Raw genomic sequence first — 94,994 nt, 5'->3', positions numbered from 1 at the left:
GGGGGCTTTGTCTGTTGTTGTGGCTGGTTGGGTCCGGGGGTTGGTGCTTTTTGTGGGGGGGGGGGGGGGGGGGGGGGGGGGGGGGGGGCGCCCCCCCCCCCCCCCCGCGCCACTCATTCCGCTGCTGCGATCTGTCCGAGCTCCACCACCTGGCGCTCGAACAGGCCGCGATAGATGCCGCCGGGCTTGGCCGCGAGCTTGGCATGTGTGCCTTGCTCGACGATCTCGCCGTGGTCGAACACCAGGATGCGATCGAGGCTCCGTACCGTCGACAGCCGGTGCGCGATCACGATCGAGGTGCGGCCTCTCATCAGCCGCTCCATCGCCTGCTGGATCAGCGCCTCGGATTCCGAATCGAGGCTCGAGGTCGCTTCGTCCAGGATCAGCACCGGCGCATCGGCCAGGAAGGCGCGCGCCAGCGCCACGCGCTGCCGCTCGCCGCCGGAGAGCTTGACGCCACGCTCGCCGACCAGCGTGCCGTAGCCCTTAGGCAGGCGCACGATGAAGTCGTGCGCGTTGGCCAGCCGTGCCGCCTGCTCGATCGCCTCCAGGCTGGCGCCGGGCCGGCCATAGGCGATGTTCTCGGCGAGCGAGCGGTGGAACAGGATCGGATCCTGCTGCACGATCGCGATCTGGCTGCGCAGCGAATGCTGCGTGGCCTTGGCAATGTCCTGCCCATCGATCAGAACGCGGCCGCCGGTGACGTCGTAGAGCCGCTGCACCAGCTTGACGAAAGTGGTCTTGCCGGAGCCGGAGCGGCCGACGAGACCGACGCGTTCGCCGGCGCGGATCGTGACTGAGAGTCCGTCATAGAGCGGCGCGTGATGGCCGCCGTAAAGGAACGTGACATCATCGAACACGAGCTCGCCACGCTCGATCGCGATCGGCCGCGCGTTCGTCGCATCCGCAATCCCGATCGGCTCGTCATGAATCGCCACCAGTTCCTCCATGTCGTTGACCGAACGCTGCAGGTTGTTGATGTGCATTCCGACGTCGCGCAAATAGGCATGGATGACGTAATAGCTCGTCAGCACATAGGTGACGTCGCCGGGCGAGGCCCGCCCCGACACCCACAGCAGCACGGCACCGCCGATCACGGAGGCGCGCAGGGCCAGTAGCACCGAGAGCTGCGCCAGATTGGTGTAGTTGTAGCGGAGCCAGGTCCGCCGCACGCGCACGCGCCAGCGGTTGACGACACGGGCAAGCCGCGCGTCTTCGCGCACTTCCGCGCCGAAGGATTTCACTACCGCGTTGCAGGTCAGCGCGTCTGCCAGCGTGCCGCCGACCTTGGTGTCCCAGGCATTGGAGACGCGCGCGGCCGGCGCGATGTAGCGCGTCGAGAACAGCACCGTCATCGTGACATAGACCAGCGCGCCAAGCGCGATCACCGCGCCGAGCGAGGCCCAGTGCACGCCGAGCAGGATCATCGACCCGATCAGCACCAGCAGCGACGGCGCCACCGCCATCAAGATGGTGTCGTTCAACAGGTCGAGCGCCCACATGCCGCGGGTGACCTTGCGCACCGTGGATCCCGCGAAGGAGTTGGCGTGCCAGTCGGTCGAGAAGCGTTGCACGCGCATGAAGGCTTCCTGCGCGACCTCGGACATGATCTTCAGCGAGAACGGCACGATGGCCTGGAGGCCGGTCAGCCGCAGCACCATGGACGCCGCGCCCAGCGCCACGATACCGGCCAATGCCATCAGCGCCTCGTGGCGCGCGGCGGGATCGGAAGGGCCGCGCGTCAGGGCGTCGACCAGATGTCCGGAGAATACCGGCATGAACAGGTCGGCGATGGTCGCACCCAACAAGCCGCCGGCCACGACGAGGCTACGCCCCGGCTGCTTCAGCCAGTGCCGGAACACGAAGGGCAGCACCACGCGTATCGCCGCGGGCCGTTTTGACAGAGCGGTCATGGCATCATCCGGCCGCTTATGACGCGGGCCGGCTCCATTGATGGACACAGACCGGCCGCGAGGGCCGAGACGGCGTCACTTAAAATTGGCTTTGACTTGGGAAGCGGAGCGATCGGGACTGAAAGCCCAATCGAAGCTGGCGGAAGATGCCTCTAGGAGGCCGAGCACATACCGAGCCAGAGCATCATCGAGCGCGGGCGTGCGATCTGCGAATGCGACGAAATCATGCAAATCCTCCCGGTTCGATGGAATGAGGTGCGCTTTATAGATGTGTCATCGGTGATTTGCAACGGGGCTCGCGCGAGATCACGCACGAGTGTTGCAAATTAGTGCGCGTCGCTGCGCGCTCCTCCGTCATGCCCCGGCTTGACCGGGGCATCCAGTACGCCGCGGCTTCTATGGCAGGAGCGCGCTTTCCAACCAAGGCCTCTGGAATACTGGATCGCCCGCCTTCGCGGGCGATGACACCGGATGAGTGGCTGGCTTAGTGCGCGTCGCCGCTGGCGCCGAACGGCGAGGCTGGTCTCTTCAACAGTGTGACGAGCAGGGTGAGGCCGAGATAGAACAGCGTCAGGATGAAGAAAGCATCGCCGAAGCTCATCACCACGGCCTGGCGATGCACGAGCTGCGAGAGCTGCTTCATCGCCATCAGTGTGGAATCGCCGAGCCCCTGGAATTTCTGCATGAACATGGTCAGGGTTTCGGTCGCCGTCGCGTTGCCCCAGGTCACGCGCTCCTGCAGGCGCGTGATGTGCAGGTCGGTGCGGTCGTTGAGCACGGTGTTGATGACGGCGAGACCCACGGCGCCGCCGAGATTGCGCATCAGGTTGAAGAGACCCGAGGCGTTCTTCACCCGGTCGGGCGCCAGCGTGCCGAGCGCGATGTTGTTGGTCGGCACCATCGCGAACATCATGCCGATGCCGCGCAGGATCTGCGGAATCAACAGCTCGTAGAAATCGTAGTCGCGCGTGATCCAGGTCATCTGGTAGGAGCCTAGCGCGAACACGACAAGCCCGAACGCGATCATGTAGCGCATGTCGTACTTGGCCATCAGACGGCCGACCACCGGCGCGACCAGGAACATGGTGATGCCCGAGACGAACATGGTCTCGCCGATCATCAGCGCGCTGTAGCCGCGCACTTCGGCGAGATAGCGCGGATAAATGTAGGTCAGGCCGTAGAGGCCGATGCCGATGCAGAACTGAAGGACGCAGCCGATCGCGAAATTGCGGTTGGAAAAGGTGCGTAGATTGACGATCGGCTCGGCCGCGGTGAAGACGCGCCAGAAGAAGGCGATCGCCGAGATGCCGCAGATCCAGGCGCAGATCGCGACCGAGGGGTCCTGCATCCATTCATATTGCGGGCCTTCCTCCAGCACGTATTCCAGCGTGCCGAGAAAGCCGGCCATGAACAGCAGTCCCCACCAGTCGAAACGATCGAGCAATTCGAAATGCGGCTCGTCGAAATCGACCAGCGCCAGCACGCCGATGGTGATACCGATGCCGGGCACGATGTTGATGAAGAACAGCCAGTTCCAGGACATCAGGTCGGTGATGTAGCCGCCGACGGTCGGCCCGATGGTCGGGGCCAGCGTCGCGACGAGCCCGATGATGGGACCGACGATGTGGAATTTGGTGCGTGGGAAAACAGTGTAGGCCGAAGCGAACACGGTCGGGATCATGCCGGCGCCGAGAAAGCCTTGCAGCGCGCGCCAGAGGATCATCTCCTCGATGGTGGTGGCGAAGCCGCAGAGCAGGCTCGATGCGGTAAAGCCGGCCGCGGAGATAGCGAACAGCAGCCGCGTGCCGAAGGCGCGCGACAGAAATCCCGAGAGCGGAATCGCGATCACTTCGGCGATCAGATAGGCGGTCTGGACCCAGGAGACCTCGCTGGAGCTTGCCGACAGGCCGGCCTGGATTTCACTCAGGGACGCCGAGACGATCTGGATGTCCAGGATCGACATGAACATCCCGAACACCATGATGATGAAAGCGAACAACCGCTTCGGCGCGATGCGCTCCGAAGCGGGGTCCGCCATCATGGCAGGTGAAGCGGTCGTGGCGTTCGCCATGATCTGTCCTCGCGGGCGCAGGCGCGCTACTGCGGATGGATCATGGTGGCGTCGTCGAGATCGACCTCGCTGTCGGCGTCGGCCGCGCCCTTGTTGGTATCGACGCTCGCGTAGACCGACATGCCGGCGCGGAGCAGGTTTTGCTTCGCGACCGACTTCGGCACGCGGATGCGGACCGGCACGCGCTGCACGATCTTGGTGAAGTTGCCGGTGGCGTTGTCGGGCGGCAGCAGCGTGAATACCGAGCCCGAGCCCGCCGCGATGCTGTCGACGACGCCGGAGAATTTGCGCATGCCATAGGCGTCGACCTTGATCGTCACCGGCTGGCCGGGGCGGATGCGCTTGAGCTGGGTCTCCTTGAAATTGGCGTCGATATAGACGTTGTCGAGCGGCACGACGTTGCCGAGCCGCTGGCCCACCGCGACGAAGTCGCCGGCACTGACAAGGCGGTTCGAGAACGTGCCGTCGACCGGCGCGCGCACCGCGGTGAAGGCGAGATCGCGCTCGGCCTTGGCCAGCGTGGTCTTGAGCTCGGCGAGCTGCGCCTGCGCTTCGGCCTGCTGCGCCTTGGCGACGTCGACATTGCTGAGCGCGACATCGTAGGCGGCCTGCGCAGCCTTGACCGCGGCGGCGCCCTGGTCGCGTCCGGCTTCGGAGCTCTCGAAGGTGGCGCGGGAGGCAAAACCCTTGTTGCTCAGCGCTTGCTGGCGCTCATAGTCGAGATCGGCGCGCTTGAGGCCGGCTTCGGCGGAGACGAGCTGCGCCTTGGCCTGTGCGACCTGGCTGTCGAGCGCCGCGACCTGGCGGCCGATGCGATCGATGGTAGCCTGCTGGGTCGCGATCCTGGTCGCGGCGGCGTCGACCGCGATCTTGTAGTCGCCGTCGTCGATGCGGAAGACGATGTCGCCGGCGCGCACCGTCGTGTTGTCGCCGGCGAGGATCGAGGAGACGTGGCCGGCAACGCGCGCGCCCAGCATGGTGTTGTTGGCGCGGACATAGGCATCGTCGGTCGCGACGTAGAAGCGGCCGACCAGCGTGTAATAGCCGGCATAGCTCGCGGCCGCGAGCGCCAGAAGCAGCCCTATACCCATCATCACGAATTTGCGCTTGCCGGACTTCGGCGCGCCGGCGGCGGCGGGCGCGTCTGGGGCTGCGGCCGGCTTGTCGGTCACGGGCTTCTCCGGCGCCTCGCTGGGAAGGCGCTTGGCTTCCTCGGCCACATGAGAGCGCAACTGCTCGGCGAGAGCTACAGACGTCTCGGTGGCAGCGTCACCACCCGCGGGCGTCGGCGTCTCCACGGCGTCCTTGCGAAGGACCCGCGCAGCCTGGTCTCTCAATACGGCCATGAAGGCCTCCCCAAAAAAAGCGCGATGAGGGACGTTCGCCGTGCGGCCGGGTCCCTCTCGCCTATCCCAAATATCATTGACCGAACCGTTCGGTCAATATAGATAATATTCCCGGGCAGAGCCTACTGGCCCGAATCCTTTATTTCGGTTTCATGGCCCTGGACCGATGCAAAAACTTTCCGAGACCCTGAACCAATGGTTGTAGCCGCTCGCGAACATCTGCACGTCATCCAGGAGGAGGACAGTTCCAAACGCCGCCAGATCTTGGACGGAGCCCGCAAGGTGTTCATGGATCTCGGGTTTGACGGTGCCAGCATGGGCGAGATCGCCCGCGCGGCGCAGGTCTCCAAGGGCACACTTTACGTCTACTTCGCCGACAAATGCGCGCTGTTCGAAGCCATCCTCGAGCAGGAGGCGCTCCAGCACGGGCAGGTCGCGTTCAATTTCGATCCCGCGCGCGATGCCGAGACCACGCTGAAGGATTTCGGCCAGGCTTACATCCATCTGCTGTGCCGGCCCGGCGGCGGGTCCGCAATCCGCACTGTGATGGCGATCGCCGAGCGCATGCCCGACGTCGGCCGCCGCTATTATGCGCGGGTGCTGGACAAGACCATCAACCGCCTCTCCGACTATCTCAAAGCCCATGTCGCCTCCGGCGATCTCGCGATCGACGATTGCGACCTCGCGGCGTCGCAGTTCATGGAACTGTGCAAGGCCTCGCTGTTCCTGCCCTTCGTCTTCCAGGCCGCGCCCGCACCATCGGAAGAACGCATGAGCGAAGTCGTCGACAGCGCGACGCGGATGTTCCTGGCGGCGTACTGGGCGAAGTAGCCGCACGCGTTGCAGGCCGTTCCGTCGGTCCTATATTGGGGCTCATGTCCCGTGATCTCCGCCCGCCCGTCGATATCCTCCATTACGAGATTGTCCAGGAACAGGCCTCCGCGCTCGGACGGATGGGCCGCACGCTCGAACAGGCGCTGGCGCGCTTGCGCGAGTTCGACGCCGCCCATGCCCTCCCCGAGGTGCCGGCCTCGCTGCAACCGGCCAGGCGCAAGCTGGTGATGGAAGCCGGCCACGCGCTCTGGATGTTCGTGGTGCAGCGTGAGGCGACCGGCCTGCGCGACAGCCGCCACATCATGCGGACCTACAACGTCCCGTCCGAGGTGCAACTGTGCATGGGGCTGGTCCCGGCACCGTCGAAGTCGACCCGAAAATGATTTTCGACGGCGCCCGGCGCTAGAGCTCCTCGCGAGCGGGCACCCACGACCGAAAAACGCCATCCACGCCGAATGACCGCTTGGGCACCGCTCCTGATGACGGCAATACGTCTCGATCGCTGAGGTAGAAACAGCTACGCCAAACCTTCATCGGGAATATTGAGAACAGCGCCGCATGCTTTGCAATGCACGGCATCGCTCTCATGCCGCTGTAGTCCGCAAGCTGGGCAAGGAAATCTGACCTTGTTCGGACTCAACAATGCGCGCGCAAGATTGAAGAACAGGGTTACTCCGAAAATCATGATCACGACGGTTATCAAACGACCTATTGTGCCTGGCAGGGTAATATCGCCAAAGCCGGTCGTCGTCAGCGCGGTAACAGTGAAATACAGCGCGTCAGCATAATTCCGAATCTGATCGTTGCGAAACTTCTGAGTCTCGTAAACTATCCCCGTCATGACAAATATGAAAACCGCAAGGTTAGTGACGGCAAAGATGACCTCCTCGTTGCGACGGAAGAATGACGAATCCATGCGCAACCTAGCGAGCATCTGGTAGTCACGAAGCAGTCCCAACGTCCGCAAAATCCGCAGAAAGCCGCCCGCCTCGCCAGCGAGGGGCGCCAGGAATGAAACGATGGCGACTATGTCAGCCCATGTCGAGAGGCGGGCAAACTTTCGAAGCGGGTGCCGGTCGGCGAGTAGCCGTGCTGAAAAATCGGCCAATATCATTGCGCCGAATAGCAGGTCGAACGTTTCGATGATCTCACTGGGGTGCAGGAACGACGTTCCGATGATGAACAGTATGGTCACAACATCAAACGCGAGCAACGCATAGCGGAAACCAACGGCGCTAGGCGTTGTACCTTCGTAGAGGCGACGGACGCGGCTTCTCAGGGAGGTGTGGTTCACAGCTGCCATATGCTCGCACTTTGCACAGATGATTGCAGCTGGGACGCCCCTTGCGCGCGCTACGAGATCTAAGTCAGTGCGACAAGTTCGAGCTAGTTGACGCTTCCGTGACAGTCCGAAGCACCAGCGTCAGGTGGCTGTTACCGGGACGGACTGTCATCGGCACAACCTCGATGCTATCGGGTCCCGGCTCGCCTGCTTTCCTCCACTGAAATGCCGCGCCGGGTCTGCCGTATACATTCACCCTTTTTGTTTCTCTTCTGCGCTTCTTCCATCGGAGCTTTTAGAGCGTTCTTCGAAGCGATCAGCGCCCTTCGCTAAATCGTGTCCCGTCTTGCTCTCGTTTTTCGCTTCTTCCTTAGCAGTCGCTTCGCGCAAGCCTTCAGCGGCCCGTTCCCCAGCTTTTGATGATTTTCGTTCGTCATCCATGTGAAACACCTTCCCTGATAAACGACAGGCTTCTCCAGGAATTCAACCGGATCGCTTGGAGATTGTTCCAGTTCGCTGGAAGCAAGTGCGTTTACTGGCCCGAAGCTGATTCAGACAAACAGCACGTGCGCTCCGGTCACAAGCCGCCCATCATGCTCAAGGCGGGAGACTTCGGTTTCGCGTCGGTAAGCTGACCTTGATGGGCACGACCTAGTCGGTCACCTGCTTCCGTAACGCAGCGAGATCGTTGACGACCATCTTGGTCGGGCCGGTCCAGATGATGCCATCCTCTTGGAGGCGGCTGAGGATCAGGCTGATCGACTCGCGCGTCGCGCCGATCATGCCCTCCCCGAGGTGCCTGCCTCGATGCAGCCGGCCAGGCGAAAGCTGGTGATGGAAGCCGGCCACGCACTCTGGATGTTCGTGGCGCAACGTGAGGCGACCGGCCTGCGCGACAGCCGCCACATCATGCGGACCTACAATGTCCCGGCCGAGGTGCAGCTGTGCATGGGGCTGGTCCCAGCGTCCTCGAAGTCGGCCTCGGAATGATTTCTACGGCGCCGTGCGCTAGAGCGTGTACTCATCGAGCGGCCGGCCGCCTGATGTCCGGCTTAACGCCAACACTGGCCGACGAGCGGATGGCTTCCGAGGTCGCAGATGGGCAAACAAGAGACGTGTGCGCTCGGCTGACGATCTGTCCGCTTCACCGGAAGCCGACGTTTACGTGGCACTCGGTTTGCGGGCACGCCTGATCTGCGTTGGCGGTCGCCGATAAACCTCAACGAACACCGTATTGAATCGCCGCAAGCTACCGAAGCCTGCGCGCACCGCGATCTCCGACATCGTGAGATCGGTCTCGTCCAGAAACCGCTTCGCCCGCTGCACGCGTGTCGTCTGGGCGACCTGAACCGGGCTTGCACCGAGATGCCTTTGGAAGAGCCGGGACAAATGTCTCGAACCGATCCCGAGACGATCGGCCAAAGTCTCGACGCTGCCGTCATCAAGTGCACCGTCCGCGATGAGCCGGAGCGCACGTTCGACAGTGGTGCGTGTTCCCTTCCATGCAGGCGAGAAAGGAGCAGCCTCGGGCCTGCACCTCAGACACGGTCGGAAACCCGCAAGTTCGGCCGCTGCTGCCGACGGATAGAACATTACGTTGGCCGCCTTGGCTGGGCGCACCGGACAGACAGGGCGGCAGTAGATACGTGTCGTGCGAACGCCAGAAAAGAATAGGCCGTCGAAGCGACGATCCCGCCTAACGCGTGCCCGTTCGCATTCTTCGATATCGAGCATTGAGTTCCTCGAGGATAGCCGGCGACGGAGTCCGATTCCGGCGAGCGGGCAGAGTGCCCCTTCTGGTATGTAGATGTCCAGGAACAGCGGAGCCGCGGATAAGCAACGTTCTGGACAATCCGGTATCCAACAACAAGAGGAATTGAGAGATGCGCGTTCTCATCGTTGGCGCAGGGGCCATTGGCGGATACTTCGGCGGCAGGATGCTGCAAGCCGGCCGCGACATCACCTTTCTGGTGCGGCCGCGCCGTGCCTCGGAGCTTGCCGCCGCAGGCCTCGTGATCAAAAGCCCGAATGGCGACGTAACGCTGAAGCATCCGCCTGTCGTCCAGGCTGACACCATCAAGGACAAGTTTGACGTCGTGCTGTTGAGTTGCAAGGCCTACGACCTCGACGATGCGATCAAGTCGTTCGCGCCGGCGGTAAGCGAGAGGACCGTGATCATCCCGCTGCTCAACGGTATGCGTCATCTGGACGTTCTCGACGAAAAAATTGGCGCGAGCCAGGTGCTGGGCGGGCTCTGCCTGATTGCGGTGACACTGAACGACAAGCGCGAAGTAGTTCAGCTGGCCCCGGTGCAGTCGCTTGGTTTCGGCGAGCGCGACGGCAAACTGTCAGACCGGGTTTGCGCCATTGAGGACATCGTCAGAAGCTGTAATTTCGACGGCGCGGCGAGCGAGACCGTCCTGCAAGACATGTGGGAGAAATGGGTGTTCCTCGCGTCGATCGCGGCCTCGACCAGCGTGATGCGCGCCCCAATCGGCATGATTCTGGCGGCGCCCGGCGGTAAGGACTTCCTGCTTGGCATTCTCGACGAATGCAGGGCGGTCGCGACCGTGGAGGGCTATCCGCCCCGTGCGCCTGCGCTGGAACGCGCGACAGGGATGTTGACCGCGGAAGGCTCACCGCTCACCGCATCGATGTTCCGCGACATTAAGGCGGGCCAACTGATCGAAGCCGATCATGTGATTGGCGACCTGATTGCGCGCGCTGATACCGCAAAAGTTCCGGTGCCCCGGCTGCGCACGACCTACACGCATCTGAAGGCATACGAGCAAACGCGCGGTTGATCGCGCATACGGTGCGTACTTGGCAAGTCGTCGCCCTGCCCTCAGATCAGGACACCTAACTCTGCAGATCCCCGAGCTTCGACAATCGCGATTTCAGGGCTGGTCCGTCGTTTGGGTCGCGTTTGTAATCGCGCTGTTCGGATGGGGTGTCGGATTTTATAGTCCGGGAGTGCTCTTGCTGACGTTGCACGCTTCCAAGGGCTGGCCGGTCGCAATGATCTCTAGCGCGATCACTGCGCACTTCCTGATCGGGGCAGCACTGATTGTGTACTTACCCGAAGCTCACAGATCACTTGGGTTGGCGCAGACAACGATCATCGGCGCGGTTCTCGCAGGCGCAGGGATCGTGGCCTGGTCAGTCGCGTCAGCTCCGTGGCAATTGTTCGTGGCGGCAGCAATCTCGGGGAGTGGTTGGGCAGCGACGAGCGGTGCGGCGATCAACGCGATGGTCGCTCCATGGTTCGATCGAGATCGACCAAAGGCCATCGGCTTGGCATTCAACGGCGCAAGCATCGGCGGCGTCATGTTTCCACCCTTGCTTATTTTGCTGATCGCCAAGATTGGAGTTGAGGCGGCGGCGGTCGCGGTAGGTATCGCCATGCCGCTGGTCATAATACCTCTTTCGATTTTTTACCTGCGCCGTGATCCGAAGGGATTCGGTCTGGCGCCCGACGGACTGCTTATCGACAGCAAGCCCCACGTCGCTACCCCGTTAACGCGTAGTCCTCGCAAAGACCTCGTCAAGACCAAGGGTTTCATGACACTTTCAGTGGCCTTCGCGTTGGCCCTATTCGCTCAAGTCGGACTGCTAACGCACTTGCTGACCCGAATATCCCCATTGCTCGGCGAGAACGGGGCTGCCGCCGCAGTCAGTATGGTGACGGCATCTGCTGTTTTGGGCCGCACTCTGCTAGGTTGGACGATCGGAGGCCGTGATCGCCGCCTGGCTGCATCCGCGAACTTTCTCCTCCAAAGCGTCGGCGTTGCATTGATGATCATCTCAGATGCGCCCGCGGTTGTACTGGTTGGTTGCGTGCTGTTTGGTCTCGGCGTCGGTAACGTTGTTTCCCTTCCTCCGCTTATCGCGCAACATGAGTTTCGTGCGGCCGACGTCGGTACGGTCGTCGCGCTCGTGGTGGCGTTCAATCAAGCTGTCTTTGCATTAGCTCCTGCTATCCTCGGCGCGCTTCGGGACATTTCGACGAGCTACGTGGTGCCGTTCGCCTTGGCCGCGGCAATGCAAATCGTAGCCGCGTTGATTGTGCTCATAAGGCCTCCAAGAAGGTCGGCTGGTGAGTAGATCTTCGGACGAACCCAGCGGTGGAGCCAGTGCCTGCAATGGGTCAAAAGCCGCCCATCATCCTCAAGGCGGGAGACTTCGGTTTTGCGTCGGTAAGCTGACCTTGATGTGCACGACCTAGTCGGTCACCTGCTTCCGTAACGCAGCGAGATCGTTGACGACCATCTTGGTCGGGCCGGTCCAGATGATGCCGTCGTCCTGGAGGCGGCTGAGGATCAGGCTGATCGACTGGCGCGTCGCGCCGATCATGCGCGCGAGATTGGCCTGCGTAATGCGGCCGAGCGAGATCGGGCCGCTCTCGTCCTGGGCCGCGTTCTCGCACAGCTTGACCAGCAGCAGCACCAGCCGTTCCGCCGCCTTCTGTCCCGCCAGCGTTTGCGCCAGCATCGAATAGGTCTCGCCCTTGAAGCCGAGACACTCGATCAGCGCGACTGCGAACGACGGCGACTGCGCGATCAACCGGCGGACCGCATCCTGGTCGAGATGCAGTGCTTCGACCCGCCCGAGCGCGCGGGCCGACCAGCTGTGGCGGTGATCGCCGAGGATATAGGGCGCGCCGACGAAGTCACCGGCCTCCCAGGTCGACAGCATCAGTTCGCGCCCTTGCGTGCCGGCATGGGTGCTTTCGACGATCCCATTCAGGATGATGTGGACGCCGTTTGCGGGCTCGCCCTCCCGCAGCAGATATTCGCGATTCTGGTAGGTCGCGAGCCTGCCGGTTCGCATCACCAGATCCAGATCGGGCTTGTCCAACGCCTTCAGCACATAACGTCCGGTCCCGGGCCGTGGCAGTTCGGCGCGCGGCTCAGCTGGATCGGCCACCTCATGCGCATCGCTGCGCCCCACGATCGGTCTCCCTTCGAGTAACGGCTCGAAGGCTAGGAGGTCTCCGCTCGGATTGCAACGCGGCGCAGATGTTCGGGCTCGGCCGAAGCCTCCATGAAAGCGCAAGCCAGATCAGTGAGCAGGCGCTCCCGGCCGGCCGGCGCCAGGAACGTGACGCCATAGGGCACGCCCGCCGCGGTGATTGCGTTCGGAACGGCAATGGCGGCCAGGCCCAGCGGGTTGGCATAATTGGTGTAATAGCCGTTGTTGAAGTTGGCCGTCAGCGGATCGCGCGCGACGTCGTCGATGCTCAGCACGGTGCCGACCGTCGGCACGACCAGCGCATCGTGAACTTGCCAGAAGTCGCGCAGCGATCGCTGGACCTCCTTGACCTTGTAGAGCGCACGATAGGCGTCGGCCGCGGTGAACTTCCGGCTGCCGACGACGAGGTCGCGCACGATCTTCACGCCCGCGTCCGGATTGGCGTCGAGGAACGCGCCGACCGAGACGTCCCGCTCGGCGAGGAAAGGTCCGAAAAACATCAAATCGTTGACCGAAATGAAGGGCGCGAAATCGACCGATGCCACCGACAGATCGAGCCGCCGCAGCTTGCGAAGCCCGTCGCCGAACAGCGCCTCCGTCTCCGAATTGCCGAAGAACCTGAGCTGATCCGAACGCGGCGTTGCGATGTTGAGCGGCCGCGCTGGAGATGCCTGCTCCGTCCATCCGGCGAAAGCTTCCGGCGAAAAACAGTCCTCGGCATCGCGCCGCGCCAACACGCGATAGACCTCGTGGCCGTCGCGGGGATCGCGCGTGTAGAGCGAGATGGTATCAAAACTTCGGCAGGCGTAGACCATGCCACGCTGACTGAAGGCGCCGGGCGCCGGCTTGAAGCCGGTCACGCCACAATAGGACGCCGGCACCCTGCCCGATCCGCCGGTATCGGTGCCAAAAGCAAAGGACGAGGTGCCTGTCGCGACCGATACCGCGGCGCCGGAGCTGGAGCCGCCGGGAATGTAGTCGGGATTGTGCGGGTTGCGGGCGATGCCATAGGGCGAGCGCACGCCGACGAGGCCGGTCGCGAACTGATCCATATTGGTCTTGCCGAGATAGATCGCCCCCGCAGCAATGGCGTCGGCGACAACCGGGCTAGTGTCCTTGGCGGTGTAGGCGAATTCCGGGCAGGCCGAGGTGGTCTGCTCGCCGGCCACATCGATGCAATCCTTGACCGAGAACACGAGGCCGTAGAGCGGCAGCTTGCCGATCTCGCCAATGCGGGCATCGAGCGCACGGGCCCTTGCCATGACGCCTTCGGGATTTGCCGTCGAGATCCAGACGCCGCTCTGGTCGGCGTCGTCAAGGCGCGACAACACATGCGCGGCGACATCGGACGGCTTGAGCTCACCGCTGCGATAGGCGGCGCGGAGGTGGCGAGGTGCGAGATTCATGTCGGTCACGTGCTTGCAGGAATTGGCAATGTACCGGCGAGGCAAGCCCGCCGGCACCGACCCTAGCGGCCGATCACCTTCTCCAGATAGGCGGGCTGGATGAAGGCTTCGAAATCGGCGCGCGGCAGCAACTTCGGCAGGCGCTCCTGCTTCACCAGGAAATCGGCGGTCGAGATCAGCGTGTCGACGAACTTGCCCTTCTTCGCGGACGTGCCGAGATACTCCTCCGTGAGCTGCTTGTTGCAGGGGACCATCCCGGTGCCCTTCATCATTCGCTGCGCGTCCTCGATGGGCAGCGAAAGCTCTTCCGCGATGATCTCCGCGGTCTTCTCCGGGTTCTTCAGCCAGAAATCGATGCCTTCGCATTCGGCCTTGATGAACTTGTCGACATAGGACGGATACTTCTCCGCGAACGCGTTCATGACGACGCCGATGTCCCAGGTCGGGTACCCGCGCTTGGCCATCTCGCCCGAGGTGACGAGAATCCTGCCGCCGTTCTTGACGGTCTTGCCGAGATTCGGCTCCCAGAACCAGGCCGCGTCGATGTCGCCGCGAAGCCAGGCCGCCGCGATGTCCGACGGCGCGAGGTCCAGAATCTTCATCGAGGCGGGATCGACACCCTCGTCCTTAAGCGCCTGGAGCAGGAGGTAGTGTGTCGTGGAGCCGAACGGCGCGGCCACCGTCTTGCCCTTGAGGTCCTTGAGCGAGGTGATGTTCTTGTCGGTGCGAACCACCATCGACTCGACGTAGTCGAGCATGTTGATCACCAGGATGCCCTTGATCGGCAGGGCGCGCGTCGCGCCGATCGCGGTCGGCGGATTGCCGAGGCCGCCAAAGTCGACGTCGTTGCCGGCGATCGCGCGCAGCATGTCGCCGCCCCCGCCGATCTTGACGTATTTGATGTCGACGCCGGGCATCTCCTTGGCGAGCAGGCCAAGATGCTTGGTGACCAGCTGCGCATTCACGAGGTTCAGATAGCCGACGGTCACCTTCGCCGGCTTGTCCTCGGCGCGTCCTGCGCCCGTGAGCGCCAACGTGGCAACTGCGAGCGTCGCAATCAGTCTCTTCATCATGGAGGTCTCCCCTACGATCAGGATTGGATTCAGGCCCACGGCATCAACAGTTTCGCGATTCCACGCATCATGAGGTCGAGCACGACGCCGGTGAGACCGAGCACGATCAGCCCCATGATCACGACGTCGGAGAGCAGGAATTTTGCGGCGTCCCAGATCATCCAGCCGATGCCGGCGGATGCCGCGACGATTTCGGCGGCGACGAGAACGGTGTAGGTGAATCCGAGCGAGATGCGCATGCCAGCGAGAATCAGCGGTCCCGCCGCCGGCAGGTAGACGTGAAAGAGCAGATGGCGCCGGGTCGCGCCGAGCGACTGTGCGGCGCGCACGTAAACGGGATCCACGCTGGTGACGGCCTGGATCGTCGAGATGACGATGCCCGGCAAACCGGCAAGAAACAGCAGCGACAGCTTCGAGCTCTCACCGATGCCGAGCCACATCACCAGCAGCGTATAAAGGCCGAGCGGCGGCAATGGCCGGTAGAATTCGATCAGCGGATTGAGCAGCGCGCGGGCATTCCGCGACACGCCCATGAGGACTCCGAGCGGGATGCCGATCAGGCAGGCCAGCGTGAAGGCCGTGAGAATACGATAGAGACTTGCGCCGAGATGCTGAAGCAGGGTCGCGCCCTGATATCCCTTCGTCATCGTCTTGACGAACGCAGCCCAGACCGCCTGCGGCTTCGGCAGGAACAGCTCGTTGGCCCAGCCCATCTCCGTGACGATGGCCCAGCCGGCCAGCAGCACGGCGACGGTCAACGTCGAGAGCAGCACTGATCGCGAGACCTTCGGAAGCCGCAGCCGCAAGCTGCCGCGTCGGGTGCGATCCGGCGAGATTGGAATCGTCATGTGGGTCGCCTCGACGCTCATGTCCGCACTCCCAGGATCTGCATGATGGTCAGCGCGTAGATCCGCGTCGCCATCACCGACTTGGTGATCGAGATGTTCTCGTTGTCGACGGCCCAGCCGTCTTCTCCGGGACCGAACGTCACCGCATTGATTCCGGCTTCGCGGAAGCGGATCGTGTCGTTGAAGGCATTCTTGCGGTTGACCCCGGGCTCGCGGCCCATCAGACGCCGGTAGACCGCGCGCAAGGAGCGGCAGGGCTCCTCCTCCACCGGCACCGGTTCGGTCGCGTTGACGAACAGCGAGCCCGGCACCTGGCGCACCTCCACCTTGACGTCGTTCACGCCGGCAAAAGTGTCCCGTCCGAGACGTTCGATGTCCGCAATCACGCTCGACAGCGTCATGCCGGGCACGATGCCGACCACGGCGAGCGTGATGGTGCAGGCATCCGGCGAGAACTGCATCTCGCCAGGCAGGCCGGACCGAATGCGCACCACGGCGCAGCAGGGCGGCGTATGTCCCATGAACTTGCTGGGGACATGCGTGAACGCCATGTCCTTCAGTTTCGGCAACAGCTTTGCCGCTTCCATGATGGCGTTGACGCTGATGTCCGGCCGCCAGATGTGCGACTTGATCCCGTGAACGGTGAGCTCGATCAGGCAGTGGCCGGAATTGGCCACCGACAGGTTCATGCCCCAGTCCTTGTTGACGTCACCCCAGGCGGTCGGCTCGGCGGTGATCTCGTAGTCGGCGGTCAGGCCGACCTTGTTCAGCATGTAGATGGAGCCTTCGGTGCCGTTCCGCTCCTCATCGACGGTGTAGCAGCACATCAAGGTGCCATCGAACTTCACACCCGCCTCGGTCAGGGCCTGCACTGCGAGCAACGATGCAGCGAGGTTGCCGCGCGTGTCGGACGTGCCGCGCGCATAAAGCAGATCGCCGTGGCGCGTCGCATTGAACGGATCGAAATCCGTCATGTGCCATTTCTCGGGCTCGACGGCCGGATAAGTGTCGAGGTGATCGTTGAGAATGAGCGAGGGGGCGCCGTCCCGTCCCCTGAGCACGCCGAGCACGTTCGGCCGGTGCGGTTGCGCGCTGTGCTTGGTGACCTCCATGCCCAGCGCTTCGAGCTTGCCCGCGACCAGCATCGAGATCGCCTCTTCCTCGGCAGGCGGCAAGTCGGGATCCAGCGGATTGCCGGAACGCGGCTGCCCGGTGCGGATCAGCTCGGACGCGAGTTCAAGCCAGCGCTCCTCCGTGATGCGCGACAGCACGCGCTGTTCGAGATCCGAATAAGGAGGGGTGACAGGCATCTGCATGACGGGATCCGCTGGCTCACGGCGCCGGCAGCGCCGCTTCGTGGCAGCCTCCTCATTGCAGCGACCGTGCCAACCGCCGAAAAGGCCCGCCGCGGCACAATTGTCTTTCTGACTTCAATGGCTTAGGCGGGATTTGCGCGCGCGCAAATTTTTGCGCTCGAGATGCGCTCTGCCGAAGACGCGACGTCGGCTGAACAGGCAAGGCTCAGCGCGAGGCCGCCCGGCGTGGGGTCGTAGCCCGCATGGAGCGAAGCGGAGTGCGGGAACGCCGTCCCCGGATTGCGCTTCGCTCCATCCAGGCTACGGGTCACGCGCAAGCCTCAATCGTCGGCGTACTCGTCCTCTTCGTGCTTGCGAAGCGTGCTCTTGCGCGTACCCAGCGAGCCGGTGATGGTGGGATCGCGCCGGCTGGCGTAAGGGCTGCGCGATTGCGCCCGCCCGGCGACCTCTTCGCCGGAGACGGCGGCGGGCTGGCAGATCAGGCGGCGGCTGGCGCGGCGCATCAGATCGACGTGGATGTGATCGTTGTGGTAGACGTTCGAGCCCGGCGCCAGCACCGTGGTGAAATGCACGCACGCGCCCGACTGCACGTCGCGCAAGAATCCCTGCTCCTCCGGCATGCCGCGCCAGCCATCCTTCACGGTGACGCGGCGGCCGTCGGCGAGCACGAAGGCGGCGATGTCGAGCGCGTTACCGAAGGCGTGCTCAGAAATATGGGCGTGCGAATTGCCATTCATGCCGCGGCAGGAATAGGCGGAGATCTGCTTGATCTCCGCGACGCGGGTGCCGAACCAGCGCATGGCCGATGGCTGCACGGTGTCGGCGAGCCAACGGTCGAGCTCGGACACGATGGGACAGGCCAGCGTCGCAACCGGCTTGATCGCAACAGGGCCGACGGCAGTGACGGGATTGCCCTGTGCCGGACCAAGACGCGGCGGCGGTTGCTGGGCGGGCGCCTGCGAGTACGGCGCCGGCCGCGCCGGATAGCTCGGCGCATTCATGTAGCGCGACGCGCCCGCGGCATCGGTGCCCTCGGGCGGCAGATCGATCTCGTCTTCCTGCTGCGCCACGCCGGGTGCGTTCAACGACACCGGGCCGGACGGCGCGCCATAGCCGGACGGCTGGCGCACCGCGCTCTCGGGATAGTTTGAGCGTTGCGGATAGTTCTGGCTTTGCGGGTAATTCGATCGCGGCTGCGTCACCGGCCAGCGCGGCTGGCTGCCCACGCTCCCGGGCGGACGCAATTCCTCATCGGCAAAGCCGTAACTGCTCGAGCCTTCGCCGAGGGCGGCGACCTTGAGCGGAAACTCGGCGCCGCACATGCCCGGCCCGGAGATCGGGTCGATGCGAACGAGATCCGGCCCCTCTTTCACCGCGCCTGATTTCAGGCATGCGGCTTCGGCCTCGGCCCGCCACGGTTCACGTTCGGCCTGGAAGAAGCCGCGTCCGCAACCCGCTAACGAAACAAGGACGATGGAGCCGACGAGATACAAACGAACTCCGCGCGTCATGCACGCACGTTCGGTGAATTTACTTAAAGACTCTTCAACGTGTTGATTTCAGTGTTCTTTAACCATGTCAGCCCGCGCGCGCCTAATGCCCTGCCGGGGGCGAGCGACAGCAAGGCTGACTTTTTCCAAAAGAGACTTTCTGTTAACCATGACGCTCTTGCGCAAGGCGGCGCGACAGCGGGAGCGACCTCATGACGTTCGCCGGGAAACTGAGCGTTATCACCGCGTACCTCGCCATGGCCTTTGTCGGCGCCATCGTGCTCGGCATGGTCTAGCGGCTTCAGTCGAAGCTATCGAACGCATCCCTTACGACCGCGCGCTCCACTGCCGCGATGTCGTGATCAGCTTCTCCGGCCGCTCTTCGGCTCGCGTCCAGTCGTTTCCGGAACACCAGAAATGGCCCAGTGCGCAGGCTTCGACGTGAAGCTCGCCGGAGCTCTTCAGCGTCATCGTCGCATAATAGGTGCTGCCGCTGGAGCGACTGTAGATATTGCCGGTCCAGACGTCGTGGGTTTTCGGCTTCATGTTGACGAGCACGCTCTCGCCCCTGGTCGACGCTTCAGTCAGCGCGAAGCCGCACAGTGCAGGACCGCAGCGTTCGATGCGGACCGTGCCCTTGGCGCCTGCGCTCTCCCATTCGCCGAGCGGCAAATAGGCGAGTTCGTCGTCGCCGCGCTCAGGGCTGGTCACGGCCTGCTTGAGCTCCGGCCTTGGCGCCACGACAGGTGCCTCCATGCGCGGCGGATCGAGCGCGACGGTCTTCGGCGGTTCCGTCCGCGGTAGCTCGACCCGTGGCGAATTGGCGCTTGGCGCCGGCGGCAGAACAATTGGCTGCGACGTCGTTGAGGCAAGGACAGGAGCCCCCGGCGCTGGCGCGGGCGCGACCACGATGGCTTGCGGCGGCCTGACCGGAGCCACGGGATAGAGCGGCTGCGGCGGCGGAAGCACCGGCGTCGGCGCCGGTGTCGTATCGACGTCCGGCCGAAAGCTGCGATGGGAGGAAACCGAAACACAGGAAGCCGATCGGCAACGACTGGACGACTCGACCTGGAATCGATGAACGCCGATCGAGAACGCGTAGGACCCAGCCTCGGCTGCGGGCGCAATCGCCATCAGCGCGATCAATGTGCCAAGCGAAGTCACAAGCCGCGTCATCGGCGCCTCCCTCTGTGTCGCGACGAGGTTACGCAGATGGAATCGCAGATGAATGTGCGCTGCGTCACCCAGCGGCCGCGAGCCGTTGTGACGTCTATCACAGAACGTCCGATCAGCCCGGCATAGGGTCGAACCACGCTTCATCCACCAGCGACTTCAGTCCCATCGGGACCCACACATTCTTCGGAGGTTGTCATGAACAAGCTCACCATCGCCGCCACCGCTCTCTTCCTCGCGTCCACCGCCGCCGCGCATGCCGGCAATTCGCTCTCGTTCCAGATCGAAGGCCAGAAAATCCGCATCGAGACGCCGCGCAACTGCGCCTCGCTCAATTGCGTGACCATCGTGGCGCCGGGCTTGTCGGACAAGCCGATCAAGCTGAACAACATCAACCTCAAGGGCTTGGGCTCGAAGGACGATGACGTCGACACCACGCCGGCCACGACCACGCAGCCCGCGCCGGCTCCCGTGCAGCAGGCGCCGGTGCAGGCGACCGCGCCGGCAGCGCCCGCTATCGCGGCTCCGGCCACGACGGTTGCCGCTGCTCCGGCCGCCAGCTACGACACCACAACGCAGGCTGCGCCCGTCGCGGCGCCCGCTCCCGTTGCCGCGCCCGCACCCGTCGCAGTTGCGCCGCCCCCCGCTCCGGCTCCCGTCGCCGCGCCTGTCGCGGTTGCCAACACGCCGATCGGCATTTGGGCCACCGAAGAGAACAAGGGCAATGTCCGTGTCGAACAGTGCGGCGTCAATCTCTGCGGCTACGCCGCAAAGACCAACGAGCGCATCCTGATCAACATGAAGCCCGACGGCGCGAAGTGGAGCGGCCGCATCCACGATCCCGACTCCGGCCGCAATTACGACTCGACGATTGCGATGAAGGGCCCGAATGCAATGCGCGTGCAGGGCTGCGCCTTCGGCGGCATGTTCTGCGGCGGCCAGACCTGGAAGCGCGTGAGCTGACGCCAAAGGTGACGTCTCCAACACATGCACATTCTTCGTCATGCCCGGGCCTGTCCCGGGCATCCACGTTCTTAGTCCTGCGCTTCAAGGCGTGGATGGCCGGGACAAGCCCGGCCATGACGGTGGAGAGGCTTGGCCACAAGCTAGTATCGCGTACCGTTTGAACGTTCGCTGCCCCCGTGCGATAGACATTCATCCGCCGTTCACCTGCATCAGGATGATATCGGTCGATCTCGCCTCGCGTTTCTCACCGGGACCTCCTCTTGAATTTTATCGTGGCCTGGCGCCGCTTTTTGTTCGCGCTCGCCTTGCTGGCCTTGCCGCCGGCCGGCTCAAACGCAGCATCTGCATCCGATGCAATCCACCTTGCGCAGGCGCAGCCACAAGCGCAGCCGTCGCCCGCCCCCTCGCCGACTCCATCGGCTTCACCCGCTCCCGCGACGGAGGTGCAGCCCGCCGCCGTCGAGCCGATCGGCAATGTCGCAACGGTGACGGGCATCGCGACCGTGATCCGCGACAAAAATTCCTATCCGCTGCGGGTGCGCGACGACATCTATCTCAACGACGTCGTGCAGACTTCGTCGAACTCCTCGCTCGGCATCACCTTCGACGACGCGACCACGTTCAACCTTTCCGCAAGCACGAAGATCACCATCGACACTTACGTCTATGAGGACGGCGGCAAGCACAACGCAGGAATCTTCGACATCGGCAAGGGCACGGTCGCCTTCGTCGCGGCGGCGGTGGCAAAGACCGGCGACATGAAGATCACGACGCCGACGGCGACGCTCGGCATCCGCGGCACCACGGGCGTCGTCGACGTGCCGGAAGGCGGGGCCGCGAACAAAGCCAACAACGTCAACATCAAGCTCTATCCCGACGCCGACGGCCGGGTCGGACACATCGACGTCGACGATCGCACGAGCGGGACGCGGCTCGGTGCGCTGACGCAAGGCGCGAGCGGTTTTGCAATCCGGCCGGGCGCAGCCGCTGCCGGCGTCATGCGCTTTGCCGCGGTGCCGATCACGATTGCGCCACAGCAGATCGCACGCGACCGCGGCTTCGTCGGCCAGGTGCATCTGGCGCAGACCACGGGCCGGCAGATCGTCACCGAGCAGCGCGACTTCCGCCGCGCCAATCCGACCGCGAGCCCGCGCATTCCGCGGCCGTTCCAACCGCCGCAACAGCAACAATTGCGGCCGAACACGGCGCCTGGCCAACAGCCGCAGCGGCCGAACGGCCAGCCCGGTCAGAACAACCGTCCAGGCCAACAGCAGCCGGGCGCGCCAGGTCGCCAAGGCAACCAGCAAGGCGCCCAGCCGCCGCAGCGGCCGGGCCAAGGCGGCGCGGTGCAACCGGGTACGCCGCGCGCGGGTCGAGGTCAGCAGCAACAAGGCCAGAAGCAACGCGCGGGGCGTCCGGCAGGCCTACCGCGTGCCGGTCAAGGCACGCAGCCTGACGGCACGCCGCAAACCCGGCCGCAACGCGGTGGACAGATTCCGAGGCAGCCCGGCGGAGTCGCGCCGCAGCAGCCGGGCGGAGCGCAACAGCAGCCCGGCCTGCAGCCGCGACTGCCGCGCACCGGATTGCAGCCGGGCCAGCCGCCCGCGGTTCAACAGCCGGGCATGCAGCGACCGGGCAGCTTCCAGCAGCGCCCGCCCGCCGCACAACTCCCCGCAGCGCCGCGAAGGCCAGTGCCGGCCCCAAAGGAGAAGGAGCGGCGGTGACGTGCGTCAGCTTGCTGCTCTCTCTCCCCGTCATTGCGAGGGCAGCGAAGCAATCCAGAGTCCCTCCGCGGAAAGATTCTGGATTGCTTCGCTGCCCTCGCAATGACGATCTGGAGGGAGCGACGCTATCTTGGCCGTATCAACCCGCGGATGCTTCCGCACCCGTAAGCTGGGCGCGACAACAATTTACGCCTCGCCACGCAGCCAAGCCTTCATCTTCTGCAACAGACCATGCCGCAACTCGCCGACCGAGGCCGCTTCAGCCGGTGTCAGTGTCTGCAAAGCTGCATCGACATCGTCGGTTGCCAGCGTCGGCTCGGACGCAGGCGAGGATGCAAGCCCCGCCGCCGCAAGCGCGATCGGGCCGATCTGCGTCAGGAATACGCGCTCGTACTCGCGCGAGAGGCGCGCGAGCGCGTCTTCCAGCGTCAGCCAGTCGACCGCCTTGATGTCGTTCATCAGCTTGCGGACCGGACCGTCCCCGGCCTCCATCCGCCAGAAATGCACCACCTTGGAACGTCCGCCCGACTGGTAGACGAGCGTGCCCAGAAATTCGTGGATGGCGACGTCGTGGCCGGTCTCTTCCAGCACTTCGCGATGCGCGGCTTGCTTCGGCGTTTCGCCGTCATCGAGCTTGCCCTTGGGCAAGACCCATTCGTTGCGCTTGCGCTGGCGCACGACGGCAATCAGCGGCGGCGCACCTCGCCGCAGCACAATACCACCCGCCGCCATGACCGGCGCCCGCGCCATCACCCAATCCGTCGTCGTAGAAACGTCCCCAGGAACGATATAGGCGCCCGACCCGGCGGATTGAAGGCTAGTTTTTTCTCAGCAGCGCTTGACCCGCCCGGATGCGCACGCCCTCGGCGATTCCTTCGCAGAAGGTGAAATCGCCGGGCGCGAGGATGATGATGGTCGAGCCGTGCTCGAACCAGCCGAGCTCCTCGCCCTTGGCCACGTTGACGTCGCAGGGGAAATTGACCGGCCCCCTGGTCTGCGCGTTCAGCACCATGTCGAGGAAGTGCAACCGGATGCTCGCGACCAGGATCGCGGCGACCGGCACCAGCGTCACGGCTTCGCCCGTCGGCAGATGCGTGCGGATCACCGCGCGCTCGTTCTTGCAAAACAGACGCTCGACCCGCTTCAGCGCGATCGGGTTGACGTTCCAGACATCGCCATGGATCAGCGTGACGCGCTCGATATGCGCGTCAAAAGGCGCGTGGAAGCGGTGATACATGCTCGAGGTCAGCCGCAGCGTGACGAAGGAGCCGTTGCGGTGCTGGTCGACCAGCACGGAGTCTCCGAGCAAATCGAGTAGCGAGTACGGCGCGCCCTTGACCTGGAACAGCTCGGTGTCGGCGATCCGGCCATGGGCGCCGACGATGCCGTCGGACGGACTGGCGACAATGGAGGGGTCCGGATCAAAGGGCCGCAAGCCGGGCTTGAGCTCCCGTGTGAAGCAGTCGTGCAGACTCCTGAAATGGGTCTTGCGCGCCTCCGACAGATCGAGGTCGGAGAACAGCTTCCACAGCGCGATGGAGCCGTCCCGCACCAGCGGGTTCTCGATCTTGGAGAACCAGCCCATGAAACGGGTCAGCGCCGCGCGGGGGATGCGGTTGGTCAACAGGAAGTTGAGGTCTTCCTGCTGGGTGAAAGAGGCGATGAGGGCTTTGACTGTCATGAATCTGTCAGCTCGCAGTATTAGCGCTTGTTGTCATGGAAACGACACTCCCGATTCTTTCTTTGTCCGTGGCCGCCGCAGCGTCCGCTGCCGCCGCCTTCCCGAAAATCAAGGCGCGGATCGAATTGTCCCGCGCCAAGCACCGCTCGCTGGCCGGTCACTCCAAAATGTCGCGCCGGGTGGCAAAGCTGCTCCCGTTCTACGAATTCGAGGGCGATGCGTACTTCGCCTGCGATGGCGCGCCCGCGAACATCGCGGCCCGGCGCAAGGACGGCTTCTTCCGCCTCGCAAGCCTCTACGCCGAGCGCTACCCCAAGGGCCGCGCGATGACGAAGGAAGCGGCGGAAAAGATCTCCGACCTGCACTTCACCGAGACCTACCGCGTGCCGTTCCAGTTCTCGCGTCTGGTTCGCGAGCATTTGGGCACCTCGACTTTCGTGGAGTCGTCGCGCGGCGTCACCGTCACGGATGTCGACGGCAACACCTCCTACGACCTCACCGGGTCCTACGGCGTCAACATCTTCGGCAACGACTTCTACAAGGAATGCATCGAGGGCTCCGAGAAGCGGGCGCACGCACTCGGGCCGGTGCTCGGCCCCTACCATCCCGTCATCCTCGAGAACGTGGCGCGGCTCTGCCAGATCTCGGGCCTCGACGAAGTGTCCTTCCACATGTCCGGCACCGAAGCCGTGATGCAGGCGGTGCGGCTCGCGCGCTATCACACCAAGCGCAGCCATCTCGTCCGCTTCGCCGGCGCCTATCACGGCTGGTGGGGCGACGTGCAGCCCGGCGTCGGCAATCCGATTCCCGCGCACGAGACCTACACCCTCGCCGAGATGTCCGAGAAGACGCTGCACGTGCTGCGCACGCGCAAGGACATCGCCTGCGTGCTGGTCAATCCGCTCCAGGGCCTGCATCCGAACGGCAACGCGCCCGGCGATTCCTCGCTGGTCGATTCCTCCCGCGGCGGCAATTTCGACCGCGCCGCCTACACCGCGTGGCTGAAGCAGCTGCGCGAGGTCTGCACCGAGCGCGGCATCGCGCTGATCTTCGACGAAGTGTTCGTCGGCTTCCGCCTCGCCGCAGGCGGCGCCCAGGAATATTTTGGCATCAAGGCCGACATGGTGACCTACGGCAAGAGCCTCGCCGGCGGCCTGCCGGTCGGCGTGGTCTGCGGCAAACGCGAGCTGATGCGCCGCTTCCGCGACGATCGCCCCGCCGACGTCTGCTTCGCCCGCGGCACCTTCAACTCGCACCCCTACGTCATGACGGCGATGGACGAGTTTCTGAGCCGGCTCGCCAGCCCGAACTTCCGCGCCGTCTATGACGGGCTGGAAGAGACCTGGAACGGCCGCGGGCAAAAGCTCAACCAGATGATGGAGGGCGCCGACCTGCCGGTGCGGTTCGCCAACTTCTCGTCGATCTGGACGGTGAAATACACCACCCCGTCCCGCTACAACTGGATGCTGCAGTATTACCTTCGCGCCGAAGGCCTGTCCTTGAGCTGGGTCGGCACCGGCCGGCTGATCTTCAGCCTGAACTACACCGATGCCGATTTCACCGAGGTCGCCGAGCGTTTCGTCCGCGCGGCCGAGAAGATGAAGGCCGACGGCTTCTGGTGGCACGATGGCGTCCTCACCAACAAGACCATCAAGCGGCAGATCCTGAAAGAGATGCTCGCCAAGCGCTTCGGGCGCTGAGGCTAGTTCCTCCAACGGCGTCATGGCCGGGCTTGTCCCGGCCATCCACGCGTCTCCGCGCGAGAACTCCAAGACGTGGATGCCCGGGACGAGCCCGGGCATGACGCAACCATCAGACATCGGAGGCCTTGGTGAGAACGGCGCGCTCAGGCGTGCTGCTCTTCGAGCGTGGGCTCGCCGATGAGGCCCAGCGTGTGCTCGGGGTTGAGGTGCAGGCCGGGATCCATCAGCTCGCCGCGCATCAGCGCCAGCGGCGCGTTACGGTAGAGCATCAAATCATGGAAGGGGTCGGTCAGGATCTTCGTCATCCAGACGAGGCCGGTCTCGACGTCGCGGATGAAGAACAGGTGCACCGTGCGGAACAGGAGACCGCCACCGCCGACCACGAGCCAGATCTTGGCGACCTGCCGCATGAAGTCGGTTGCGCCTGCCCAGGGCGTGAACAGTCCGAACAGCGTGGGATCGACCAACAGCACCAGTGGCGACAGCGCCCAGATCGACATCAGCACCACCTTGCGCTGAAGGTTGTAGCCGACCTTGATCTCTTCCTTGTGCTCGTGCGTCGCCTGATTGACGTGGTCGTAGCCGTGCGGCTCGAAGAAAAAGTGACCCGCCTGACGCGAGGTCATCGACACCAGCCAGCCGACCAGCGCGGAGACCATGGGATCGACGAACAACCAGACATAGGCGAACAGAAAGCTCAGCGCGCTGACGAAGTGCAGGCTCTGATTGATGCGGCTGTGGTGATAGTAGCGATGGTCGTCCCAGCGCTGGATCCGCAGCTGTTCGAGATAGTTCTTGATCATGCTCTTCCCCAAATGCTTTCGGGTTCAGGATTTACAGAGATTCGATGTAGGTCGTGTGACATCATCATTTTGTCATGTGACAATGTGCAGCGACGCGGTGACGCACGCGACCCGTGAGCTTGGGTTACGCCGCCTTGGCGACGTCGAGCTTGCGGAAGCGCACCAGCGAGAAATGACCGAGCGGCGGGATCAGGCGGCGCTCGGCCAGCTCGATGCCGTCGGCACCGGCCAGCCATTTGGCGTAACGCGACCAGGCGAACTCGGCGGTGCGGAAGCCGAGCGGGCGCACCACCGGCTGCAGCTTCTGCTCGATGAAGCGGCGCATGCCGTTATCGGCGCTGACGCGGGTGAGGATGATCAGCTCGCCGCCCGGGCGCAGCACGCGGGCGAATTCGTCCAGCGCGACTTCCGGATTCGGCACGGCCGTGACGACGTATTGCGCCATCACGACGTCGAAGGAGTTGTCGGGAAATTCGAGCTTCTCGGCATCCATCACCGCGAGGCCTTCGACGTTGTTCAGCTTGCCCTCGGCGACGCGCTGGCGCGCCTTGTCGAGCATCGCCTCCGAGATGTCGGTGCCGAAGATGCGCAGATGCGGCGCGTAGAGCGGCAGCGAGATGCCGGTGCCGACGCCGACCTCGAGCACCCGGCCGCCGATCTTGTTGGTGGCGGCGATCGCGGCCTGCCGGCCCTTGGCGAACACGCCCCCGAACACGAGGTCGTAGACCGGCGCCCAGCGATCATAGGCCTGCTCGACCGTGCCACGGGTGAGGTCGAGCTGCTGGGTGCCGTCAAGGTTCATGATCTTAGCCATCGGTGAGGTTCTCGCTGTGGTTCAAAACGTTGAGGTCAACCGCGCACCGGCCGCCGCGCCATGCGAGGCGAGGCGCGCAAGGCACGGCTGGGCTGAAGTGAGGTGAGGTTGCCGACGAACTGGCGCGCGCTGTTTTCCCAGGAGCGCTCCAGCGCGAAGTTGCGGCAGGTCTGGCGCGACATGGTGAGCGCGCGCAGGCACGCGGCGCGCAGATCGTGGTCGATCGCGCCGATCGGATGATCGGCGATGACATCCTTCGGACCCGTCACCGGAAACGCCGCAACCGGCGTGCCGCAGGCGAGCGCCTCGAGCTGCACCACGCCGAACGTGTCGGTCAGGCTCGGAAACACGAACACATCGGCGGCGGCGAGATGGGCGGTGAGATCGGCGCCCTTCTTCTCGCCGAGGAAGACCACATCAGGATATTTCTTTTCGAGCGCAGCCTTCTGCGGGCCGTCGCCGACGACGACCTTGGTGCCGGGGAGGTCGAGCGAGAGGAACGCCTCGAGGTTCTTCTCCACCGCCACGCGGCCCATCGTCATGAAGATCGGCCGAGGCAGATCAAGCTTGGCCGGAGAGTCGGGATGGAACAGCTCGGTGTTGACGCCGCGGGTCCAGAAGCCGAGCCGCTTGAAGCCGCGCTCGGACAGCTCCTGCCGCAGCGAGGCCGTCGCCACCATCGTCATCGCGGCGGCATCGTGGAAGTGGCGCAGCACGGCGTAGCCGACACTCGCGGGGATGCCGGTTCGCACCGAGACATATTCCGGAAAGCGCGTGGTGTAGGAGGTGGTGAAGGCGAGCCCGTTGCGACGGCAATAAGCCCGCGCCGCCCAGCCGATCGGCCCCTCGGTCGCGATGTGCAGCGCTTCCGGCGCCGCCTTCTCGATCCGCCGCGCAATCTCCTTGCCGCTCGGCAGCGCAATGCGCAGCCCCGGATAGGTCGGCAACGGCCACGACCGAAAGCCGTCCGGCGTGAGGAAGTCGATCTCGACATCCAATGCCTTGGCCGCGCCAGCCAGCGAGGTCAGCGTCCGCACCACACCGTTGACCTGCGGATGCCAGGCGTCAGTCGCGATTAATACCCGCATGGGGAAATCCCGAGATTTTTATGATTCTCGGCTTTGGACCATCAACCACGGATATTTCAGGCGTGTGACGTCATGTAAGTGTCGGCCCGCTGTTTTGTTCGTTAACGGGTCCGCGCAGCCACGAAACCGTCATGAAACAATCGTTGCCGCCATGAAGCCGTTTTCGGTTTTCCGCGCAAACGTCCCGAAACTTCTTGCCGTTAGTGATTTACGCAACAGAGCACCGAAGCGGTGCCGGGGCGGCCAAGCAACACCGCGCAAACAGGGGCGACCAATGATCAATCTGGAGACGTTGAAGACTTATTCGCGCGCCGTTGTGTTTGGCGCAGTGGCTGTCACCGCGATCGCGTTCGCCGGCCCGGCCAACGCCGCGCCCGTGCAGCTCTTCCCGTTCTTCCAACCGCTGCCGCCGATCGCAGCGCCGCAGCCGTACCAACCCTATCAAGCGACGCCCTATCAGGCCGCGCCGTCCGAAGATCAGGACGTCATTGAAACACCCGCCCGCTTTCGTCGTCAGACGGTCTCCTACGCGACGCGTGAGGCGCCCGGCACCATCATCATCGATACGCCCAACACCTACCTCTATCTCGTGCTCGGCAACGGCCAGGCGATACGCTACGGCATCGGTGTCGGCCGCGACGGTTTCACCTGGTCCGGCGTGCAGTCGGTGACCAGGAAGGCGGAGTGGCCGGCGTGGACCCCGCCGCCGGAGATGATCGCCCGCCAGCCCTATCTGCCGCGCCACATGGCCGGCGGCCCCGGCAATCCGCTCGGCGCCCGCGCCATGTATCTCGGCGGCACCATTTACCGCATCCACGGCACCAACGCGCCCGAGACCATCGGCAAGCAGGTCTCCTCCGGCTGCATCCGCCTGACCAATGACGATGTCTCGGATCTCTACTCCCGCGTCAATGTCGGCACCAAGGTCATCGTGCTGCCGATGACGGAGCGCCGCGCCGACCTCGGCGCCGCGACGCGGTAAGCAACAGGACATTGTGACGCAAACGGCCCCGGAACCCACCGGGGCCGTTTTCGTTGGCCCTCGGCATCCCGATGCGCGCGCGTGCTGCGGCGCGATCCCCGATGGAGGCGCCAATGCAATCACGTCCGCAAACGCCGCAAGGCACATGGCTGCGCGTGTTCGCGGGCGCAGTGGCGCTGCTGCTGTCTGCGCCCGCCTCGCTCGCACAGCAGCCGGCGAGCAGCGACGCAGCCCAGCAGGCGTTCAACAATTCCTGCCGAACCTGCCACTCGGTGAAAGAGGGCGACAATCGTCTGGGCCCCAACCTCAATAAAATCGTCGGACGCAAAGCCGGCTCGCTGCCGAACTACAACTATTCCTCATCGATGAAAGAAGCCGATTTCGTCTGGGACCAGGACAAGCTCACCCGCTTCATGGTCAAGCCGGACGAGGTCGTATCCGGCAACAAGATGCAGCCCTATGGCGGCGTCTCGGCGGAGGAAGCGGCGAAGGTGGTTGCATATTTGCAGGCGGCTTCGCCGTAACCAGCCCCCGACGCAGGACGCCGACCGGTTATCCGTCCTAGTTCCCCTTCACCAGCGGGCAGCCGCCTTTGTCGAGCGGACGGAAGGCCTCGTCGCCGGGCACGGTGGCGATCAGCTTGTAGAGGTCCCACTCGCCCTTGGAATCCTCGGGCTTCTTGACCTCGAACAGATACATGTCGTGGACCATGCGGCCATCGATGCGGATCTTGCCGTTCTTTGCGAAGAAGTCGTTGACCGGCGTCTTGCGCATCTGCTCCATCACCTTCGGTGCCTCGTCGGACTTGATGGCGTCGATCGCCTTCAGGTAATGCATGGTCGCCGAATAGAGCCCCGCCTGGATCATGGTCGGCATGTGGCCGACCTTCTCGTTGAAGCGCTTGGAGAAGGCGCGCGTCTCCTCGTTGGTGTCCCAGTAGAACGCGTCGGTGATGATCAGACCCTGCGTCGACTTGATGCCGAGCGAATGAACGTCGGTGATCTCCATGAGCAAGGCGATCATCTTCTGGCCGCCCTGCGTCAGGCCGAACTCGGCCGCCTGTTTGAGCGCGTTGGTGGTGTCGCCGCCGGCATTGGCCAGCGCGACGACCTTGGCTTTGGACGCCTGAGCCTGGAGCAGGAAGGAGGAGAAGTCCGACGAGTTGAGCGGATGGCGGACCTCGCCGAGCACCTTGCCGCCGCTCTCCTTGACCACGTTGGCGGCGTCGCGCTGCAGCGCCATGCCGAAGGCGTAGTCCGCGGTGACGAAGAACCAGGAGTCCTCCCCGCGCTTGACCATCGCCTTGCCGGCGACGTTCGACAGCGCATAGGTGTCGTAGGTCCAGTGCACCGTGTTGGGCGAGCAGGCGACGCCCGTGATATCGGATGAGCCGCCGCCGGAATTGATGTGGATCTTGTTCTTCTCGCGCGTCAGCGCCGAGATTGGCAGCGCCACCGACGAGGTCGGCACGTCGAAGATCGCGTCGACCTTGTCGTTGTCGTACCAGTTGCGGGCGATGTTGACGCCGACGTCGGGCTTGTTCTGGTGATCGGCGGAGACCACGGCGACCTGCTTGCCCGCGACCTTGCCGCCGTGATCGGCGACCGCCATCTCCACGGCTGCGAGCGAGCCCTTGCCGGTCGCGTCCGCATAGAGGCTCGACATGTCCGTGAGCACGCCGATCTTGACGACGTCGTCGGAAATCTGCGCCTGCGCGGCGCCCGAAGTGGCGGCGAGAGCGAGACCGGCCGCGACCGCGGCGATGAGTTTTTGCATTTTGTTTCTCCCTTTGTGTTGTTGTTTGGGCTTTGTTGCGGGAGCCGTTCTAGCGACAATCGCTGGCGGGAGCAAAGCCCGGGATGTGCGAGGAGGGTTGAGAAATAAGCAGGGCGCGGCGGTGTTCCTTCGTCTCTCCCCGCTTGCGGGAAAGCAATCGAATTTGATCCGAGAGTTTGGGCGCGAAGCCTCCGCGTCATGGCCGGGCCTGTCCCGGCCATCCACGTCTAACCATGCGGCGCGAAGAACGTGGATGCCCGGGACAAGCCCGGGCATGACGACTTCTCGCGCATGCTCACAGGCGATAGCCCTGCCGCAAGCCGGGTGAGAGAGAAGCGCCGATCCCGCTCACGCGCTGCCCTTGAGCCGTTCATTGCGTCGGCGCAGGCCTTCCAGCGTGGCGAGCAGGATCACCGAGACCGTGGTCAGAATCACCGCCGCTGCCGTGATGGTCGGGCTGATGTTCTCGCGGATGCCGCTGAACATCTCGCGCGGCAGGGTGCGCTGTTCCGGACCTGCCATGAACAGCACGATCACCACCTCATCGAAGCTGGTCGCGAAGGCGAACAGCGCCCCCGACGCCACGCCGGGCAGGATCAGCGGCAGGATCACGCGGCGGAACGCATCAAGCGGCGAGGCCCCGAGCGAGGCGGCGGCGCGTGCCAGATTGGTGTCGAAGCTTTGCAGCGTCGCGCCGACCGTGATCACCACGAAGGGTGTCGCCAGCGCGGTGTGGGCCAGGATCAAGCCGAGATAACTGCCGGTCAGTCCGATCGGCGCGAAGAAGAAATACAGGCCGACCGCGGTGATGACCCCGGGCACGACGACCGGCGACAGCACGAAGGCCAGCACGAGCGGCTTGAACCGGCTCTTCCACTGCGCCAGCCCCAGCGCCGCCAACGTGCCGAGCACCATCGACAGCAGGGTCGAGGACACCCCGATGATCATGCTGTTCTTCAGCGAATTCATCCAGCGCGGCGAATTGATGAAGTCGTCATACCAGCGCAGGGAGAGGCCCGGCAGCGGATAAGTGAGATACGAGCCCGAGCTGAAGGACAGCGGCATGATCGCGAGGATCGGCGCGATCAGGAAGATGAACACCAGCGTGGAGATCACGATGGTCGCGGCCCACGCGATGCGCTGGCTGGGCGTGCGGAGGGAGGGACTGTCGCTCAATTCTTCATCCCTCCCGTCACCTGCTGTCCCTGCACCAGCTTTCCGTAGACGAGCGCGAGCAGAATAGTGGCGAGCAGCAGCACCGCACCCAGTGCCGAAGCAAGGCCCCAATTGGCCGTCTCGGTCGTGTAGAGCGCGATGAAGTAGCTGATCATCTGGTCGGCGGCGCCCCCGACGAGTGCCGGCGTGATGTAATAGCCGAGCGCCAGGATGAAAACGAGCAGGCTTCCCGCGCCGATGCCGGGCAGCGTTTGAGGCAGGTAGATGCGCAGGAAGGCGGCGACCGGCGGCGCACCGAGCGAGGCGGCGGCACGCATGTAAGCAGGCGAGATCGCCTTCATACTGCTGTACAGCGGCAGGATCATGAACGGCAAGAGAACGTGGGTCATGGCCACGCAGACACCGAAGCGGTTGTAGATCAGGCGCAACGGCGCATCGATGATGTCAAGCCAGAGCAGGCTTTCGTTCACGACGCCTTTGCCCTGCAACAGAACGATCCAGGCGCAGGTGCGGACCAGCAGAGACGTCCAGAACGGCAGCAGGACAAAGATCATCAGCAGGTTCGACCGGCCGGGCGGCAGCGCGGCCAGCAAGTAAGCGACCGGGAAGCCGAGGATCAGGCAAAGTGCCGTGACACTGAGGCTGATGAGGAAGGTGCGGACGAAAACGTCGCGGTAGATGGCCTGATCCGGCGGGGCCGCGACGATCGCGCCGTCCACGTTCCGCGTCAGGTCGAGCGCCGACAAAAGATAGAAGCCGGTCATGGGACCACTGGCGTCCTTGATCGTGGTCCAGGTGGCGCGTTCGCGCCAGGCGGGGTTGATCTTGCCCAGCGTCTCCCTGGCCGTGCCGGGCTCGGGCACGGTCTTCAGATTGCGTGCGGTGCTGGTCAGGATCGTGCGGAAGCCGTTCAGTGCGTAATTTAGCCGCTTGGCCGCAATCGCAATGGTGCCGGAAGCGCGCGCCGCCATGATGTCGCCGGCCAGCGCCGCGTAGGCCTTTTCGTCCGGCAGATCCCTGCCGTCCCAACTGGCGAGAGCCGCGATGGTCTGAGGCAGAATCTGGCGCACCTCCCGGTCATCGACCGAGCGCCACAGCATGCCGGCGATGGGCCCAGCGAAGGTGAAGAGCAGGAAGACGAGAAGCGGCAGCACCAGCGCCAATGCCTTGACCTGGCGTGCTCGCTCCGCACGCCGCAATCGGCGCTTGAGCGGCACCTCGGTCGATGCGTTGGCGCCGGTCAAGAGCGCATCCGTCATTGGTCGAGCCCTGCGGGGCGCGCTACTTCGCTGCCCATTTGTTGAAGCGCTCGGTCAGGCGGTCGATGTTCTCGAGCCAGAAGGCGACGTTGATCTCGACCGCATTCTTGATGTTGTCGGGTGCCGTCGGCAGGTCCTTCAGAACAGCAGGCGCGAGCAGAGCGGCTGCGGCCTTGTTCGAGGTGCCATAAGCAATGTTCTCCGACAGTTTCGACTGGTTCTCCGCCTTGCCGACAAAGTCCAGGAACTTGTAGGCCGCATCCTTGTTCGGGCTGCCTTTCAGGATGACCCAGGTGTCGAGGGTAAACAGCGCTCCGTCCCACACCATGCCGAAATTCTTCTTCTCGTTCTTGTTCGCGGTGTCGATGCGGCCATTGTAGACCGAGGTCATTGCCACCTCGCCGGAGGCGAGCAATTGCGGCGGCTGAGCGCCGGCCTTCCACCACACGATGTCGCCCTTGATGGTGTCCAGCTTCTTGAACGCGCGCTCGACGCCTTCGTCGGTCGCCAGCACCTTGTAGACGTCCTTTGGCGCGACGCCGTCGGCCATGAGGGCGATCTCCAGCGTGGTCTTCGGGCCCTGACGCAAGGCCCTCTTGCCCGGAATCTTCTTGGTGTCGAAGAAGTCGGCCCAGCCCTTGGGAGCCTCTTTCAGCTTGTCCTTGTCGTAGCCGAGAACGAAATCGTAGAGGATGGCGCCGACGCCGCAAGCGTTGACTGACGGTGGGATATAGGCGGCCTCGCCGCCGATCTTCGAATAGTCGAGCTTCTCGAACAGGCCTTCCTCGCAGCCAACCGCCAGTTCGTCGCTCTCGACCTGGACGACGTCCCAGGTGGCGGCACCACCCTGCACCTTGGCGCGCAACACGCCGACGCCCCCGTCCCATGACTCGTCGTTCATCGCAACGCCGGTCGCTTTCTTGAACGGCTCGAAATAGACCTTCTTCTGGGCATCCTGATAGGCGCCGCCCCACGACACGACGGTGAGGTCACGCGCCTGCGCGACCGTGGCCAGCGCCGCGCTGGCGGTGAATGCCGCGGCGAACCCCAGTGCAATCTTGCGCTTCAGCATGGTCTTTGTTCCTTCTTCTTCACGTGAATTGCGTTGAGCTTGGTCGGTGCAGGTCCGCCCGCGTGGGAGCGATGTTGCATCGTTGGATCAGACGGGATCGAGAGCCAGGCAGTCCTCCGGGCGGAAGGTGATGAACACGTCATCGCCGGGTGTAAGGCCGCCAGCTCTCAGGCTGTCGGCTCTCAGGCCGTCATGCGTCCCCGGCTGAAGCTTGACCATGAACTCCCTGTTGTCGGCGACGTCGAGCACGGCCAGCGCGTGGTCGCCGAGATAGATGGTGTTCTGCACCTTGGCAGGCAGTCGGTTCGGTTGGTCGCTGGAGGTGCCATCCGGGATAATGGCGATCCGCTCCGGCCGCACCGACAGCGAGGTCGATGCGCCCGCGCCCGATACGTTGACCGCTCGTGCGGTCACGGCGCCGCCGCCCGCCAGCGCAACGCGGCAATATTCTTTCTCGACCGTCTCGACGGTGCCGGACAGCACATTGTTCTCGCCGATGAAATGGGCGACGAAGCTGTTCACCGGATGCTCATACAGCGCGTCGGGCCTGTCGATCTGCTGCACGATGCCGTCGTTGAACACGGCGATGCGGTCCGACATCGTAAGCGCTTCGCTTTGATCGTGGGTGACGTAGACGACGGTGATGCCCATCGTCTCGTGCAGTTGCTTGATCTCCAGTTGCATCTGCTCCCGCAGGCGCTTGTCCAGCGCGCCCAGGGGCTCGTCCATCAGCACGAGTTGCGGATTGAAAACCAGGGCGCGGGCCAGCGCCACGCGCTGCTGCTGACCGCCGGACAACTGCCCGGGCCGGCGCTGAGCCAGGTTTTCCATCTTGATCATGCGCAACGCTGCCCTCACGCGCTCCTGCGCTTCGGCCTTGTTCGTGTTGCGGACGGATAGCGGGAAGGCGATATTCTCCGCAATTGTCAGGTGCGGAAACAAGGCATAGTTCTGGAAAACCATGCCGATGTCGCGCTTGTGTGGCGGCACGTTCTTGATCGGCCGGTCCGCGAGGTAGATCTCGCCATGGGTCGGAACTTCGAAACCCGCCAGCATCATCAGGGTGGTCGTCTTGCCCGAGCCCGACGGACCGAGCAGGGTGACGAACTCGCCCTTCCTGATGTCGAGATCGAGGTTCTTCACCACGAGGTGCTCGCCATCGTAGGTCTTCTGAATGCCGGAAAAGCGCACCAGCGCCGGCGCAGGCGTGACCATGCCGGCTTCCATGTCGTCCTCGCGTTATCAGCCACACTGCTGTCAGCACCTCGTCCGAAGGTGCGAGGAACAGCTTAGCATCCTCCGACCAGATTGCCAGCGGCGCAAGCGACGACGCGCACGAACCCGTCGAGGAAAGGCGCGCGTTACATTCCCGACAGTTTCGTCACGGATACATTCAGCGAGCCGCCGGCTTCCGCGATCACGCGCAGCGTCTTGGAGTCGAAGGCGATGTCGGCCAGCGTCAGGCTGTCGATCTTCGCCTCGACCTTGAGGCCGTCCTCGTTTTTCTGGAAGTCGGCGATCGCGGCGGCGATCTTCTCGCGTGCGTTCGCGGCAATCGGCTTCAGATCGATCGTCGCTTTCTGTACCAGCGCCTGCTGCATCTGCGGCACCACCGCCCGCGCCGCGGCACCCAGGAGGCCGAAGGCCGCCTCCGACTCCACCGCGAGCTGGATGTCGGCGAGCCTCAGCGTCTGCTGCGCCTGGTCGAGCATCGGCCGGCCCCAGATGTGCACGGTCGCTTCGGCGCCGAGACCAAGCCAGCTCTTCTTCTCCTTGGCGCGCACCAGCAGCGAAATCAGGAGGCGCTCCCCCGACGGGATCACGTTGACGCTCTTGACGGTGACGTCCACCGGACCGGAGCCGTCCTCGGGATAGGTGCGGCCGACCATCTGCGCCGCGATCAGCTTGTTGATCTCGGTGAAGGGCACGTCGATGGGTACGCCGATATTCACACCGGTGCCGGTCGGCGGCACGATCGATATCTTGTCGGGGAACGGGCAGTCGGGCTTGGTCGGCGTGGACGTAACGCGCGTCTCCGCTTCCAGGCCCAGCAGCAGGGTCACGGCCTGCGCATCGACGCGCGGCTGCGCCGCGATGGCGCGGATCGGCTTCATCTCCAGCCAGAGCGGCGGCAGCGCGGCCGAGGAGCCCGAGCCTTGCAGCGGGATCGAGCGGCAGGCCTTGGCCCATTGCAGCTTCGCGTTCTCCCGCAAGGTCGGATCGTTGCGCATGCGTTCGGAGACGGCGTTGATCTGTTCGCCGACGGTCTTGTCGATCAGCGGCTTCACCTGCGCCGGCACGTTGACCTTGGCGCCCGAGACGTTGAGGTTGGTGTCGCCAAGATTGACCTGGGCGCCGAGATTGGGCTCGAGATGCCAGTTGGCCGCGAGCTTCGGCCGCGAGGTGACGACGACGTTGCCCTTGATCTCGGCGCTGGCGTTCAGATTCTTGATGTTGACCGCGCCGATCTGTTTTGCGGCATTGCCGCCGAGCACGCTGCCGAGCGCCTCGCCGAGGGCGCCGGTGGCTTTCGACGACAGCGATCCCGTCACGTTCAGCTTGCCCGTGAGCGGTGTCGAGATCGTCAGCACGTCCTTGTCGCCGACCGCCGACATCGGCCCGCGCACGGCGGACCAGCCGATGTCGGCGTTCTCCAGGATTTGCGAAATCGGGTTCTCGGCCTTGCCGGCGAAATTGCGCGGGGCGGCCTTCTCGGCCTGCTCGCGGATCGCCGACAGCGCGATGGCGACCGGCGCCACCACGATCGAGCTCTTCGCGACCTGCAGCAGCGGCGGCAGTTGCGCGACCGGCGGCGCGGAATTCGTCGCCCGCGGCGACAGCAAGTCCATCGCCTTCAGGCTGATGAAAAACGACGCCGCGAGCACCGCGACGGCGATCAGGATGGTCTTCAAGTTCAGAGTTAGTCGCATCAATCCCCCAGGCCGCCCGGGAAGGGATTTTACAGGGCGGGAGAGAGGGGCGCTAGAGCGTACCGATGGGGTGGAATTGCGGCGAATGGGTTAACGGCTGCGAGTGCGCAATTGCCGCGGATTCAGGCAGCCCTCACGAGGCTAGCCGCGTTTGGGACGGCGGACCGCTCTCACATTGCCGCGATCTCCGCCACCGCAGAAGAAACGGTCGCCGCCGTCGGACTCCAATCCTGACACCATCGTCCCGGCGGGCAGGTCGAGCTGCTCCAGCACCTTGCCCGTATCTAGGTCGATCCGCCTGATGTCGCTGTCCTCGCCTTCCCAGGTGCCGTGCCAGAGCTCGCCGTCGACCCAGGTCACGCCGGTGACGAAGCGCTTGCTTTCGATGGTGCGGAGAATTTTTCCCGTCTGGGGATCGACCTGATGGATCTTGCGCTCCCGATACTGCCCGACCCAGAGCGAGCCCTCGGCCCAGGCCAATCCGGAATCGCCACCGCCGCCAGGTGCAGGGATGGTGGCGAGCACCTTGCCGGTCGCAGCGTCAATCTTCTGGATGCGGTCCTCGGCGATCTGGAACAAGTGCCGGCCGTCGAACGCCGTTCCCGCGTGCGCGGCGACATCGATGGAGCGGGCGATTTTGCCGTCGGCCGGATCGACCGCATTCAATCTGTCGCCGGATGCGAACCACATATGGCTGCCGTCATAGGTGACGCCGTGCACGGCTTCGACGCCCGCAAAGGGCCCGTATTCCCTGACGATCTCGGCGGCTGAACGTTTCATCTGCTCGGTCCCTGTGGTGTGAATCCCACCTTACGTCTTCATGAGCGATCCGGGGAGTAACAAGCCTGTCGGGAAACCCGGGACGGGCGGCGTCATCCAGCGCCGCGCCCGTCCGTGTCCGAAGGACTGCACCTTGTTCGATCGTGCTAGCTCTTCGAGGGCCCGCTGCACGGTGCGCGCGCTCGTTGCCAGCGCCAGCGCGAGCGCCGAGCTCGACCAGGGCTCGCCGTCGGAGAGGAAAGCCAGCACGCTGGCGTGCTTCTCCTCGACGGGCCGTGCCAGCACGAGAACCTGCCGCGTCTTGCGCGGTGTCAGCACAAAACCCTCCTTCGTCGCGCTGATGTCGGCGAGAGGCTCGAGCTTGGTGCGGAGCCGCCCGATTTCGACGCGGAGCCGGGCGCGATGCGATTCATCGACGTGCCTTGCCTGAAACGCTCCCGTGATCAACGCTTCCCGCGAGACATCGGCGGGCCAGGCCTGCGCCAGGATGCGGGCGAGCGCGAACAGCACCGGCCGTCTTCCGAGCGGCACGAGGATGCCTCGCCTGCGAACCGCGTGATGGAACGTGTCCACCACGAGCGCCTCCGATGTCGCGAGGTCCTCGACCTCGTCGAGCAGCAACGGCCGTTCGTGCCCACGCGTGATCAGGCGCGCTGCGGGCGTATCGAGCACGCGGCTCGTGCCTTCGACCTCGGCCGCAAGTGCTGGAATGCCGGCCTGCCGCGCTGCGCTCGCCGCGCGCCCGAGCGCCACGCGCGCGTCTTTCGTTCGGAGCCGCCTGATGGCGATGCCGGCGATCACGAGCTCGCGGGCGACCTGCGAAGCCGGGGGCATCGGCGTGGTCTTGATCTCGGCCAGCGTGCGTTCGGCCTCGTCGAGACGCCCGAGAAGGAGCAGTCGGCGCGCCTCGATGTGACCCGCATGGGCGGCGTTGGCGAGGTCACCGTGACCTTCGAGCGTCGCCCGCGCCGCCGCGAGCGTGTTTGCCGGCCAATTCAGGTCGCGCGAGACGAGTGCGATCTCGGCCTCCGCCACCACGCATCTTGCACGCGCGACCGCCTCTCTCGGACCGAAGGCGCGTGCGGCGCTGCGCAGCAGCGTCTTCGCCTTCGCGAGATCGCCGAGCTGCGCCATCGCGATGCCGCGCAGCGCCAGCGAAGGTGCATCGTTGCGCAGCGCGACGCGGTTCAGCGCGCCGAGCGGATCGCCGGCTTCGAGCGCGCGGGCCGCGGCCGTGATCAACGACTCCATTCAAATCCCGCCACACTTGTTACTCCCACCGCGCAACTGTCTGGTGCGAGAGATCGTTGACGGCCGACAATGTGCGGCGAGGGGCGAGCGGTTCCGCATCTTGCATAGCGAGATACGGAACGACCGCCCGGGAAAAGTTGGAGAGCCATGATGACATCAGCTGACAACGCAGGAAATAACGGACAGGCCGCCATGCAAACACCGCCGGTGGTGTCGCCGCAGGACTGGGAGGCCGCCCGTCAGCAACTGCTCGTGAAGGAAAAGGCGCATACCCGTGCCCGCGACGCCCTGGCCGCCGAGCGGCGGCGCATGCCGTGGATGGAAGTCACCAAAACCTATGCGTTCGAGGGGCCCGGCGGCAAGGTCAGTCTGCACGACTTATTCCAGGGCCGGCGGCAACTGATCGTCTACCGCGCCTTCTTCGAGCCGGGCGTGTTCGGCTGGCCGGATCACGCCTGCCGCGGCTGCTCGATGGTGGCCGATCAGGTCGCCCATGTCTCACACCTGAATGCCCGCGACACCACGCTGGTGTTCGCCTCGCGCGCGCCGCAGGCCGATATCATCAGGCTGAAGCAGCGGATGGGTTGGACCATGCCATGGGTCACCGTCACCGACAGCTTCGATGCGGATTTCGGCGTCGACGAATGGCACGGGACCAACGTGTTCTACCGCGACGGGACGCGCATCTTCCGCACCTACTTCGTCAAGAGCCGCGGCGACGAGCAGATGGGCGGCACCTGGAATTATCTCGACATCACGCCGCTGGGACGGCAGGAGGTCTGGGAGGATTCGCCGAAAGGTTATCCGCAAACGCCGACCTATAAATGGTGGAACTGGCACGACAGCTACACCGAAGGTGCGGCGCCCGACAAGAAATGGGTCGAGATCTCGACCGCCGGCGAAAAGGCTTTTCGCGAGGAGGCAGCTGAAGGACGTGACTAGTCCCGTCAGCGCAAGTGTCGGTGCGACCCGCAACGGTGTGGTGGCGGCGCGCCACCTCGCCAGATGGCTCGGGCTGGCGGCCACGCCGACCTTTGCGATCATGGCCGTGCTCGATGGCCCGGCGGACGTGCTGTGCGGCTCCGGACACGGGGCGATGCTCGGAGGGATGGTGCCGATGTATCTGCTGATGAGCGCGTTTCATTCGGCGGCATGGCTGAGGCTGATTGCGGAGTGGCGGGGCGGAGTTGGCCGTTAGCGGCTATCCCGCGCCCGCCCCGTCCTTCGAGAGCCCGCCTGCAGCGGGCTCCTCGGACTGAGGGTCGCAATGACGGCAGACGAAAAAAGACACGACAGCGCGCCCGGCAAAAACCGGGCGCGCTTCGTTTAGCCGTTCAGAGCCGAATTACTCCGAGTACTTGAACTCGGGCATGTTCTTCAGCTCGTCCTTGCTCGCATTGAACACGGCGTGGTCCGGATACCATTTCGACGAGGACGACGCGGTCGTTGTCGTCGCGGGCTTGTTGTCGGTGCCGGTCGCGGCACCCGTCGTGGTGCTCGCCGCGGGCCGGTTGGCTGCGCTGTTCGGGTTGTTGCCAGCAGCGCCGGTGTAGGCAACCGCCTCGTTGACGAACTTCAGCTTCTCATATGGCACCGCGACCAGATGCTCGCCCAGGCCGAGGAAGCCACCGACGCCGATCACGGCGATCTTGATGTTGCCGCTCTTGTCCATCAGCAGATCATTGATCGAGCCGATGTTCTCGTTGGCGTCGTTGTAGACCTTGATGCCGTCCATCTTGGACGTACGCCACTGTCCCGACGCGGTCGTGGTGGTGGTCGAGGCGGCGGCAGCCGGCGCCTTGTCGGTGGTGGCGGTCGGATTTTGCGCGAACGCAACGGTTGCGAGCAGTGCGGTACCGGCGAGACCGGCCGCGATCGATTTCATCAACATATTGTCCTCTCCTTCAGCAGAAAACTTGTGCGGAGAAAACAGTCCGGATCAGTCCCAGTTCCGCGCGCGCTGCAATTTCGTCGCGCGCTGCGCGAGTATCAGAGCTGCGCGTGATTGTTCCTAAGTCACTCAGGAACATTTTGCAGCGCACCGTTTCTCGCCGACCATCGCGCGGGGCGCGGGATCGAGCGGATGCAGTTGCTGGTGCGGCAGCAGCCGCGGCTTGCGGCTTGAGGCATGATCCGGAAAAATGTGCAGCGGTTTTTCCGAAATCATGCCTAAAGAACGAAACTCAGGCCGCGAGCGGCGGGTGCTCGAGCGCCGCCTCGTCGAAGATCGCCACCGCCTCGAAGCGGTAATTGCAGGCGTGGCATGTCCAGAGATAGGAGACGCGCCCTTCGCCCGGCTCGATCCAATCGGGCTGCGCGATCGGCGTGCCGCATTGGGCACAGGGGTTATGTCTGGGGATCTCGCCGGTGTGGGCACTGACCATGGTTGATTTTGTCATGGCACCTCTCCCGATTCGCTGGCCGTGACATACTCGCTTTCGTCCGACCATGCGAATAGACAGGCCTGCTGTCGCGAGTTGTCCGCCTGAGGGAACTCCTGCGCCAGCATTGAGTCGTCACAGCGGCTCGGCGCCGCGAAAACGTTAACGGCGGCGTTTGGTCACATCATCGCCGCGTTCGGGAGGCCTAAACGGCAGCCGGGCGCAGGCGTTCAATCAGTCTCAGGGACCTCCGGGATATCTGATGAAAATTTTACATGTTGCCGCGCTGCTCGCGGCCGGACTGACGTTGCCGCAGGCGGCATTCGCGGGCCAAGCGGAGTACGCCGAGATGGTCGCGGCCCATGCGCGCGCCAACGGCGTGCCGGAGGCGCTCGTGCATCGCGTCATCATGCGCGAGAGCCGCTATCAGCCTGGCCTGGTCGGCCATGGCGGCACCATCGGGCTGATGCAGATCAAGCTCGCGACCGCCCGCGGGGTCGGCTACACCGGCGACGCCGCCGGCCTGCGCGATCCCAACACCAACCTCACCTATGCCGTGAAATATCTCGCCGGCGCCTATCACGCCGCCAATGGCGATCATGCGAGAGCCGTTCGTTATTTCGCCGGCGGCTATTACTACGCCGCAAAGCGGCAGCGGCAGGAGGCCGTCCAAGTCGCCAATATGGGCGAGGCCAATATGAGCGCCCCTTGGCTCGAGCCGAACGGCAATCCGCAGCCGATGTTCGGCACCGTCCCGCACCGTAAGCTCGCCCAGCGCGTTCGCAACGCCCGGGCGCAGGCGCCCGCTCGCTGATCGCCGTCATGGCCGGGCTTGTCCCGGCCATCCACGAACTTTCGCGCCGCATCAAGAACGTGGATGCCCGGGACAAGCCCGGGCATGACGACCGACAGCACATTGACATCCCACTCCACTGGCATACATTCCGTCCGTTCCGAGGGGTGCTCCGAGGAGGAGCTGAGATACCGCTAAATGGGCAAATCCGCCCAGGACCGCGGTGACCCTTTGAACCTGATCCGGGTCATGCCGGCGAAGGGACAGGGATGTTGCAGACGACCAAGCGACCGGATTCCCCGGTATCCATCATCGGCGCAGGCATTGCGGGCGCCTGGCAGGCCTTGCTGTTCGCGCAGGCCGGCCACGCCGTCACCCTGCACGAGCGCGGTGACGCCGAAATGACCGATGCCACCAGCCATTGGGCCGGCGGCATGCTCGCGCCTTATTGCGAGGCGGAAGTTTCCGAACCCATCATCTCCAGGCTCGGCCTGCGCTCGCTCGACATCTGGCGGCGCGAGCTGCCCGACACGCCCTTCAACGGCTCGCTGGTCGTCGCCCATCCGCGCGAGCGCAACGACTTCGAGCGTTTTGCCCGGATGACCGCAGGCCATCGCCGGCTCGATGCCGCCGGCCTGGCCGAGCTCGAGCCGTCGCTCGAAGGCCGCTTCCGCGACGCGCTGTTCTTCCCGACCGAAGGCCATGTCGAGCCGCGCCGCGTGCTGCCGAAACTGCACGAGCGCATCAAAGCTGCTGGCGGCACCATCAAGTTCGACAGCGACGTCACCGCCGGGGATCTCGACGGCATCGTCATCGACTGCCGCGGCCTTTCCGCGCGCGACGAGCAGCCGGAGCTTCGCGGCGTCAAGGGCGAGATGATCCTGATCGAAACCGCCGAGGTGCAGCTCGCGCGCCCGGTGCGGCTGATCCATCCGCGCTGGCCGCTCTATGTGATCCCGCGCGAGGACAATCTGTTCATGCTGGGCGCGACCTCGATCGAGGCAGAGGACACCGGCGTCAGCGTGCGCTCGGCGCTGGAGCTGTTGGGTGCGGCCTATGCCGTGCATCCCGCCTTCGGCGAGGCCCGCATCGTCGAATTCGGCTCCGGCCTGCGCCCCGCTTTCCCTGACAATCTGCCGCGCATCGGCATTCGCGGCAACACGATCAACGTGAACGGCCTCTACCGCCACGGCTTCCTGATCGCGCCGGCGCTGGCCGAGCTGACGCTCGCTTATGTCGAGCGCGGCCAGATCGACAATGAGGTGATGCAATGCGCGTGATCGTCAACGGCGAGCAACGCGAGGTGAATTCCGCCAGCGTGGACGCGCTGCTCGCCGAGCTCGACTACGAAGGCACTCATTTCGCGATCGCGCTGAACTACGACGTCGTGCCGAAGAGCCGCTGGGCCGAGACCGCGCTGAAGGCCGGCGACGAGATCGAAATCATCACGCCGCGGCAGGGAGGGTGAAGATGATCGCACGTTCTCTCTCCTTGTCGTCCCGGCGAAGGCCGGGACCCATAGCCACCGTCCTTCATTGGGACGGAAGGTCTCTGCCAAGCTGCCCTAAGGGAAATCACGCGGTATGGGTCCCGGCCTTCGCCGGGACGACAGTTGAATTTGAGGAGACACCTCCCACATGGTGACCTTCTACGGCAAGACCTTCCCCTCCCGCCTCCTCATCGGCAGCGCACTCTATCCCTCGCCTGCGATCATGCAGTCGGCGATCCGCGCCTCGGGCTCGAACATCGTCACGGTGTCGCTGCGGCGCGAATCCGCCGGCGGCAAGACCGGGGACGCGTTCTGGAATCTGATCCGCGAGCTCGACGTCACGGTGCTGCCGAACACGGCCGGCTGCCGCAGCGTGCGCGAGGCGGTGACGACGGCCAAGCTCGCGCGCGAATTGTTTGCGACATCCTGGATCAAGCTCGAAGTCATCGCCGACAATGACACGCTGCAGCCCGATGTGGTCGGACTTGTGGAAGCAGCAAGCATCCTGATCAAGGACGGCTTTGAAGTGTTCCCCTATTGCACCGAGGATCTCTCGGTCGCGAACCGGCTGGTCGATGCCGGCTGCAAGGTGGTGATGCCGTGGGCCGCGCCGATCGGCAGCGCAAAAGGCATCACCAACCGCGATGCGCTCAAGCTGATGCGCGAGCGGCTGCCCGATATCACGCTGGTGGTCGATGCCGGCATCGGCGCGCCCTCGCATGCGGCGCAGGCGCTCGAACTCGGCTACGACGCCGTGCTGCTCAACACCGCCATCGCAAAAGCCGCCGATCCCGTCGCGATGGCCAACGCCTTCCGCCTCGGCATCGAGGCCGGCCGCACCGCTTACGAAGCCGGGCTGATGAACGCACGCGATTTCGCCTCTCCTTCCACCCCTGTCGTTGGGACACCGTTCTGGCATGCCGTATCCTGATCGCTTTTATCCGGTCGTCGACAGCCTCGCCTGGGTCGAGCGCCTGACCAAACTCGGCGTGGGCACCATCCAGCTGCGCGCAAAGGACCTCGACGACTCCCAATCGCTCCAGATGGTCACCGATGCGCTCGCGATCACCGCGGGCACGCAAGCCAAGCTGGTCGTCAACGACTATTGGCGCGCTGCGATTGTCGCCGGTGCAAAGTATCTGCATCTCGGCCAGGAGGACCTTGCCGACGCAGACCTCGGCGCCATCCGCGAGGCCGGCCTGTCGCTCGGCGTTTCCACCCACGACGATGCGGAGCTGGACACCGCGCTCGCCGCCAAACTCGATTATGTCGCGCTGGGCCCGATCTTCTTCACCACCTTGAAGTCGATGCGATTCGAGCCGCAGGGCATTCCAAAGATCACGGAATGGAAGAAGCGCATCGGCGACATTCCGCTGGTCGCGATCGGCGGCATCAAGTTCGAGCACGCCGCGGAGATCTTTGCCGCCGGCGCGGATTCCATCGCCGTCGTCAGCGACGTCACCCAGAACGCCGACCCCGATGCGCGGGTGCGGCAGTGGCTCGGCCTGTCCGCGGAGGCGGCGTGATGCGTGCGCCTCACTCTCTCACCCCGTCATTGCGAGCGCAGCGAAGCAATCCAGAGTCTCTCCGCAGAGACAGTCTGGATTGCTTCGTCGCAAGAGCTCCTCGCAATGACGGAGCAAATGATCACCAGCGTCGTTTCGGCGCACACACAACCGAATTAAACCGGAGGATCCCATGAACATCCGCTCCAATCCCGACAAGACCGTCCCCGCCGTCACCACCGGCCCGCTGCCCTCGTCGCGAAAAATCTTCGCCTCGCCCGATGCCGCCCCTGATCTCCGCGTGCCCTTGCGCGAGATCATCCTGTCCGAAGGCGCGGGCGAGCCGAACCTGCCGGTGTACGACACCTCCGGCCCCTACACCGACCCGAGCGTGACCATCGACGTCAACGCCGGCCTCGCGCGCGGCCGCAAGGCCTGGGTGCTGGAGCGCGGCGGCGTCGAGGAATATCAGGGCCGGCAGATCAAGCCGGAGGACAACGGCAGCGTCTCCACCGACAAGGCCGCGCGTGCCTTCTCGGCCTATCACCAGCCGCTGCGCGGCCTCGACGGCCACAAGATCACGCAGCTCGAATTTGCCCGTGCCGGCATCATCACCAAGGAGATGATCTACGTCGCCGCACGCGAAAATCTCGGCCGCAAAGAGCAGCTCGAGCGTGCGGAAGCAGCCCTTGCCGACGGCGAAAGCTTTGGCGCGGAAGTGCCCGCCTTCATCACCCCGGAGTTCGTGCGCTCCGAGATCGCGCGCGGGCGCGCCATCATTCCCTGCAACATCAACCACTCAGAGCTCGAGCCGATGATCATCGGCCGCAACTTCCTCACCAAGATCAACGCCAATATCGGCAACTCGGCGGTGACGTCATCGGTCGAGGAAGAGGTCGAGAAGATGGTGTGGGCGATCCGCTGGGGCGCCGACACCGTGATGGACCTCTCCACGGGCCGCAACATCCACACCACCCGCGAATGGATTTTGCGCAACGCGCCGGTGCCGATCGGCACCGTTCCGATCTATCAGGCGCTGGAGAAGTGCGACGGCGATCCGGTCAAGCTGACCTGGGAGCTCTACAAGGACACGCTGATCGAGCAGTGCGAGCAGGGCGTCGACTATTTCACCATCCACGCCGGCGTGCGCCTGCAATACATCCACCTCACCGCCAGCCGCGTCACCGGCATCGTCAGCCGCGGCGGCTCGATCATGGCGAAGTGGTGCCTGGCGCATCACAAGGAGAGCTTCCTCTACACCCATTTCGACGAGATCTGCGACCTCATGCGCAAGTATGACGTCTCGTTCTCGCTCGGCGACGGCCTGCGTCCGGGCTCGATTGCGGATGCCAACGATCGCGCCCAGTTCGCCGAGCTCGAGACGCTCGGAGAACTCACGAAGATCGCGTGGGACAAGGGCTGCCAGGTCATGATCGAAGGCCCCGGCCACGTGCCGATGCACAAGATCAAGATCAACATGGACAAGCAGCTCAAGGAGTGCGGCGAAGCGCCGTTCTACACCCTCGGGCCCCTGACCACCGACATCGCGCCGGGCTACGACCACATCACCTCGGGCATCGGTGCGGCCATGATCGGCTGGTTCGGCTGCGCCATGCTCTGCTACGTCACGCCGAAGGAGCATCTCGGCCTGCCCGACCGCAACGACGTCAAGGTCGGCGTCATCACCTACAAGATCGCCGCCCACGCCTCCGATCTCGCCAAGGGCCACCCCGCCGCGCAGCTGCGCGACGACGCGCTGTCCCGCGCCCGTTTCGACTTCCGCTGGAGCGACCAGTTCAACCTCGGCCTCGACCCCGACACCGCCAAAAACTTCCATGACGAGACCCTGCCGAAAGAAGCCCACAAGGTCGCGCATTTCTGCTCGATGTGCGGCCCGAAATTCTGCTCGATGAAGATCACGCAGGACGTGCGGGATTATGCGGCGACGCTGAATGATCCGAACGGCGTGGGCATGTCGATGAGCGGGACGGCCGAGGACGGCATGAAGCAGATGAGCGCGAAGTTCAAGGAGATGGGCGAGAACTTGTATCTGGATGCCGAGAAGGTGAAGGAGAGCAATCGGGTGTTGTGAAGGGGCACGCGCTTAGGGCCACGCCATGGCAAAACTTGCTGGCGGTAGAACGGATTTTCGCGACTGGGTGGATAAGCAGCCAGACCCGAACTGGCCGCCTATGCCCCTCACACACATTACCAAGGCTCTTGTCGCAGCCGACATCGCGAAGGCCGGGCAAATTGACCTTCTTCAGTGCGAGGTCTTCGGAGAACCTCTCGCGTACTTCTTCTATGGTCGCCCGGCGTACCGCGTGAGTGGAGACGGGGCGGTCAAAGTCGAAGCAGCCTGTCCGTGCTGCTTTATTTTCAACGCGAAACTAATTCAAAAGGCGACGGCAACATTTGCCTTTGACACCGGAGCATTTTCCAAGCGGCTGTATAAGCACATGCTGACCGATGAGATGGCCGTAGAGGATTTCAGCTTGGGGACGGACACATCCAGGCCAAATAAACTCATAATGGGTACTTTTGGCTCACGGCTCTCCTATTTCGAGGGGAATATTTATGCCCTCCCGGATCCTTCAGCCTTGACCAAATCATATGACTTTCTTGCGCGGGCCTATTTGAACTTGCTCACATCACCCGGGCGAAACGAACCGGACGACCGGATATGCTCCATCGAAGTCATCCTCGCCGAGAAGGTCCCACTCAAGGACAATCTACTTGCAATAATTGTTCCTCACACACTATGGGACGATGGCGCGCCGTGGCTGAAGGAGTTACAGAAGGCGGGCGCCATAATTCAACCGTACAACTTTGTGCCTGGCCGCCATCCGGAGTATTATCAGGCTCAACTAGAGGCAGCAGCGAAGGACCTCTATCAAGGCTGGGGCGCCCTTTGAGACGAAAGAAGCCAGAGACGAGAAATCTGGTAGGCTGCCTGCCTTTAACTCAAAGCGGGATCGGTTTCGCTTTGCCAGTTTTTAGTAATCCCGACGACCCTCGATTGGTCGTGCAAGAAATCGACGAGCTAACGGGCCGCGTCGCCGGGTTTCGAATTTTGGAAGATTTTCAATCGCCTATTCAACCGCTGGAAAGCAGCTTAACTGCAAGCATTGGCGATCCTCAAGTCTATGCTTTCGTTCCTACTGCGACTTCGATGCATGCTGGATCATTGCGAGTATTGCGACCGAGATTGGCGAGCTTTGCAGAAGCAAACCCAAATCGGCATGGCATCGTTGTACAAATCAGGGAATTGATCGGAACAGGACAAGAAAAGAAAGTTGCGCGCGCGCGCATGCGTACGCTGCTCTTAGAACAGCAAGGCGCCGCAGCGGCGCGAAGCTACTATGAGGGCTCGGTACTAAAGTCCATACTATGGAGTTGCCTACTGGCAAGCGCCATCGACGCCCCGATGTGCCGGCGTATACTACACGCCCGGGGGCAACTTTCCGCGTCCGTAAACGCCGACGGAACAATCTCCATCGATCTCTCGTCTCTCAGCGCGGATGATCAAAAGCACATCGACATTGAAAAACTGATCAGCGAGATCATGCTCGAATTCGAGCTCCCGCCCGACGCCAATGACAGAAGCTATGTCATCGAGCATGAGGACATCGAACTTGTGAAGCGGCGAGCAAAGGAACTCGCTCGCAGTATAGCATTGACTGGCCGTCAGGAGGAACGCATTGCAATGCTAATTGCCGCGATCCTCAATGACCCGGCGGTTGGCAAGTCTGCCCTCTCGGAATACAAGAGCGACCGGGCTCAGACGGCCGCATGGACACTGGCCGAGCTTCGCAAGTTGTTTGTCGGCGCGCGCTGGGATTCTGATGAACAGGTCATCGCGGCGTTATTGCCCAGGCTGTTTAAGCAGCAATGGCCGATGACGCGAGGAGATCTTTTGCTCTCATTAGCCAACCACCTGGCAAAGTGGCCACGCATCAATCAGGCGATCCACCGCATCGTAGGCAGCACTCGGTCGGCATACGTTGAAATGTGGCGAAGCGAGATCAATCACGCTTTGGATGGCACCAGCACCAAGGTCGCGATTGAACATGAAGCAATTCAAAGCGAGCTGTTCAAGAAATAGCGTCTCTGCGTCGGTTTTGCTGCAAATCTGGACGACTTACGAGTGGCTGACCGCCTCCCCGACCAACTCCTCGCCAACCTCCGCCTCGTCTTCGTCGGCACCGCTGCCAGCACGCGCTCGGCGGAGCTCGGGCACTACTACGCCCATCCCGGCAACCGCTTCTGGCGCGCGATCCATGAGGCTGGGATCACGCCGCGGCGCTATCAGCCGGGCGAGTTCGCCGCGCTGCTGGAGCTCGGGATCGGATTCACCGATCTCTCCAAGTCGGGCGCCGGGATGGATCACCAGATCGCGGCTGACACGATCGACGTGCCAGGCTTCAGGGCCAAAATCGAGAAGTATCGACCACGGACAATTGCGTTCACGAGCAAGAAGGCGGCGAGCTTGTTTTATGGCAGGCCGTCCAGCGTAATTGCGCTGGGGCGGCAGAAGCGCGATGAGAGTTTGCCCGAATTGTTCGTGCTGCCCTCGCCGTCCGGGGCGGCGTCCGGGCATTGGACGATCGAACCGTGGCGGGAGCTGGCGAAGTGGATCGCGGCGTAGCGTGAATTTGCGATAGCGCTCCACCCTCAGGCGTCGTCCCGGCGAAGGCCGGGACCCATAACCTCAGGGAGTGGTTTGGCGGAGACTCGAGGTCCGGTACAGCGAGCGTCCGCAACCGATGGATTCCGCGGTATGGGTCCCGGCCTTCGCCGGGACGACACCGCCGATTTGGCAACGCATCCCGCGACAAGTTCACCCCGCATACGCCCTGTCCAGATCCACAATCACGATCTTTCTCATCTGCATCATCGCCTGCATGACGCGGTTCGCCTTGCTGCGGTCGGGATCGCCGAGGTAGCGGCCGAGCGCTGATGGGATCACCTGCCAGGATAGCCCGAACTTGTCCTTGAGCCAGCCGCAGCGGGATTCCTCGCCGCCGTCGGCGGTGAGCCTGTCCCAGAAATAATCGACTTCCGCCTGCGTCTCCACGCTGATGAAGAACGACACCGCCTCGTTGAACTTGTATTGCGGGCCGCCGTTGAGCGCGTTGAAGCGCTGGCCTTCGAGCTCGAACGCCGCCATGAAGTCGCTGACGGTCTCAACCTTGGCATTGGGAAACACCGATTTGTAGAAGGCGACGGCCTCCGGCACGTTGTTGTCGAACCAGAGAAACGGCGTGATGGAGGTCATGAATGGAAATCCTCTTGCCTCGGGCGGACGCGCGGCGGCGCGCCGATGTTCCAAGGACGAGGCAGGAGGCAACGATCCGACAGTGGCGGCGGGATTTTCTTGTAGCCCAGATGAGCGACAGCGACATCCGGGGCCGGCAGCTGCCCCGCATATCGCTATCGCTCATGCGGGCTACGGGGTCCACGAAAACCCATTAACCTGTCGGAATCCACTCATTCCATTCGTCCTCCGAACGCAAAACGCGATCAACCCCGGAGCCCTCCCGATGCCCCCCACCATCACCGCCTTCGCAAACTCTCCCGACCGCGGCAAGGGACAGGCGCGCGACATGCGGGTGCGCTGGGCGCTGGAAGAGATCGGCCAGCCTTACAACGTTCGCCTCGTCTCGTTCACAGCGATGAAAGAACCCACCCATCTCGCCCTGCATCCATTCGGGCAGATTCCGACCTATGAGGACGGCGACCTCACCCTGTTCGAGTCCGGCGCGATCGTGCTCCATATCGCCGACCGCCATAACGGGCTGCTGCCGACGGGGCCGCACTCCCGCGCCCGCGCGATCGCGTGGATGTTTGCCGCGCTGAGCACGCTGGAGCCGCCGATCATCGAGCTCGGGATGGCCATGCTGTTCGAGCGCGACAAGAGCTGGTACGCGGAGCGGCTGCCGATGCTCAGGGATCGCGTTCGTGTCAGGCTCGGCGAACTGTCCCGCCGCCTCGGCGATGCCGACTGGCTCGAAGGCGCGTTCAGCGCCGGCGATCTCATGATGGTGACGGTGCTGCGCCGGTTGAACGCGTCAGGCCTGCTGGATGAATATCCAGAAATCGCCGCCTACGTCGCCCGCGGCGAAGCGCGGCCGGCGTTCAGGCGCGCTTTCGACGCGCAATTGGCGATATTCACCGCCGCATCGAAGGGTTCGCAGGACCGTTAGGGCCCTAAAGATCGAAATTGGTCGGCAGCATGACCACATCACGAATGGTCATGCCGCGCGGCCGCGTCAGCATGAACATCACGACCTCAGCCACGTCGCTGGCCTCCAGCAGGCTTCCCGAGTCCCTGGCTTCCTTCAGCTTCTCCGGTGGCCAATCCGCCAGCAGGGCGCTGATGACGGGCCCGGGCGAGATCGATCCAACGCGGATGCCGTGCTTGAAGACCTGGCGCCGCACCGTCTGGACGAAGCAGTTGACCGCCCATTTGGACGACGCATAGACCGGCTCCCACGGCGTCGGAAAATGCGCCGCAAGCGAGCTCGTGACGATGATATCGCCGGTCCCGCGCACGATCATGTGCGGCAGCACATCGTGCACGTTCTTCATCACGACGTTGACATTCAGGTTCAGCATCCGGTCGATCGCCATGGTGTCGGCATCGACCAGATCGCCACCGACATACGTGCCGGCATTCGCATGCAGGATGTCGAGCTGGCCGGCCTGTTCCAGAACGCGCGGCAGCAGCGTTGCGCAGTCTTTTGGGTCGAGCAGGTCGACGAGCAGCGGGATCACTGCGTCACCGTGCTTGTCGCAGAGCGCCTTCAGCGCCGCGGCGTCGCGGTCGACCATCACCACGCGCGCGCCCGCGGCCAGCATCGCCTCGGTGCTGGCCAATCCGATGCCCGACGCGGCCCCGGTCACGGCCGCCACCTTGCCTTCCAATTCTCTCGCCATGGGATCCCATCCTGCTGACGTCACCAGGATGCAGAGTGTAGCGATTTCGGGCGGCGTTGTCGGGGCCAAACCAGCGCCGCGGGATCACAGCAAGCGGCTGTCGCTCTTCTCAATCAAACCGATACGTCACCCCGAACGTCGCCAGATGCGTCCGCATCGCGACGTCGTAGGTGCTGGCGGACGGATTACGCCCGGCGTCGGTGGCGGATCTGGCGACAGTGAAGGACGAACTGCCGTAGTCGGCATAACGATATTCGGCGCGTGCCAGCCAGTGGCCGAAGAGCGCGGTTTCGATGCCGCCGCCGGCCGTCCACCCTGCTTTTGTGGTCGACCCGGTGATGATCGCCGGCGTCAACCCGAAAAGGCCGCAGACGACGCTGACGCAGGTCGAGGTCAGCTCGTAGTTCTGCCAGGCCACGCCGCCGGTCGCGTAGAGCAGTGTCCGCGGTATCACGAGATAGCCGAGCCGGCCCCGCAGGCTGGCGTCCCATTTGGTGCGAATGGCCAGGCTCTCGCCGCGCGACTGGGAGTCGGCGAGCGATATGGTGGTGAAGCCTTCGCGCGTGGTGGTGCTGTCGGCAAAACCAAAATCGCCTTCGACGCCCGCGGCCCATTGCGGGGCGAACTGCCAGAGATAGCCGGCATAGGGGTTGGCGCGGAACGCGGTGTTGTCCATCGGGCGAATGGTGGCGCGCCGCGTCAGATCCTCGGGGAAGCCGGCACGCGATTCCGACGTCGTGATGAGATCGGTGCGCGTGGCGCGCGCACCCAGGCCCAAGCCCACATACGCGCCGGTCCAGGACGGCAGGATCGCGGCCTGCGCGGCCAGCGGATCCGAACGGCCGCCGATGACGGGCTCGCCGAACTTCCAGGCGAGGCCGACGCTTGCGGAGTGGGTCCGCAAGCTCGCGTCGAAATTGTCGACCGTGAGCGCCGGGCCTGCGGTCGCCGTGCGCGTGAAATTGAACGGCGCGGCGCCGAAATCCGCGTAGCGATATTCGGCGCGCACGAGCCAGTTGCCCCAAAGCGCGGTCTCAATGCCGGCACCCAACGTCCAGCCGGTACTGGTTGCGGACTTCGAGATCAGCTTGGGTGCGAGGCCGTTGCTGGCACAGCTGGCGCTGACGCAGACCAGGGAGACGTCATAGTGCTGCCAGGCGAGGCCGCCGGTGGCATAGATCAGCGTCGCCGGCGTCAGCAGATAGCCGGCGCGGCCGCGCAAGGTCGCATCCCAGCCCGCTTTGACCGACAGGCTGTCGACCCCAAAGGTGGACGAGCCGGCCCGGGGCGAGGCGCGAAACCCGGGGAGTGCCGTGGTCTTGTCACCGAAGCCGATATCGCCTTCGACGCCGACGACCCAGCTGGGTGCGACCTGCCAGTTGACGCCGGCATAGGGATTGACGCGAAAGCCGGTGCCGTCGAACGGCTGGGTGAGCACGGCTCGCGTCAGGTCGCGGGCAACGCCGTCTTGCAGCACCGATGTGGTGGTGAGATCGGCACTGGTCGATCGAAAGCCGAGACCGAGCCCGGCGTAGAAGCCGGTCCATGACGAGGCCACGAGCGGCGGCGCTTTCGTGTACGGTCCCGGCACGATGTCTGCGGCCTTCGACGGTGCTACGAGAGCCAGTCCGGCCAAAAATACCGTGCCACAGCACAGGGCGGCAATCACTCGGCGGGTCGATGAATGTCGCATGTCGGGCCTTGGATCGCTGCAGGAATGTCGAGCGATTCCATACTGCGAACGGGCGACATCTATCGTCCTCCGATCGAAGGAGGCGGCGCACAAAGCGCGAGACTGTTGCAAGGGCGTCACTGCGGCGATACGACTTCAGCTTGAGGAGCGTGTCCCATGCTGACCCTCTATTCCTATCCAGACCTGTTCGGCGTCGCCGACAATAACGGCTACGGCCTCAAGGTCTATGCCTTCCTGAAGCTCGCTTGCGTCCCGTTCCTGCATGAGCATGTGTTCGATGCCTCCGCCGCGCCGCGCGGGCAGCTGCCCTATATCGTGGATGACGGCGAGACGATCGGCGACAGCGAGACCATCATCGCGCACGCGACCGCGAAATACCGCCTGACTATCGACGCGGGGCTTTCAGCGGAGCAGCGCCGCATCAACCACTTCGTCACGCGCATGCTCGACGATCTCTATTGGGTGATGTCGTATTCGCGCTGGAAGGACGAACGCTATTATCCCGCGTTTCGCGACGCCTTCATTGCGCAGCACAAGCAGATCGACGCGGCCGGGTTCGAGAAGGCGAAAGCGTATAATGCGCAGCGCTATCATTTCCAGGGCATCGGCCGCTACACGCCCGAGCAGGCCTATGCGCGGGGGCTCGCCGATCTGCAGGTGCTGGCGGAGATCGTGCCGGCAGGCGGCTTTGTCCACGGCGCGACGCCTGCTAGCATCGATGCCGGCATCTACGGCTTCATCGCCAACATCTATTACTTCCCGATCCCGACGCCGCTGAAGGCCTTCGTCGACGCGCATGCAAACCTCGTCGCGCATTGCGAGCGGGTACATGCGATGGTGAGCGCCTAGGCCGCAGGTCTCGTAGGGTGGGCAAAGCGACGCGCGCCCACCAACTTTTCGTATGCCGCTGACACCGTGGTGGGCACGGCGCTTGCGCGCCTTTGCCCACCCTACGGCACCGAGTCCTCCGGCACTCGCCCTACCGCATCGTGATCGCGAGCCCGCTGAGATCCGCATTCGCCATCAGGCCGACCTGCGTGCCGGACAGCTCGAGCACGGCGCCCTTCTGATTGGTGAGCACGATCGCACGCGCGCCGCGGCCCACCGCGATGCCCGCACCGGCGGCGCCGTAGACGCCGGCGATGTCGGAGGGCCGGTTGATGTTGGAGACGCGGCCGCGCAGCACGGTCTTGGAGCCGCCGAAGACGAGACCGTAATCGAGACCACCGGTCGAGAGTGAATAGGCGCGACCGCGGAAGTTCAGCACGCCCGAGCCGCCGGAGCCGCCGATGATCCAGCCCGCCTTGTAGATCGTCAGCACCACCGTGCCGCCGTCGGCCAGCGCCGAGGTCGAGAGGCCGGCAAGCGCGGCGATGCCGACCAGCGCGGCGCGAAGGGTGGATGCGAACTTCATGAGGGGTCTCCGGGGGCTATTCTTCAAGGAGGGAAACGAATCAGACGCAGCGAATGTATCCGATGCATCGCGGCGGCAACATGATGGGGGCGGCATTGAGGCGCGAGGTGCAGCAGCGCATTCAACTGTCATCGCCCGGTTTAACCGGGCGATCCAGTATTCCAGAGAGGGCGATGGTGAACCGAGAAGCCGCGGCGTACTGGATGCCCCGGTCGAGCCGGTGCATGACGGCGGAGTTTGGCGCGACAAGACGCTTACCCGCCATCATGCCATTCTGCCCCTGTTTTGCCCGACGGAGCAACAATTATTTTGCTTTTCCCGAAGTCAAAAAGAAACATCAATGATTTCCGCCGGATGCCTACTGTGCATAGGGTTGTTTTCGCGTTTTTTGTTGGAGGCGCCCCGAGCTGCCGCTAGGCTTGCGCTCCCAGCCGTCCATTCGAGGTGACCTCATGCCGATCCAGCATTTCGCGCCCCCGCCGCACGTCAAGGCGCCGCCGCTGTCCTTTGCCACGCGCGCCGGCGATCTCCTGTTCGTCTCCGGCATTCCGGGCTTCGACGCGAGCGGCGCGCTGCCCGAAGGCTTCGAGGCGCAGTTCGCCAATGTCGTCGTCAACATCAAGCGCGTGCTGGCGGAGGCCGGCGCCGAGATCCGCGATCTCGTCAAGGTCAACGTGCTGCTGACCCGCGCCTCCGACGTCGCCGCCATGAACGCACTCTACGCCGGCGCCTTCGGCCCGCCGCCCTACCCCGCCCGCACCACCTGCGTGGTCCACGCGCTGCCCGATCCGAAGATGCTGATCGAGATCGAGGCGGTGGCGTCGCTGGCGAAGGGGTGACGTGTGATAGTCAGGCGACAGTCAAGGCATAAGGGTCATTCGAACAGCCGACGAACGGCTGACATGTCCGTGAACGGTCGCCGCCCCGCTTGCCAGCCGCACCATTTTGCCGCACCAGTTTCCGTCTCACGTTCCCATCAGGAGATATTTCATGCGTCGCGTTCTCGCCCTCTGTGCCGTTGCCGGCATCGCCACCTCCGTGTTCGCCGTGCCGGCCTCTGCCGCGGTCGGCTATTACGTGATCCGCTGGGACAACACCGGCATCTGCCAGGTCTGGAACGAGGACCTGAAGTACAAGCCGTTCCAGTGGGGCGTGTCGACCTACAAGGTCGTCAGCAAACCGCTCCCGACCTTCACGGCCGCCTCGGAGCTCCAGATCAAGCTGCGCGCGGAACGCCGCTGCACGCTCTAGGCGTGACGCGACAGATCGGATTTGAAGGGGCGGATCGCGCGAGCGGTCCGTCCTTTTCTTTTTGGACGGACAACTGGCTTTCCGGGCGAAATCACGCAATTCCGCGCACGCGCTTTGAACCTGGCCGGTTGGCGGACCTACTCACATCTTGTTCGGGGCGCGCCCCCAAGCGTCCCGCGCCATCCCTCCCCATCATTGTCGGGAGGCGCATCACGTCCGATCGGCGGACGACAAGATCCGGGCAGGGATGCGATGCCAGCATCGTTGCCTGCTTGTTTTTGCCCGCTCGTTTTTTCCACCTCGCGGCTTTGGAGCCATCGATGCGCGCACCGGCGACAGCAACCATTCTCGCCGCATCGCTCCTGCTCGCTGCAACGGCGCACGCGCAGGCCCCGCAATCCTTCCGCGTGATCTCGCCGGTGTTCGGCCAGTTGGTCAGCTTCGCGATGCCTTCGAATTTTTCCGTGGTGTTCGAGAACACCACGGGCGGCCACTACATCCGCGAGGCCGTGCTGAGGGGCGAGACGCCTGAACGCTGGACCGAGATGATCACCGTGACCGGCGAGAAGGGCATGACGCTCACTCCAGGGTCATCGCCGGAGAAGTTCGCGGGCTCCATCGCGGGCGGTTTCAAATCCGCCTGCCCCGACAGCTTCGCGGCAAGGCCGCTCGGCGCCACCACGTTCGGCCGCTTCGAAGCTTTCGTCGCCGTGATCGGCTGCGGCCGCGTGGATAGGGGCCCGACCCGGCACAGCGAGACCGCACTCCTGGTCACGCTCAAGGGCACGACCGACTACTACACAATCCAGTGGGCCGAGCGCGGCCCCGAAACCGACGAGCCGCCGGTGAACGACGACCGCTGGCAGGCGCGTTTGCGCGCGCTCAGCCCGATCGAGCTCTGCCCGATCGTAGCAGGTGAAGCCGCGCCCTATCCGAGCTGCGTGAACAAGAGCTGAGCCCTCACGCGTCCTTGTAGGCGCGGGGATGGATCAGGATATCGCGCGCGGCGGCGAGGTCGATGAAGGCTTGCGCGCTGCCGCCGTGGTCGGGGTGCATGCCCTTGGCCGCGCGGCGATAGGCCTGGTTGATGTCCTCGCAGGTGAGCTGCACCGCGAGCGGCAGGCCGAGCACCTTGCGGGCGCGATCCTCGCTGGACAATTTTTTCGGCGCAGCATTGCGGCGGCCGAAGCGCGGCCCGGTCAGGTCGTGAACGACATCGAGCACCACGCCGAGACGGCGGCGGGCCGCCAGCGTGACGCTGTGATCGTCATTGTCCACGGCCTGGCGCAGCACAGGAAGCGCCTGCTCGGCAGCCTGACGCAGCATGGTATCGGTGCTCATCCGCGCGATCTCGGCCACCAGCCGCCCCGCCTCGGCCCAATCGGCGCCGTCCGCCGACCGCAGGCGTTCGAGTGCCAGTTTCCAGGATTCAAGCCGTTCCATCATGCGCGCAACGTTTAGCAATCGAGACCAGTATGCCAAGGCCGCCGTTTCCGACCCCTTAATTTCGAGTTAGCCTTTCATGAAACTTCGAAAAGAAATCGGGAGGAAATTGTCATGGCATTGCTCGCAAACCACATTGCGATCGTCACGGGCGCCGGTTCGGGCATCGGGCGGGCCATCGCGACCGGCTACGCCCGCGAGGGCGCGCAGGTGGTGCTGCTCGACGTCAACGCCGACACGGTCGCGGAAGCCGCCGAGGGCATCCGCAAGTCCGGGGGCAAGGCCGAGAGCTTTGCGCTCGACGTGACCAAACGCGACGACTGCTTCGCGCTCGCCAAGCAGGTCGCCGACAAGGTCGGACAGGTCTCGATCCTCGTCAACAATGCCGGCATTACCCGCCGCAACGCCTTCACCGCCGAGCCGGAGACAGTGGCAAAGGACTGGAACGACATCATCGCGCTCAACCTCAACGGCGTCTTCAACATGACGCAGGCGTTCCTCAGCCCGTTGCGCGCAGCCAAGGGCCGCATCGTCAATATCGGCTCGATCCAGTCCTTCGTGCATCTGCGCACGCCGAGCTCGGCGGCCTACACCACTTCGAAACACGGCGTGCTCGGCTTCACCAAGGCGCTCGCGGTCGAGCTCGGCAAGGAGGGCGTGCGCGTCAATGCGATCGGGCCGGGCTTCATCGAGACCAACATCAACGCCAATGTGCGGGCGACCAATCCGGCGCTGGTGCAGGCCTTCGTCGATCACACCCCGCTGGCGCGCACCGGCAAGCCCGAGGACATCGTGGGTCCAGCGATCTTCCTTGCGTCGGACATGTCGGCCTACGTCACGGGAACGATCGTGATGGTGGATGGCGGATACCGGACGGTGTAAGCGGGATGATGCCTGCTTTGTAATGCGGAATATGCTCGCAGAAATATGCAGTCCGTGCCAATCGCGGCGGTGCGGCGGCATTCCCAAGGTCAATTGGTGCGATCGCCCCGCGGTTAACCTTTCGTTAACCAAACCCGCCCACCGTAGATTTACGGCTTGGGGGTCGTTTGTTCTCGATCCGCTTCCAAAAACGGAAGCGGGCGTTGATCGGGGAGTGTGTCGATGACCACTGTTCATGTCGCTGCGTCCGAACCGGGCGCGTATGTCCTTTCACCGAACCAGATCGTTCCGCTGCTGATCGGCGCGACCGTCGACGAGGTCGAGCGTGAGCTCGTGCTGCAGACGCTCGCCCGCTGCGACGGCAATCGCACGCGCGCCTCGCGCGTGCTCGGCCTCTCGGTGCGCACGCTGCGCAACAAGATCAGGCTCTATGCCGCCTCCGGCATCGAAGTCCCCGCCTATCACGACTAGCGCGCGAAGTGCCGCCGATTGGTGTTGATCATGCTCAGGCGCGAGCCCGGGCGGAATTGCTGCTGTCGTCAAACGCCGCTAATTAGCTTGCTTCCGGTCAAGGGAGCAGCGGCGTGGCAGACGAACAAAAACGGCAGGGACCTCAGGGACCGCGCGGACGGCAGGGCGAACCGGGGCGGCCGGGACCGCAGGGTCATCCGGGCAAGCGCGGGCCGGATGGCGCGCGCGGCAAGCCGGGTCCGCAGGGCAAGGCGGGTCCGGTCGGGAAGGCCGGACCGCTGGGCAAGCCCGGTCCGCAAGGCAAGCAGGGCGAAGCCGGACCGCGCGGCGCGGCTGGTGCACAGGGACCTGTCGGACCGCAAGGGCCGGCGGGGCCGCAAGGTCCGCGCGGCGAGCCCGGCCCGCCCGGCCCATTGCCGTCAATCGAGCAGGTGCTGCCCTGGCTCGATCAGCTGTTCGACGCCTGGGACGAGCGCCGCCGCCAGCGCGAGCATGAAGCCGCCGAGCGCGAGGCGCTCGAGGCAGCCGTGCAGGAGACCGACGATGCGCCCCTCGGTGACGAGGACGAGGACAGCGAAGGTGATCACAGGAAAAAGAAGAAAAAGAAGAAGCACGGCAAGGACTGACAGACGAATCTATTTCGTCCCGTTCTCGCGTCGCGGCAGCATGCCCATGCGCTCGAACTGCCAGCGCATGGCGCGGTACCACAGATAGCCGACCGCTGCGCCGCACAAGGCCAGGATCACGACGTTCGCGCTCGAGAACGAGCCGCTCCACCACGTCATCCACGCAGTCCACAGCAGCGTGAAAACGATGGCACCTGCTTTCAGCGGAAGAAGGGGGCGGCTCATGGTCGTGCTCCGGGGTGTCAAAAGCCCGGCGAACATCATCGCGCGTTGAGACCGCTTTCACCGTGAGCCAAGTCACGGAACGGACGCGCGAGCCGCCTAACCGAAGCGCAGCTGCGAACGTTCCTTCGCCTTTTCCGCCTCGACCTCACGGTCGCGTGCCGGGGCATGGGTGTGCAGCGACGTCAGCAGTCTTCGCGCAGCCTCCGAGACCTCCGCCACCGCACGATCGAAGGCCGCCTCGTTGGCCTGCGACGGCTTGTTGAAGCCGGACAGTTTGCGAACGAACTGGAGTGCGCTGGCGTGGATCTCGTCCTCCGTCGCTTCCGGCTCGAAGTTGAACAGCGTCTTGATGTTGCGGCACATGCAGTCTCTCCTGACCTTTCCCTCAAGGACGACCGGCGAAAACGAAATCCTACATCCTCCCGGGCAGTTCTGCTAAGTTCCGCCGCAACGCGGCCGCCGACCAGAGCCGCACGGGGGAATAAACATGAAAGCTTCTTGCGCGGCACTGTCAGCCATCCTGTTGTCCGTCTCGTTGTCGGCCATCTCGACAGCCGCATGGGCGGCCGATTATCCGGCGCCGAAACAGGGCGACTGGGTCGTCAGGGATTTCAAGTTCCACACCGGCGAGACCATGCCGGAGCTGAAGCTGCACTACACCACCGTGGGTGAGCCCAGCGGCCAGCCGGTCCTGGTGCTGCACGGCACCGGCGGCTCGGGCGCGAGCATGCTGTCATCAGCGTTTGCCGGCGAGCTGTTCGGCGCGGGACAGCCACTCGATGCCTCCAAATACTACATCATCATTCCCGACAATGTCGGCCATGGCAAATCGTCAAAGCCGTCCGACGGGATGAAGACGAGCTTCCCGAAATACAATTACGACGACATGGTCGAAGCCCAGTATCGCCTGGTCACGGAAGGGCTCGGGGTCAAGCACCTGCGGCTCGTCATCGGCAATTCGATGGGCGGCATGCACACCTGGCTATGGGGCGAGAAATATCCGAAGGCGATGGACGCGCTGATCCCGATGGCCTCGCAGCCGACCGAGATGGCGTCCCGCAACTGGATGCTGCGGCGGATCATGCTCGACACCATCCGCAGCGATCCCGACTACAATGGCGGCAATTACACCAGCCAGCCGCGCATGATGAAATACGCGATCACCGCCTACGGCATCGCGAGCATCGGCGGAACGCTGGCCTATCAATCGCAGGCGCCGACGGCGGCCAAGGCCGACAAGATCGTCGACGAGCGGCTGGCCATGCCGATCACGGCAGATGCCAACGACTTCGTCTACCAGTGGGAGTCCTCGCATGACTACAATGCCGGCGAGAAGCTGGAGGCGATCGAAGCGTCTCTGCTGCTGATCAATTCCGCCGACGACGAGCGTAACCCGCCGGAGACCGGCATCACGGACGCTGCGATGACGCGGGTCAAGAACGGCAAACTGTATCTCATCCCCGCCAGCACCCAAACGCGCGGCCACGGCACCACCGGAAACGCAAAATTCTACAGCGAGCAGGTCCAGCAATTGCTGCAAGCCGCGCCGCAGCAAACGATCGAATCTGCGCGCCGCTGATTTTGCATCGCATCACCGGCCGTCTACCCCGCATATTATTTGAGCATGCATTACGCCGGCGGCTCGGGCTTAATCGCATCGATGTACGAATCGACGCGTGAGACAATCACGCGTATGGCACGACACGCGATGAGGAGGATCGCATGCACAGGCTCGTACTGTGCGTTTGGCTGACCGCGCTGACGAGCGCCGCGTTCGCGTTCGACAACGGGCAATATGATCACGTCCCCCCCGACGTCCGCGCCTGGTTCAAGAGCGTGATCGCACCGAACGGCGTGCCCTGCTGCGACGTCTCCGACGGCCATCGCACGGAGTACGACGTGCGCAGTGGCGCCTATTGGGTGCCGATCGAGGGACAATGGATGGAGGTGCCCGAGCGCGCCATCATCCGCGACCGCGGCAATCCGGTCGGTCACGCCGTGGTGTGGTACGTCCGTCACCGCGGCGCCATCATCATCAGTTGCTTCGTGCCGGCGGATGCGGTGTAGCGCGCGATAGCGCCTCGGCGCCGCGCGTGCTAGGTCGGCCGATGGCTTTTTCGAACGACAGAACGCGCGCTGTGATGCGCTTTGTGCTGGCGGCGTTTTACATCGCGGCTGGCATCGCGCATCTCCTTGTTCCCGACAAGCTGCTTGCGATCACGCCGGCCTGGGTCCCCTTCGCAACACAACTGATCCTCATCACTGGCGTCTGCGAGATCGCGGGCGCGATTGCGCTGGTGACGAAGCCGCTGCGCTGGTGGGCGGGCGTTGCGCTGGCGCTCTATGCACTTTTCGTGTGGCCGGCCAACATCAAGCATGCCCTGGAAGGCATCGACCTTCCACCCATCCCCAACAGCTGGCTCTACCACGGGCCCCGGCTGGCGCTTCAGCCGATGCTGATCTGGTGGGCCCTGTACTGCGCGGGCGTGATCGACTGGCCGTGGCGGCGCGACAAAGGGGGATAGCGATCGGGCCGGGAGATGATATTCTCGGGCATTCAATCAGGGAGACCTTCGTGACTGATCTTTGCGCCGAAGACCTCGCCACCATCTATGCCCAGCCGAGCCCGCGCGTGATCGCGAAAGCGCGTCCCGCAATCGACACCCATGCGAAGAAATTCATCGAGATGTCGCCGTTCTGCGTGCTCGCGACATCGGGAGCGGACGGCAGCGTCGATGCCTCACCACGCGGCGGCGGCGTCGGCTTCGTCCATGTCGCCGGCCCCAACCAGCTACTGATGCCCGATCGCTCCGGCAACAACCGGATCGACAGTTTCCGGAATGTCGTCGAGGGCTCGGGCTTCGTGCATCTGTTGTTCTTCGTCCCTGGATTCGACGAGACGCTGCGCGTCGGCGGCCGCGGCACGCTGTCGGCCGATCCGGACCTGCTCGCCTCGATGGTTGAGTTTGGCAAGTCGCCGCGCGCGGTGCTGAACGTCGCCGTCAGCGAAGTCTATTTCCACTGCGGCAAGGCCCTCATGCGCTCGAAGCTGTGGTCATCTGACAAGGTGCCGCGCTCGGTGATGCCGAGCATCGTCGAGGTGGTCCACGAGCAGACCGGCCTTGGTGAGCCGCAGAGTCAGGAGATCGTGGAAGAGCTCTACAAGACGCAGTTGTAGCTGGCGTCCAGGCTGTCGTCCCGGCCTGGTGCGCAATTGCGCACCAGGCCGACACGGAATTGTGGGCAGCGCTAACGCGCCAAACTAATGTCCCTCGCCCTCGAGCCCACCGACGTGCTTCTGGGTGTAGAGTTCGAGGCCGATGCGGCCGATCAGGTCGAGCTGGGTCTCGAGGAAGTCGATGTGGTGCTCCTCGTCGCTCATCAGCTTCTCGAACAGGTCGCGCGTGACGTAGTCCTTGACGCTGTGGCAGTAGGTCGCCGCTTCCTGGTAGAGCGCCCGCGCGCTCATCTCGGCGGCGAGATCGCACTCGATGATCTCCTTGACGTTCTGGCCGATACGCAAGGGATCGAGCACCTGCATGTTCGGGAAGCCGTCGAAGAACAGGATCCGCTCGGTAAGCTTGTCGGCGTGCTCCATCTCCTCGATGGACTCCTTGCGCCAGACCTTGGACATGTCTCGCAGGCCCCAATTGTCGAGGAAGCGGTAGTGCAGCCAATACTGGTTGATCGCAGTCAGCTCGTGACGCAGTGCCTTGTTGAGATAGTCGATAACTTTTGCGTCGCCCTGCATGGTTCACTCCAGCTCTTGCAGTCCAAATCGGCCGTAAACCGAATTTAGAACGCTTCTAAATGAGTTTAAAGACTGGAGCAACCGGCTACGGGGACGCAGCCGGGGAAAAGCTCAGCCAGGGTTGCGGAAGATTTCAGCAGGCCGCGAGGGCGAACTCGGCCGGCTGAGCCGTCTCGTCATTGGCAGCCACAGTGTGGTTGTGCGGGCAGCCGGAGCAGCAGGACGAGGCACAGGGGCCGAGCGCTTCGTCGATAATGGTCTTGATCGTCCGAGCACAGCGGCCGCATTCGGCGCTACAGCCGAGACAACCATAAACCTGCTTTGCATGGCGCACAGCGTCGTCGGACTCGGCGACGGCGGCGCGGATGTCGTCATCGCTCAGCACGTTACAGGAACAAACGATCATGGAAGCGGCAGGCCCTTTGGTGATGCGCCATCATCGATATTTAAGGGGCCGGCCGGATGCAAAAGGAAAAAGCGGAATTTGAAGCTATTCCAAACTAGCCCGGAACAGCCTAGAACGGCTCTAAAATAGGGCCTTGCGCTGGATCAAGATTGCGGCGGATCTAGTCGCCCCCGCCGCCTCCACCATCGCCGCCGCCCCCGCAATCTCCGCCACTACTGCCGCTATCGCTGCTGGAGCAGCTGCCGCTGTCGGCCGGGCTGCCGGAACTATCGCTGGAAAACCAGCTCCCCAACGAGAAGCCGTCGCTGGTGCCCGTGGAGGTGTCGCCACCGCTGTTGCCGCTGGCCCCGGCGCGGGAGCGCCGCTGGCCGCGGTTCTGGAGATGGGTGATCCAGCCGTAGCCGATCGCGGAGACGATCCCGGCAGCGATCAATGCATTTATCATCGCGTTGCCCACCATCACCCTCCCCTGGCTGAGCTGCGGTCCATGCTAATTGGTCGTCCCCAGCAACGGTGCCGTTCATTGATCATTCAATCGAAATATGGAACTTTACCGCCAAAGAGTTCCCGCGTGTTTTGCTCGAAAGGTCAGCCAATGAAGAAGTCGCTCCTGGCAATCGCTGCCGTCGCCGCTGTGGCCCTTAGCGCCGCTACACCAGCCCAGGCGCAACGCGGCGTCGCCGCGGGCGTGGCGGCGGGGATCATCGGCGGCGCCACTGTCGGTGGGGCGCTGGCCTCTCCGTACTATTACGGGCCCGGCCCTGGCCCCGGCTACGCATATGGTCCGGGATATAGCCCGGGCTACTATCCGCCGCGCTACTACGCACCGGGCCCGGGCTACGTCGCCGACGACTATTACGGCGACGGCTGCGTCTGGCAGAAGCAGCGCTTCTGGGACGGTTATGCCTGGCGCGTCCGCCGCGCCAGAGTCTGTGGCTGAAGTCGCCGCAGGCCGGTTCATTCCGGATGCGCCGTTCATCCAGGGGCCTGAAAAAGACCGCTTTTTCTCGTCACAGCTCCGTGTGCGTTTACCGCGGATTGACCATTTGCGCGCTTCCTAGCTGCAAGGCCAGATCCATCAGAGTCTGCGTGAACCTTTGAACCCCGGGCGCTCCTAACAAGGAGCATCCATCTCTCAGGAGAGCTAAGCGTATGAAGAAGACTTTAGTTGCCGCCCTCACGGTTGCGACGATCGCCGGTTCGCTGGTGACCGCCACGCCGTCCGCCCAGGCCCATGACGGCGTCGGCGTCGGCATCGCAGCCGGCCTGATCGGCGGCGCGATCGTCGGCGGCGCCATCGCATCGAGCCGTCCCGCCTATGGTGGACCGGTTTATGTGGCCGAGCCCGGCCCGCCGCCCCCGCCCTGCTACTGGCAGCGCCAGCGCTACTGGGACGGCTACGGCTGGACCGTCCGCCCGGTTCGCGTTTGCTACTGATCTGATCGCACGGCGCTCATGAGCGCCGCGATCGAAGCCCGGCCGAGCACCTCGGCCGGGCTTTTTCTTTTAGCTGGCCCTGCAGCAGCTATCGCGCCGCCTGGATTGAGCGCAGCACCTCTTCGCTTGGCCAGCAATCGACCTTGAGCCCTGCCGACTTCTGGTAGGCGCCCAGCGCAGCGCGCGTCTGCATGCCGGCCTTGCCGTCGATCTTATCCTTGTAGAGTCCGACGCGCGTGAGCCCGCGCTGCATCGCCTCGACGTCCTTGGTTCGCAATTGCTTCGAGGCAGACCACGGCGTCGCGAACGGTTGCGGGCTCGTCATGCGGTCGGCGAGATGGCCGACGAACAGCACGTAGAGATCGGAGAAATTGTATTCCTTGATGACGAAGTAGTTCTTTGTGGTCAGGAAGGACGGGCCGTAGATGCCTTCCGGTTGCAACAGCGAGGCCGGGTGAGCCTGCTCGGCGGCAGTGAGCTTTTGTCCACGCACCGGCACAAAGCCTTCGCGCAGCCACTGGCCGATCGGCTTCGTCACCTCGGGCACGCCGGCGGTGCAATCGACCTTGGCCGGTGCCTGCACCTCGTAAGCCCAGCGCACGCCGCTCTGCCAGCCCTTGTTGACGAGCTGCTGCGCGGCGGAGGCCAGCGCATCCGGCACCGAATGCCAGATGTCGATGCGGCCGTCGCGGTCGAAATCGACGCCGTGCTTGTAATATTCGGACGGCAGGAATTGCGTGAGCCCGGTCGCGCCGGCCCAGGACGAGCGCATGTCCTTGCGTGTCACCACGCCGTCGCCGAGAATTTTCAGCGAGAGGATGAACTCGTTGCGATAGGTGTCCTTGCGGCGGCCGACATAGGCCTGCGTCGCCAGCACGCGCACGAGATCGTAAGGCAGCGTGTAGCGGCCGTAGTCGGTCTCGCGGCCCCAGATCGCCAGCATGACGGTGGCGGGCACGCCGGAGTTTTTCTCGATCTCGGTCAGCGCCTGACGATGTTTTTGGAGCAGCCGCTGCCCCTCGCCCGCAAGCCGCGCGATCGAGGCTTCCCTGACATAGTCGGCCGGCACCTGCACGAACTCGGCCTGCGACGGCGCACCGGTCGCTGGGCGCCCCGGCAGAATGAGATCCGGCAGCTTGTAATCAGGCTCGAGCCCGCGCGTCTCTCGCTCGAACGTCGCGCGCGACACGCCGGCGGCCTCCGCCTCCGGCCACTGCGAGGCGATGAACTGGGTGAAGGCGGCGTCGGCGGCGCGGACGGGCGACAGGCCACAGGTGATAGCGATCACCGCAGCTATGAGCACCCGCCGCATCATGCTGAGATCACCGCGTCAGCTTCTTGTACTTCACGCGATGCGGAATGATGCTGTCCTGGCCGAGCCGGCGCATCTTGTCCTTCTCGTAGTCCTGGAAGTTGCCCTCGAACCATTCGACATGGCTGTCGCCCTCGAAGGCCAGGATGTGGGTCGCGATGCGGTCGAGGAACCAGCGATCATGGCTGATGATGACGGCGCAGCCGGCGAAATCCTCCAGCGCCTCTTCGAGCGCACGCAAGGTGTCGACGTCGAGGTCGTTGGTCGGCTCGTCGAGCAGCAGAACGTTGGCGCCTGATTTCAGCATCTTCGCAAGGTGCACGCGGTTGCGTTCACCGCCGGAGAGCGCGCCGACTTTCTTTTGCTGGTCGGCGCCCTTGAAGTTGAACGACGAACAATAGCCGCGCGAATTGACTTCCCTCTTGCCGAGCAGGATCAGCTCGTTGCCGCCGGAGATCTCCTCCCACACGTTCTTGCTGCCGTCGAGCGCGTCGCGCGACTGGTCGACGTAACCGAGATGAACGCTCTCGCCGACCGTGATGGTGCCCTTGTCCGGCTGTTCCTGCTTGGTGATCATCCTGAACAGCGTGGTCTTGCCGGCGCCGTTGGCGCCGATCACGCCGACGATACCGCCGGGCGGCAGCTTGAAAGTGAGATCGTCGATCAGCATGCGATCGCCGAAACCCTTGCTGAGCCCTTCGAAGTCGACCACGTTCTGACCCAGGCGCTCGGCCACTGGAATCGTGATCTGCGCGGTCTGGGTCTGCTTTTCGCTCGCCTGTTTCAGCAGTTCGTCATAGCGCTGATAGCGCGCCTTGGATTTAGCCTGGCGGGCTTTCGGCGAGGATGCGATCCATTCCTGCTCGCGGGCCAGCGTCTTCTGATGCGCAGCGTCCTCGCGGCCCTCCTGCTCGAGCCGCTTCTGCTTCTGCTGCAGCCAGGACGAGTAATTGCCCTCGTAAGGGATGCCCTTGCCGCGATCGAGCTCGAGAATCCAGCTCGTGACATTGTCGAGGAAGTAGCGGTCATGGGTGACGATCAGGATCGCGCCGGGATAGTTGCGCAGATGGCCTTCCAGCCACGACACCGATTCCGCGTCGAGATGGTTGGTCGGTTCGTCCAGCAGCAGGAGCTCGGGCTGATCGAGCAGCAGCTTGCATAGCGCGACGCGGCGGCGCTCACCGCCGGAGAGTTTCGACACGTCGGCATCGTCGGGCGGACAGCGCAGCGCGTCCATGGCCTGGTCGACCTTGCTGTCGAGATCCCAGAGGCCCTGGGCCTCGATCTCGTCCTGCAGCTTGGTCATCTCGTCGGCGGTCTCCTCGGAGTAGTTCATCGCCAGTTCGTTGTAGCGATCGAGGATGGCCTTCTGCTTGGCGACACCCAGCATGACGTTCTCGCGCACGCTGAGAGCCGGATCGAGATGCGGCTCCTGCTCGAGATAGCCGACGCGGGCGCCCTGGGCGACCCAGGCCTCGCCGTTATACTCCTTGTCCAGGCCGGCCATGATCTTGAGCAGCGTCGACTTGCCCGAGCCGTTGACACCGAGCACGCCGATCTTGGCGTCCGGGTAGAACGACAGATGGATGTTATCGAGCACCTTCCGGGTCGGGTAGCTCTTGGTCAGGCCCTGCATGAAATAGATGAACTGGCGCGCCATCGGTCCCGAAAACCTTCGATTTGAGGAAATTTGCTTGCCGCCGATGTAGCGATCCCGCCCCCAAAGGGCAATGTTTTCCCTCCGTTCACCACGGATGAATACGGGACGGACACCATCCCGCCGCCGATCCGGACAATTGAAACCATCTTTTAATAAATCAGGCCAAAGCTCGGTTTCGCGCGGAAACAGCGCCACCCGCTCAGAATGAACGGGAGCACAGCGAGACAGCGTCATGGCCATGATCGAGACCAATTCCCTTCCCGTTCCGGCGGAAGCCGGCAGCGCCTCCGCGTTCGCCTCGGAGATCAAGGGCTTCTGGAAGCGCTTCTTCGCCACCGCTTTCAACCCCTACCGGCCCGAACTGCATTACATGCGCGGCCCCGGCCCCGCCTGGCGCGCCAAGCACGGCATGAATGCGCCGATCCGGCTCAAGCCCCGCGACCTCTGAGCCTCACCACCTGTCGGACTTTTGAAGACGCGAACGGCTTGCGCACGGTCCTGATTGCGCGCAACCATGGCCTGGTTCCACCTCTCGCCATGGAAGAACGCTGATGACGCGGCTGCGCTGTGCAATTCTCGACGACTATTTTAACCTCGCCCTCGATGTCGCCGATTGGCAAAGCCTGTCCGACCGCATCGACGTCACCGTGTTCAGCCATCCCTTCGCCTCCGAGCAGGCCGCGGCGAGCGCGCTGGCCGATTTCGAGATCGTCTGCGCGATGCGCGAACGCACCGCGTTCCCCAAGAGCCTCTTCGAGAGCCTGCCGAAGCTGAAGCTGCTGCTGACCTCAGGCATGCGCAACGCCTCGATCGACATGGAGGCCGCCAAGGCGCGCGGCGTCACCATCGGCGGCACGCAATATTCACGAGATCCGACCGCGCCCCTCACCATGGGCCTAATCCTGGAACTGACCCGCGGCATCGGCCGCGAGAACGCGCGCATGCATGCGGGCGAGCCATGGCAGGCCTTTGCCGGCGTCGAGATCGAGGGATTGACGCTCGGCGTCGTCGGGCTCGGCAAGCTCGGCAGCAAGATGGCGGGCATTGCGAAGGCGTTCGGAATGAACGTGATCGCCTGGAGCCCGAACCTGACCCCGGAGAAGTGCAAGGACGCCGGCGTCGGCTACGCCACCAAGGAGGAGCTGTTCGCCAAGGCCGATATCGTCAGCATCCATGTGGTGCTGAGCGAGCGCTCGCGCGGGCTGGTCGGGGCCGCCGATCTCGCGCGGATGAAGCCGACGGCCTTCCTCGTCAACACCGCGCGCGGGCCGATCGTGGACGAGCAGGCGCTGCTCGAGGCGTTGCAGCAGAAGAGGATTGCAGGCGCCGGCATCGACGTCTTCTCGGTCGAGCCGCTGCCGACGGACCATCCTTTCCGCAAGCTCGACAATCTCGTGCTGACGCCGCATCTCGGCTACGCCACCGAGGATGGCTTGCGCATCCATTATGGCCAGATGGTCGAGGCGATCGACGCCTTCACCAAGGACAGCGAGTTGCCGCGGAAGCTGGCCTGAAGCCTCAGGCCGCCGAGCGGTGGCTGGTGGGCTGCCGTGCCGCATCGGCAAAGCCGCCGCGCCAGGAGGCATGCGCCGGCAGCCAGCCGAGCTCGCGCTTGGCCTTACCGTTGGATGCTCCGCGCACCTCCGTCATCATTGCAACCATGTGCTCGCCCGCAAGCAGGCGCCCGAGCCAAGCGGGAATGTGACGCGGCGGCTTCGCACCAAGCAGTTTGGCCAGCGCGGGCAACCAATCCTTCACCGGCGCCGGATGATCGTCGACGATATTGTAGATGCTGCTGGCGCGTCCGCGTTCGAGCGCGGCAAGCGTGGCAGAGGCGGCATCTTCGGTGTGAATGAACGACCACGTGCCGCCGCCATCGCCGATCACTGGCACACGCCGGTGACGCAGCTGGTCGATCATCGCCGGCGAGAGCGTTCCGGTGCCAGGTCCATAGAAGAATCCATAGCGCAGCACGATGCCCTCCGGCTTCGTCGAAGCGCTGACGCTTCGCTCCAGATACCGGATTGCCTCAAGCGTGCGTCGTAGCTCTCGCGGCGGATGCGGGTCGAGCTCATCGGTCTCGGTCTTCACCGTTCCCCCGGCGCGACTGAAGGTCCAGCCGCAGAAGCTTTGCGCGATGAAGCGCCTAGCGCCGGCCTCGCGTGCGGCGTTGAGCAGATTGTCGGTTCCGCGGGTGCGGAGCTCGTTGGTTCGCTTGAAAGCCCGATCGAAATGCCGGAGGTCCGTAGCAGCCGCGAGATCTGTCATCTGGTGGATGACGGCGTCGGGCTTTGCCGCAATCACCGCAGCGCGCATACTGTCGGCATCGAGGCCGTCGGCGACGACCGGCTCCGCACCCAATCGCCGCACAAGCTCTGTTTTCGCCGCACTCCGTGTCGTGCCGATCACCGAATGACCCGCGGCGACCAGCGCCGGAACAAGATACTGACCGACCGCGCCGGTCGCGCCCGCAACAAGGATGCGCATCCTGTGCTCCTCAATTCGTTGCAATCCTCCCGGACGTAATCGAGGTGCGGAGCCGTTCAAGCATGCGCAAGCGCGACATGCGCGCATGGGTCAAATGACGACGGCGCGTGACCGAAGATCACGCGCCGTCATCAGATCAATTCTTGCGAAGCCGGTTCAGCGCACGGTGACGGGCGCGGGCAGCGGCGGCACCACTGTCGGCTGGGTGCCTCCGACCGGGCCGGCCTGCGCAGCCATCGGCGCGGGGCCGGCAGCGCCGGGCACGGGCGCGGCGGATGCGGTCGCAGTTCCCGGCGGCGGACCACCCGGCATCACCACCACGCGGGTGCCGACCTTGACGCGATCGAACAGGTCGGAGACGTCCTCGTTCAGCATGCCGATGCAGCCGGAGGACACGAACTTGCCGATGGTCGAGGGCTGGTTGGTTCCGTGAATGCGGTAGACGGTCGAGCCGAGATACATGGCGCGGGCGCCGAGCGGATTGCCGGGACCGCCGGCCATGAAGCGCGGCAGATAGGGCTGGCGCTCGATCATCTCAGTCGGCGGATGCCAATCCGGCCACTCGGCCTTGCGGGTGATCTTCTGCACGCCGGTCCAGGTGAAGCCGTCGCGGCCGACGCGAACGCCGTAGCGGATCGCACGGCCATTGCCGAGCACGTAATAGAGATAGGTGTTCGGGGTATCGACAATGAGCGTTCCGGCCGGCTCCTTGGTCGCCAGCGAGACCTCCTGACGGCGCAGGTTCTGCGGCAACTGCGCCGGAGCGGCGTCGGGCTGCTCTTCGGGCGGCAGCGAGGCGATCGCCATCGGCCGGCCGTCGGCGCCAACGGGCGGCTGACCGGCCTGGACCGTTCCGGTCGCGCCGGGACCACCGACCGCCTCCGGCGGACGCAGGCCGTCACTGCCGGGCGCCTGACCCGGACGATCGGCGTAGATCACCGCAGGCGGGCCGGCGGGGCGGCCGTAGCGCGGATCGTCGGGCGACGTCACGGGACCCTGCGGCGGCGCGGCCGAGTACACGGGGGCGCCTGCGGGACGGCCATAACGGGGATCATCGGGCGACATCACCGGACCCTGCGGCGGCGCGGCGGAATACACCGGGGGAGCGCCGGCTGGACGACCGTAGTAGCGCGGATCCGGGCCGGGCGGCGGCAGCGCCGCCTGCGGCATCGAATCGTCTTCATCGTCCATAGCGTCGAAGTTCGGCGCGCGGTCGCCGGGCCGATATTCGGCCGGCGCGCCATAGCTCGGCGCCTGCTGGACCGGATAGCTTTGGGCCTGCGCGAGCGAGGTTCCCGCCGCAGCGACTGTTGCGGCAGCGCATATCGTCAGAAAATGTTTGATCATCATCGCTCTTGTATAGTCCCCGGGCCCCGTCCGGACCGTTAACGGCCAGATGACCGAAGATAGCGGCACATTCAAGACATTGCAGGCGGATTTGTGCCTGATTTGCCGATTTGTGATCCGCAAGACTACCGTTGCCTCCTTGCATCACGGGACGAAAATCAGCCCACGACTGAGATTGCCGGAGTCGCCGGCTCCGTTTTTTACGGAACGGCGGGGAATCGTTGCGGTATGTTCGAATCAGCCTGATTCGCCCCCGCTTTGAGCTTCGATCCCCGCGTGGCGAACGCGGCAAGCAGTACCGTCACCGCGTTCAGATGGCTCATGGGCCCTGGCCACTTCGCCGCCGGGGCGGAAATTCGCAATCCCTCGATGCTTCCCGGCTTTCGCTTCCTGTTTGCCGCGATCCTGCTGTCAGCTTCCATCCTGGTATTCGGCCTGGGCGCCGCCGCGCTGCTGCGGGCCAGCCACGAGCAGTATGTCAGCAACCCCTCCTGGCGGAATGGTCCGCAGGAGCAGGTGTTTGCACAAGCTCCCGAGCCGGCCCAGCCCGTGCTCGCGGTTCTGCGCGCCGAGCCGGAAGCAGCCACCGATCCGGCGCCGTCGCTGCGTGACCAGGTGCCGACGATCGGATTACCGGCGAACGAGCCCGAGCCGGTCTTCGCGCTGACGACCGAGACCGACCGTCAGCCGCCGCAGGTCGTTGCAGCTCCGGCTGACGTCCCGACCGAACCGGCCAATGCGGAGACCAAGGCCGAGACGACGACGGACGACGCCACGCCGGTCTCAAGCAACACGCTTACTCCGGCCGACGCCAGCGCATCCATCGCCGAGACCAAGCCCGTTTCGATCGCTCTCACGAGCAAACCAGCACCTACCGCCCCCAGCGGAGCCTCGGCTTCGTCCTCGTTCGACATGGCGAGCGCGAAGTTCGCCGCATTGAACGACCCGGCGACCACGGCCTGGAAGGATCCGCCTGCGAAGGCCAAGGCCGACTCTAAGGCCGACAGCAGTTCGCCGGAGAGCAAGGCGACCAAGCCGCGGGCGCATCGCGTGAAGAAGCGCCGCCGCATCGTCCGGCGTCCGCCGCCGCCGGTTCAGCAACTCGATCCGTTCGGGCAGCCGCAACCCACGCTCGCCGCAACGACCACGCGCGCACGTCAGTAAGGTTACGCCGGGCCGGTTGCGATCGGCGGTCCCTTTTCCTGGCCCCATTCCGACCACGAGCCGTCGTAGAGCGCGGTGTCGGTGATGCCGAGGCGATAGAGCGCCAGCGTCAGCACGCCGGCAGAGACCCCGGAGCCGCAGCTCGTCACGATCGGCGCATCGAGCCTGACACCGGCGTTCGTGAAGGCGGCGCGGAGATCATCGAGTGGCTTCATCGTGCCGGTCGCGGCATCGAATAGGAGATTGTAGGGCACGTTGCGCGCGCCGGGGATATGGCCGGAGCGGATGCCCGCGCGCGGCTCCGGCGCCCGGCCCTCGAACCGGTCGGCGGCGCGCGCGTCGATCACCTGCTCGGCACGGCTTTCGATGTTGGCGATCAATTGCTGCATGCTGCGCACGCGCTTTGAATCATAGCTCGCCTTGAATGTCGCTGGCTTCGGCTTGACCTCGCCGCTCTCGACCGGACTCCCCTCGGCGCGCCACTTCTTCAGGCCGCCATTGAGGATGCGCACATTGCCATGGCCGAAAGCCAGGAACATCCACCACGCGCGGGGAGCAGCGACCCAGCCGCCGGCATCATAGATCACGACGGTGTCGGCATTGGAGATACCGAGTTGGCCTGCGTCGCGACCGAACTGCTCGGCGGTCGGATACATGTGCGGCAGCGGGTTGGAATGGTCCGAGACCGCATCGACGTCGAAGAACACCGCGCCCGGCAGATGCGCGGCGAGATAGTCGTCCTTCGGCAATGGCAGCACGCCGGGTAGTTTGAAGCTGGCGTCAAGCACCTTGACGTTGGCGTCGTTGATGTGGGCGGCGAGCCATTCGGTGGAGACGAGGGGATCGGTGGGGGTGGTCATTAGGGTGCTCCGGCAATTGTCTCAGTCGTCATGCCCGGGCTTGTCCCGGCCATCCACGTTCTTGCGGCGAAGACGTGGATGCCCGGGTCAAGCCCGGGCATGACGGAGTGTGTGGCGAGAGAGGTATTCACCTCACCCCTTCTTCTTCGGCTCCCACTGCTCCACCGGCCCGCCGGCGTCGCGCCAGGCGGCGTAGCCGCCGGCGATGTGGGCGACGGGCTTGAGGCCCATGTCCTGCGCGGTCTTGGCGGCGAGCGCAGAGCGCAAGCCGCCGGCGCAATGGAAGACGAACTTCTTGTCCTCCTGGAACACCGGCTTCGCGTAAGGGCTCTGCGGATCGATCCAGAATTCGAGCATGCCGCGGGTGCAGGCGAACGCGCCGGGGATGCGGCCGTCGCGCTCGATCTCGCGGGGATCGCGGATATCAACGATGACGACGTCGCCGTTCTTCGAGATCTCGATGGCGTCCTTGGCGGTGAGCGTCTCGATCTCGGCATTGGCCTCGTCGATCAGCGCCTTGATGCCGCGGGTGATGGTCTGGGGCATGTGGTTCTCCCTCTTGTTGTCATTCCGGGGCGTGCGCAGCACGAGTACGGAATCCATTTATCTACACGTGCTGCGGCCCGACGGATTCCGGGTTCTCGCTGCGCGAGCCCCTGAATGACAACAGCTAGTGCGTCAATTCCTTCATCGCACCCTCGAGCCCCTCGATCGTGATCGGATACATGCGGTTGGCGAAGATGCGTTTGATGATCGTGGTGGATTCCGAATAATCCCAGTGCTTCTGCTGCACAGGGTTGAGCCACACCGAATGCGGATAGGTGCGGATGATGCGGTCGAGCCAGACCGAGCCGGGCTCCTCGTTGACGTGCTCGACCGAGCCGCCGGGCACCATGATCTCGTAGGGCGACATCGATGCGTCGCCGACGAACACGATCTTGTAGTCGTGCGGGTATTTATGCAGCACGTCCCAGGTCGGGGTGCGGTCGGTGAAGCGGCGCTTATTCTGCTTCCACACGCCTTCATAGAGGCAGTTGTGGAAGTAGAAATACTCCATGTGCTTGAACTCGCTCTTCGCAGCCGAGAACAACTCCTCGACCTGCTCGATATGCGCGTCCATCGAGCCGCCGATATCGAAGAACACCAGCAGCTTCACCGCGTTGCGGCGCTCGGGGCGCATGTGCACGTCGAGATAGCCGTGATTGGCGGTCTCGCGGATGGTGGTATCGAGATCGAGCTCGTCAGGCGCGCCGGTGCGCGCGAACTTGCGCAGGCGGCGCAGCGCCACCTTGATGTTGCGGATGCCGAGCTCGACATTGCCGTCGAGATCTTTGAACTCGCGCTTGTCCCACACCTTCACCGCGCGGTTGTTGCGGTTCTTGTCCTGGCCGATGCGAATGCCTTCGGGATTGTAGCCATGGGCGCCGAACGGCGAGGTGCCGGCGGTGCCGATCCACTTCGAGCCGCCCTGATGCCGGCCCTTCTGCTCCTCGAGGCGCTTCTTCAGGGTCTCCATGAGCTTGTCCCAGCCCATGGCCTCGATCTGCTTCTTCTCTTCGTCCGTCAGGTATTTCTCGGCGAGCTTCTTCAGCCACTCCTCGGGGATCTCGGCCCCCTCCATGGCGTCGAGCAGGCTTTCCAGCCCCTTGAAGACGGTGCCGAAGACGCGGTCGAACTTGTCGAGGTTGCGCTCGTCCTTCACCAGCGAGGTGCGCGAGAGATAGTAGAAATTCTCGACCGAGTAGTCCGCGAGGTCAGCGTCGAGCGCCTCCATCAGCGTGAGGTATTCGCGCAGCGTCACGGGGACCTGCGCATCGCGCAGAGAAGTGAAGAATTGCAGGAACATGGGTGACAGATTGCCCGTCGGGGGGCGAACGTCAAGGGGCAGAGGCCACGGCTCTGCGCTGGACCGGCAGGCTTTTTGCTCTAGAATTGGCGGTCTCACGGGGTGTTTTTGGGGACGTTTGCAATGGGAATTCTCGCAGCGCTCATCATTGGCGCGATCGCAGGCTGGCTTGCCGGCAAGATTGTCCATGGGGCGGGATTTGGACTGATCGGCAACATCGTCGTCGGCATCATCGGCGCACTTGTGGCCAGCTGGATTCTGCCTCAGCTGCATATCCAGCTCGCAACCGGCACGGTCGGGGCCATCGTGGATGCCACGATCGGCGCGGTGATTGTGCTCGTCATCCTTTCGCTGATAAAACGGGTCTGAAAGCCTGACTGAACCAGGAACGGCCGCCACGCGCGGCCGTTCCGTTTGTTGGACCAGGGGGCCGAAACTGGAATCCCTGGGACGACGACCAACAAGGACGCGCAATGAAATTTACCGGCACCAAGGACTATGTTGCGACCGACGATCTCAAGGTCGCGGTCAACGCCTCGATCGTGCTGGAGCGCCCGTTGCTCATCAAGGGCGAGCCCGGCACCGGCAAGACGGTGCTGGCGGAGGAAGTGGCGAAGGCGCTGAACGCCCCGCTTCTGACCTGGCACATCAAGTCGACCACCAAGGCGCAGCAAGGCCTCTACGAATACGATGCGGTGTCGCGCCTGCGCGACAGCCAGCTTGGCGATGCCCGCGTGTCCGACATCAAGAACTACATCAAGCGCGGCAAGCTGTGGGATGCCTTCACCGCCGAGCAGCGCCCGGTGCTGCTGATCGATGAGATCGACAAGGCCGATATCGAATTTCCGAACGATCTTTTGCTCGAACTCGACCGGATGGAATTCCATGTCTACGAGACCGGCGAGACGATCAAGGCCAAGCAGCGCCCGATCATGATGATCACCTCCAACAACGAGAAGGAGCTGCCGGACGCGTTCCTGCGCCGCTGCTTCTTCCACTACATCAAGTTCCCCGATGCCGACACCATGACCCGGATCGTCGACGTCCACTTCCCCGGCATCAAGAAGCGGCTGGTCGAAGAAGCCTTGCGAATCTTCTTCGAGGTCCGCGAGGTGCCCGGCTTGAAGAAGAAGCCGTCGACCTCGGAGCTGCTCGACTGGCTCAAGCTGCTGCTCAACGAAGACATGAGCGTCGAGCAGTTGCGCGAACGTGATCCGCGCAAACTCATTCCGCCGCTGCACGGCGCGCTGCTCAAGAACGAGCAGGACGTGCATCTGTTCGAGCGGCTGGCGTTCCTGAGCCGGAGAGAAGTGTAGGTTCGAGCGCACTCCGCTGCCGCCCCACCTTCCGGTGTCATTCCCCGCGAAGGCGGGAAGTCCAGTACGCCGCGGCTTCTCGACTCAATCATAACCGCCTCTGGAATACTGGATCGCCCGGTCAAGCCGGGCGATGACACCGAGAGTATGGCTCACTCTCTCCACCTCGTCATTGCGAGCGCAGCGAAACAATCCAGGCTGCCTCCGCGGAAAGATACTGGATTGCTTCGCTGCGCTCGCAATGACGGAGCAAGGGCGAGCATCGCCCTCTCCAATTCGCGCTTCAAATCGCGAGGGGCGGACGAAGGTTGTGAGATGGGCCCCGGCTCTGCAGCGCATCGCTGCACCGGATGATGCTTCGCATCGCCGGGGAAGCGCTACGCTGCGTCCGGAGCACGAGACCTTGCTACGCCACCGCGGCGTCCGGTACACGCGCGGCTTCCATCGGCTGCTTGCCGCGGATGAGGTCCGAGGCGCGGTCGGCGATCATCATGGTTGAGGCATTGAGGTTCGCCGAGATCATGCGCGGCATCACCGACGCGTCGATCACTCGCAGGCCTTCCAACCCGTGGACGCGGAGCTGGTCGTCGACCACCGCCCAGGTGGAATCCGCCGGGCCCATGCGGCAGGTGCAGCCGGGGTGGAAGGTGGTGGTGCCGCGTTCGGTGGCGGCGGCCAGGAACTCGTCGTCGGTGTTGATGTCAGGGCCGGGGAAGTCCTCGTAGGCGTAATAGGGCGACAGCGGCGCGCTCTTCAAAAGCCTGCGCGCCAGCTTCATGCCGCCGACGATCACGCGGCGGTCGAGCTCGGCGTCGAGATAATTGGTCTGGATGATCGGCGGCGCGAACGGATCAGACGAGCGGATGCGGACATAGCCGCGGCTCTCGGGGCGCTGCTGCCAGGAGGCCACCGTCATGCCGGGCTCGTCCTCGAGCTGGCCCTGCACGCCTTCCTTGTAGCTCGCAGGCGTAAAGGTGAGCTGGAGGTCGGAGCTGTCCGCGCTCTCGCCGGAGTGCCAGAAGCAATAGACCATGGTCGGCGACAGTGAGAGGAGGCCTTTGCGCGCCGTCGCCCATTTCATGGCCTCGACCCAGAGACGCCAACCGCGACGAAGCTCGTTGATGGTCCTGATGTCTTTGACGCGCGCGACCGTGCGCGGCGCATAATGATCCTGCAGGCCTTCGCCGACCGGCAGCGCGTGACGCACGGCAATGCCGTGGGCCTGCAACAGATCGGGCGAACCGATGCCGGAGAGCTGCAAGAGCTGCGGCGAATTATAGGTGCCGCCGGACAGGATCACTTCCTTGTTGGCGCGGACCTCAACCGGCGTGCCGCCAGAGCCGCCCTTCATGTAGCGCACGCCGACGGCGCGCTTGCCTTCGAAGATAATCTCGGTCGCGTGCGCGTGGGTGTGGACATGCACGTTCGGCCGCTTCATCGCAGGCTTGAGGAAAGCGGTGGCGCCGGAGACGCGCAAGCCCTTGTCGATGGTGCGCTGGCAGTAGGAGACGCCTTCCTGGGTCTTGCCGTTGTAGTCGGGGTTGCGCGGAATGCCGAGGCTCACCGCGCCTTCCATGAAGGCTTCGCAAAGTGGATCGCGCCAGTTCATGGTGGTGACGGTAAGATTACCATCGCGGCCGCGATAAATGTCCTCGCCCTCGCCGACGCGTTTCTCCAGCCGCCGGAAGTAGGGCAGCACGTCGGCATAGCCCCAGCCGCGATTGCCCATCTGCGCCCAGGTGTCGAAATCCATGCGCTGGCCGCGATTGTAGATATGGCCATTGATCGAGGACGAGCCGCCGAGCGTCTTGCCGCGCGGCGCATAGATGCTGCGCCCGCCGGTCCAGGGCCCGACCTCCTGCTGGTAGGCCCAGTTGATACTCTTCATGTGGAAGGTCTTGATGAAGCCGGCCGGCAGATGGATGTAGGGATGCCAGTCGCTCGGGCCCGCCTCGAGCACGCAGACGCTGGTAGCGGGGTCTTCGCTCAGCCGGCTGGTGAGCACGCAACCGGCGGAGCCCGCGCCGACGATCACATAATCAAATCTTTCCATGGTGCCTCGGCCGCCTCTAGCGCGGCTTGTCGTTGAGTTGATAATTCAAATGCGTTCGCACCGTCGGCCATTCGGCCGCGGTGATGCTGTAGACCACCGTGTCGCGCAGCGTGCCGTTCGGCGCGACCTGGTGGCTGCGCAGGATGCCGTCCTGCTTGGCACCCAGACGCTCGATGGCGCGGCGGCTCTGGTGATTGAAGAAGTGGGTGCGGAATTCCACCGCGATGCAGTCCAGGGTTTCGAAGGCGTGGGTGAGCAGCAGCAGCTTGCACTGCGTGTTGAGCGGACCGCGCTGCGCGCTCTTGCCATACCAGGTCGAGCCGATCTCGACGCGGCGGTTGGCGGCATCAATGTTCATATAGGTCGTCATGCCCACGATCTTGCCGCTGCCATCGAGCACGGTGAAGGGGAGCATCGAGCCCGCGGCCTGAAGACCGAGCCGGCGGTCGATTTCCTTGCCCATGTTGTCCGGCGTCGGAATCGCGGTGTACCAGATGGTAGAGAGCTCGCCGTCCTTCACGGCCTCGATCAGCCCCTCGCGGTGCTGATGCGACAGCGGCTCCAGACCGGCATGCTGTCCGCGCAGGGTGATGGGATCAGGCCAGGGCATTTGAAACTCTCTCCTTTGTCATTGCGAGGAGCGAAGCGACGAAGCAATCCATACTGTCACCGCGGACGCATTCCTGGATTGCTTCGCTTCGCTCGCAATGACGGTCACTAGCACCGTTTATTTGTTTAGGAAATTGAGAGGCAATCCGCCGCGCGGCCAGTCCATGGCGATCAGCTCGCCCTTGCCTGAGAGCGTGATGTAGGCGGTCTTCAGCTCGGGGCCGCCGAAGGCGATGTTGGTGGTGACGCGGTCGCCGGTCGGCACCTGCTCGACCAGGGTACCGTCAGGCGCGATCACCGAGATGCAGCCGGAGACGAGGGTGGCGACGCAGACATTGCCGTTCGCTTCGACCGCCAGCGAGTCGAACATCTGGTAGCCGCCGAGGCCGCAGATCGGTTTGCCCCGCTCGCCGCGATAGATCACATCGCGCGGCTTGAGCGTGCCGGGCGCGGAGAGCTCGTAGGCCCAGAGCCGACCGGTGGGCGTCTCCGCGATGTAGACGGTGGCCTCGTCCGGCGACAGGCCGATGCCGTTCGCCGGCAGTATGCCGTGCACGACCTCGACGATCTCCTTCATGCCAGGCTTGAGATAGTACATGCCGCCGACGTCCATCTCGCGTGCGCGGCGCTTGCCGAGATCGGAGAACCAGAGGCCGCCCTGCTTGTCGAACACCAGATCGTTCGGCCCCCGCAGATCGTGCTCGCCGCAACTGGTCACGACGGTTTCGATTTGGCCGGATTGCAGATCGACGCGCTGGATCGAGCCGCCGAGATAATCGTCGGGCTGCGGACCCGGCATGATCATGTTGCGGGTCGGAATCCAGGAGAAGCCGCCATTGTTGCAGATGTAGATCTTGCCGTCGGGGCCGAGGGCCGCGCCGTTCGGGCCGCCCGGAATCTTCGCGACGATCTCCTTGCGGCCGTCGGGATGGATCCGGGTCAGGCGCTGGCCGCGGATTTCCACCAGCACCACCGAGCCGTCCGGCATCACGACCGGTCCTTCGGGAAATTCGAGGTCGGTGGCGAGAACGCGGACGTTGGACATGTGGGGACCCTCCCGGCTGCTTGTTATGACTTGCACGGGATGTCCGGCACGGGCCCCACACGCAAGATTGCCTGCGGTTATGACAAAGTCGCCGGGGCTTGCCAAGCAAGCGGGATGGTATGCCAGCGTTGCGCGCTAATCTCGCACGGGTATCCAAATCTCCAGGCCGCCATTGCCGGTGGCGGGATCGAATTTTTCATCGTAGCGTTCGAAGTTCGGCGCATCGGCAGCCTTCAGGCCGGAGGCCGGCAGCCACTGATTCCAGATCGCGTTGACGGTGCGCCTGATCGAGGCGACGTGGTCGGCGTGGGTGAACACCGCATAGCGCTGCTCGGGGATACGGATGCGGCCGAAGCGGCGCGGCAGCTCGGAGAAATCGTCGACCTCGACGCCGGCGATGTAGTCGAAATTGCCGGCATCGTCGCCGTTGCAGCAGACGCCATAGGCGACCGATCCTACGCGCACGGGAATGTCGGCGACCTCCTGGTGGAAGCGCTGCCACAGTCCAGGAATGGCCGCGCCGTTGTCGCAGGAGATGCGCTCGTTGATGCCTGCGACGAGGAAGGCCTTTGTGGTTTCGAAGCGCGGGGCGGCGAGCTTGTCTGCGATGGTTGAGTCCATGAGGATCGGCTCCTGAAGCTTGAGATGACCGGCGCATTGCGCGGCACGGACCGCTTCGGGCGTGGTGCCGAACTGGTCGCGGAACGCGCGGGTGAATGCTTCGTGCGAGCCGTAATCCGCCTCCAGCGCCAGCGACAGGATGTCCGGCGCGCCGTTCGCAAGACTGCGCGCCGCTTCGGTCAGCCGCCGCGCGCGCACGTACCGCATCACCGGCAGCCCGGTGGCTGCGGCAAACGCGCGCACGATGTGGAACCGCGACACGCCCGATATCGTAGCGATCTCGTCGAGCGTCATCGGCTCGGCCAGATGGCTCTCGACATACCAGAGCGCGCGCTGGGCTGGGTTCATGGCGTTTCTCGTTCGAAGCGCGACCATGATGCACGGAAGTCCGCGGGTTTCGCTTGATCGGTGTTGCGGTCCCGCAAGAGGATAACGCCGGAGCAGCCACTGGCAACGTCCGGGCGTTCATGGCTACACTCGGGACATCCTTGAAACCGCTCACCAGAAAGCAGGAGGAACCGCGTCATGAAAGTCACCGACGTGCGGGCGCACCATATCCGCATCCCCTATGACGCCGGTGTCGCGAGCTTCCGCCAAGGCGCCTCCGCGATCACCGCCCTTGACATGGTGATGGTCGAGGTCAGCACCGACGCCGGGCTGACCGGCTGGGGCGATGCCTTCGCCTATGTCTGCCCCCGCACCACGCGCAGTGCCGTCGAGGAAATGATCGCACCCCAGGCCCGCGGACTGGAGGTTCCCGATGCCGCCGGCATTGCTGCGGTGATGGAGCAGATCCAGCGTAATCTGCATCTGTTCGGGCGTTACGGCATCACCATGTTCGCGATCTCCGGGCTCGACATCGCGCTGTGGGACCTTGCCGCCAAGATCAAGGGCCTGCCGCTGCACCGCCTGCTCGGCGGCACCAGGCGCCCGGCCATTCCGGCCTATGCGAGCCTGTTGCGGATCGGTTCGCCCGACAACATCGCTGCCGAATGCAGGAAGGCGCTCGCCCTCGGCTATGGCGCCATCAAGCTGCACGAGACCACGGCACCGGCGGTGTTTGCCGCGCGCGCGGCGATCGGGCCCGGCATTCCGCTGATGGTGGACATGAACTGCCCGCTGTCAGGCGAAGAGGCGATCGCGTTCGCCAGGACATGCCGCGACGCGCAGCCGATGTTCCTGGAGGAGCCGGTCTGGCCGCCGGAGGATTTTGCGGCGCTCGCCGAGGTCCGCAGCAAGGGCGGGCTCGGCGTCGCTGCCGGCGAGAACGCCTGCACGGAATATCAATTCCGCCAGATGATGGATGCGGGCGCGGTCAGCCACGCCCAGCCGTCGGTGATCAAGGTCGGCGGCATCACGCAATTTCTCAAGGTTGCGGCGCTCGCAGATCGGCTCGGCGTCAAGATCGTTCCGCACTCCCCATATTTCGGCCCCGGCCTGCTGGCGACCTTGCATCTCCTGGCGGGGCGCGGCGACGGGTTGGTCGAGATGTTTTACCTCAAGCGCGAGGCCTGCCTCTGGGGCGGCCGCGCCGATGTCGATGCCACCGGCCATGTCGCGGTGCCGACCGGACCTGGACTCGGCTATGAGCCCGACCGAAGCGTGATGGAGCGATATCGCGTCGCCTGAGCGCGGCGCCTATTTCGCCGCATCCTTCGGCGGCGGCGCATCCTGTTTCTTCTTCACATCCTCCGCGGTCTTCGCCTGCGCGGCCTGGAGATCGCCGAGCATCTTCTGCAAGCCGGCCACCGTCGTCTTCAACGCATCGATCTGGCGCCCCGCGGCATCCAGCTTCTGCTGGTGATCGAGGTTCAGCTTGGTGATAGTCTTCTGGAGGAAGTCGACGTTGCTCTGGAGGCAGCTGGTGCGGCGCTCCATGGTCTTCTCGACGGTGCAGATCTCGATGCCGGGCACGTCCTGCGCGCGGACCGGCACAATCGCCAGCGTAGCGAGCAGCAACATCGCGAAACAGACGCCGGCGCTTCGAAGCAGCATGCAAGTTCCTCGTCAAATCAATCACGGCAATGTGCGCTTTTTGCACGCCGCCTGTCGAGGCTACCACACTCGCACCGCATTCTCGCGTTGAGCTTGCAGCTGTTCCCTCGGACGGGGAGCGATGATCTGCACGCGGAGGAAATGGGCGCTCCTTCTGCGGCTTTGTTTAGGGGAGTTTTTTGATGGCAACGCGCGACAGACGACTGGCGGAATTCGACGGCGCCGGAGAACCGCCGCCTGGCCTTGCAGTCGAAGTGCTGTGCGAGGACCACAGCGGGACTTATCAGCTGCCGTTCGCCTGCCGCTATGTCGAGGGACGCTGGCAGAACCACGCGGCCGGCGTCGCGGTTGAAGCTACCGTCATCGGCTGGCGCGTCCCGCGCATGAAGCATTCGGGCGTAGCCTGAGCACCGGCGTCTGTCTCAAAATGCAACGGTGCCGCGTCCCGGCTTAACCTTCGGAACGCGGCCCGAACGAATCACGTCCGAATCAGCCGTAGGTCCCTGTACGCGTCTGTTCACGGCTAGATGTCGCAACTGGCCAGCGCGCGCATACAATATCTGCGCAGCACGTGAGCAGGCTTAGCCAGCTACGGGCGTCAAAAGTTAACGGCTTCAATGACATGACTGCGGGATGCGGCGGCTGGATGTTCGCTCCCAAAACAGGCAGATGGCACCCGGCCTGCCTAATATTCGACCTCGAGCTCCTCGATCTCGGCCGGCTCGTCCTTGGCCGCCGCGATCCATTCCTTCATCTCCGGCATGGCCATGATGGTATCGGCATAAGCCTGCAGCTGCGGCTCGAGCTTGACGTTATAGGTCACGAAGCGTGTCACCACCGGGGCGTACATCGCGTCAGCCATGGTACGGGTCTCGCCGAACAGGAAGGGCCCGCCCGATTTGTCCAGGCAGTCGCGCCAGATCGCCCAGACGCGATCGATGTCGGCCTGCGCGCGCGACCAGATCTTGAAGCCGGGGAAGTGCCCCTTCAGGTTGACCGGCAGCGAGGCGCGCAAGGTGGTGAAGCCGGAATGGATTTCGCCACAGATCGAGCGGCAATGCGCGCGCTGGATGCGATCCGCGGGCAACAGCCCGGCGTTCGGCATCGCCTCGTTGAGATATTCGGCGATCGCCAGCGTGTCCCAGACGATCGCGCCCTCGTGCCGCAGGCACGGCACCAGGATCGACGACGACAACAGCAGGATTTCGGCGCGCGCCGACGCGTCGTCCGGCGCGGTGACGATCTCCTCGAAATCGAGCCCGGAAAATTTCGTGAGCAGCCAGCCACGCAGCGACCAGGACGAATAGTTCTTGCTGCTGATGGTCAGTGTCGCCTTCGCCATGTGGCCTTCCCTCACGCCTGTGACTCGCACCCTGCCGGACTCTGCGGGAGTGCGCACCGCCTGTGCTTCCCGCGAAAAGAGCAGCAAGCGACGTGCCAATCTTGAGGGCGGCCCATCCCAGGTTTGGCTCCGATATTGCATAGCAGCACGGGGACAGGTGGGCGTTTCAGTATGATGTCGATGTATTATCAGGCCTTTCAGAACCATATGGACCTGACGGCGCCGTGGCGGTCGGGGGCTTCGTCCGCACTCAGATTCCTCAATCTGGTGCCGCAGGGCTTGTCGGATCAGGTCGTCGGCCGTCTGTCGGCCGCGCTTGAGCTGATCTCCCGCTCCACCCTCACCTACCACCGCCCCGCCTACGGCATCGACAGCGTCATGGTCGGCAATCGCGAAGTCGCCGTGACCGAGGAGATCGCTTACGCGACCCCGTTCGGCTCGCTGCTGCGTTTCAAGAAGGAGGGCGTGGGCGAGCAGCCGCGCATGCTGCTGGTGGCTCCAATGTCCGGCCATTTCGCGACGCTGCTGCGCGGCACCGTGAAGACGCTGCTGCAGGATCACGATGTCTACATCACCGACTGGCACAATCCGCGTGACATTCCCCGTAGCGAGGGCCGTTTCGGGCTCGACGACTACACCGAGCATCTCATCGACTTCCTCGGCCAATTGGGCCCGCGCCCGCATATGGTCGCGATCTGCCAGCCCTCGGTCTCGGCGCTCGCGGCCGCCGCGATCATGTGCGAGGGCAACCATCCTTCACGGCCGGCGACGTTGACGCTGATGGCCGGCCCGATCGACACGCGCATCCAGCCTACCAGGGTCAACGAATTCGCCAAAAGCAGGCCGATCGACTGGTTCGAGCAGAACCTGATCAACTACGTGCCGGTGCAGTGCCGCGGTGCCTTGCGGAAAGTCTATCCAGGTTTCGTGCAGCTCACCGCCTTCGTCTCGATGAATCTCGAGCGCCACATCAAGCAGCACATCGATCTCGCCGATCACATCGCCAAGGGCGAGAAGGAGAAGGCGGCCAGCATCAAGACCTTCTACGACGAATATTTCGCCGTGATGGATCTGCCCGCGGAATTCTACATCGAGACGGTCCGCGACGTGTTCCAGGAGCACCTTCTGCCCCAGGGCAAGCTGATGCATCGGGGACGTCCGGTGAACACCAAGGCCGTCAGCCGCATGGGGCTGATGACGGTCGAGGGCGAGAAGGACGACATCTGCTCGATCGGCCAGACGCTGGCCGCGCAAGACCTCTGCACCGGCGTGCGCGCCTACCGCCGCGTCCACCACATGCAGGCCGGCGTCGGCCATTACGGCGTGTTCTCGGGCAAGCGCTGGAATAACGAGATCTACCCGCTGCTGCGGGATTTCGTGCACGTGAATTCGTAACCCGTCAGCCCCTGGCCCGTACGTCACGAGCGAACGCGCATTGCAGTGAGGCGACCGGAGATGCTGGGGCAGGATCTCGACGCCTCTCCTGACCAAACGGCTAGCTAGAGAAACCGCACGTGCCTAATGCACTTGCTTGAGCAGCTCTCTGGCTTCAACGACTTCGGGAAGATTGCGCTCCGCATCGAATTCAGCGAGCACGGGAGCGAGCACCTCGGATACCGCGCCCGCTCGGCCATTTGTCTTGTGCAGGCGTGCAAGTCCAAGGGCGCTGCGCAGCTCGAAAGTCTTCACCCGTTGGTGCCGTGCGATTTCCAGCGCTCGGTTTAGCGCATTTTCGGCACTGGCTAGGTCCGAAGGATCATGACGCAACAAAAGCTCCCCGTAGACGCGATGCAGCTCGGCATCAAGCCAATGCTGACCGGATTGCCCCGCCCATGTGATCAATCCGCTCAAGATTTCCAGCCCGTTTTCGAGTCGGCCCGACTCTGCATCCGCCATCGCGACATGCATCCCCCAAAACGGCTCACAGAGGTAGCAGTCATTCTCGTGCAGCAAGGTCCAGCCGCGACGCATTTCCGTTAGCGCGGCCATTCCGTCGCCGGCACGCCACTTGGCCAGGCCATTCAGGTAGGTGCCGGCGGCCACATACAGCGGCATCGTGTGGTCGCGAGCGAGACCGAGCGCCAGGATCGTCTCTGTTTGCTGCAACATGCCCCCGCATAGTCCGTCGAACACAGCTCGATGAACAAGCGCATTGGCCTGAGAAAGCGCCCGTTTTTCTCCGGAAGCACTTATCGCTTCCACGGCGAGGCGACGTGCGCGAGCGATCCTGCCAAGCGGCCAAAGCACCAGGGCAAGAAACCTCATGATCACGAATGGGAGATCCAGTGCCGAGCCCCTAAACGTCGCGGGATCCGGCTCGTCACCATAGATCTCTAGTGCCTTCTCAAGATGTACTCTCGCGTTCAAGTAGTCGCCCCCGAACCAGCAGGTAACCCCGCCCGTCCAATGTGCAACGACGGCGGCCACCGGTGAGTCCGGTCGCCGTTCAGCGGCGTTCACGATGGCATCCACCAGCGCCCGCATCGGCGCGAGTTCGCCGTGTGTCAGGCAGGCATTGAAGAGACCCGAATGGACTGGCGCAAGTTCAACCGGATCATTGATGTCGGCTGCGAACTGTCGGGCGCGCGTCCATGCGGCTACCGTTTCGGGAGCGCTGTGCCCGAGGCTGCCCCGTAATGCACGGCCATATGCGATTTGAAGATGTAGCCTACTCATCATCCGGTCGTGCTCATCGTGCAGCTCATCGGCGACGGCAATCGCCTTGCCGAGATGTGCAATCGCCTCGGAATAGGCGGAGCGTTTCAGCGCCTGCAGGCCCGCCTTGCGCCACCATTCGAGGGCGACCTCGTTCAGCCCCGCCTCAGTGAAGTGGTGTGCCAGAACTTCCGGCTCAGTCTCGGCGACGACTGGAAACTTCTCGCGCAGGACATCGCCGATGCGCTTGTGAAGCACCTGCCGTTTGCTCTTGAGCAGGCTCTCGTAGGCCGCTTCCTGAACGAGAGCGTGCTTGAAACTATAGTTTGCTTCGGGCGGAGCCCCGCGACGCACCAGCAGTTCGGCCTCTTCGAGTTGTGCTAGCGCAGCGCTCAGCGTCAGATCATCGCGTCCCGCCACATATCTCAGCAGCGCGTATGAAAAATCGCGACCGATGGCGGCGCCTATCTGCGCCAACTCCTTGACTGGGGCCAGCCGGTCAAGCCGCGCCATCAGCGAATCCTGCAGCGTTGCGGGAATAGCGAGCGGCGGGAGCGGATTATCGAGGCGATAGCGCCCGGCATCTTCGACGAGTAGCCCGGACTCCAGCACCATCTTGGTCAATTCCTCGACGAATAGTGGGATGCCATCCGTCCTATCGATGATCTGCTTCATCATCTCGCGTGGCAGCTGGCGACCAACGGCCACCTGTTCGACCAGCGCGCGCGAGTCCTGCCGATCGAGTCGGTCGAGCCGCAACAGACTAACGTTGGCAAGGCCCGACCAGGAGGGCTCGAACTCTGGCCGGGATGTCATGAGCACGAGTATCGGCAGGCCTCTGATCCGATCGACCGCGAGATCGAACAGTTCAAGTGTCGTGGCATCGGTCCAATGCATATCCTCGCAGATAATCAGCAGGGGTTGCTCTCGCGCCAACCCTTCAAGCTGATCCAGAAGGGCGGCAAATGTCTGTCGCCGCTGCTGCGCCGGGCTCAAACTCAGCGGCGGACAATGGTCGCCGGTGGGAATCGAAAGGAGAGCCGCAATGAGCGGTGTCGCTTGGGCGACCTGCTGTGTTCCAAGCGCCAGCATTGCCTCGAGCTTGTCGAGCTTTTGCCCAGGCGTGTCGTGCGACCGGATGCCGGCGGCGCGCTCGAGCTGCGCGACAAAGGGATGGAGCGCACTGTTGATATGGTAGGGCGAACACTGATATCGCACCCGGCGGTGAGCCCCCAACGAGGGGCTTTCGGACAGCGTTGCGACAATGCGCGACTTGCCGATGCCCGCTTCGCCGGAAATCAATACCATCTGCCCCTGCCCCTGCCATGCCAGCCGCTGGCGCGAGAGAGTGAACTCGATCTCATCCCTGCGGCCGACAAAACCGGTCGAGCGTACCGCGCGGACCGCCTCGAAGCGACTCTCGGATGCGATCGCTCCCTCCACCGCCCAGACTGCGATGGGTTCGGCTATGCCCTTGACCTCACGGCGGCCGAGATTGCGAAACGTGAAGAGATCACCAAGCAGCCGGCGCGTCGACGAAGCAACGACGACCGCGCCCGGTTCCGCCAGGCTCTGGAGCCGAGCGGCAAGGTTTGGTGTGTCGCCGACGGTTGCCTGTTCCTCTGACGCATCTCCGCTGATGAGGTCACCGACCACCACAAGCCCTGTCGCAATTGCGATGCGCAGTTCGACCCGTTCGTCGGCGCCTGTTTTGAGCTGCCCAATTGCGGAGATAGTGTCGAGACCCGCTCGCACTGCGCGCTCCGCATCATCCTCGTGGGCGCGAGGATAGCCGAAATAGACGAGTATTCCGTCGCCGACGAACCTGGCTATCCTGCCGTCATAAGCCGCAACGACGCTCGCGCAGGCGGCGCGGTAGGCCCGGATCACTTCCCACATATCCTCGGGATCGAGACGCGCCGAGAGCGCGGTCGAGCCGACCAGATCGCAAAACATAACGGTGAGGTGGCGCCGCTCGGCGTCCTGAGGAGGCGTCGGCGATGCGATCAACGCGGCTGGATCGAGGTCGGCAATAGCACGCAGCATTTTGCGGCGATGGCCTAGCAGGACTCCGAGCTTATCAAAGTCCTCGTCCATCAGTTCGGGGAGGATGCCCACGTCGATTGCATTCTGGGCAAAACGCTCTGCGTATTGCCCAAGCCCCAGTTTGTCGAGCCACTCCGCAATCTGCATTGGCTCCACCGATCGTGTGGTTGGCGGTTAGCAGGATTTTGGACCACGGCGCGGGGACGATATCCCAACATCGCCATGATGGCACGTCTTGTTTGTTGTGCGATAATTTAGGTTACTCAGTACCGACACGGCTTCTAAGCCGGGTCGCCGCCCGATGCGAACGACTCCGCTACCAAACATCGTCTTCACGCAGCGTTGCACGACAGAGGTTGCGATGAGTGGTCACGACTCACTCGGGACCTGGAGCCGAATCCAACGCTGCGGCTTGTGCTCTCGTCATGACGCCAAGCAGACGTTCTTGGGTGAGCACAATTCCTTCATTGCTTGTCCATGCGCGCTTCGTAGTTGCGAGCCATCGTGCCCGCCGCGACTTGGAGCGAAGAACCAACCACCCAACAGCCGGCAACAAAGGCTATCAGGCCATTGGCTGGGTTATGATCAAGGACAAGGATGCTGACGGACAGAGTTGCGGCAATCGCGGCGCCGAACGTTCCGGCCGCGCTCATGATCTCAGCCGGCTCGGAACCATTCCACTCTTCCGAGGTGCTCGAAATCGACTTCCGCGCGACACTGCGAGACAAATCAATTCCAACGTAATAGCTAAAAGCTCCGTAGAGCATCGTTATCAGCACGATCCAGCCGCTTTCAAACAGTCCGCCTTTCTCACGCAACAGGGCCGCACCCACATAGAGGCCGCAAGAGGCCCCAACGGCTGCGAGCCCAATTCTTTCAAGAAGATGGGCCGACCTGATCAGACCGGAACGAGCGATCCGAAGATTGCCGGAGCCCCTCGTTAGGGAAAATGCGCTAGAAATTGCATCACTAATTTTCATTGGGGGTCTCCTTCTTAGGTAAGTAGCGGCCTACCGGCCGACCCCGAATAGAGGCAGCCTCGTGGACGCGTTTTGCGATTGCCTGGATTCCAATTTCTGAAAAATCTGTGCTGAGTGATGGGGCTGGCTTGCTCGTGAGCTAGACGAGAGCCAATCCAAAGCTGCGAGCACGCGGCTACGCAGGCCTTGCATCTCACCCGTGTCTGTCAGTTAAGTCCGGGTGCGGCAATTTCTTGCGGGAGTGATAGCTCGAAAAGAGAGTGATGAAATATGAGACGGTTCACATAACGCGGTTTGCCGTCGCTCTATCCGATCACAATTTCCGGAGGACAAGTCTGCATCGTCGCGAGACCCGGGAGCGCGGGAGCTGAAAGAGCCATCAGTAAACAAGTTGTCCCGCGTCTCGCCGACATCAGATCTATCCACTCATACCATGTTTTGCGCACGTGAATTCCCGAAGCGCGAGCAAGCAATCAGCAGGGTCGGACAAGGCAGCGCGGCTTTGGGAAAGACGTCGGCGCTGCACCAGACCTAAAACCTGGCCATGCCGCTCGCGCCGGAGGCCAAGCCATGTCCGAACTTCCCACCCTCGCTGCAACACCCGCCGCGATCGTCGATGCATTGAAGGCGGTCGCAGGCAATCCGCCGAAGGTGCGCGCGATCTTCGCCAAGGGTCGATGTGTGCGCGGGACCTATGCGCCGTCCGACCACGCGGCAGAGATCACGCGATCGCTGAGCTTCACAAGACCGTCGCGCGTGCTGGCGCGCTTCTCCGTTGGCGGCGGCAATCCCGGGGTGACCGACACCAACAATCTCGTCCTGCGCGGCTTCAGCTTTAGGCTTGGCGACGATGCCCATCGTTCGGACATCCTGACGGAAACCGCTCCGGTGCATTTTGCACGGACGCTCGACCAGATGCTCGCCTTCCTCGAGGCGCGCATCCCAGGCGCGGACGGCAAGCCTGACATCGAGAAGGTCCGAGCCTTTTCCGCGGCCAATCCTGAAACACTGAACCAGGCGAATTACGTCGCGGCACGCCGGCTGCCCGGCAGCTTTGCCGGCACGACCTATTGGGGCGTGCACGCCTTTCCCGCGACGAACGCGAAGGGCGAGACCCGCTTCATCAAGTTCAAGGTCGCGCCTGTGGGCGGTGACGTCACCTTGAGCGAGGACGAAGCCAGGGGGAAGTCGGCCGATTTCCTGCATGACGATCTCGCGCGGAGGATCGCAGCCGGCGATATCCGCTTCAACGTGATGGCCTTGCTCGACCGTCCCGGCGATCCCACCATGGACGTGACCCTGCGATGGCCGGACGAGGACAACCGTGAGCAGGTGCGGCTAGGGACAATCGTCATCACCAGCCTCGAGGCCAACGAGGCCTGCGACGGCTCCATCTTCAATCCGGTCAATCTTGCCGACGGCATCGGCCATCCGCCGGACGAGATCTTTGCCGCGCGCCGCACGGCCTACACGATCTCACTGGCGAAACGCCGGTAAGTTCAAGTCTTGTCCCGTCCGCCATCCGTGTCGCGGCGCCATGCGCCCGGACTGACGCCGACGATGGACGAGAACACCCGCGTGAAATGGCTCTGATTCGCGAATCCGGCCGAGATGGCAATCTCGGACAACGGCAGGTCGCGGACCGACATTAGTTGCTTGGCCGCCTTCACGCGCTGCTGGAGCAGCCATTGATGCGGCGGCAGGCCGGTGGAGATCCGGAATGCGCGTGAGAAGTGGCTGACCGACAGGCCAAGCTCGGTCGCGATCAGCTGCAGCGCGATCTTGCCCGAGAGATCGGAATCGAGCCGGTCACACGCACGCTTCACCTGCCATGGCGCGAGACCGCCGCGGCTCGGTTCTGCGGCTGGCTTCAGCCCACCATAGGTCTGGGCCACATGGGCGGTGAGCGCAAGCATCATGTGATCGACGAAAAGCTGGTTGGTCTCGTCGGGCCTACACAGTCCTTGCCGCAACGAGGCACCGACATGTCGAACGACCTCGTCGTCATGACCGACACCTGGCTCGTAGCTCAGCTCGCCAACGCGCGGCCCGCCCGGTTGCCTAGCAACGCCGTTGAGCGCCGAGCGCGGCAAATAGAAGAAGAGCGAGTGAAACGGCTTGTCGATCACATAGCGCGGGTCGCGCTTGAGGTCGTACAGATAGGTCGCACCTGCGCGAACATCCGCCTTGGTGACACAGCGGCCCTCCTCCCAGCATTCGCAATCCGGATATCGCGGAGTTTCAGGCTGACGAGATAGGCATCTTCCGCAGCCAGCGAGCCGGAAATATCCGGCGTCGGATCGTCGTTGCGGACTTCGGTGACCGCGAGTTCGGAGCTGTGCAGCGAACGCGTGATCAGGACCGGTGCTTGCTCCGAGCGAAGGCCCTGCCCGAGCCTCTGCCCGTAGACGCCTGCTTGTGTCATTTCAGTAAATCCATCCGTAAAGGCACGTCTTCGCCGGCCTTCCCGAGATCCGCACATTATCGGAGATCGCCGGCCGACGGTCCAGCCGCAGCGCATAACACGAGGCTGGCGCGGCAGGCTGTCGCACTGGATCGCGCCGCGATGATTTCATTGTGATTTCAGCGTGATGTCACAGGCCCGGCGCCGCGAAGGACACCATCGTTGACCTCCCCGGCAGATCGCCGCGCGACTCCATCGTGCATTTTGGAAATGATGCGTAGACAGAGAGCCATGCGCTCATGGCCTTCGTCAGGCGGACCATTCCTCGCCCCAGACCTGCACGACGTGGCCCGGCGACACCTCGCGATATTGCCGAACGGGCGGCTGGTAGTCGGGCGCGCGCACCGGGCTTCTGATCTCGTCGTTCGCTACCTCGCGCCTGGTGCCGCGGCGCGCTGGATCCGGCACCGGCACGGCCGCCATCAGCTTCTTCGTATAGGGATGCTGCGGATTTCCGAACAGGGCCGCGCGTGGACCGGTCTCGACGATCTCACCGAGATACATCACCGCGACGCGATGGCTCATACGCTCGACCACCGCGATATCGTGCGAAATAAAGAGATAGGCAAGTCCCATACTGGCCTGAAGGTCCAGCATCAGATTGACGACCTGCGCCTTGACCGAAACGTCGAGCGCCGAGACCGCTTCGTCCGCGACGATCAGCTTCGGTCCGAGAGCGAGCGCGCGGGCAATGCAGATGCGCTGGCGCTGGCCACCGGAGAATTCGTGCGGAAAGCGCGCGGCCATGTCGGCGGTGA

The 94,994-nt window shown here is 64.0% G+C and carries 99 protein-coding genes, 1 pseudogene and 1 riboswitch (1 of these 101 cut by a window edge); of the genes and pseudogenes, 44 read left to right on the top strand and 56 right to left on the bottom strand.

The window, feature by feature from the left end:
• Window positions 1–113 precede the first annotated feature (113 nt).
• From ABIB66_RS26620 to ABIB66_RS26610, 3 genes are all read right to left on the bottom strand, one after another.
• On the bottom strand, window positions 114–1,913 hold the full coding sequence (locus ABIB66_RS26620) for an ABC transporter ATP-binding protein (RefSeq protein WP_354256130.1): 1,800 nt from the start codon (window positions 1,911–1,913) through the stop codon (window positions 114–116).
• A gap of 484 nt (window positions 1,914–2,397) precedes the next feature.
• Window positions 2,398–3,984, bottom strand: coding sequence for a DHA2 family efflux MFS transporter permease subunit (locus tag ABIB66_RS26615; RefSeq protein ID WP_275173904.1), 1,587 nt, complete (start codon window positions 3,982–3,984; stop codon window positions 2,398–2,400).
• A 26-nt stretch (window positions 3,985–4,010) separates the two neighbouring features.
• A complete protein-coding gene (locus tag ABIB66_RS26610) occupies window positions 4,011–5,330 on the bottom strand; it encodes an HlyD family secretion protein (protein ID WP_354205280.1) in 1,320 nt (439 codons plus the stop codon).
• A gap of 195 nt (window positions 5,331–5,525) precedes the next feature.
• On the opposite strand from ABIB66_RS26610, the gene ABIB66_RS26605 reads away from it, so the two are divergent.
• A complete protein-coding gene (locus tag ABIB66_RS26605; protein WP_354205278.1) occupies window positions 5,526–6,161 on the top strand; it encodes a TetR/AcrR family transcriptional regulator in 636 nt (211 codons plus the stop codon).
• Window positions 6,162–6,205: 44 nt separating this feature from the next.
• Window positions 6,206–6,547: a DUF6665 family protein gene (locus ABIB66_RS26600; protein ID WP_354205276.1), complete on the top strand. Its 342-nt coding sequence runs from the start codon at window positions 6,206–6,208 to the stop codon at window positions 6,545–6,547.
• A gap of 134 nt (window positions 6,548–6,681) precedes the next feature.
• Here ABIB66_RS26600 and ABIB66_RS26595 read toward each other — a convergent pair whose 3' ends face one another.
• The 3 genes from ABIB66_RS26595 to ABIB66_RS26585 form a co-directional block, all read right to left on the bottom strand.
• Window positions 6,682–7,467 (bottom strand): potassium channel family protein, encoded by a 786-nt coding sequence (locus ABIB66_RS26595; RefSeq protein ID WP_354205274.1) that lies wholly within the window; start codon window positions 7,465–7,467, stop codon window positions 6,682–6,684.
• A 231-nt stretch (window positions 7,468–7,698) separates the two neighbouring features.
• Window positions 7,699–7,887, bottom strand: coding sequence for a hypothetical protein (locus ABIB66_RS26590; protein ID WP_275173914.1), 189 nt, complete (start codon window positions 7,885–7,887; stop codon window positions 7,699–7,701).
• A gap of 210 nt (window positions 7,888–8,097) precedes the next feature.
• Window positions 8,098–8,229: a helix-turn-helix domain-containing protein gene (locus ABIB66_RS26585; protein ID WP_354205271.1), complete on the bottom strand. Its 132-nt coding sequence runs from the start codon at window positions 8,227–8,229 to the stop codon at window positions 8,098–8,100.
• Between ABIB66_RS26585 and ABIB66_RS26580 the strand changes: the two genes are divergently transcribed.
• Window positions 8,173–8,436 (top strand): DUF6665 family protein, encoded by a 264-nt coding sequence (locus ABIB66_RS26580; RefSeq protein WP_502917383.1) that lies wholly within the window; start codon window positions 8,173–8,175, stop codon window positions 8,434–8,436. The genes ABIB66_RS26585 and ABIB66_RS26580 overlap by 57 nt on opposite strands.
• A gap of 171 nt (window positions 8,437–8,607) precedes the next feature.
• Here ABIB66_RS26580 and ABIB66_RS26575 read toward each other — a convergent pair whose 3' ends face one another.
• A complete protein-coding gene (locus ABIB66_RS26575; RefSeq protein ID WP_354205269.1) occupies window positions 8,608–9,180 on the bottom strand; it encodes a bifunctional transcriptional activator/DNA repair enzyme AdaA in 573 nt (190 codons plus the stop codon).
• Between the two features lie 149 nt (window positions 9,181–9,329).
• Between ABIB66_RS26575 and panE the strand changes: the two genes are divergently transcribed.
• Window positions 9,330–10,250: a 2-dehydropantoate 2-reductase gene (panE, locus tag ABIB66_RS26570; RefSeq protein ID WP_354205267.1), complete on the top strand. Its 921-nt coding sequence runs from the start codon at window positions 9,330–9,332 to the stop codon at window positions 10,248–10,250.
• Window positions 10,251–10,269: 19 nt separating this feature from the next.
• The gene (locus ABIB66_RS26565; RefSeq protein ID WP_354205265.1) at window positions 10,270–11,550 is read left to right on the top strand and encodes an MFS transporter; all 1,281 of its coding nucleotides are present in this window, start codon (window positions 10,270–10,272) and stop codon (window positions 11,548–11,550) included.
• Window positions 11,551–11,667: 117 nt separating this feature from the next.
• On the opposite strand, the gene ABIB66_RS26560 is transcribed toward ABIB66_RS26565, so the two are convergent.
• The 7 genes from ABIB66_RS26560 to ABIB66_RS26530 form a co-directional block, all read right to left on the bottom strand.
• The gene (locus ABIB66_RS26560; RefSeq protein WP_354205263.1) at window positions 11,668–12,396 is read right to left on the bottom strand and encodes a Crp/Fnr family transcriptional regulator; all 729 of its coding nucleotides are present in this window, start codon (window positions 12,394–12,396) and stop codon (window positions 11,668–11,670) included.
• A gap of 32 nt (window positions 12,397–12,428) precedes the next feature.
• A complete protein-coding gene (locus ABIB66_RS26555; protein WP_354256127.1) occupies window positions 12,429–13,823 on the bottom strand; it encodes an amidase family protein in 1,395 nt (464 codons plus the stop codon).
• A gap of 62 nt (window positions 13,824–13,885) precedes the next feature.
• Window positions 13,886–14,896: a taurine ABC transporter substrate-binding protein gene (locus tag ABIB66_RS26550; RefSeq protein ID WP_354256124.1), complete on the bottom strand. Its 1,011-nt coding sequence runs from the start codon at window positions 14,894–14,896 to the stop codon at window positions 13,886–13,888.
• 29 nt (window positions 14,897–14,925) lie between these two features.
• Window positions 14,926–15,765 carry an ABC transporter permease gene (locus ABIB66_RS26545; RefSeq protein WP_007613602.1) on the bottom strand — a complete coding sequence of 280 codons (840 nt, stop codon included), beginning with the start codon at window positions 15,763–15,765 and terminating at the stop codon, window positions 14,926–14,928.
• Entirely contained in the window at window positions 15,762–17,060 is a 1,299-nt protein-coding gene (locus ABIB66_RS26540; RefSeq protein WP_275173922.1) for a M20 family metallopeptidase, read from the bottom strand. Before ABIB66_RS26540 ends, ABIB66_RS26545 begins: the two co-directional genes overlap by 4 nt.
• 320 nt (window positions 17,061–17,380) lie before the next feature.
• Entirely contained in the window at window positions 17,381–18,571 is a 1,191-nt protein-coding gene (locus tag ABIB66_RS26535) for an extensin-like domain-containing protein (protein WP_354060461.1), read from the bottom strand.
• Between the two features lie 306 nt (window positions 18,572–18,877).
• A complete protein-coding gene (locus ABIB66_RS26530) occupies window positions 18,878–19,726 on the bottom strand; it encodes a DUF2147 domain-containing protein (RefSeq protein WP_354205256.1) in 849 nt (282 codons plus the stop codon).
• A 195-nt stretch (window positions 19,727–19,921) separates the two neighbouring features.
• Between ABIB66_RS26530 and ABIB66_RS26525 the strand changes: the two genes are divergently transcribed.
• Window positions 19,922–20,686: a DUF2147 domain-containing protein gene (locus ABIB66_RS26525; RefSeq protein ID WP_354256121.1), complete on the top strand. Its 765-nt coding sequence runs from the start codon at window positions 19,922–19,924 to the stop codon at window positions 20,684–20,686.
• Between the two features lie 272 nt (window positions 20,687–20,958).
• Entirely contained in the window at window positions 20,959–22,413 is a 1,455-nt protein-coding gene (locus tag ABIB66_RS26520; RefSeq protein ID WP_354256133.1) for a FecR family protein, read from the top strand.
• A 186-nt stretch (window positions 22,414–22,599) separates the two neighbouring features.
• Here the strand turns inward: ABIB66_RS26520 and ABIB66_RS26515 are convergent, their stop codons facing one another.
• Both ABIB66_RS26515 and asd read right to left on the bottom strand, forming a co-directional pair.
• Window positions 22,600–23,163 carry an NUDIX hydrolase gene (locus ABIB66_RS26515; RefSeq protein ID WP_275173932.1) on the bottom strand — a complete coding sequence of 188 codons (564 nt, stop codon included), beginning with the start codon at window positions 23,161–23,163 and terminating at the stop codon, window positions 22,600–22,602.
• Window positions 23,164–23,230: 67 nt separating this feature from the next.
• Window positions 23,231–24,094, bottom strand: a complete 864-nt coding sequence (gene asd, locus ABIB66_RS26510; protein ID WP_354205251.1) for an archaetidylserine decarboxylase — start codon at window positions 24,092–24,094, stop codon at window positions 23,231–23,233.
• 35 nt (window positions 24,095–24,129) lie between these two features.
• Between asd and ABIB66_RS26505 the strand changes: the two genes are divergently transcribed.
• On the top strand, window positions 24,130–25,794 hold the full coding sequence (locus ABIB66_RS26505) for an aminotransferase class III-fold pyridoxal phosphate-dependent enzyme (protein WP_354205249.1): 1,665 nt from the start codon (window positions 24,130–24,132) through the stop codon (window positions 25,792–25,794).
• A 146-nt stretch (window positions 25,795–25,940) separates the two neighbouring features.
• Here ABIB66_RS26505 and ABIB66_RS26500 read toward each other — a convergent pair whose 3' ends face one another.
• The 3 genes from ABIB66_RS26500 to ABIB66_RS26490 all read right to left on the bottom strand — a co-directional run bounded on the left by ABIB66_RS26500 (window position 25,941) and on the right by ABIB66_RS26490 (window position 28,502).
• Window positions 25,941–26,600, bottom strand: a complete 660-nt coding sequence (locus ABIB66_RS26500) for a hypothetical protein (protein WP_354205247.1) — start codon at window positions 26,598–26,600, stop codon at window positions 25,941–25,943.
• A 124-nt stretch (window positions 26,601–26,724) separates the two neighbouring features.
• Window positions 26,725–27,414 carry a class I SAM-dependent methyltransferase gene (locus ABIB66_RS26495; protein ID WP_354256118.1) on the bottom strand — a complete coding sequence of 230 codons (690 nt, stop codon included), beginning with the start codon at window positions 27,412–27,414 and terminating at the stop codon, window positions 26,725–26,727.
• A gap of 35 nt (window positions 27,415–27,449) precedes the next feature.
• The gene (locus ABIB66_RS26490; protein ID WP_354256115.1) at window positions 27,450–28,502 is read right to left on the bottom strand and encodes a glycosyltransferase family 4 protein; all 1,053 of its coding nucleotides are present in this window, start codon (window positions 28,500–28,502) and stop codon (window positions 27,450–27,452) included.
• 274 nt (window positions 28,503–28,776) lie between these two features.
• On the opposite strand from ABIB66_RS26490, the gene ABIB66_RS26485 reads away from it, so the two are divergent.
• A complete protein-coding gene (locus ABIB66_RS26485; RefSeq protein ID WP_354205243.1) occupies window positions 28,777–29,484 on the top strand; it encodes a L,D-transpeptidase in 708 nt (235 codons plus the stop codon).
• 113 nt (window positions 29,485–29,597) lie between these two features.
• On the top strand, window positions 29,598–30,008 hold the full coding sequence (locus ABIB66_RS26480) for a c-type cytochrome (protein ID WP_354205241.1): 411 nt from the start codon (window positions 29,598–29,600) through the stop codon (window positions 30,006–30,008).
• Between the two features lie 37 nt (window positions 30,009–30,045).
• Here ABIB66_RS26480 and ABIB66_RS26475 read toward each other — a convergent pair whose 3' ends face one another.
• From ABIB66_RS26475 to ABIB66_RS26440, 8 genes are all read right to left on the bottom strand, one after another.
• Complete coding sequence (locus tag ABIB66_RS26475) at window positions 30,046–31,260, bottom strand: ABC transporter substrate-binding protein (RefSeq protein ID WP_354205239.1); 1,215 nt, start codon at window positions 31,258–31,260, stop codon at window positions 30,046–30,048.
• 348 nt (window positions 31,261–31,608) lie between these two features.
• The gene (locus tag ABIB66_RS26470; RefSeq protein ID WP_354205237.1) at window positions 31,609–32,436 is read right to left on the bottom strand and encodes an ABC transporter permease; all 828 of its coding nucleotides are present in this window, start codon (window positions 32,434–32,436) and stop codon (window positions 31,609–31,611) included.
• Window positions 32,433–33,695 carry an ABC transporter permease gene (locus tag ABIB66_RS26465; protein WP_354205235.1) on the bottom strand — a complete coding sequence of 421 codons (1,263 nt, stop codon included), beginning with the start codon at window positions 33,693–33,695 and terminating at the stop codon, window positions 32,433–32,435. Before ABIB66_RS26465 ends, ABIB66_RS26470 begins: the two co-directional genes overlap by 4 nt.
• Before the next feature lie 22 nt (window positions 33,696–33,717).
• Window positions 33,718–34,767, bottom strand: a complete 1,050-nt coding sequence (locus ABIB66_RS26460) for an ABC transporter substrate-binding protein (RefSeq protein ID WP_354205233.1) — start codon at window positions 34,765–34,767, stop codon at window positions 33,718–33,720.
• 87 nt (window positions 34,768–34,854) lie between these two features.
• Complete coding sequence (locus tag ABIB66_RS26455; protein ID WP_354205231.1) at window positions 34,855–35,994, bottom strand: ABC transporter ATP-binding protein; 1,140 nt, start codon at window positions 35,992–35,994, stop codon at window positions 34,855–34,857.
• Window positions 35,995–36,128: 134 nt separating this feature from the next.
• The gene (locus ABIB66_RS26450; protein ID WP_354060432.1) at window positions 36,129–37,697 is read right to left on the bottom strand and encodes a DUF4403 family protein; all 1,569 of its coding nucleotides are present in this window, start codon (window positions 37,695–37,697) and stop codon (window positions 36,129–36,131) included.
• Window positions 37,698–37,838: 141 nt separating this feature from the next.
• Entirely contained in the window at window positions 37,839–38,477 is a 639-nt protein-coding gene (locus tag ABIB66_RS26445) for a Vgb family protein (RefSeq protein ID WP_354256112.1), read from the bottom strand.
• A gap of 30 nt (window positions 38,478–38,507) precedes the next feature.
• Window positions 38,508–39,728, bottom strand: coding sequence for a helix-turn-helix domain-containing protein (locus tag ABIB66_RS26440; protein ID WP_354205228.1), 1,221 nt, complete (start codon window positions 39,726–39,728; stop codon window positions 38,508–38,510).
• 147 nt (window positions 39,729–39,875) lie between these two features.
• On the opposite strand from ABIB66_RS26440, the gene ABIB66_RS26435 reads away from it, so the two are divergent.
• A complete protein-coding gene (locus tag ABIB66_RS26435; protein WP_354205226.1) occupies window positions 39,876–40,670 on the top strand; it encodes a DUF899 domain-containing protein in 795 nt (264 codons plus the stop codon).
• Window positions 40,663–40,926 carry a hypothetical protein gene (locus ABIB66_RS26430; RefSeq protein ID WP_354256109.1) on the top strand — a complete coding sequence of 88 codons (264 nt, stop codon included), beginning with the start codon at window positions 40,663–40,665 and terminating at the stop codon, window positions 40,924–40,926. Before ABIB66_RS26435 ends, ABIB66_RS26430 begins: the two co-directional genes overlap by 8 nt.
• Before the next feature lie 147 nt (window positions 40,927–41,073).
• Here the strand turns inward: ABIB66_RS26430 and ABIB66_RS26425 are convergent, their stop codons facing one another.
• Window positions 41,074–41,619, bottom strand: coding sequence for a PRC-barrel domain-containing protein (locus tag ABIB66_RS26425; RefSeq protein WP_275173963.1), 546 nt, complete (start codon window positions 41,617–41,619; stop codon window positions 41,074–41,076).
• Window positions 41,620–41,911: 292 nt separating this feature from the next.
• A complete protein-coding gene (locus ABIB66_RS26420; RefSeq protein WP_354205222.1) occupies window positions 41,912–42,127 on the bottom strand; it encodes a hypothetical protein in 216 nt (71 codons plus the stop codon).
• Window positions 42,128–42,371: 244 nt separating this feature from the next.
• Here ABIB66_RS26420 and ABIB66_RS26415 point away from each other — a divergent pair, with 244 nt between their 5' ends.
• The 9 genes from ABIB66_RS26415 to ABIB66_RS26375 all read left to right on the top strand — a co-directional run bounded on the left by ABIB66_RS26415 (window position 42,372) and on the right by ABIB66_RS26375 (window position 50,544).
• Complete coding sequence (locus tag ABIB66_RS26415) at window positions 42,372–42,923, top strand: transglycosylase SLT domain-containing protein (protein WP_354205220.1); 552 nt, start codon at window positions 42,372–42,374, stop codon at window positions 42,921–42,923.
• Window positions 42,924–43,055: 132 nt separating this feature from the next.
• A riboswitch (TPP riboswitch) is annotated at window positions 43,056–43,184 on the top strand.
• Window positions 43,172–44,182: an FAD-dependent oxidoreductase gene (locus tag ABIB66_RS26410; RefSeq protein WP_354205218.1), complete on the top strand. Its 1,011-nt coding sequence runs from the start codon at window positions 43,172–43,174 to the stop codon at window positions 44,180–44,182. It overlaps the preceding riboswitch by 13 nt.
• On the top strand, window positions 44,173–44,370 hold the full coding sequence (gene thiS / locus ABIB66_RS26405) for a sulfur carrier protein ThiS (protein ID WP_254141651.1): 198 nt from the start codon (window positions 44,173–44,175) through the stop codon (window positions 44,368–44,370). The genes ABIB66_RS26410 and thiS overlap by 10 nt, the downstream gene beginning before the upstream one ends.
• 169 nt (window positions 44,371–44,539) lie before the next feature.
• Window positions 44,540–45,322 carry a thiazole synthase gene (locus ABIB66_RS26400; RefSeq protein ID WP_354205216.1) on the top strand — a complete coding sequence of 261 codons (783 nt, stop codon included), beginning with the start codon at window positions 44,540–44,542 and terminating at the stop codon, window positions 45,320–45,322.
• On the top strand, window positions 45,309–45,917 hold the full coding sequence (locus ABIB66_RS26395; RefSeq protein WP_354205214.1) for a thiamine phosphate synthase: 609 nt from the start codon (window positions 45,309–45,311) through the stop codon (window positions 45,915–45,917). The genes ABIB66_RS26400 and ABIB66_RS26395 overlap by 14 nt, the downstream gene beginning before the upstream one ends.
• Before the next feature lie 172 nt (window positions 45,918–46,089).
• Window positions 46,090–47,988: a phosphomethylpyrimidine synthase ThiC gene (gene thiC / locus ABIB66_RS26390; protein WP_354205212.1), complete on the top strand. Its 1,899-nt coding sequence runs from the start codon at window positions 46,090–46,092 to the stop codon at window positions 47,986–47,988.
• A 25-nt stretch (window positions 47,989–48,013) separates the two neighbouring features.
• Window positions 48,014–48,811: a hypothetical protein gene (locus ABIB66_RS26385; RefSeq protein ID WP_354205210.1), complete on the top strand. Its 798-nt coding sequence runs from the start codon at window positions 48,014–48,016 to the stop codon at window positions 48,809–48,811.
• Between the two features lie 110 nt (window positions 48,812–48,921).
• Window positions 48,922–50,001, top strand: coding sequence for a hypothetical protein (locus tag ABIB66_RS26380; protein WP_354256105.1), 1,080 nt, complete (start codon window positions 48,922–48,924; stop codon window positions 49,999–50,001).
• A 42-nt stretch (window positions 50,002–50,043) separates the two neighbouring features.
• Window positions 50,044–50,544, top strand: coding sequence for a mismatch-specific DNA-glycosylase (locus ABIB66_RS26375; protein WP_354205206.1), 501 nt, complete (start codon window positions 50,044–50,046; stop codon window positions 50,542–50,544).
• Between the two features lie 192 nt (window positions 50,545–50,736).
• On the opposite strand, the gene ABIB66_RS26370 is transcribed toward ABIB66_RS26375, so the two are convergent.
• On the bottom strand, window positions 50,737–51,174 hold the full coding sequence (locus ABIB66_RS26370; protein WP_354205204.1) for a VOC family protein: 438 nt from the start codon (window positions 51,172–51,174) through the stop codon (window positions 50,737–50,739).
• A 265-nt stretch (window positions 51,175–51,439) separates the two neighbouring features.
• Between ABIB66_RS26370 and ABIB66_RS26365 the strand changes: the two genes are divergently transcribed.
• Entirely contained in the window at window positions 51,440–52,102 is a 663-nt protein-coding gene (locus ABIB66_RS26365; protein ID WP_354205202.1) for a glutathione S-transferase family protein, read from the top strand.
• Window positions 52,103–52,106: 4 nt separating this feature from the next.
• Here ABIB66_RS26365 and ABIB66_RS26360 read toward each other — a convergent pair whose 3' ends face one another.
• Both ABIB66_RS26360 and ABIB66_RS26355 read right to left on the bottom strand, forming a co-directional pair.
• Window positions 52,107–52,835 (bottom strand): SDR family oxidoreductase, encoded by a 729-nt coding sequence (locus ABIB66_RS26360; protein ID WP_354205201.1) that lies wholly within the window; start codon window positions 52,833–52,835, stop codon window positions 52,107–52,109.
• A 109-nt stretch (window positions 52,836–52,944) separates the two neighbouring features.
• The gene (locus ABIB66_RS26355) at window positions 52,945–54,426 is read right to left on the bottom strand and encodes an outer membrane protein (protein ID WP_354256102.1); all 1,482 of its coding nucleotides are present in this window, start codon (window positions 54,424–54,426) and stop codon (window positions 52,945–52,947) included.
• Between the two features lie 258 nt (window positions 54,427–54,684).
• Between ABIB66_RS26355 and ABIB66_RS26350 the strand changes: the two genes are divergently transcribed.
• A complete protein-coding gene (locus tag ABIB66_RS26350) occupies window positions 54,685–55,377 on the top strand; it encodes a glutathione S-transferase family protein (protein WP_354205199.1) in 693 nt (230 codons plus the stop codon).
• Window positions 55,378–55,507: 130 nt separating this feature from the next.
• Here the strand turns inward: ABIB66_RS26350 and ABIB66_RS26345 are convergent, their stop codons facing one another.
• Complete coding sequence (locus ABIB66_RS26345; RefSeq protein WP_027519692.1) at window positions 55,508–55,942, bottom strand: hypothetical protein; 435 nt, start codon at window positions 55,940–55,942, stop codon at window positions 55,508–55,510.
• Window positions 55,943–56,394: 452 nt separating this feature from the next.
• On the opposite strand from ABIB66_RS26345, the gene ABIB66_RS26340 reads away from it, so the two are divergent.
• The 3 genes from ABIB66_RS26340 (at window position 56,395) to ABIB66_RS26330 (ending at window position 58,149) form a co-directional block, all read left to right on the top strand.
• Complete coding sequence (locus ABIB66_RS26340) at window positions 56,395–56,781, top strand: RidA family protein (protein ID WP_275169169.1); 387 nt, start codon at window positions 56,395–56,397, stop codon at window positions 56,779–56,781.
• Window positions 56,782–56,932: 151 nt separating this feature from the next.
• A complete protein-coding gene (locus tag ABIB66_RS26335) occupies window positions 56,933–57,193 on the top strand; it encodes a hypothetical protein (RefSeq protein ID WP_007613673.1) in 261 nt (86 codons plus the stop codon).
• A 320-nt stretch (window positions 57,194–57,513) separates the two neighbouring features.
• Entirely contained in the window at window positions 57,514–58,149 is a 636-nt protein-coding gene (locus ABIB66_RS26330; RefSeq protein WP_354205196.1) for a hypothetical protein, read from the top strand.
• A gap of 4 nt (window positions 58,150–58,153) precedes the next feature.
• Here ABIB66_RS26330 and ABIB66_RS26325 read toward each other — a convergent pair whose 3' ends face one another.
• Window positions 58,154–58,639, bottom strand: a complete 486-nt coding sequence (locus ABIB66_RS26325; RefSeq protein ID WP_354256099.1) for a J domain-containing protein — start codon at window positions 58,637–58,639, stop codon at window positions 58,154–58,156.
• Window positions 58,640–58,750: 111 nt separating this feature from the next.
• Here ABIB66_RS26325 and ABIB66_RS26320 point away from each other — a divergent pair, with 111 nt between their 5' ends.
• From ABIB66_RS26320 to ABIB66_RS26310, 3 genes are all read left to right on the top strand, one after another.
• Complete coding sequence (locus tag ABIB66_RS26320) at window positions 58,751–59,518, top strand: SDR family NAD(P)-dependent oxidoreductase (RefSeq protein ID WP_354205192.1); 768 nt, start codon at window positions 58,751–58,753, stop codon at window positions 59,516–59,518.
• A gap of 222 nt (window positions 59,519–59,740) precedes the next feature.
• Window positions 59,741–59,989, top strand: a complete 249-nt coding sequence (locus ABIB66_RS26315) for a helix-turn-helix domain-containing protein (RefSeq protein WP_018454141.1) — start codon at window positions 59,741–59,743, stop codon at window positions 59,987–59,989.
• Window positions 59,990–60,102: 113 nt separating this feature from the next.
• The gene (locus ABIB66_RS26310) at window positions 60,103–60,615 is read left to right on the top strand and encodes a collagen-like protein (protein WP_354205189.1); all 513 of its coding nucleotides are present in this window, start codon (window positions 60,103–60,105) and stop codon (window positions 60,613–60,615) included.
• 9 nt (window positions 60,616–60,624) lie between these two features.
• Here ABIB66_RS26310 and ABIB66_RS26305 read toward each other — a convergent pair whose 3' ends face one another.
• Together ABIB66_RS26305 and ABIB66_RS26300 are read right to left on the bottom strand one after the other, a co-directional pair.
• A complete protein-coding gene (locus ABIB66_RS26305; RefSeq protein ID WP_018454140.1) occupies window positions 60,625–60,840 on the bottom strand; it encodes a hypothetical protein in 216 nt (71 codons plus the stop codon).
• A gap of 96 nt (window positions 60,841–60,936) precedes the next feature.
• Window positions 60,937–61,203 carry a DUF2277 domain-containing protein gene (locus tag ABIB66_RS26300; RefSeq protein WP_354205187.1) on the bottom strand — a complete coding sequence of 89 codons (267 nt, stop codon included), beginning with the start codon at window positions 61,201–61,203 and terminating at the stop codon, window positions 60,937–60,939.
• 124 nt (window positions 61,204–61,327) lie between these two features.
• On the opposite strand from ABIB66_RS26300, the gene ABIB66_RS26295 reads away from it, so the two are divergent.
• The 4 genes from ABIB66_RS26295 (at window position 61,328) to ABIB66_RS26280 (ending at window position 64,018) form a co-directional block, all read left to right on the top strand.
• On the top strand, window positions 61,328–62,419 hold the full coding sequence (locus tag ABIB66_RS26295; RefSeq protein ID WP_354205185.1) for an alpha/beta fold hydrolase: 1,092 nt from the start codon (window positions 61,328–61,330) through the stop codon (window positions 62,417–62,419).
• 143 nt (window positions 62,420–62,562) lie between these two features.
• Window positions 62,563–62,907 carry a hypothetical protein gene (locus ABIB66_RS26290; RefSeq protein ID WP_354205183.1) on the top strand — a complete coding sequence of 115 codons (345 nt, stop codon included), beginning with the start codon at window positions 62,563–62,565 and terminating at the stop codon, window positions 62,905–62,907.
• 41 nt (window positions 62,908–62,948) lie between these two features.
• Entirely contained in the window at window positions 62,949–63,365 is a 417-nt protein-coding gene (locus ABIB66_RS26285; protein ID WP_354205181.1) for a DoxX family protein, read from the top strand.
• 50 nt (window positions 63,366–63,415) lie between these two features.
• On the top strand, window positions 63,416–64,018 hold the full coding sequence (locus ABIB66_RS26280) for an MSMEG_1061 family FMN-dependent PPOX-type flavoprotein (protein WP_354205179.1): 603 nt from the start codon (window positions 63,416–63,418) through the stop codon (window positions 64,016–64,018).
• 84 nt (window positions 64,019–64,102) lie between these two features.
• On the opposite strand, the gene bfr is transcribed toward ABIB66_RS26280, so the two are convergent.
• From bfr to ABIB66_RS26265, 3 genes are all read right to left on the bottom strand, one after another.
• Entirely contained in the window at window positions 64,103–64,591 is a 489-nt protein-coding gene (gene bfr / locus ABIB66_RS26275; protein ID WP_007600720.1) for a bacterioferritin, read from the bottom strand.
• A 133-nt stretch (window positions 64,592–64,724) separates the two neighbouring features.
• A complete protein-coding gene (locus ABIB66_RS26270; protein WP_027570626.1) occupies window positions 64,725–64,997 on the bottom strand; it encodes a (2Fe-2S)-binding protein in 273 nt (90 codons plus the stop codon).
• A gap of 160 nt (window positions 64,998–65,157) precedes the next feature.
• Window positions 65,158–65,457 (bottom strand): hypothetical protein, encoded by a 300-nt coding sequence (locus ABIB66_RS26265; protein WP_275169187.1) that lies wholly within the window; start codon window positions 65,455–65,457, stop codon window positions 65,158–65,160.
• Window positions 65,458–65,592: 135 nt separating this feature from the next.
• Between ABIB66_RS26265 and ABIB66_RS26260 the strand changes: the two genes are divergently transcribed.
• Complete coding sequence (locus ABIB66_RS26260; protein WP_354256096.1) at window positions 65,593–65,937, top strand: hypothetical protein; 345 nt, start codon at window positions 65,593–65,595, stop codon at window positions 65,935–65,937.
• 212 nt (window positions 65,938–66,149) lie between these two features.
• The gene (locus tag ABIB66_RS26255) at window positions 66,150–66,434 is read left to right on the top strand and encodes a hypothetical protein (protein WP_007613695.1); all 285 of its coding nucleotides are present in this window, start codon (window positions 66,150–66,152) and stop codon (window positions 66,432–66,434) included.
• Between the two features lie 88 nt (window positions 66,435–66,522).
• On the opposite strand, the gene ABIB66_RS26250 is transcribed toward ABIB66_RS26255, so the two are convergent.
• Together ABIB66_RS26250 and ettA are read right to left on the bottom strand one after the other, a co-directional pair.
• Window positions 66,523–67,749, bottom strand: coding sequence for a lytic murein transglycosylase (locus ABIB66_RS26250; RefSeq protein WP_275169191.1), 1,227 nt, complete (start codon window positions 67,747–67,749; stop codon window positions 66,523–66,525).
• 7 nt (window positions 67,750–67,756) lie between these two features.
• Entirely contained in the window at window positions 67,757–69,406 is a 1,650-nt protein-coding gene (gene ettA, locus ABIB66_RS26245) for an energy-dependent translational throttle protein EttA (RefSeq protein WP_027519709.1), read from the bottom strand.
• A gap of 232 nt (window positions 69,407–69,638) precedes the next feature.
• Here ettA and ABIB66_RS26240 point away from each other — a divergent pair, with 232 nt between their 5' ends.
• Both ABIB66_RS26240 and ABIB66_RS26235 read left to right on the top strand, forming a co-directional pair.
• Window positions 69,639–69,854 (top strand): hypothetical protein, encoded by a 216-nt coding sequence (locus tag ABIB66_RS26240; RefSeq protein WP_275169192.1) that lies wholly within the window; start codon window positions 69,639–69,641, stop codon window positions 69,852–69,854.
• A gap of 103 nt (window positions 69,855–69,957) precedes the next feature.
• Entirely contained in the window at window positions 69,958–70,920 is a 963-nt protein-coding gene (locus ABIB66_RS26235) for a D-2-hydroxyacid dehydrogenase family protein (RefSeq protein ID WP_354205175.1), read from the top strand.
• Window positions 70,921–70,924: 4 nt separating this feature from the next.
• Here ABIB66_RS26235 and ABIB66_RS26230 read toward each other — a convergent pair whose 3' ends face one another.
• Window positions 70,925–71,893: an NAD-dependent epimerase/dehydratase family protein gene (locus ABIB66_RS26230; RefSeq protein WP_354256093.1), complete on the bottom strand. Its 969-nt coding sequence runs from the start codon at window positions 71,891–71,893 to the stop codon at window positions 70,925–70,927.
• A gap of 156 nt (window positions 71,894–72,049) precedes the next feature.
• Entirely contained in the window at window positions 72,050–73,240 is a 1,191-nt protein-coding gene (locus ABIB66_RS26225; RefSeq protein WP_275169686.1) for a L,D-transpeptidase family protein, read from the bottom strand.
• Between the two features lie 321 nt (window positions 73,241–73,561).
• On the opposite strand from ABIB66_RS26225, the gene ABIB66_RS26220 reads away from it, so the two are divergent.
• Window positions 73,562–74,404 carry a hypothetical protein gene (locus ABIB66_RS26220; protein WP_354205171.1) on the top strand — a complete coding sequence of 281 codons (843 nt, stop codon included), beginning with the start codon at window positions 73,562–73,564 and terminating at the stop codon, window positions 74,402–74,404.
• A gap of 2 nt (window positions 74,405–74,406) precedes the next feature.
• Here ABIB66_RS26220 and sseA read toward each other — a convergent pair whose 3' ends face one another.
• The 3 genes from sseA to ABIB66_RS26205 all read right to left on the bottom strand — a co-directional run bounded on the left by sseA (window position 74,407) and on the right by ABIB66_RS26205 (window position 77,110).
• Complete coding sequence (sseA, locus tag ABIB66_RS26215) at window positions 74,407–75,264, bottom strand: 3-mercaptopyruvate sulfurtransferase (RefSeq protein ID WP_275169200.1); 858 nt, start codon at window positions 75,262–75,264, stop codon at window positions 74,407–74,409.
• A 132-nt stretch (window positions 75,265–75,396) separates the two neighbouring features.
• A complete protein-coding gene (locus tag ABIB66_RS26210) occupies window positions 75,397–75,810 on the bottom strand; it encodes a rhodanese-like domain-containing protein (RefSeq protein ID WP_007613708.1) in 414 nt (137 codons plus the stop codon).
• Between the two features lie 124 nt (window positions 75,811–75,934).
• The gene (locus ABIB66_RS26205; protein WP_018454121.1) at window positions 75,935–77,110 is read right to left on the bottom strand and encodes a vWA domain-containing protein; all 1,176 of its coding nucleotides are present in this window, start codon (window positions 77,108–77,110) and stop codon (window positions 75,935–75,937) included.
• 123 nt (window positions 77,111–77,233) lie between these two features.
• On the opposite strand from ABIB66_RS26205, the gene ABIB66_RS26200 reads away from it, so the two are divergent.
• Entirely contained in the window at window positions 77,234–77,479 is a 246-nt protein-coding gene (locus tag ABIB66_RS26200) for a GlsB/YeaQ/YmgE family stress response membrane protein (protein WP_007613712.1), read from the top strand.
• Between the two features lie 104 nt (window positions 77,480–77,583).
• Window positions 77,584–78,426 (top strand): AAA family ATPase, encoded by an 843-nt coding sequence (locus ABIB66_RS26195; protein WP_007600695.1) that lies wholly within the window; start codon window positions 77,584–77,586, stop codon window positions 78,424–78,426.
• 406 nt (window positions 78,427–78,832) lie between these two features.
• Here ABIB66_RS26195 and ABIB66_RS26190 read toward each other — a convergent pair whose 3' ends face one another.
• The 4 genes from ABIB66_RS26190 to ABIB66_RS26175 form a co-directional block, all read right to left on the bottom strand.
• Window positions 78,833–80,479 carry a GMC family oxidoreductase gene (locus ABIB66_RS26190; protein WP_354205166.1) on the bottom strand — a complete coding sequence of 549 codons (1,647 nt, stop codon included), beginning with the start codon at window positions 80,477–80,479 and terminating at the stop codon, window positions 78,833–78,835.
• A 16-nt stretch (window positions 80,480–80,495) separates the two neighbouring features.
• Window positions 80,496–81,089 carry a GNAT family N-acetyltransferase gene (locus ABIB66_RS26185; RefSeq protein WP_275169207.1) on the bottom strand — a complete coding sequence of 198 codons (594 nt, stop codon included), beginning with the start codon at window positions 81,087–81,089 and terminating at the stop codon, window positions 80,496–80,498.
• A gap of 117 nt (window positions 81,090–81,206) precedes the next feature.
• Window positions 81,207–82,133: an SMP-30/gluconolactonase/LRE family protein gene (locus tag ABIB66_RS26180; RefSeq protein ID WP_354205164.1), complete on the bottom strand. Its 927-nt coding sequence runs from the start codon at window positions 82,131–82,133 to the stop codon at window positions 81,207–81,209.
• A 135-nt stretch (window positions 82,134–82,268) separates the two neighbouring features.
• Window positions 82,269–83,102, bottom strand: coding sequence for a GyrI-like domain-containing protein (locus tag ABIB66_RS26175; protein ID WP_354205162.1), 834 nt, complete (start codon window positions 83,100–83,102; stop codon window positions 82,269–82,271).
• A 177-nt stretch (window positions 83,103–83,279) separates the two neighbouring features.
• Here ABIB66_RS26175 and ABIB66_RS26170 point away from each other — a divergent pair, with 177 nt between their 5' ends.
• Window positions 83,280–84,383, top strand: a complete 1,104-nt coding sequence (locus ABIB66_RS26170; protein ID WP_354256089.1) for a mandelate racemase/muconate lactonizing enzyme family protein — start codon at window positions 83,280–83,282, stop codon at window positions 84,381–84,383.
• 9 nt (window positions 84,384–84,392) lie between these two features.
• Here ABIB66_RS26170 and ABIB66_RS26165 read toward each other — a convergent pair whose 3' ends face one another.
• A complete protein-coding gene (locus ABIB66_RS26165; protein ID WP_354205158.1) occupies window positions 84,393–84,749 on the bottom strand; it encodes a hypothetical protein in 357 nt (118 codons plus the stop codon).
• 182 nt (window positions 84,750–84,931) lie between these two features.
• Here ABIB66_RS26165 and ABIB66_RS26160 point away from each other — a divergent pair, with 182 nt between their 5' ends.
• Window positions 84,932–85,156 (top strand): hypothetical protein, encoded by a 225-nt coding sequence (locus ABIB66_RS26160; RefSeq protein ID WP_027570609.1) that lies wholly within the window; start codon window positions 84,932–84,934, stop codon window positions 85,154–85,156.
• 278 nt (window positions 85,157–85,434) lie between these two features.
• On the opposite strand, the gene ABIB66_RS26155 is transcribed toward ABIB66_RS26160, so the two are convergent.
• The gene (locus ABIB66_RS26155; protein ID WP_275169214.1) at window positions 85,435–86,091 is read right to left on the bottom strand and encodes a glutathione S-transferase family protein; all 657 of its coding nucleotides are present in this window, start codon (window positions 86,089–86,091) and stop codon (window positions 85,435–85,437) included.
• 171 nt (window positions 86,092–86,262) lie between these two features.
• Between ABIB66_RS26155 and ABIB66_RS26150 the strand changes: the two genes are divergently transcribed.
• Window positions 86,263–87,486: a polyhydroxyalkanoate depolymerase gene (locus ABIB66_RS26150; protein ID WP_275169215.1), complete on the top strand. Its 1,224-nt coding sequence runs from the start codon at window positions 86,263–86,265 to the stop codon at window positions 87,484–87,486.
• A gap of 123 nt (window positions 87,487–87,609) precedes the next feature.
• Here ABIB66_RS26150 and ABIB66_RS26145 read toward each other — a convergent pair whose 3' ends face one another.
• Window positions 87,610–90,939: an adenylate/guanylate cyclase domain-containing protein gene (locus ABIB66_RS26145; RefSeq protein WP_354205155.1), complete on the bottom strand. Its 3,330-nt coding sequence runs from the start codon at window positions 90,937–90,939 to the stop codon at window positions 87,610–87,612.
• A 317-nt stretch (window positions 90,940–91,256) separates the two neighbouring features.
• Window positions 91,257–91,772, bottom strand: coding sequence for a hypothetical protein (locus ABIB66_RS26140; RefSeq protein WP_354205153.1), 516 nt, complete (start codon window positions 91,770–91,772; stop codon window positions 91,257–91,259).
• A 570-nt stretch (window positions 91,773–92,342) separates the two neighbouring features.
• On the opposite strand from ABIB66_RS26140, the gene ABIB66_RS26135 reads away from it, so the two are divergent.
• Window positions 92,343–93,269, top strand: a complete 927-nt coding sequence (locus ABIB66_RS26135) for a catalase family peroxidase (protein WP_275169218.1) — start codon at window positions 92,343–92,345, stop codon at window positions 93,267–93,269.
• Window positions 93,270–93,271: 2 nt separating this feature from the next.
• On the opposite strand, the pseudogene ABIB66_RS26130 reads toward ABIB66_RS26135, so the two are convergent.
• Both ABIB66_RS26130 and ABIB66_RS26125 read right to left on the bottom strand, forming a co-directional pair.
• Window positions 93,272–94,197, bottom strand: a pseudogene (locus ABIB66_RS26130) (AraC family transcriptional regulator).
• A gap of 288 nt (window positions 94,198–94,485) precedes the next feature.
• Window positions 94,486–94,994: the 3' portion of an ABC transporter ATP-binding protein gene (locus tag ABIB66_RS26125; protein WP_354205149.1), read on the bottom strand. The gene runs 1,360 nt beyond the window's last position; 509 of the gene's 1,869 nt are visible here — the last part of the coding sequence; the start codon falls outside the window, past its right edge; its stop codon occupies window positions 94,486–94,488.

Source organism: Bradyrhizobium sp. F1.13.3 (assembly GCF_040548265.1).
In the GTDB taxonomy this organism is placed as follows: domain Bacteria; phylum Pseudomonadota; class Alphaproteobacteria; order Rhizobiales; family Xanthobacteraceae; genus Bradyrhizobium.
This window is presented reverse-complemented; position numbering and strand designations above follow the sequence as displayed.

Excerpts from the sequence above, each read along its gene's own strand:
- ABIB66_RS26620 (WP_354256130.1), bottom strand. The coding sequence starts at position 1,913 with ATGACCGCTCTGTCAAAACGGCCCGCGGCGATACGCGTGGTGCTGCCC.
- ABIB66_RS26615 (WP_275173904.1), bottom strand. The coding sequence starts at position 3,984 with ATGGCGAACGCCACGACCGCTTCACCTGCCATGATGGCGGACCCCGCT.
- ABIB66_RS26610 (WP_354205280.1), bottom strand. The coding sequence starts at position 5,330 with ATGGCCGTATTGAGAGACCAGGCTGCGCGGGTCCTTCGCAAGGACGCC.
- ABIB66_RS26605 (WP_354205278.1), top strand. The coding sequence starts at position 5,526 with ATGGTTGTAGCCGCTCGCGAACATCTGCACGTCATCCAGGAGGAGGAC.
- ABIB66_RS26600 (WP_354205276.1), top strand. The coding sequence starts at position 6,206 with ATGTCCCGTGATCTCCGCCCGCCCGTCGATATCCTCCATTACGAGATT.
- ABIB66_RS26595 (WP_354205274.1), bottom strand. The coding sequence starts at position 7,467 with ATGGCAGCTGTGAACCACACCTCCCTGAGAAGCCGCGTCCGTCGCCTC.
- ABIB66_RS26590 (WP_275173914.1), bottom strand. The coding sequence starts at position 7,887 with ATGGATGACGAACGAAAATCATCAAAAGCTGGGGAACGGGCCGCTGAA.
- ABIB66_RS26585 (WP_354205271.1), bottom strand. The coding sequence starts at position 8,229 with ATGATCGGCGCGACGCGCGAGTCGATCAGCCTGATCCTCAGCCGCCTC.
- ABIB66_RS26575 (WP_354205269.1), bottom strand. The coding sequence starts at position 9,180 with ATGCTCGATATCGAAGAATGCGAACGGGCACGCGTTAGGCGGGATCGT.
- panE (WP_354205267.1), top strand. The coding sequence starts at position 9,330 with ATGCGCGTTCTCATCGTTGGCGCAGGGGCCATTGGCGGATACTTCGGC.
- ABIB66_RS26555 (WP_354256127.1), bottom strand. The coding sequence starts at position 13,823 with ATGAATCTCGCACCTCGCCACCTCCGCGCCGCCTATCGCAGCGGTGAG.
- ABIB66_RS26550 (WP_354256124.1), bottom strand. The coding sequence starts at position 14,896 with ATGATGAAGAGACTGATTGCGACGCTCGCAGTTGCCACGTTGGCGCTC.
- ABIB66_RS26545 (WP_007613602.1), bottom strand. The coding sequence starts at position 15,765 with ATGAGCGTCGAGGCGACCCACATGACGATTCCAATCTCGCCGGATCGC.
- ABIB66_RS26540 (WP_275173922.1), bottom strand. The coding sequence starts at position 17,060 with ATGCAGATGCCTGTCACCCCTCCTTATTCGGATCTCGAACAGCGCGTG.
- ABIB66_RS26535 (WP_354060461.1), bottom strand. The coding sequence starts at position 18,571 with ATGACGCGCGGAGTTCGTTTGTATCTCGTCGGCTCCATCGTCCTTGTT.
- ABIB66_RS26530 (WP_354205256.1), bottom strand. The coding sequence starts at position 19,726 with ATGACGCGGCTTGTGACTTCGCTTGGCACATTGATCGCGCTGATGGCG.
- ABIB66_RS26525 (WP_354256121.1), top strand. The coding sequence starts at position 19,922 with ATGAACAAGCTCACCATCGCCGCCACCGCTCTCTTCCTCGCGTCCACC.
- ABIB66_RS26515 (WP_275173932.1), bottom strand. The coding sequence starts at position 23,163 with ATGGCGCGGGCGCCGGTCATGGCGGCGGGTGGTATTGTGCTGCGGCGA.
- asd (WP_354205251.1), bottom strand. The coding sequence starts at position 24,094 with ATGACAGTCAAAGCCCTCATCGCCTCTTTCACCCAGCAGGAAGACCTC.
- ABIB66_RS26505 (WP_354205249.1), top strand. The coding sequence starts at position 24,130 with ATGGAAACGACACTCCCGATTCTTTCTTTGTCCGTGGCCGCCGCAGCG.
- ABIB66_RS26500 (WP_354205247.1), bottom strand. The coding sequence starts at position 26,600 with ATGATCAAGAACTATCTCGAACAGCTGCGGATCCAGCGCTGGGACGAC.
- ABIB66_RS26495 (WP_354256118.1), bottom strand. The coding sequence starts at position 27,414 with ATGGCTAAGATCATGAACCTTGACGGCACCCAGCAGCTCGACCTCACC.
- ABIB66_RS26490 (WP_354256115.1), bottom strand. The coding sequence starts at position 28,502 with ATGCGGGTATTAATCGCGACTGACGCCTGGCATCCGCAGGTCAACGGT.
- ABIB66_RS26485 (WP_354205243.1), top strand. The coding sequence starts at position 28,777 with ATGATCAATCTGGAGACGTTGAAGACTTATTCGCGCGCCGTTGTGTTT.
- ABIB66_RS26480 (WP_354205241.1), top strand. The coding sequence starts at position 29,598 with ATGCAATCACGTCCGCAAACGCCGCAAGGCACATGGCTGCGCGTGTTC.
- ABIB66_RS26475 (WP_354205239.1), bottom strand. The coding sequence starts at position 31,260 with ATGCAAAAACTCATCGCCGCGGTCGCGGCCGGTCTCGCTCTCGCCGCC.
- ABIB66_RS26465 (WP_354205235.1), bottom strand. The coding sequence starts at position 33,695 with ATGACGGATGCGCTCTTGACCGGCGCCAACGCATCGACCGAGGTGCCG.
- ABIB66_RS26460 (WP_354205233.1), bottom strand. The coding sequence starts at position 34,767 with ATGCTGAAGCGCAAGATTGCACTGGGGTTCGCCGCGGCATTCACCGCC.
- ABIB66_RS26455 (WP_354205231.1), bottom strand. The coding sequence starts at position 35,994 with ATGGAAGCCGGCATGGTCACGCCTGCGCCGGCGCTGGTGCGCTTTTCC.
- ABIB66_RS26450 (WP_354060432.1), bottom strand. The coding sequence starts at position 37,697 with ATGCGACTAACTCTGAACTTGAAGACCATCCTGATCGCCGTCGCGGTG.
- ABIB66_RS26445 (WP_354256112.1), bottom strand. The coding sequence starts at position 38,477 with ATGAAACGTTCAGCCGCCGAGATCGTCAGGGAATACGGGCCCTTTGCG.
- ABIB66_RS26440 (WP_354205228.1), bottom strand. The coding sequence starts at position 39,728 with ATGGAGTCGTTGATCACGGCCGCGGCCCGCGCGCTCGAAGCCGGCGAT.
- ABIB66_RS26435 (WP_354205226.1), top strand. The coding sequence starts at position 39,876 with ATGATGACATCAGCTGACAACGCAGGAAATAACGGACAGGCCGCCATG.
- ABIB66_RS26425 (WP_275173963.1), bottom strand. The coding sequence starts at position 41,619 with ATGTTGATGAAATCGATCGCGGCCGGTCTCGCCGGTACCGCACTGCTC.
- ABIB66_RS26420 (WP_354205222.1), bottom strand. The coding sequence starts at position 42,127 with ATGACAAAATCAACCATGGTCAGTGCCCACACCGGCGAGATCCCCAGA.
- ABIB66_RS26415 (WP_354205220.1), top strand. The coding sequence starts at position 42,372 with ATGAAAATTTTACATGTTGCCGCGCTGCTCGCGGCCGGACTGACGTTG.
- ABIB66_RS26410 (WP_354205218.1), top strand. The coding sequence starts at position 43,172 with ATGTTGCAGACGACCAAGCGACCGGATTCCCCGGTATCCATCATCGGC.
- thiS (WP_254141651.1), top strand. The coding sequence starts at position 44,173 with ATGCGCGTGATCGTCAACGGCGAGCAACGCGAGGTGAATTCCGCCAGC.
- ABIB66_RS26400 (WP_354205216.1), top strand. The coding sequence starts at position 44,540 with ATGGTGACCTTCTACGGCAAGACCTTCCCCTCCCGCCTCCTCATCGGC.
- ABIB66_RS26395 (WP_354205214.1), top strand. The coding sequence starts at position 45,309 with ATGCCGTATCCTGATCGCTTTTATCCGGTCGTCGACAGCCTCGCCTGG.
- thiC (WP_354205212.1), top strand. The coding sequence starts at position 46,090 with ATGAACATCCGCTCCAATCCCGACAAGACCGTCCCCGCCGTCACCACC.
- ABIB66_RS26385 (WP_354205210.1), top strand. The coding sequence starts at position 48,014 with ATGGCAAAACTTGCTGGCGGTAGAACGGATTTTCGCGACTGGGTGGAT.
- ABIB66_RS26370 (WP_354205204.1), bottom strand. The coding sequence starts at position 51,174 with ATGACCTCCATCACGCCGTTTCTCTGGTTCGACAACAACGTGCCGGAG.
- ABIB66_RS26365 (WP_354205202.1), top strand. The coding sequence starts at position 51,440 with ATGCCCCCCACCATCACCGCCTTCGCAAACTCTCCCGACCGCGGCAAG.
- ABIB66_RS26360 (WP_354205201.1), bottom strand. The coding sequence starts at position 52,835 with ATGGCGAGAGAATTGGAAGGCAAGGTGGCGGCCGTGACCGGGGCCGCG.
- ABIB66_RS26350 (WP_354205199.1), top strand. The coding sequence starts at position 54,685 with ATGCTGACCCTCTATTCCTATCCAGACCTGTTCGGCGTCGCCGACAAT.
- ABIB66_RS26345 (WP_027519692.1), bottom strand. The coding sequence starts at position 55,942 with ATGAAGTTCGCATCCACCCTTCGCGCCGCGCTGGTCGGCATCGCCGCG.
- ABIB66_RS26340 (WP_275169169.1), top strand. The coding sequence starts at position 56,395 with ATGCCGATCCAGCATTTCGCGCCCCCGCCGCACGTCAAGGCGCCGCCG.
- ABIB66_RS26335 (WP_007613673.1), top strand. The coding sequence starts at position 56,933 with ATGCGTCGCGTTCTCGCCCTCTGTGCCGTTGCCGGCATCGCCACCTCC.
- ABIB66_RS26330 (WP_354205196.1), top strand. The coding sequence starts at position 57,514 with ATGCGCGCACCGGCGACAGCAACCATTCTCGCCGCATCGCTCCTGCTC.
- ABIB66_RS26325 (WP_354256099.1), bottom strand. The coding sequence starts at position 58,639 with ATGATGGAACGGCTTGAATCCTGGAAACTGGCACTCGAACGCCTGCGG.
- ABIB66_RS26320 (WP_354205192.1), top strand. The coding sequence starts at position 58,751 with ATGGCATTGCTCGCAAACCACATTGCGATCGTCACGGGCGCCGGTTCG.
- ABIB66_RS26315 (WP_018454141.1), top strand. The coding sequence starts at position 59,741 with ATGACCACTGTTCATGTCGCTGCGTCCGAACCGGGCGCGTATGTCCTT.
- ABIB66_RS26305 (WP_018454140.1), bottom strand. The coding sequence starts at position 60,840 with ATGAGCCGCCCCCTTCTTCCGCTGAAAGCAGGTGCCATCGTTTTCACG.
- ABIB66_RS26300 (WP_354205187.1), bottom strand. The coding sequence starts at position 61,203 with ATGTGCCGCAACATCAAGACGCTGTTCAACTTCGAGCCGGAAGCGACG.
- ABIB66_RS26295 (WP_354205185.1), top strand. The coding sequence starts at position 61,328 with ATGAAAGCTTCTTGCGCGGCACTGTCAGCCATCCTGTTGTCCGTCTCG.
- ABIB66_RS26290 (WP_354205183.1), top strand. The coding sequence starts at position 62,563 with ATGCACAGGCTCGTACTGTGCGTTTGGCTGACCGCGCTGACGAGCGCC.
- ABIB66_RS26285 (WP_354205181.1), top strand. The coding sequence starts at position 62,949 with ATGGCTTTTTCGAACGACAGAACGCGCGCTGTGATGCGCTTTGTGCTG.
- bfr (WP_007600720.1), bottom strand. The coding sequence starts at position 64,591 with ATGCAGGGCGACGCAAAAGTTATCGACTATCTCAACAAGGCACTGCGT.
- ABIB66_RS26270 (WP_027570626.1), bottom strand. The coding sequence starts at position 64,997 with ATGATCGTTTGTTCCTGTAACGTGCTGAGCGATGACGACATCCGCGCC.
- ABIB66_RS26265 (WP_275169187.1), bottom strand. The coding sequence starts at position 65,457 with ATGGTGGGCAACGCGATGATAAATGCATTGATCGCTGCCGGGATCGTC.
- ABIB66_RS26260 (WP_354256096.1), top strand. The coding sequence starts at position 65,593 with ATGAAGAAGTCGCTCCTGGCAATCGCTGCCGTCGCCGCTGTGGCCCTT.
- ABIB66_RS26255 (WP_007613695.1), top strand. The coding sequence starts at position 66,150 with ATGAAGAAGACTTTAGTTGCCGCCCTCACGGTTGCGACGATCGCCGGT.
- ABIB66_RS26250 (WP_275169191.1), bottom strand. The coding sequence starts at position 67,749 with ATGATGCGGCGGGTGCTCATAGCTGCGGTGATCGCTATCACCTGTGGC.
- ettA (WP_027519709.1), bottom strand. The coding sequence starts at position 69,406 with ATGGCGCGCCAGTTCATCTATTTCATGCAGGGCCTGACCAAGAGCTAC.
- ABIB66_RS26240 (WP_275169192.1), top strand. The coding sequence starts at position 69,639 with ATGGCCATGATCGAGACCAATTCCCTTCCCGTTCCGGCGGAAGCCGGC.
- ABIB66_RS26235 (WP_354205175.1), top strand. The coding sequence starts at position 69,958 with ATGACGCGGCTGCGCTGTGCAATTCTCGACGACTATTTTAACCTCGCC.
- ABIB66_RS26230 (WP_354256093.1), bottom strand. The coding sequence starts at position 71,893 with ATGCGCATCCTTGTTGCGGGCGCGACCGGCGCGGTCGGTCAGTATCTT.
- ABIB66_RS26225 (WP_275169686.1), bottom strand. The coding sequence starts at position 73,240 with ATGATCAAACATTTTCTGACGATATGCGCTGCCGCAACAGTCGCTGCG.
- ABIB66_RS26220 (WP_354205171.1), top strand. The coding sequence starts at position 73,562 with ATGGGCCCTGGCCACTTCGCCGCCGGGGCGGAAATTCGCAATCCCTCG.
- sseA (WP_275169200.1), bottom strand. The coding sequence starts at position 75,264 with ATGACCACCCCCACCGATCCCCTCGTCTCCACCGAATGGCTCGCCGCC.
- ABIB66_RS26210 (WP_007613708.1), bottom strand. The coding sequence starts at position 75,810 with ATGCCCCAGACCATCACCCGCGGCATCAAGGCGCTGATCGACGAGGCC.
- ABIB66_RS26205 (WP_018454121.1), bottom strand. The coding sequence starts at position 77,110 with ATGTTCCTGCAATTCTTCACTTCTCTGCGCGATGCGCAGGTCCCCGTG.
- ABIB66_RS26200 (WP_007613712.1), top strand. The coding sequence starts at position 77,234 with ATGGGAATTCTCGCAGCGCTCATCATTGGCGCGATCGCAGGCTGGCTT.
- ABIB66_RS26195 (WP_007600695.1), top strand. The coding sequence starts at position 77,584 with ATGAAATTTACCGGCACCAAGGACTATGTTGCGACCGACGATCTCAAG.
- ABIB66_RS26190 (WP_354205166.1), bottom strand. The coding sequence starts at position 80,479 with ATGGAAAGATTTGATTATGTGATCGTCGGCGCGGGCTCCGCCGGTTGC.
- ABIB66_RS26185 (WP_275169207.1), bottom strand. The coding sequence starts at position 81,089 with ATGCCCTGGCCTGATCCCATCACCCTGCGCGGACAGCATGCCGGTCTG.
- ABIB66_RS26180 (WP_354205164.1), bottom strand. The coding sequence starts at position 82,133 with ATGTCCAACGTCCGCGTTCTCGCCACCGACCTCGAATTTCCCGAAGGA.
- ABIB66_RS26175 (WP_354205162.1), bottom strand. The coding sequence starts at position 83,102 with ATGAACCCAGCCCAGCGCGCGCTCTGGTATGTCGAGAGCCATCTGGCC.
- ABIB66_RS26170 (WP_354256089.1), top strand. The coding sequence starts at position 83,280 with ATGAAAGTCACCGACGTGCGGGCGCACCATATCCGCATCCCCTATGAC.
- ABIB66_RS26165 (WP_354205158.1), bottom strand. The coding sequence starts at position 84,749 with ATGCTGCTTCGAAGCGCCGGCGTCTGTTTCGCGATGTTGCTGCTCGCT.
- ABIB66_RS26160 (WP_027570609.1), top strand. The coding sequence starts at position 84,932 with ATGGCAACGCGCGACAGACGACTGGCGGAATTCGACGGCGCCGGAGAA.
- ABIB66_RS26155 (WP_275169214.1), bottom strand. The coding sequence starts at position 86,091 with ATGGCGAAGGCGACACTGACCATCAGCAGCAAGAACTATTCGTCCTGG.
- ABIB66_RS26150 (WP_275169215.1), top strand. The coding sequence starts at position 86,263 with ATGATGTCGATGTATTATCAGGCCTTTCAGAACCATATGGACCTGACG.
- ABIB66_RS26145 (WP_354205155.1), bottom strand. The coding sequence starts at position 90,939 with ATGCAGATTGCGGAGTGGCTCGACAAACTGGGGCTTGGGCAATACGCA.
- ABIB66_RS26140 (WP_354205153.1), bottom strand. The coding sequence starts at position 91,772 with ATGAAAATTAGTGATGCAATTTCTAGCGCATTTTCCCTAACGAGGGGC.
- ABIB66_RS26135 (WP_275169218.1), top strand. The coding sequence starts at position 92,343 with ATGTCCGAACTTCCCACCCTCGCTGCAACACCCGCCGCGATCGTCGAT.